This window comes from Streptomyces filipinensis, assembly GCF_014649495.1.
GTDB lineage: Bacteria > Actinomycetota > Actinomycetes > Streptomycetales > Streptomycetaceae > Streptomyces > Streptomyces filipinensis.
Map to the genome: position 1 here is coordinate 55,237 of NZ_BMTD01000022.1, position 84,437 is coordinate 139,673.

70 protein-coding genes and 2 pseudogenes (1 of these 72 running past the window's edge) are annotated in these 84,437 nt (G+C 72.6%); 21 read left to right on the forward strand and 51 right to left on the reverse strand.

From position 1 onward, the window contains the following. Nucleotides 1-636: the 3' portion of an ATP-binding cassette domain-containing protein gene (locus IE244_RS34900; protein WP_191877592.1), read on the forward strand. 1,716 nt of this gene lie to the left of the window's left edge; only the last 636 of its 2,352 coding nucleotides appear in the window; the start codon falls outside the window, past its left edge; the stop codon is at nucleotides 634-636. Nucleotides 637-678: 42 nt separating this feature from the next. Here IE244_RS34900 and IE244_RS34905 read toward each other — a convergent pair whose 3' ends face one another. From IE244_RS34905 to IE244_RS34935, 7 genes are all read right to left on the reverse strand, one after another. Next, nucleotides 679-1,212 carry a hypothetical protein gene (locus tag IE244_RS34905; RefSeq protein ID WP_191877593.1) on the reverse strand — a complete coding sequence of 178 codons (534 nt, stop codon included), beginning with the start codon at nucleotides 1,210-1,212 and terminating at the stop codon, nucleotides 679-681. Nucleotides 1,213-1,243: 31 nt separating this feature from the next. Then, on the reverse strand, nucleotides 1,244-1,804 hold the full coding sequence (locus tag IE244_RS34910) for a hypothetical protein (protein WP_191877594.1): 561 nt from the start codon (nucleotides 1,802-1,804) through the stop codon (nucleotides 1,244-1,246). Nucleotides 1,805-1,888: 84 nt separating this feature from the next. After that, nucleotides 1,889-2,698, reverse strand: a complete 810-nt coding sequence (locus IE244_RS34915) for a lysophospholipid acyltransferase family protein (protein WP_191877595.1) — start codon at nucleotides 2,696-2,698, stop codon at nucleotides 1,889-1,891. Further along, entirely contained in the window at nucleotides 2,698-3,468 is a 771-nt protein-coding gene (locus IE244_RS34920; RefSeq protein WP_191877596.1) for a GNAT family N-acetyltransferase, read from the reverse strand. Before IE244_RS34920 ends, IE244_RS34915 begins: the two co-directional genes overlap by 1 nt. Nucleotides 3,469-3,704: 236 nt before the next feature. Further along, a complete protein-coding gene (locus IE244_RS34925; RefSeq protein WP_191877597.1) occupies nucleotides 3,705-4,454 on the reverse strand; it encodes a succinate dehydrogenase/fumarate reductase iron-sulfur subunit in 750 nt (249 codons plus the stop codon). Beyond that, nucleotides 4,451-6,400: a fumarate reductase/succinate dehydrogenase flavoprotein subunit gene (locus IE244_RS34930; RefSeq protein ID WP_191877598.1), complete on the reverse strand. Its 1,950-nt coding sequence runs from the start codon at nucleotides 6,398-6,400 to the stop codon at nucleotides 4,451-4,453. The genes IE244_RS34925 and IE244_RS34930 overlap by 4 nt, the downstream gene beginning before the upstream one ends. 1 nt (nucleotide 6,401) lies before the next feature. Next, entirely contained in the window at nucleotides 6,402-7,073 is a 672-nt protein-coding gene (locus IE244_RS34935) for a succinate dehydrogenase (RefSeq protein ID WP_191877658.1), read from the reverse strand. A gap of 120 nt (nucleotides 7,074-7,193) precedes the next feature. On the opposite strand from IE244_RS34935, the gene IE244_RS34940 reads away from it, so the two are divergent. Both IE244_RS34940 and IE244_RS34945 read left to right on the forward strand, forming a co-directional pair. Next, the gene (locus tag IE244_RS34940) at nucleotides 7,194-8,078 is read left to right on the forward strand and encodes a LysR family transcriptional regulator (RefSeq protein ID WP_191877599.1); all 885 of its coding nucleotides are present in this window, start codon (nucleotides 7,194-7,196) and stop codon (nucleotides 8,076-8,078) included. Between the two features lie 64 nt (nucleotides 8,079-8,142). After that, complete coding sequence (locus tag IE244_RS34945; protein ID WP_191877600.1) at nucleotides 8,143-10,947, forward strand: A24 family peptidase; 2,805 nt, start codon at nucleotides 8,143-8,145, stop codon at nucleotides 10,945-10,947. 7 nt (nucleotides 10,948-10,954) lie between these two features. On the opposite strand, the gene IE244_RS34950 is transcribed toward IE244_RS34945, so the two are convergent. The 3 genes from IE244_RS34950 to IE244_RS34960 form a co-directional block, all read right to left on the reverse strand. Continuing rightward, nucleotides 10,955-13,099, reverse strand: a complete 2,145-nt coding sequence (locus IE244_RS34950; RefSeq protein ID WP_191877601.1) for a putative bifunctional diguanylate cyclase/phosphodiesterase — start codon at nucleotides 13,097-13,099, stop codon at nucleotides 10,955-10,957. Continuing rightward, nucleotides 13,096-13,908, reverse strand: a complete 813-nt coding sequence (locus tag IE244_RS34955; protein ID WP_191877602.1) for an SAM-dependent methyltransferase — start codon at nucleotides 13,906-13,908, stop codon at nucleotides 13,096-13,098. The genes IE244_RS34950 and IE244_RS34955 overlap by 4 nt, the downstream gene beginning before the upstream one ends. Before the next feature lie 332 nt (nucleotides 13,909-14,240). Continuing rightward, entirely contained in the window at nucleotides 14,241-15,203 is a 963-nt protein-coding gene (locus IE244_RS34960) for an SCO0930 family lipoprotein (RefSeq protein WP_191877603.1), read from the reverse strand. A gap of 746 nt (nucleotides 15,204-15,949) precedes the next feature. Between IE244_RS34960 and IE244_RS42905 the strand changes: the two genes are divergently transcribed. Both IE244_RS42905 and IE244_RS34965 read left to right on the forward strand, forming a co-directional pair. After that, nucleotides 15,950-16,078: a hypothetical protein gene (locus tag IE244_RS42905; protein WP_268252923.1), complete on the forward strand. Its 129-nt coding sequence runs from the start codon at nucleotides 15,950-15,952 to the stop codon at nucleotides 16,076-16,078. Between the two features lie 31 nt (nucleotides 16,079-16,109). After that, nucleotides 16,110-16,874: a bestrophin-like domain gene (locus IE244_RS34965; RefSeq protein WP_191877604.1), complete on the forward strand. Its 765-nt coding sequence runs from the start codon at nucleotides 16,110-16,112 to the stop codon at nucleotides 16,872-16,874. Nucleotides 16,875-17,028: 154 nt separating this feature from the next. Here the strand turns inward: IE244_RS34965 and IE244_RS34970 are convergent, their stop codons facing one another. Further along, nucleotides 17,029-17,802 (reverse strand): hypothetical protein, encoded by a 774-nt coding sequence (locus IE244_RS34970; RefSeq protein WP_191877605.1) that lies wholly within the window; start codon nucleotides 17,800-17,802, stop codon nucleotides 17,029-17,031. A gap of 333 nt (nucleotides 17,803-18,135) precedes the next feature. Between IE244_RS34970 and IE244_RS34975 the strand changes: the two genes are divergently transcribed. Then, a complete protein-coding gene (locus IE244_RS34975) occupies nucleotides 18,136-18,807 on the forward strand; it encodes a class F sortase (RefSeq protein ID WP_191877606.1) in 672 nt (223 codons plus the stop codon). 33 nt (nucleotides 18,808-18,840) lie between these two features. On the opposite strand, the gene IE244_RS34980 is transcribed toward IE244_RS34975, so the two are convergent. Next, nucleotides 18,841-19,677, reverse strand: coding sequence for a polysaccharide deacetylase family protein (locus tag IE244_RS34980; protein WP_191877607.1), 837 nt, complete (start codon nucleotides 19,675-19,677; stop codon nucleotides 18,841-18,843). Between the two features lie 170 nt (nucleotides 19,678-19,847). On the opposite strand from IE244_RS34980, the gene IE244_RS34985 reads away from it, so the two are divergent. Then, nucleotides 19,848-21,335, forward strand: coding sequence for an MFS transporter (locus tag IE244_RS34985; RefSeq protein ID WP_191877608.1), 1,488 nt, complete (start codon nucleotides 19,848-19,850; stop codon nucleotides 21,333-21,335). On the opposite strand, the gene lysX is transcribed toward IE244_RS34985, so the two are convergent. Then, a complete protein-coding gene (lysX, locus tag IE244_RS34990; RefSeq protein ID WP_191877609.1) occupies nucleotides 21,289-24,570 on the reverse strand; it encodes a bifunctional lysylphosphatidylglycerol synthetase/lysine--tRNA ligase LysX in 3,282 nt (1,093 codons plus the stop codon). The two genes, IE244_RS34985 and lysX, sit on opposite strands and share 47 nt — an antisense overlap. Nucleotides 24,571-25,069: 499 nt before the next feature. Here lysX and IE244_RS34995 point away from each other — a divergent pair, with 499 nt between their 5' ends. Further along, on the forward strand, nucleotides 25,070-25,546 hold the full coding sequence (locus tag IE244_RS34995) for a universal stress protein (RefSeq protein WP_191877610.1): 477 nt from the start codon (nucleotides 25,070-25,072) through the stop codon (nucleotides 25,544-25,546). Here the strand turns inward: IE244_RS34995 and IE244_RS35000 are convergent. Beyond that, nucleotides 25,482-26,726 carry an MFS transporter gene (locus IE244_RS35000; protein ID WP_191877611.1) on the reverse strand — a complete coding sequence of 415 codons (1,245 nt, stop codon included), beginning with the start codon at nucleotides 26,724-26,726 and terminating at the stop codon, nucleotides 25,482-25,484. The two genes, IE244_RS34995 and IE244_RS35000, sit on opposite strands and share 65 nt — an antisense overlap. 122 nt (nucleotides 26,727-26,848) lie before the next feature. Here IE244_RS35000 and IE244_RS35005 point away from each other — a divergent pair, with 122 nt between their 5' ends. Next, nucleotides 26,849-27,796, forward strand: a complete 948-nt coding sequence (locus IE244_RS35005; protein ID WP_191877612.1) for a LysR family transcriptional regulator — start codon at nucleotides 26,849-26,851, stop codon at nucleotides 27,794-27,796. A 50-nt stretch (nucleotides 27,797-27,846) separates the two neighbouring features. Next, nucleotides 27,847-29,268, forward strand: coding sequence for an amino acid permease (locus IE244_RS35010; protein ID WP_191877613.1), 1,422 nt, complete (start codon nucleotides 27,847-27,849; stop codon nucleotides 29,266-29,268). Nucleotides 29,269-29,279: 11 nt separating this feature from the next. On the opposite strand, the gene IE244_RS35015 is transcribed toward IE244_RS35010, so the two are convergent. Next, nucleotides 29,280-30,419, reverse strand: a complete 1,140-nt coding sequence (locus tag IE244_RS35015; protein ID WP_191877614.1) for a CapA family protein — start codon at nucleotides 30,417-30,419, stop codon at nucleotides 29,280-29,282. Nucleotides 30,420-30,635: 216 nt separating this feature from the next. On the opposite strand from IE244_RS35015, the gene IE244_RS35020 reads away from it, so the two are divergent. From IE244_RS35020 to IE244_RS35030, 3 genes are all read left to right on the forward strand, one after another. Then, the gene (locus IE244_RS35020; RefSeq protein WP_191877615.1) at nucleotides 30,636-31,205 is read left to right on the forward strand and encodes a sigma-70 family RNA polymerase sigma factor; all 570 of its coding nucleotides are present in this window, start codon (nucleotides 30,636-30,638) and stop codon (nucleotides 31,203-31,205) included. Nucleotides 31,206-31,355: 150 nt separating this feature from the next. Further along, nucleotides 31,356-31,871, forward strand: a complete 516-nt coding sequence (locus IE244_RS35025; protein WP_031170109.1) for a hypothetical protein — start codon at nucleotides 31,356-31,358, stop codon at nucleotides 31,869-31,871. Between the two features lie 175 nt (nucleotides 31,872-32,046). Beyond that, on the forward strand, nucleotides 32,047-32,700 hold the full coding sequence (locus tag IE244_RS35030) for a zf-HC2 domain-containing protein (protein ID WP_191877616.1): 654 nt from the start codon (nucleotides 32,047-32,049) through the stop codon (nucleotides 32,698-32,700). Between the two features lie 54 nt (nucleotides 32,701-32,754). Here the strand turns inward: IE244_RS35030 and IE244_RS35035 are convergent, their stop codons facing one another. The 3 genes from IE244_RS35035 to IE244_RS35045 all read right to left on the reverse strand — a co-directional run bounded on the left by IE244_RS35035 (nucleotide 32,755) and on the right by IE244_RS35045 (nucleotide 37,129). Continuing rightward, on the reverse strand, nucleotides 32,755-33,618 hold the full coding sequence (locus IE244_RS35035; protein WP_191877617.1) for an Fpg/Nei family DNA glycosylase: 864 nt from the start codon (nucleotides 33,616-33,618) through the stop codon (nucleotides 32,755-32,757). A gap of 45 nt (nucleotides 33,619-33,663) precedes the next feature. Continuing rightward, the gene (locus IE244_RS35040; protein WP_191877618.1) at nucleotides 33,664-35,745 is read right to left on the reverse strand and encodes a SpoIIE family protein phosphatase; all 2,082 of its coding nucleotides are present in this window, start codon (nucleotides 35,743-35,745) and stop codon (nucleotides 33,664-33,666) included. 73 nt (nucleotides 35,746-35,818) lie between these two features. Beyond that, a complete protein-coding gene (locus IE244_RS35045) occupies nucleotides 35,819-37,129 on the reverse strand; it encodes a DUF6777 domain-containing protein (RefSeq protein ID WP_191877619.1) in 1,311 nt (436 codons plus the stop codon). Between the two features lie 130 nt (nucleotides 37,130-37,259). On the opposite strand from IE244_RS35045, the gene IE244_RS35050 reads away from it, so the two are divergent. Continuing rightward, on the forward strand, nucleotides 37,260-38,681 hold the full coding sequence (locus IE244_RS35050; RefSeq protein ID WP_191877620.1) for a lipase maturation factor family protein: 1,422 nt from the start codon (nucleotides 37,260-37,262) through the stop codon (nucleotides 38,679-38,681). A 23-nt stretch (nucleotides 38,682-38,704) separates the two neighbouring features. Here the strand turns inward: IE244_RS35050 and IE244_RS35055 are convergent, their stop codons facing one another. The 8 genes from IE244_RS35055 to IE244_RS35090 are packed head-to-tail and all read right to left on the reverse strand — an operon-like array spanning nucleotide 38,705 to nucleotide 46,807. After that, entirely contained in the window at nucleotides 38,705-39,205 is a 501-nt protein-coding gene (locus IE244_RS35055) for a cupin domain-containing protein (RefSeq protein ID WP_191877621.1), read from the reverse strand. Between the two features lie 34 nt (nucleotides 39,206-39,239). Next, nucleotides 39,240-40,079, reverse strand: a complete 840-nt coding sequence (locus IE244_RS35060; protein WP_191877622.1) for an amidohydrolase family protein — start codon at nucleotides 40,077-40,079, stop codon at nucleotides 39,240-39,242. After that, nucleotides 40,076-41,047, reverse strand: coding sequence for an aldo/keto reductase (locus tag IE244_RS35065; RefSeq protein ID WP_191877623.1), 972 nt, complete (start codon nucleotides 41,045-41,047; stop codon nucleotides 40,076-40,078). Before IE244_RS35065 ends, IE244_RS35060 begins: the two co-directional genes overlap by 4 nt. Further along, complete coding sequence (locus tag IE244_RS35070; protein ID WP_191877624.1) at nucleotides 41,044-41,799, reverse strand: SDR family NAD(P)-dependent oxidoreductase; 756 nt, start codon at nucleotides 41,797-41,799, stop codon at nucleotides 41,044-41,046. Before IE244_RS35070 ends, IE244_RS35065 begins: the two co-directional genes overlap by 4 nt. After that, the gene (locus IE244_RS35075) at nucleotides 41,796-43,136 is read right to left on the reverse strand and encodes an enolase C-terminal domain-like protein (protein WP_191877625.1); all 1,341 of its coding nucleotides are present in this window, start codon (nucleotides 43,134-43,136) and stop codon (nucleotides 41,796-41,798) included. Before IE244_RS35075 ends, IE244_RS35070 begins: the two co-directional genes overlap by 4 nt. A 35-nt stretch (nucleotides 43,137-43,171) precedes the next feature. Beyond that, nucleotides 43,172-44,209 (reverse strand): ABC transporter permease, encoded by a 1,038-nt coding sequence (locus tag IE244_RS35080; protein ID WP_191877626.1) that lies wholly within the window; start codon nucleotides 44,207-44,209, stop codon nucleotides 43,172-43,174. After that, nucleotides 44,202-45,746, reverse strand: coding sequence for a sugar ABC transporter ATP-binding protein (locus IE244_RS35085; protein WP_191877627.1), 1,545 nt, complete (start codon nucleotides 45,744-45,746; stop codon nucleotides 44,202-44,204). The genes IE244_RS35080 and IE244_RS35085 overlap by 8 nt, the downstream gene beginning before the upstream one ends. Next, a complete protein-coding gene (locus tag IE244_RS35090) occupies nucleotides 45,743-46,807 on the reverse strand; it encodes a sugar ABC transporter substrate-binding protein (protein WP_191877628.1) in 1,065 nt (354 codons plus the stop codon). The genes IE244_RS35085 and IE244_RS35090 overlap by 4 nt, the downstream gene beginning before the upstream one ends. A 163-nt stretch (nucleotides 46,808-46,970) precedes the next feature. Here IE244_RS35090 and IE244_RS35095 point away from each other — a divergent pair, with 163 nt between their 5' ends. Then, nucleotides 46,971-47,672 carry a FadR/GntR family transcriptional regulator gene (locus tag IE244_RS35095; RefSeq protein ID WP_191877629.1) on the forward strand — a complete coding sequence of 234 codons (702 nt, stop codon included), beginning with the start codon at nucleotides 46,971-46,973 and terminating at the stop codon, nucleotides 47,670-47,672. 13 nt (nucleotides 47,673-47,685) lie between these two features. On the opposite strand, the gene IE244_RS35100 is transcribed toward IE244_RS35095, so the two are convergent. The 7 genes from IE244_RS35100 to IE244_RS35130 all read right to left on the reverse strand — a co-directional run bounded on the left by IE244_RS35100 (nucleotide 47,686) and on the right by IE244_RS35130 (nucleotide 57,741). Further along, nucleotides 47,686-48,150 (reverse strand): DUF4231 domain-containing protein, encoded by a 465-nt coding sequence (locus IE244_RS35100; RefSeq protein WP_191877630.1) that lies wholly within the window; start codon nucleotides 48,148-48,150, stop codon nucleotides 47,686-47,688. A gap of 87 nt (nucleotides 48,151-48,237) precedes the next feature. After that, complete coding sequence (locus IE244_RS35105) at nucleotides 48,238-51,258, reverse strand: alpha-mannosidase (RefSeq protein WP_191877631.1); 3,021 nt, start codon at nucleotides 51,256-51,258, stop codon at nucleotides 48,238-48,240. Between the two features lie 45 nt (nucleotides 51,259-51,303). Further along, nucleotides 51,304-53,349: an endo-beta-N-acetylglucosaminidase gene (locus IE244_RS35110; protein WP_191877632.1), complete on the reverse strand. Its 2,046-nt coding sequence runs from the start codon at nucleotides 53,347-53,349 to the stop codon at nucleotides 51,304-51,306. Next, a complete protein-coding gene (locus IE244_RS35115; protein WP_191877633.1) occupies nucleotides 53,322-54,602 on the reverse strand; it encodes a glycoside hydrolase 5 family protein in 1,281 nt (426 codons plus the stop codon). Before IE244_RS35115 ends, IE244_RS35110 begins: the two co-directional genes overlap by 28 nt. A gap of 26 nt (nucleotides 54,603-54,628) precedes the next feature. Further along, nucleotides 54,629-55,534 carry a carbohydrate ABC transporter permease gene (locus IE244_RS35120; protein WP_191877634.1) on the reverse strand — a complete coding sequence of 302 codons (906 nt, stop codon included), beginning with the start codon at nucleotides 55,532-55,534 and terminating at the stop codon, nucleotides 54,629-54,631. Beyond that, entirely contained in the window at nucleotides 55,531-56,451 is a 921-nt protein-coding gene (locus IE244_RS35125; RefSeq protein WP_191877635.1) for a carbohydrate ABC transporter permease, read from the reverse strand. Before IE244_RS35125 ends, IE244_RS35120 begins: the two co-directional genes overlap by 4 nt. Nucleotides 56,452-56,457: 6 nt before the next feature. Beyond that, nucleotides 56,458-57,741, reverse strand: coding sequence for an ABC transporter substrate-binding protein (locus tag IE244_RS35130; RefSeq protein WP_191877636.1), 1,284 nt, complete (start codon nucleotides 57,739-57,741; stop codon nucleotides 56,458-56,460). Between the two features lie 248 nt (nucleotides 57,742-57,989). On the opposite strand from IE244_RS35130, the gene IE244_RS35135 reads away from it, so the two are divergent. Both IE244_RS35135 and IE244_RS35140 read left to right on the forward strand, forming a co-directional pair. After that, nucleotides 57,990-59,036: a LacI family DNA-binding transcriptional regulator gene (locus tag IE244_RS35135; RefSeq protein WP_191877637.1), complete on the forward strand. Its 1,047-nt coding sequence runs from the start codon at nucleotides 57,990-57,992 to the stop codon at nucleotides 59,034-59,036. 164 nt (nucleotides 59,037-59,200) lie between these two features. Then, a complete protein-coding gene (locus IE244_RS35140; protein WP_191877638.1) occupies nucleotides 59,201-60,553 on the forward strand; it encodes an amidase in 1,353 nt (450 codons plus the stop codon). Nucleotides 60,554-60,586: 33 nt separating this feature from the next. Here the strand turns inward: IE244_RS35140 and IE244_RS35145 are convergent, their stop codons facing one another. Together IE244_RS35145 and IE244_RS35150 are read right to left on the reverse strand one after the other, a co-directional pair. Then, a complete protein-coding gene (locus IE244_RS35145; protein ID WP_191877639.1) occupies nucleotides 60,587-61,072 on the reverse strand; it encodes a GNAT family N-acetyltransferase in 486 nt (161 codons plus the stop codon). Nucleotides 61,073-61,133: 61 nt separating this feature from the next. Further along, nucleotides 61,134-61,307, reverse strand: a complete 174-nt coding sequence (locus IE244_RS35150) for a hypothetical protein (protein ID WP_107069393.1) — start codon at nucleotides 61,305-61,307, stop codon at nucleotides 61,134-61,136. A 493-nt stretch (nucleotides 61,308-61,800) separates the two neighbouring features. Here IE244_RS35150 and IE244_RS35155 point away from each other — a divergent pair, with 493 nt between their 5' ends. Continuing rightward, the gene (locus IE244_RS35155; protein WP_191877640.1) at nucleotides 61,801-62,154 is read left to right on the forward strand and encodes a hypothetical protein; all 354 of its coding nucleotides are present in this window, start codon (nucleotides 61,801-61,803) and stop codon (nucleotides 62,152-62,154) included. Nucleotides 62,155-62,378: 224 nt separating this feature from the next. On the opposite strand, the gene IE244_RS35160 is transcribed toward IE244_RS35155, so the two are convergent. From IE244_RS35160 to IE244_RS35185, 6 genes are all read right to left on the reverse strand, one after another. Continuing rightward, on the reverse strand, nucleotides 62,379-63,881 hold the full coding sequence (locus tag IE244_RS35160; RefSeq protein WP_191877641.1) for an SDR family NAD(P)-dependent oxidoreductase: 1,503 nt from the start codon (nucleotides 63,879-63,881) through the stop codon (nucleotides 62,379-62,381). A 262-nt stretch (nucleotides 63,882-64,143) separates the two neighbouring features. After that, nucleotides 64,144-65,475: a wax ester/triacylglycerol synthase family O-acyltransferase gene (locus tag IE244_RS35165; RefSeq protein WP_191877642.1), complete on the reverse strand. Its 1,332-nt coding sequence runs from the start codon at nucleotides 65,473-65,475 to the stop codon at nucleotides 64,144-64,146. Between the two features lie 155 nt (nucleotides 65,476-65,630). Further along, nucleotides 65,631-67,952, reverse strand: a complete 2,322-nt coding sequence (locus IE244_RS35170; protein WP_191877643.1) for a GH92 family glycosyl hydrolase — start codon at nucleotides 67,950-67,952, stop codon at nucleotides 65,631-65,633. Between the two features lie 123 nt (nucleotides 67,953-68,075). Next, nucleotides 68,076-69,332 (reverse strand): glucose-1-phosphate adenylyltransferase, encoded by a 1,257-nt coding sequence (glgC, locus tag IE244_RS35175; protein WP_191877644.1) that lies wholly within the window; start codon nucleotides 69,330-69,332, stop codon nucleotides 68,076-68,078. A gap of 50 nt (nucleotides 69,333-69,382) precedes the next feature. Continuing rightward, on the reverse strand, nucleotides 69,383-70,528 hold the full coding sequence (gene glgA, locus IE244_RS35180) for a glycogen synthase (protein WP_191877659.1): 1,146 nt from the start codon (nucleotides 70,526-70,528) through the stop codon (nucleotides 69,383-69,385). A gap of 47 nt (nucleotides 70,529-70,575) precedes the next feature. Then, the gene (locus tag IE244_RS35185) at nucleotides 70,576-71,337 is read right to left on the reverse strand and encodes a (2Fe-2S)-binding protein (protein ID WP_191877645.1); all 762 of its coding nucleotides are present in this window, start codon (nucleotides 71,335-71,337) and stop codon (nucleotides 70,576-70,578) included. 227 nt (nucleotides 71,338-71,564) lie between these two features. Between IE244_RS35185 and IE244_RS35190 the strand changes: the two genes are divergently transcribed. Continuing rightward, entirely contained in the window at nucleotides 71,565-72,746 is a 1,182-nt protein-coding gene (locus IE244_RS35190) for a DMT family transporter (protein WP_191877646.1), read from the forward strand. Here IE244_RS35190 and IE244_RS35195 read toward each other — a convergent pair. Beyond that, entirely contained in the window at nucleotides 72,736-73,899 is a 1,164-nt protein-coding gene (locus tag IE244_RS35195; RefSeq protein WP_191877647.1) for a transglycosylase family protein, read from the reverse strand. The two genes, IE244_RS35190 and IE244_RS35195, sit on opposite strands and share 11 nt — an antisense overlap. Nucleotides 73,900-74,215: 316 nt before the next feature. On the opposite strand from IE244_RS35195, the gene gnd reads away from it, so the two are divergent. Beyond that, nucleotides 74,216-75,655: an NADP-dependent phosphogluconate dehydrogenase gene (gene gnd / locus IE244_RS35200; protein ID WP_191877648.1), complete on the forward strand. Its 1,440-nt coding sequence runs from the start codon at nucleotides 74,216-74,218 to the stop codon at nucleotides 75,653-75,655. Nucleotides 75,656-76,134: 479 nt separating this feature from the next. Here the strand turns inward: gnd and IE244_RS35205 are convergent, their stop codons facing one another. The 4 genes and pseudogenes from IE244_RS35205 to IE244_RS35220 all read right to left on the reverse strand — a co-directional run. Then, nucleotides 76,135-76,479: a GNAT family N-acetyltransferase gene (locus IE244_RS35205; RefSeq protein ID WP_191877649.1), complete on the reverse strand. Its 345-nt coding sequence runs from the start codon at nucleotides 76,477-76,479 to the stop codon at nucleotides 76,135-76,137. 41 nt (nucleotides 76,480-76,520) lie between these two features. Next, the gene (gene panD / locus IE244_RS35210; protein WP_031170185.1) at nucleotides 76,521-76,940 is read right to left on the reverse strand and encodes an aspartate 1-decarboxylase; all 420 of its coding nucleotides are present in this window, start codon (nucleotides 76,938-76,940) and stop codon (nucleotides 76,521-76,523) included. A gap of 335 nt (nucleotides 76,941-77,275) precedes the next feature. Beyond that, complete coding sequence (locus IE244_RS35215) at nucleotides 77,276-77,572, reverse strand: hypothetical protein (RefSeq protein ID WP_229854597.1); 297 nt, start codon at nucleotides 77,570-77,572, stop codon at nucleotides 77,276-77,278. Nucleotides 77,573-77,912: 340 nt separating this feature from the next. Continuing rightward, nucleotides 77,913-78,254 (reverse strand): annotated as a pseudogene (locus IE244_RS35220) (carbonic anhydrase); the annotation flags it as partial. Nucleotides 78,255-78,439: 185 nt separating this feature from the next. On the opposite strand from IE244_RS35220, the gene IE244_RS35225 reads away from it, so the two are divergent. Further along, nucleotides 78,440-80,119, forward strand: a complete 1,680-nt coding sequence (locus tag IE244_RS35225) for a chloride channel protein (protein WP_191877651.1) — start codon at nucleotides 78,440-78,442, stop codon at nucleotides 80,117-80,119. Between the two features lie 380 nt (nucleotides 80,120-80,499). Here IE244_RS35225 and IE244_RS35230 read toward each other — a convergent pair whose 3' ends face one another. From IE244_RS35230 to IE244_RS35250, 5 genes and pseudogenes are all read right to left on the reverse strand, one after another. Beyond that, nucleotides 80,500-81,036 carry a MarR family winged helix-turn-helix transcriptional regulator gene (locus IE244_RS35230; RefSeq protein ID WP_158926399.1) on the reverse strand — a complete coding sequence of 179 codons (537 nt, stop codon included), beginning with the start codon at nucleotides 81,034-81,036 and terminating at the stop codon, nucleotides 80,500-80,502. A gap of 54 nt (nucleotides 81,037-81,090) precedes the next feature. Beyond that, a pseudogene (locus IE244_RS35235) lies at nucleotides 81,091-81,639 on the reverse strand (PP2C family protein-serine/threonine phosphatase); the annotation flags it as partial. A gap of 987 nt (nucleotides 81,640-82,626) precedes the next feature. Continuing rightward, nucleotides 82,627-82,875, reverse strand: coding sequence for an ATP-binding protein (locus tag IE244_RS43075; protein ID WP_308436307.1), 249 nt, complete (start codon nucleotides 82,873-82,875; stop codon nucleotides 82,627-82,629). Then, on the reverse strand, nucleotides 82,872-83,246 hold the full coding sequence (locus IE244_RS43080; protein WP_191877652.1) for a SpoIIE family protein phosphatase: 375 nt from the start codon (nucleotides 83,244-83,246) through the stop codon (nucleotides 82,872-82,874). The genes IE244_RS43075 and IE244_RS43080 overlap by 4 nt, the downstream gene beginning before the upstream one ends. A gap of 765 nt (nucleotides 83,247-84,011) precedes the next feature. Then, on the reverse strand, nucleotides 84,012-84,437 hold a 426-nt coding region (locus IE244_RS35250; protein WP_191877653.1), incomplete at its 5' end, for a flavodoxin family protein.

Below are 84,437 nucleotides of genomic sequence, written 5' to 3' on the forward strand. Positions count from 1 at the left end.
TTCTCCTTCAACGTGGCGGGTGGGCGCTGTGAGACGTGCCAGGGCGAGGGATTCGTCAGCGTCGAGCTGCTGTTCCTGCCGAGCACGTACGCGCCCTGCCCCGACTGCGGCGGTGCCCGCTACAACCCCGCGACGCTCGAAGTGACGTACCGGGGCAGGAACATCGCCGAGGTGCTGGACCTGACCGTGGAGGGGGCGGCGGAGTTCTTCGCCGACATCCCGGCCGCCGTCCGCAGCCTCGGCACCCTGCTCGACGTGGGCCTCGGCTACCTCCGGCTCGGCCAGCCCGCGACCGAGCTGTCCGGCGGCGAGGCACAGCGGATCAAGCTGGCGAGCGAACTGCAGCGCGGCCGCCGCGGCCACACGCTCTATCTGCTGGACGAGCCGACGACCGGGCTGCACCCCGCCGACGTGGAGGTGCTGATGGACCGGCTGCACGGGCTGGTCGACGCCGGGCACACGGTCGTGGTGGTCGAGCACGACATGACGGTGGTCGCGGCCGCGGACTGGGTGATCGACCTGGGCCCCGGCGGGGGTGACCGGGGCGGGCGGATCGTGGCGGCGGGGCCGCCGGAACAGGTGTCCCGTGCGGCGGGCAGTGTGACGGCGCCCTATCTGGCCCGGGTCATGCCCTGAGGCCGGCAGGGCGCCGTGGGCTCCGTAGCACGGCGGGCCGTGTCAGGTGCTGAGCAACCGGTTGAAGAAGGACCGGTAGCGCCGCAGCGCTCCGCGGAGAGCCTCCGTGTCGACCTTCTCGCCCTGGCTCCACTGCGCTTCCAGGCCCTTCTTGTGCTCGGAGAAGGTGGCGGCCAGACTCTGCATGACGTCCGCGACCAGGGTGTCGGCGTCGTGCACGGCCTCGCGCGGGTCGTCGACGAACCTGTTCTGGATCGTCTGCCAGCGGTCGCGGAAGGCCCGTTCCTCGTCGTCCGTCATCAGCTGCGGAGCCTCGTCGTCCGAAGCGCCGGGGGCACCCGTGGCGTCCGCGGCCGTGGCGGTGCCGGACGACTCGGGAGCCGCGGCCTGCGCCTCCGCACCACCGGCGCCGGAGGCCCCCTCCCCACTCGCCGTCCCGGTGCTCTCACCGGGATAGACGGGCGCTTCCGAGGACGCCGCGTCCGGTGCGGCGTCCGTGTCGGCGCCGGTCGGCCGGGCCAGGTCTTCGGTGGACAGACCGCGGGTGGTGCGGTCCGCGTCCTCGTTTCTGTGCATGGCGTTCCTCCATGCGGGGTCGTGGTGTCGGTCAGGACCGGGCGGCCTGCGCGCGGCCGCCACCGTCGGAGAGCAACTCGTCGAACAGGGCGCGGTAGTGCACCATGGCACCCCGCAGCTGCTCGGTCGTGGCCCGCGTGCGGGTGGAGAGGGTCTCCACCTCGTGCGCGGCCCGGTAGTGCTCCAGCGTGGCGCCGTGCTCCACCGAGAGATCCTTCATCTGCTGCTCGAACCCCTCGGTCGGATACCCGCGCTCGTGCATCAGGGAGGTCACCAGCCGGTCCGCATCGTGCACCGCGTCCTCCGGCCGGTCGACGAACTCCTCCTGCACGCTGCTCCACTCCCGCGTGTAGCGGTCCCGGGAGACGGGGGGCAGCGGTTTGATGTCGAGCGAGTCATGTCGCCTCTCGCGTTCCCTCAGCTCACGCTCGGCGGCGAGCCGGCTGTCGGATCCCTCGACCGTCCGCTCGTACTCCGGGCCGAAGCGCTCACGAAGGTGACGGCGCCGCATCAGCAGTGAGACCGCCACAGCGGCCAGAGCGACCACCACCACGATCGGAATGATGATCGCCAGAAGCGTTCCCGTGGACATGGGCACACGCTCCTCGGGGAGTAGTGATGTGCGCTTTCCAGGTTCCCCTTCCGTGCCTTTCTAGGCATACCGGATATTTTGCTGTCAGGTGGTGACCAGGACCGCGTGCGTCCACGCCGGTTCCGAGGCCTCCGGCTGGGCGGCACGCGCCAGGGAACGGCGGTCGGCGTGGGTCCCGGGCAGGATCGCCGGCCGGATCTCCACCTCCGCGGTCATTCCCCGGGTACGGGCCACCCGCCACAGGGAGGCGAGCAGGGTGTCCTCACCGACGAACGCCGCCGCCGTGCTCGGCCCCCCGCCGGTCTGCCGGTAGCGCAGGCCGACCGGCTGCACCGGCACGCCCGCGTCCAGCGCCGCCTGGAAGACGGCCCGGTGGAAGCGGCCGTGGGCCCGCCCGCACCAGGTGCTGCCCTCGGGGAACGCGGCCACGGCCGCACCCGCCCGCAGGGCCTCGGCGATCCGGGCGACCGTCTCGGGCAACGCCCGCAGCCGGTCCCGTTCGATGAACAGGGCCCCGCCGCGCGCGGCCAGCGCGCCCGCCACCGGCCACCGCCGGATCTCGGTCTTGGCGAGCATCCGGGCCGGCCGTACGGCGCTCAGCAGCGGGATGTCCAGCCACGAGACGTGGTTGGCGACCAGCAGCAGCCCACCGGCCGGTGCGGCGGCACCGGTGAGGCGGACCCGGACCCCGATGGCCCGCACGATCATCCGGCACCACCGTCTGACCCACTCGGCGGGGATCCTCCCGCCGAGCGGGGACAGCGCGATCCCGGCCAGCACCAGGACCGCGACCGCGGCCAGCCGCAGCACGGCACGGGGTACGGCCGCGGCGGCCGGGGCCGGTTCCACACAGGCGCCCGGGGTACAGGGCGCGCTGGGCAGCCAGACGCTCATCAGGCCGGCACGAGGGAGAGGAAGTGCCGCAGATAGCGCGGGTTGACCCGGCGCATCGACAGCAGCACGTACAGGTCGGCGACCCCGAAGTCCGGGTCGTGCGCGGGCTCGCCGCACACCCAGGCGCCGAGGCGGAGGTAGCCGCGCAGCAGGGCGGGCAGCTCGCCGTGCCCGGCCGGGGCCTCGGCTTCCGGGACCCACGGCAGCAGCGGCCGTACCCGGAACTCCTCGGGCGCCAGGTGCTTGGCGCGCACCCGTTCCCAGGTGGCCGCCGCGAGGGCCCCGCCGTCGGCGAGCGGCACCGAGCAGCAGCCCGCGAGCCATTCGTGTCCGCGGTCGACCATGTAGCGGGCTATCCCGGCCCAGATCAGGCCGATGACGGCGCCGTCGCGGTGGTCGGGGTGCACACAGGAGCGGCCGACCTCGACCAGCCCGGGCCGGATCGCGTCGAGCGCGGCCAGCTCGAACTCGCTCTCCGAGTAGAGCCGGCCCGCGACCGCGGCCCGCTCCGGCGGCAGCAGCCGGTAGGTGCCGACGACCTGGCCGGTGACCGTGTCCCGGACGAGCAGGTGGTCGCAGTAGGCGTCGAAGGCGTCGGCGTCGAGCCCCGGCTGCGGCGTGGCCAGCAGGGCCCCCATCTCACCGGCGAAGACGTCGTGCCGCAGCTGCTGCGCGGCCCGCACGTCGTCCTCGTCGCGGGCGAGGGTGACGGTGTAGCGGGTCGGTGCCGCGGGCTGTGGGGGGCGGTCGAGGGTGGAAACGCCGGTCATGGCTCTCTCCTGGTCACGGGCCGGTTCGGCGACGGCGGCGGGCGCTGAGTTCCGGCCCGCCGCTCCTGTTCTTCCGACGCCGGTTGGCGTGCGCGTGACCTGAGCGGGGAGAGCGGATGTGGGAATGCTGAACGCCGGGGTCCGGCGATCACGGAAAAGCCAGACGGGGCCGGTGAGCACCACTCCCGGCCCCGCCCGTTCGCCTGTGCGACGAACGTCTCCTGCTCAGTGCGGCGCTACCTCTTCCCCACCTTTCGGGCAGCCCGCAGCCACTCCTTGTTCATGCCGGTGATCGACACCAGCGGGATCCCCTTCGGGCAAGCCGTCGCGCACTCACCGGTCAGCGTGCACCCGCCGAACCCCTCCGCGTCCATCTGCGCCACCATGTCCAGCACCCGCGTCTCCCGCTCGGGCGCCCCCTGGGGCAGCACGTTCAGGTGGTTGACCTTGGCGGAGGTGAACAGCATCGCCGCACCGTTGGGGCAGGCGGCCACGCACGCCCCGCACCCGATGCACTCGGCGTGCTCGAACGCGAAGTCGGCGTCGGCCTTCGGCACCGGCGTGGCGTGCGCCTCCGGCGCGGAACCGGTCGGCGCGGTGACGTAGCCGCCGGCCTGGATGATCCGGTCGAACGCGGACCGGTCGACCACCAGGTCCTTGATCACGGGGAAGGCCGAGGCCCGCCACGGCTCGATGTCGATCGTGTCGCCGTCCTGGAAGGACCGCATGTGCAGCTGACAGGTGGTGGTGCGCTCCGGCCCGTGCGCGTCGCCGTTGATGACGAGCGAGCACGCGCCGCAGATGCCCTCGCGGCAGTCGTGGTCGAAGGCCACGGGGTCCTCGCCGGCGAGGATGAGCCGTTCGTTGAGGACGTCCAGCATCTCCAGGAAGGACATGTCGGACGAGATGCCGTCCACCTCGTATGTGGACATCGCTCCTTCGGCACCGGCGTTCTTCTGCCGCCAGACGCGCAGGGTGAGCTTCATGCGTAGCTCCGCTGGGTGGGATGGACGTACTCGAAGACGAGGTCTTCCTTGTGCAGGACGGGGGCCTCACCGGTGCCGGTGAACTCCCATGCGGCCGCGTAGCCGAACGCGTCGTCCCTGCGTGCGGCCTCGCCGTCCGGGGTCTGGGACTCCTCGCGGAAGTGGCCGCCGCAGGACTCCGCGCGGTGCAGCGCGTCGAGGCACATCAGCTCGGCGAGTTCCAGGTAGTCGACGATGCGGTTGGCCTTCTCCAGCGACTGGTTGAACTCCTCGCCGGTGCCGGGCACCTTGATCCGGCGCCAGAACTCCTCGCGGATCTGCGGGATGCGCTCCAGGGCCTTGCGCAGTCCCGCGTCGGTGCGGGCCATGCCGCAGAACTCCCACATCAGTTCGCCGACTTCGCGGTGGAAGGAGTCGGGGGTGCGGTCGCCGTCGACGGACAGCAGCAGGTTGAGCCGGTCCTCGGTCTCGGCCAGCACCTTCTGGACGTCGGGGTGTTCGGTGGTGACGGGCTCCTGGCGGGGGTTGCGGGCCAGGTAGTCGTTGATGGTGGCGGGGAGCACGAAGTAGCCGTCGGCCAGGCCCTGCATCAGCGCGGAGGCGCCGAGCCGGTTGGCGCCGTGGTCGGAGAAGTTGGCCTCGCCGATCGCGAACAGGCCCGGGATCGTGGTCTGCAGGTCGTAGTCGACCCACAGGCCGCCCATCGTGTAGTGCACGGCCGGGTAGATCCGCATCGGCACCTCGTACGGATCCTCGTCGGTGATCCGCTGGTACATGTCGAAGAGGTTGCCGTACTTGGCCTCGACCGCCTTGCGCCCCATGCGCTGGATCGCGTCGGCGAAGTCCAGGTAGACGCCCTGGCCGCCGGGGCCCACTCCCCTGCCCTCGTCGCAGACGTTCTTCGCGGCGCGGGAGGCGATGTCGCGCGGCACCAGGTTGCCGAAGGACGGGTAGATCCGTTCCAGGTAGTAGTCGCGCTCGCCCTCGGGGATCTGGTTCGGCGGCCGGTTGTCGCCCTTGGCCTTGGGCACCCAGATCCGGCCGTCGTTGCGCAGCGACTCGCTCATCAGCGTCAGCTTGGACTGGTGGTCGCCGGTGCGCGGGATGCAGGTCGGGTGGATCTGCGTGAAGCAGGGGTTGGCGAAGTAGGCGCCGCGCCGGTGCGCCCGCCAGACGGCGGTCGCGTTGGAGTTCATGGCGTTGGTGGAGAGGTAGAAGACATTGCCGTAGCCGCCGGAGGCCAGCACCACCGCGTCGGCGAAGTAGGTGTCGACACGGCCCGTGACCAGGTCCCGCGCCACGATGCCCCGGGCCCGCCCGTCCACGACGATCAGGTCCAGCATCTCGGTGCGCGGGTGCATCTCCACGTTCCCGGCGGCGATCTGCCGGGACAGCGCCTGGTAGGCGCCGAGCAGCAGCTGCTGGCCGGTCTGGCCGCGGGCGTAGAAGGTGCGGGAGACCTGGACACCGCCGAAGGAGCGGGTGTCGAGCAGACCGCCGTACTCGCGGGCGAACGGCACGCCCTGGGCCACGCACTGGTCGATGATCTCCACGGAGATCTGCGCCAGCCGGTGGACGTTCGACTCGCGCGCCCGGAAGTCGCCGCCCTTGACGGTGTCGTAGAACAGCCGGTGGATCGAGTCGCCGTCGTTGCGGTAGTTCTTCGCCGCGTTGATGCCGCCCTGGGCGGCGATGGAGTGGGCGCGGCGCGGGGAGTCCTGGTAGCAGAACTGGACGACGTGGTAGCCCTGTTCGGCGAGGGTGGCGCCCGCGGAGCCGCCGGCGAGGCCGGTACCGACGACGATGATCGTGTGCTTGCGCCGGTTGGCGGGGTTGACCAGCTTGGCCTCGAAGCGACGCTTGTCCCAGCGCTCGTGGACCGGGCCGGAGGGCGCCTTGGCGTCGGTGACCGGTGCGCCGGTCGGGTAGTTCACGTAGTCGGTCATCTCAGCTCACCACTCCGGTCATGACGCCCACGGGTACGGCGATGAAACCGGCCGTGAGCAGCAGTGCGAGGACGTTGGCGACGGTCTTCAGGGCGCGGTCGCGGGCGCGGCTGCCGACGCCGAGGGTCTGCGCGGCGCTCCAGAAGCCGTGCCGGATGTGCAGGCCGAGCGCGAGCATCGCGACGATGTAGACGACGTCGCCGTACCAGGTGGAGAAGGTGTCGACCACGTTCTGGTACGGGTGCCCCTCCTGGAAGCCGCCGGAGTGCACGGTGCCGGTGGTCAGGTCCAGGAGGTGCCAGACGATGAACAGGCCGAGGATGACGCCACCCCAGCGCATGGTGCGGGTGGCGTAGCTGGAGCGGGGCCGTGCGTGCACGTACTTGCTGGGCCGGGCCTTGATGTCGCGGCGGCTGAGCTGGTACGCGGAGGTGGCGTGGGCGACCACGGCCACGACCAGGACGATCCGGATGAGCCAGAGCGTCCACTCGTAGTGCATGAAGGGTTCGCCGACGGTGCGCAGCCAGTGGGCGTAGTGGTTGAACTCGCCCGCCCCGAAGTAGATCTTCAGGTTCCCGATCATGTGCGCCACCAGGTACAGCAGCATGATCAGGCCGCTGACGGCCATCACCGTCTTCTTGCCGACGGTGGAGTCCCACATCGTGCGCGCCATGGACGGCCGTCGGTCCGTCCGCGTTGCCAGAGCCATGGAACAGCACGCTAGGGGCGAGTGGCCCGATCGGTCCAAGACATGGTCCAGCTCGTTTCCATAGGAAACATCTATCATGGCTGTATGCAGTTCCAGCAGCTCCAGTACTTCGTGGCCGTCGCCGAGACCCGGCACTTCACCCGCGCCGCCGAGCTGGTGCACGTCGCCCAGCCGTCGCTGTCGCAGCAGATCAAGGCGCTGGAGCGGGAGTTGGGCGCGGATCTGTTCCTGCGCGCACGGGGCAACATCACGCTCACCGACGCCGGCGAGGCGCTGCTGCCGCTGGCCCGGCGGATCCTCGCCGACGCCGACACGGCCCGGTACGAGGTGCAGGAGCTGGTGCAGCTGCGGCGGGGCCGGGTACGGCTCGGCGCGACGCCGAGCCTGTGCACCGGCCTGCTGCCGGATGTGCTGCGCGCCTTCCACGACCGCTATCCCGGCATTCAGCTGCTGGTCGAGGAGGGCGGCTCGCACGACCTGGTGCGGGAGCTGGCGCGCGGTGCCCTCGACCTCGCGTTGGTCGTGCTGCCGCTGCCCACGCCGGCGCCCGCGCTGTCCACGGTGGAGCTGCTGCGGGAGGAACTGGTCGTGGTGTCCTCGGCCGAGGCACCGGCGCCCGGGCGGGGTGGCCGGGCGGTGGACATCGCCGATCTGGAGGGCGCGCGGCTGGTGATGTTCCGGCACGGGTACGACCTGCGGGAGCTGACCGTGGCGGCGTGCCGCTCCGCGGGGTTCGAGCCGGAGTTCGCCGTGGAGGGGGGCGAGATGGACGCGGTGCTGGGGTTCGTGCGGGCCGGGCTGGGGGTGGCCGTGGTGCCGCGGATGGTCGCCACCCGGGCCGGGCTGGGACTCCGGGTGACGCCGCTGGCCCGTCCCGGGCTGCAGCGGACGATCGCGCTGGCCCACCGCAGCGATGTGGCTCCGCCACGAGCCGCCAGGGAGTTGCAGCGGATGCTGCTGGAACGCTGAAGCCGCCTCCCGCAGAGGCCGATCGGCTCTACAGTGGCGCGGCGGGCACGGGAGGGGGAATCCGATGCCGGGAGTACGGGTGTTGGTCGTACGGCGCGTCCGGATACTGGGGGCGCTGCTGGCCGTCGGGGCTGCCGTGGTGTGCCTGGTGGGGGCGTTCCGGCAGTGGACCGACGGCCTGCAGGCGCAGGGCCTGACGTATGAGCGGCTCACGGAGAAGCACGTCATCAAGGACACGCAGCTCATCGAGGGACCGGACGACGTCGCCCGCTCCCGGCCCGGCCAGGGCAGCAGCGGGGAGATCGCCGTGCGCATCCGGCGTGGACGCGCCGGCGGCTGGGAGCTCAGCACCGTCTACCGGCTGCGGTTGCGGGCCTCCGACCCGCTCACGGAGCGGCTGCGGAAGTCCCCTCCCGGCATCGCCACCGTGGTCGACGTGCTGCCCGGCGGCTTCGAGACGAGCCACAACTCCAAGCTGTTCAGCGGGTCGGGCAACGGACACCCCCTGTGGTGCACGGTGACCCAACGGCCCGGCAGCGCCTGGGTGACGGTCAGCGCCGAACGCACCGAGGCCCGCAGCGGACCGGCGGAGGACGTGTTTCTCGTGCTCGCCCTCAGCTCTCCGATGACGGACGCCGACGGCCACAAGGTGTCCTGGCCGGGCGGTTCCTGGTCCTGGAGTCTGCGCACGCCTGCCGGTTGGGCCGTACGGGTGCTGGGCCGCCCGGACGAACAGACCGACCACTCGGTCGTGTTCCGGGACGTCACCACCGCGGGAACCGGCGTCATCCTCTCCGGGAGCACGGATGCCGATCCCGCGGCTCCACCCGGTGCGGATCCCTTCGGACCCGTGCCGGCGGACGGCAAGGCCCTGATCACAGCGGCGGCGCTGCTCACAGCGGCCGTCGCCACCCTGTACGGCGGTGCCCGGGCGTCCACGGGCCCCGCCCGAGGGCGTGCACTGCTGTGGACCGCCGGCCTCACCCTCCTGCCGCTCTGCGGAACGGTGCTGGCCCTGGTGTTCTGGTTCTCCTCCACCGGTCTGTGGACGGGCCCCTACTGGTTGCGTGCCGCCCGTCAGTACAGCACCACCGCCATGATGTACGACGGTCCGCCCGGTCAGATGCTGCTTCAGGGCGCTCTCCTCGCCCTCGGCCTGTTCACCCTGCCGCTGCTCGTCGCGTACGCCCTGTACGGTCCGCGGCGGCCGGGTGCGCCGATGCTACGGCCGCCGCTGCTGCTGGCCCTGCCGGCGGCGGCCCTTCCGCTGACGAGCGTGGTGACGGGCGGCAGCCGGTGGGTGCGGCCCGGACTGGTCGCTCTGGGCGCCGCCTCGGCGGTGGCGGCACTCGTCCATCTCGCGCTCCGGGTGTGGCCCGGGAGCCCACTGCGCCGCTGGGCCGGTCCGGCGGCCGTCGTCACCGGGGCGACGGCCGCGGCCGCCGTGTGCCTGCAGTCCCTGCCGGCGTCGCTCGTCCTCAACACCACGCGGTCCTACGACTCGGCCGTGCTGTATTCCTTCGGCGCCATCCTGGGCTCCGGTCCCCTGACCTACCTGCTGCTCGTACCCTCGGCCGGTCTGCTCGTGCTGCTCCTGCACATGTTCGTCCCTCCTGTCGCCCGGCTGCCGCGGGGCGCGCTCATCGGCTCGGTGCCGCTGCTGATCACGGTCCTGCTGCCGTGGTGGGTGACGCGTCCCGACGGCATGCCCTACGGCGCGGGCCTCTTCCCCGCCATCCTCAGCCGGCTCACGGGCGGGGCACCGGGCGCCGACGTCACGCTCGGGGTCCGCGTCCTGGCCCCGGCCCTGCAGCTGAGCTGGCTGGTCGCCACCGTCGCCCTGATCGCCCATATGAGCAACTGCGGCCGACGAGCGGGCCGTTGGGCACCCTCCGCGCGGGCCTCGGGCGCCGCCCTGCTGCTCCTCGCGGCCGCCGCGCCGGTCGTCGGCGACCCCGAGAGCCAGCTCCCGCACGCCACCACGGCTGGTGCGCTGCTCGCCGCCTGGGGCGGTACCCGGCTCCTGCTGCCCGAGAGCCGCCGCGCCCGGGCCGAGCGGCTGCACGCCCTCTCCGGTGCCGCACACACGCGCCTGACGCACTCCCTCGCCCGGTCCCTGCTCTACGCCGAGGGCAGGCACCGGTTTCTCACCGCGTCCCGGGGAACGCTCGCGGACGCCAGTGTGCGGCCCGAGGACTGGGAGCGGACCTGGCGGAGCCTGCGCGATCCGACGGAGGCCGACGCGGCCCGCGAGACGGCCCGGCTGCGCTCGGTGGCGCTGGGCGGGTCGGGCGGCTGGCCGGCCTGGTCGAACGGCGTTGCCGCGGCTGTCGCGTCCGCGGTGCTCACGCTGCCGTGGACCGCCTGGCCCGCCTGGCAGGGGCGCGGCTACAGCGGTCTGCTGGAGGTGGTGACCGTCGCCGGCGGCACGACGTGCGTGTGGCTGGCCCACGGGTTCGTCTACGGCTACCTGTACCCGTGGATCCGCGGCAGCGGGCCGGTGGCCAAGGCGGGCCGGCTGTGGGCCGCCATGGCCCCGGTCCAACTGCTGCTGCTGTGGCCGCGGCTGCGGCTGCCGCTCGACCAGGCGGTACTGACCGTCTTCCTGCTGCTCGCCCAGACCGCTGTGCTCGCGCTCGGGCTCGGGCTGTACTGGGAGGTCCGCCTGGTGCACCGGGCGGACCTGCTGTGGGGGCACGTCCGCAACTTCCGCCGGCTCTCCTCGCTGGCCGCGCCGGTCAGCACGGTCCTGGTCGCCGCTGTCACGGCGGCCGTGACCGTACTCGCGACCGCCTGGGCGGACCAGCTGACGACCCCCCAGACGCCGCCTCGTCCGGCCCCGTCGGCGACCGCCACCGCGCAGCCCTGAGACCCGTTCAGCCCGTGGCGTCCACCAGGGCCAGGTCGTGGAGCCGCTCCGGTGGGCCCGGGCGGGCGTAGTACCAGCCCTGGGCCGTGTCGCAGCCCAGTATCCGGAGTTGTTCGGCCTGGGCGCCGGTCTCCACGCCCTCGACCGTCACCGCGAGGTCGAGGCTGTGGGCGAGGGAGACGATGCCCTCGACGATCTTCAGATCGACGGGGTCGGCGGGGAACTGCTGCATGCCCCGGGTGAAGGAGCGGTCCAGCTTGAGGATGCGCACCGGCAGGCGGCGCAGGTTGGCCAGGTTGGAGTAGCCGGTGCCGAAGTCGTCCAGGGCGATGTCGACGCCCATCTCGGCGAACCTGTGCAGGGGTTTGAGCAGATCGTCGTCGGCGCCGATGAGCGCGGACTCGGTGACCTCCAGGCACAGGGCGTCCGGGGCCACGCCCGCCCGCTCCAGGATGTCGACGGTGTCCTGGACCAGGCCCGGATGGCTGAGCTGGCAGGGCGACAGGTTGACGTTGATGCGCAGGGGCCCGGCGGCGGCGTCCTCACCGTGGCGTTCTCGCCAGGCGCGGGCCTGGCGGATGGATTCCTCCAGCACCCAGCGGCCGAGCGGGACGATCAGGCCGGTGTGCTCGGCGAGCGGGATGAAACGGTCGGGGCCGAGCACGCCGTGCTGCGGGTGCAGCCAGCGCACCAGGGCTTCGGCGCCGCGCACACTGCCGTCGCCGAGATGCACCAGCGGCTGGTACTCGATGAAGAACTCGCCGCGTTCCAGCGCCGTCGGCAGGGCCGTGGTCAGGCCGTGGCGGGTGATGGCGCGGGCATCGGCCTCGGGGTCGGCGAGTTCGGAGCGGTTGCCGCCCGCCGACTTGGCCCGGTACATGGTGATGTCCGCGCTGCGCAGCACCTCTGCGGCGGTGCGTTCACCTGCCGGGCCCTCGACGATGCCGAGGCTGCCGCGCACCATCAGGTCCCGGCCGTCGATGCTGATCGGGGTGATCAGTGCGTTCATGATGCGCTCGGCCAGTTCGTCCACCTTGCGCGCGGTGCCGGGGCCGGTGGTCAGGGCCACGAACTCGTCGCCGCCGAGCCGCGCGACCATCTCACCGGGCGCGGTCGCGCAGGACTGCAGCCGGTCGGCGACCTCCACCAGCAGCCGGTCGCCGGCCGCGTGGCCGAGGCTGTCGTTGACGGTCTTGAAGCCGTCCAGGTCGAGGTAGCACAGGCCGAAGCGCTGGCCCTCGCCCGCGTTCAGCACCTTCTCCAGGCGTTCGAAGAACAGCGTGCGGTTGGGCAGGCCGGTGAGCGCGTCGTGCGTCGCCTCGTAGCGCAGCCGGAGGTTGAGCAGCCGGCGCTCGGTGGTGTCCTCCATGAGGGCGAGCTGGTACTGGGGGCTGCCGTCGGCGTCCCGCAGCAGGGAGACGGTCAGATTGGTCCACAGGACCGTGCCGTCGGGCCGGTTGAAGGCCTTTTCGAGGTGGTAGTGCTCGCGCTCGCCGCGGACGAGTTCGTCGTAGAGCTTCCAGGTCTGCGGCGCGTCCTCGGGGTGCACCCAGTCCTGGACGCGGCGGCCGCGCAGGGTCTGCTCGGAGAGGCCGAACATGCGCAGCAGCGCCTGGTTGGCCTGGAGGACATGGCCGTCGAGGTCGGCGATGCCGACCCCTATGGCCGCGCCCTCGAAGACCGCGCGGAAGCGGGCCTCGCTGGCGTGCAGCGCCTGCGCGACCACGCCCTGGGCCCGCAGCGCGGCCTGGGCGATGGACTCCTGCTCGGCGAGGGTGCGCCGACGCAGCGCCTCGGCGTATCCGGCGGCCATCGCGTGCTGCAGCCGTGAGCACCGTATGCGCGGCTCGTCCTGGGGGCCGTCGCCGGCGCAGTACAGCACCAGGTAGGCGTCGACACAGTCCAGGGTGCGGGCGAGCGCCTCGGGGTCGGTGCAGTGCGCGCCGACCAGCGCGGCGCCGACCGCCTTCGCACCGTCGGCGTCGAAGCCGTGCGCGCGCAGCAGCTCGCTCAACCGGCGTGCGAGCGGAAGGAGCCGTTGCTCGAACTCGGCACGGGTCAGCGACGTGGAGGTCACCGGGTAGACCGCCCGGCTCCAGATCGTCGTGAACCGGCGCAGTCTGTCCTCCGGCCCGTCCGGCTCGGCGCTCACGCCGTGCGCCCCACGCCGGCGAATCCGGAGAAGGCGAACGGATCCTCGTCCTCCGGCGCCGACTCCGGCCGCCAGTGCGGCATCGGCACCAGTCCCGGTTCCACCATGTCGTACCCCTCGAAGAACCGCGCGATCTCGTCGCGCGAGCGCATGATCAGCGGGTTGCGAATGTCCTTGTATACGTCCACCGCGCCCTCGGCCCGCTCGGCGGGCACCGGGATTCCCTCGTACGAGGCATGGGTGAGGATCAGCAGGCTGCCGGGCGCGAGCGCGTCGCGCAGCTCGGCCACCGCACCGTAGGGGTCGTCCGCGTCTTCCACGAAGTGCAGTATGGCAACGAGAAGGAGCGCGACCGGACGGTTCAGGTCGATGAGCCGCTCCACCTCGGGACTGGACAGGATCTCCTTCGGCTTGCGCAGGTCCGCGGCGACCACGTCCGCGGCGTCGTTGCCCGCCAGGACGGCCTGGCTGTGCGCGACGGCGACCGGGTCGTGGTCGACGTAGACCACGCGGGCGCCCGGTACGGCCGCCTGGGCCACCTCGTGGGCGTTGCCGAAGGTCGGGATGCCGGATCCGATGTCGAGGAACTGGGTGATGCCCTCGCCGGCCGCGAACCGCACGGCTCGGCGCATGAACGCCCGGTTGGCCTGCATGATCTTCGGCAGGCCCGGCATGAACTCCATCGCCTTGCGGGCCGCTTCCCGGTCCACCTCGAAGTTGTGCGAACCGCCCAGGTAGTAGTCGTAGATCCGCGAGACGCTCGGCACCGAGATGTCGATGCTCCGGGGGGCCCAGGCGGGGCGCTCCATGTATCACTCCAAGGCGTAGGCGACAGGGACAGGCGATCCGGTGTTCGAGCAGAGGCTACTGATCGCCCGCCAAAGGAGCGACCCAAACCGGAAATTGACCGTCCGTTCCCGGTCACTGCCTGCGGGATCGCTGTCGCGTGTGCCGGGTTTGCCCGTCTTGCGAATGCGGGTCGCGAGGGGCCGGTCGGACCCACGCGGCGGAGCCGCGTATCGGCCGGCCCCGCACCCCTTCCGGGCGCGCGAAAGGGCCCGCCCCCTCCGTGCGGTGCGGAGGGGGCGGGCCGGCGGTGGCGCTCCGGGTCGGGCGGGGCGATCGACCCTGGGGAGGTGATCTAGTTGCCCGGCGCGCCGACCGGTTTGCCGTCGGGCGAGACGGCGTACCAGGTGCCGCCCACGCCCTGACCGTTGGTGTCCCCGGGTGCCTTGTCGCCGGAGAAGGTGTAGATCGGCCAGCAGTTGACGGTCATCTGCTTCACCCCGTCGGGGCGGGTGAAGCCCATCAGGCCCTTCTTCTTGACGCCCTTGGTGTCGTCGGGCTTGACCGGGGCGACGGCCGGCCACTTCTCCAGGCAGGCTCCGGTGCAGTTCGAGACGGACTTGGGCCAGGCCTTGTCCTTGAGGAAGCGGTAGACCGTCCTGCCGTTCTTGTCCACGACGATGTCGCCGAGCTTGGCGTCCTTGCGCACGGACAGACCGGGCATGGAGGCGAGGGAGGCCTTCTTGCCGTCGGGCGCGAGCGCGAACCACTTGCCGCCCACGCCCTGGCCGTTGACGTCACCGGCGTTGACGTCCTTGGCGTAGCGGTAGGCGGGCCAGCCGCCGATGGTGAGCTGCTTGCTGCCGTCGGCACGGGTGACCTCGCCGAGCAGCGCCTTGTCGATGCCCGCGCCGGCGGTGGCGTCGTCGGCGGGCACCGGCGGCCAGGTGGTGGCGCAGTCGCCGGCGCAGTTCGACTTGGGCGGATTGGCGGTGTCCTTGTCGAACCGGTACAGGGTCAGACCGGAGCCGTCGGTCAGTACGTTGCCCAGGTCGGGGTTGGTGGCCACGGTCAGCTTGCCCGCGGGGGCGGCCGCGGTCGGGGAGCTGGAGGCCTGGTTGCCGTCGGCGCCGTAACCGTTGCCCGTGCCCGTGCCCGTGCCGGCGCCGTTGGTCGGGCTGCCCGCGGGCGCGGTGGCCCCCACGTTCTGGGCCGCCGATGCCGGGGTGGTGCTGTTGTCCTGACCGCACGCCGTCGTCAGCGTCAGCACCGAGGCGGCCGTGGCCACCAGTGCGGCGGTCCGCCAGGAGGTCTTCATGTCCAACTCCCCATCATCGCCTGGATGTTGCAGCGCTCTGCCGCGTCGCCGCACAGCCATGGGTACGCACCGAGGGGGGCGGAGCGTTCAACGGGGAGGGGAAGTTCTCCGGGAAATCTTTCCGGATCCTGTGACACGCGCCGTCACGAGCGGCTCGCACAGACGTGCATATCGCACCACCGGCACAGTTCACCTGTTCAAACCATTGATCGCATCATGTCCCCCCTTAGGGGCAATCCCGGCGCACTACGGCGTACGACCGGGTTCGACACCCCATGATCTTCGTCGTGCATGGACCCGAAGCGACCCGATGCGCGCCCGCCGCACGGGTGTTGGCCCTGGTGACGCTGACCTGGACCCTGGTGGGCTGCCCGGTCGGCAGCGCGTCGGCCGACGCCTGTGCGTACGCCTCCACGGGCCCGGAGGGCCCGGTGGCGACGGCCTACGCCGGCGGGCAGCACTGGCCCGCCCTGCCGCCCTGCCCCGAACCCACCCCTGCGACGCCCACCCCCACACCACCCCCACCTCCGCCCCCGCCGCCTTCGCCCACGCCGGCACCGCCCAGGCCGAAGCCGAAGCCGGCCCCGCGCCCCGCGCCGAAGCCCAGCCCGAAGCCGAAGCCACCACCCCGCCCGGTCCCGGCTCCGCCGGCACCCCGGCCGGCAGCCACACCGACACCCGCCCCGGCGCCGGCTCCCCGGCCCAGGCCGGCCCCGAGGCCCACCTCGCGGCCGCTGGCGACGCGCGTGAGCTATCCGGCGTACCACCCGCACCCCACCGCGCACACCGCGCCCGACCACACCTCGCCGGTCACCTACGTCCTGCTCATCACCGTTCCGGCGATCGTAGCCGTCGCGGCCCTGCGCCCGCGCTGACGCGCCGGCCGCTCACTTCTGGAGGCACCTGTTGTCGGATTGGCTTGTTCTCGTCCTCGCGATGCTGGCGGCCTGTGCCGTGGTGATCGTCATCACCGTCCTGCGGCACAAGCGGGCGCCCGAGGACGAGGACCCCAACGAGACCCCGGACGTCATCGAGTACATGACGATGTGGATCGGCGTGGTCTACGCCATCGTCCTCGGCCTGGCCATCGCGGGCGTGTGGGAGGCCCGCAGCTCGGCCCAGGACTATGTGCAGTCCGAGGCCCAGGCGCTGCACGAGATCTCGGAGCGGGTCCGGGTCTATCCGCCGGAGGTCCGTGACCGGATCCGGGACGATGTCAACACCTATGTCGGCTACGTCGTGCACCACGAGTGGAAGACGATGGCCCACGACGAGCGCGTCACCGACCGCGGCACCGAACTGCTGCAGAAGATCCGCCAGGACGTCACCGACTACCAGCCGAAGAACGACTTCGAGGCGCAGGCCTACCAGCCGCTGCTGGACCAGATCACCGCCGCCGACCAGGCGCGCAACGCCCGCGCCGACTCCACCGGGGCCACCATGCCGCCGGTGGTGTGGTGGGGGCTGCTCACCGGGGCGCTGATCACCATCGGCATGGTCTTCGCGCTGCAGATCCGGCGCACCCGTCGCGAGTTGGTGCTGGCCGGGCTGTTCTCCGCGACCATCGCGTTCATGCTGTTCCTGATCTGGGACTTCGACGCCCCCTACAGCCGGGGCATCGCGGTGACCGCGGAGCCGTTCATGAACCTGTTCCCGGGCATCACCGGCTAGCACCAAGGCAGGGGACGTTCGCCGGGGCGCGAGCACCCGGCATCGGCGGCCTGCCCGAGCCCGCCCTCGCCCCGGCTCCCCTGGGGGGCCGGGGCGTCGCCGTGCGACGTGCGCCGTGCGAAGGGGAGGAACCGGCGGGCCGGACGACAAGGCCTCAGACCCTCCTCACAAGCCGTCGGCGGAACAGGAACGTGCCGCCCCCGAGGGCCGCGGAGGCCACGAGTCCGCTGCCGATGGCCACGTCGGCCGGCGTGGCACCGCTGGAGATGCTTCCGCCCAGACCGCCCTGGACGCCGCCGATCACCGTGAACGCGTCCGGCCGGGTCAGGGTTCTGCCGTCGCAGCGAACGGTGATGGAGTACAGGCCGGGGCGGGCGTCGTGGTCGATCCAGGTGGTGCCGCGCGAGGTGTCGTCGCGGAACGGGTTGAGCTGGGTGGGAGGGAAGACGCGGGAGGTCGCGGTGCCGCCCCGGCAGCCTTCCGCGGTGATGGTGAGCCGGCCGCCGCTGGGGACCACGTTGGGCACGGCGAAGATGTCCCGCGGGCCCCGGAAGTCGTCACCCCGCCCGCCGTTGCCCCGGCCACCGAAGTCGTCACCCCGGCCTTCGTCGCCCCGGCCGAAGTCGTCCCCGCGACCGCGGCCGTCGCGGCGTCCGTTGTTGTTGAAGTGACCGTTGATGTTGAAGTTTCCGCTGAACCCGCTGTTCGGGTCGAAGCCCCCGCCGGGCGCCACACCGACGCCGGGCGCCACACCGACGCCGGGGGCCACGCCCACACCGGGTGCCACGCCCCCGCCCGGGTTCACGCCCACGCCGGGGGTGGACGGGCCGCCGCCGTTGCCCATGCCGTCCGCGACGGCCACAGGGGCGGCGAGCCCGAGCATGGCGACCGCGGTGCATGCCGCCGCCAGGGCACGTTGGTTTCGCATGTGATCCTCCGCGGGAGGCGCCCCGGGTCCCGTCCCCGGTGGATCGGCGAGAAAACACCTCCCGGGACGACCCTCAAGCGCGCGGAACACGCCCGCATGTCGAGAATGGTCCGTCCTGGTGAGACGACACGCCGAAGCAAAAGCACACAATCTGATATTCCTGCAGGTCACGGACCGTCAGAAAATTCCTGGGAACGGCAACTCGGATGGCGCACCACAAGGCCTGCCGGCCACCCGTTCGCCACTTGCCCCGTCGCCCGGCGCCTGCGCGGGATTTAGCGTTTTCCCATGCGTGAGGGACGTGGCGACGACCGCGTCGAGAGGGGATGGCGAATGTCTGCGTCCGAGCTGGCCGAGCTTGCCGAAGCGGAGGAGCTGCGGAAGAGGCGCGCCCCGTGGGGCGTGATAGCGCTTCTTCTGCTGACCGGCCTCGCACTCATCCGGAACGGGTCGGGGGAGTTCGACGTCGGTCCGCCGCAGCCCGCTTCGGCCGCGGCCCCGGACAGCCGGACCAACCTCGGCACCTTCACCGCCGGTCCGGCGCCGCTCGCCTTCTCCGCCGTGGACCGGGTCCGGATTCCCGCGATCCAGGTGGACGCGCCGGTCACGCCCGTCGGTCTGAACACCGACGGCTGGGTCGGCGCGCCGCCGCCCGAGGACCCCAACCTGGCGGGCTGGTTCACGGGTGCGGTCTCCCCCGGCGAGAACGGCACCGCCGTCATCGTCGGCCACGTCGACAACAAACAGGGTCCCGCCGTGTTCTACGGACTCGGGGCCCTGAAAAAGGGAAACCGCATCGAGGTCCTGCGCAATGACGGAAAGACCGCGGTCTTCGAGACGTACGGGGTCGAGGTCTTCTCGAAAGCCGGTTTTCCCGGCGAGCGGGTGTACGGGGCGAAGGGCACACCGGAATTGCGGGTCATCACCTGCGGCGGCGACTTTTCCAAGAAGAACGGTTACGACGGAAATGTCGTCGTCTTCGCCCGCCTGGTCGCGGTGAACTGAACCACCGCGGCCGGGCGGAAGCAGGGCCGGGGCTCACGCGCGTCTGCGCGGCACGGTCAGGTGATAACCGGAGTCGAGGAGATGGGGCAGCCATTCGCGGATCGCGTGGACGGTCTGCGAGCGATCGCCCCCGGCGTCGTGGGAGAGCACCACGACGCCGGGGGCGGCGCCGTGCTCCACCCGGTCGATGATGACGTCGGTACCGGGTGTGTCCCAGTCGGTGGTGTCGACCGTCCAGGCCATCGGTTCCATGCCCATCTCCGCGCCCAGCTGGAACGCGGCCCGGTTCCAGGCACCGTAGGGTGCGCGGAACCACTGCGGGCGCTCGCCGTAGGTGTCCTCGATGATGTCGCTCGTGCGCTCCATCTCGGAGCGGATCTCCTTGCGGTTGAGCGTCGTCAGCAGCGGGTGCGTCCAGGTGTGGTTGCCGACGACATGGCCCTCCTCGGCCATCCGGGCCACGAGTTCCCGGTACTTGACGACGCACTCGCCGCACACGAAGAACATCGCCCGCACGTCGTACTCGGCGAGGGTGTCCAGGATGTGCGGTGTGTAGTGCGGGTTGGGGCCGTCGTCGAAGGTCAGCATCATGTTCCGGCCACGGCCGGAGATCCGCAGGATGGGTTCCCTGCGTGTCTTCAGTCTGCGCGGCGCCGCGCGTGGCGGTCCGTCACCGGTGAGCGGCTGGAGCCGGAAGGCGGACGACTTGAGCGCCTGACGGGCCTGCGGGCCGGCGACAGGAGCGGGGGCGGTCTCCGTGGTCTCCCCGGCGCCGCTCGCCAGGAAGGCTCCGGCGGTACCCGCGGCCCCCAGCGCGGCGGCGCCGGCGAGGAGCATCCGGCGCCGCGTGAAGAACTGATCATTCTGCATGACTCATCAGTCGCCCCGCCGCGCTCGGGCGCACCGCAACAGCACCGGCGCGGTGGCGGGAATACACCCGGACGGCGGAGCGCGGGTGCGGTGGTGGCCCCGTGGACCGCGCTTCTGATAAGCAGTCGGTCCGCAGCAACTGCCGGGACGGATACGGGGGTCGAGCCGAGTTGGCCGCACACGGGGGTACGAACACAGGGCCGGGCGGCATACCGCGCGGCGCATGCGCGGTGGTGCTGCTGGCCGTCGCCCAGTTCCTGGTCGTCTTCGACACGACGGCCTTCGCGGTGGCGCTGCCGTTGGTCGCGCGCGACTGGGGACTCGCCACCGCCGGACTGACCTGGCTGCTGTCCGCCTACAGCGTGTGCTTCGCCGCGCTGCCGGTGCTCGCGGGAGCCCTCGGCAGGGCCTTCGGGCAGCGGCGGGTGCTGATGGGCGGGCTCGCGCTGTCGAGCGTCGCCGCGGCGGCCCCGGCGGTGTTCTCCGCCGCCTGGGTGCTGATGGCCTCGCGGGCGGTGCAGGGCATCGCGGCGGCGGCGATGACGGCCGGTGCGCTGGCGCTGATCGACGCGACGCATCCCGCGGGCCCGGCCCGTGACCGGGCGCTCGACGTGCACTTCGCGGTCGTGGCCTGCGCCACCCCGGCGGCGCTGCTGCCGTGCACCCTGCTGCTGGACGTCTCGGAGACCGAGAAGACGATCTTCTGGGTGCAGGCCGCCGCCGGGGTGCTGCTCCTGCTGCTGGTCCCGCTGGCGCTGGACGAGTCCGTGCCCGAGCCCGCTGCCCGGCGCCGGGTGGGAGCTGCCGCGCTGGCGGTCGTTCCGCTGGGCTTCCTGGCCTGGTTCGCCGACTGGCTCGGGGACCGGAGCGTGTCCGCGACCACGGTCATCGTCATCGCGGTGGCCGGTGCGCTGGTGCCGTCCGTGATGGGCTGGTTCGGCCGTGGCGAGGGCGTGCCGGAGCTGCTGTCACGACTGCACCGGGAGCGGGCCGCGTGGGGCGCCTACACGGTGGTGGCGCTGCTGGCGGCGGGCCTGTCCGGTGTCGTCCTCGTCCTCACCTTCGCCCTGCAGACGGTCGGCGGTCTCTCTCCGATGCAGGTCGGCTGGGCCCTGCTGCCCGCCGTCGCCGGGGTGGTGCTGGGCTGTCTGGTGCTGCCCGGCCTCGCGGTCCGGCTCGGTCTCGGCGCCGCGGTGGCCGGGGCGTGCGCCGTGGCGGCCGCCGGGTTCGTCCTGCTCGGTCTGCCGGGGACGGGGTTCCGGTTCGCGGACGTGCTGCTGCCGCTGCTGCTGATCGCCTTCGGCTGCGGTGTGCTCGCGCTGCCCGTGGGCTTCGCGCGGTCCGGGAGCGGTGCGCTGCCCCGGGGCCTGAACTCCTCCCGGCAGCTCGGCGCCGGGCTGGGCGCGTCGCTGTTCGTCGGGATCGTCACGGTCGCCCAGCAGCGGTGGGGGGCGGTCCCCTTCTCCCGCCTGAAGGAGTACCAGGCCCTCCTCACGGGCGCGTTCCGTGACTGCTTCGGACTCGGTGCGGCCCTCTGTCTGACCGCCGCGGCGATCGCCCTGCTGACCCTGCCCCGGCGCGGCGCGCTGGTGACCGGTGCGGACCCGGGCGTCAGCGACGGCGCACCAGCGGGAACGGCAGGGTCTCCCGGATCGTGAGGCCGGTCAGGAACATCACCAGCCGGTCGACCCCGATGCCGAGGCCGCCGGTCGGGGGCATGGCGTACTCCAGGGCCTGCAGGAAGTCCTCGTCCAGCTCCATGGCCTCCGGGTCGCCGCCGGCGGCCAGCAGCGACTGTGCCGTGAGCCGCCGGCGCTGTTCGACGGGGTCGGTCAACTCGGAGTAGGCGGTGCCGAGTTCGGTGCCGAAGGCGACGAGGTCCCAGCGTTCGGCGAGCCGCGGGTCGGCGCGGTGCTGCCGGGTCAGCGGGGAGACCTCGGTCGGGAAGTCCTTGTAGAAGGTGGGGAACCGCGTGCGTTCCTCGACGATGCGCTCGTACATCTCCAGGACGACGTCCCCGGGCCCGTCGTCGGCGGTGTACGGCACCCCCGTCCGGTCGCACAGCCGGTGCAGGCGCAGCAGTTCGGAGCCGGGGCCGATCTCCTCCCCCAGCGCCTCGGAGAGCGCGCCGTAGACGGTCTTGACCGGCCAGCGCCCGGAGATGTCGTACTCCTGCCCGTCCTTGCGGGCCACCGGGGCGCCGAAGGCGGCGGTCGCCGCGCCCTGGATCAGCTCGCGGGTGAGGTCGAGCATGACGTCGTAGTCGGCGTAGGCCTGGTAGGCCTCCAGCATCGTGAACTCGGGGTTGTGCTTGTAGGAGACGCCCTCGTTGCGGAAGGTGCGGCCCAGTTCGAAGACCTTCTCCAGGCCACCGACGCACAGCCGCTTCAGATACAGCTCCGGGGCGATGCGCAGGTACAGATCCAGGTCGTAGGCGTTGATGTGGGTGGTGAAGGGGCGGGCGTTGGCGCCACCGTGGATCTGCTGCAGCATCGGGGTCTCGACCTCGACGTAGCCACGGTCCAGCAGGCCCTGGCGCAGGGCCTGTACGGCGGCGGAGCGGGCGCGGATCACGGTGCGTGCGGCGGGGCTGGTCGCGAGGTCGAGGTAGCGGCGGCGGACCCGGGCCTCCGGGTCGGTGAGGCCGCGGCGTTTGTCGGGCAGCGGGCGCAGGCACTTGCCGGTGAGCTGCCAGGAGGTGGCGAAGACAGTGGGTTCGCCCTTGTCGCTGAGGCCGGCACGGCCGGTGACGGTGATGTGGTCGCCGATGTCGGTGTCCGCCGTGAAGCGGTCGAGGGCGGCGGCGCCGGACCCGTCGCGGGTGAGGGCGATCTGGTGGTCACCGGACCAGTCGCGCAGCACGGCGAAGACGATGCCGCCGAAGTCGCGGACCAGCATGAGCCGTCCGGCCACGGTGACGTCCTCGCCGGGGGGCACGTCGGCGAGGGCGTGGGTGGGGGCGGGGACACCGACCGGGTAGGGGTCGGTGCCGGCGGCGCGCAGCCGGTCGAGTGTGCGGTGCCGGACGCGGACCTGGTCGGGCAGGCCCGCGTCCGGGGCGGCGGGCCCGGCCTGGTCCCCTCCGTCGAGGCCGAGCGCCGTCAGAGGCGGCAGCCCGTGCGTGGTGGCGGGCCGCTGCCCGGTCTTCGGGTGCCCCTTTCCCCAGAGTTTGCGCAACGACGGTACGGAGACGAAGCCTTCGGCGATCCCGGAGGCGAGGCCGATGCGGGCGAGGGAGGTGGTCTCGCCGTAGCAGATGAACCGCGGATACCACTCGGGGTGGTATTTGGCGTTGGAGCGGTACAGGGCCTCCAGCTGCCACCAGCGGGAGAAGAACAGCAGCAGGCGGCGCCAGAGCCTGAGGACGGGGCCGGCGCCGATGCGGGCGCCCTCCTCGAAGACGGACCGGAAGACGGCGAAGTTCAGGGAGATCCGGCGGACGCGCAGCTTGGGGGCGGCGGCGCACAGTTCGGCGACCATGAACTCCATGACCCCGTTGGGGGCCGCGCGGTCACGGCGCATCAGGTCCAGGGAGATGCCGTCGCGGCCCCAGGGCACGAAGGAGAGCAGGGCGAGGAGCCGGCCGTCCTCGCCGAGGGCCTCCACCAGCAGGCAGTCGCCGTCGGCGGGGTCGCCGAGCCGGTCCAGGGCCATGGAGAACCCGCGTTCGGTCTCGGTGTCGCGCCAGGCGTCGGCCTTGTCGACGATCTCCTCCATCTCGCGGTCGGTGAGGGTGGCGTGGCGGCGGATGCGGCAGGTGGCGCCGGTGCGGCGGACCCGGTGCGCGGCCTGCCGGGTCACCCGCATGTCGCGGCCGTCCAGGTCGAAGGCGGCCACGTGCACGATCGCCTCGTCACCGAGCTGGAGCGCGCCGAGTCCGGCGCGGGCGTAGGCGCGGGCGCCGTCCTCGGAGGCGCCCATCACGGCGGGCGCCCAGGCGTAGCGGCGGGCCACGTCCAGCCAGGCGGCGATGGCGTGCGGCCAGGCCTCGGAGTCGCCGACCGGGTCGCCGCTGGCGAGGCAGACGCCGGCCTCCACGCGGTAGGTGACGGCGGCCTTGCCGCTGGCCGAGAAGACGACGGCCTTGTCGCGGCGGGTGGCGAAGTAGCCGAGGGAGTCCCGGTCGCCGTAGGCCGCGAGGAGGGCGCGGATGCGGGCTTCCTCGTCGTCGTGCAGGGCGGCTTCCAGGCGCTGGGACCGGAAGAGCGTGGTGGCGGCGTTGAGCAGGGCGAGGGCGCCGAACAGGCCGAGCACGAAGGTGACCGCGCGGGGCGGGTGGCCGGCGAAGGAGCTGTTCGAGACCAGTCCGCCGCACACCCGGTCGGCGGCCCAGGCCAGGTGCTGGCTCGCCGGCAGCGTGCCGGGGAACAGCAGGACCAGGCCCCAGCCGAGCAGGATCGCCACGGCGAGCCCGGCCACCAGCACCCCGAGGGCACGCCACAGGGCGGCGCGGCGCGAGGCGGCGTAGAACTCCCTGCGGGCCAGAACGAGCAGGAGCAGCAGCAGGGCGCACAGCACGAGGGACGGCAGTGACTCGGCGTACATCCCGAGGGCCACGCCGAGCGCGTCGGTGAGGACGAGCAGGCCGAGATAGACGACGACCAGCCACCAGGCGACCTTCTTGCGGGCGGCGGTGGCACCGGCGAGCAGGAACAGGAAGACGGCGTAGGCGAGATTGGCGCTGACGGGCACCAGCAGCAGGTCGATGGCGTGCGCGACCGGGCGGAGCAGTCGGCGCAGCGGTTCGACGAGCGCGAGCACGGCGCACAGCAGGGCGAGTGCGGCGAAGAGCGTCCCGAAGGCCTCGGGCACCCAGCCGAGGCGCCCGCCGGCGGGCGGGCGTATCGGGGCCGTGGGGTCCTTCCGTGCGACGGGCTCCGCGCTGGCGGTCATGGTTCCGACTGTAGGAAGGGGGCGCGCGGCTCGCCCGTCGAACCGGAGCCGGGGGCGGACACCGCGGCGTCGTGCGGGTGCGCCCGCGGGGCGCTGCGGGGACCTCGGCGCCGACCGCGCGCCCCACGGCCTGGGCGCCCCACTCCCGAAGCCGCGCCACACGGCCTCGGCGCTCCGGTCCCGGACCGTGCGCCCGCTGCCCGCCGCGCGCGGCGGGCAGCGGGCAGCGGGCAGCGCCGAAGCGGTCATCGTCGCGTCGGTACCGGGCGCCCGCGCCGCGCAGGCCGACGTCCCCGTGGCGAGGCGGTGCGCGCCCGCGGCAAGGGTCCGCCCGGGCTCCCCGAGTCGTGCGACGAGGCCGGTCCCCCGCCCGTCGGGGCGTCCCACCGGTCAGCCGCGGAACCGGTCACGGCGGTGCCGGCCCGGTCGGGCCGTCTGCCGCCCGGTGCGAAGGGCCCCACGGCGCTGCGGGAACCGGGGATTCCGATAGCCTCACGTCGTGACGGAACAGCACGAGCAGCACACGCCCGCGCACCGGTTCGAGCGAGGCACGGACGGGCCGAAGGTCATCGTGGTCGGGGTCGACGGCTCCGACTCCTCACTGCGCGCCGCGGCGTACGCGGGCGGGCTCGCCCGGCGCCAGCACGCGCTGCTGGCCGTGGTGTACGTGCAGCCGGTGCTGGCGGCCGGAGCGGCGCTCGGGGCTCCGGTGGCGGAGACGACCGACGAGATCGCCGAGGACCTGATCCAGCAGATCCGGGAGGCGGCCGAGCGGGTCAAGGGGATATTCGAGGTGCGCTGGGAGTTCCACACCTTCCGCGGCGACCCCTACAGCGGGCTGGTGAAGGCGGCCGACGAACTGCGGGCGGACGCGGTGGTCGTGGGCGCCTCGGAGCAGGCCGGGCACCGGATCATCGGCTCCGTGGCGGTGCGGCTGGTGAAGGCGGGACGCTGGCCGGTGACGGTCGTCCCGTAGGGCGCCCCAGCAGCGGCGGGGTCGCCAGCAGCAGCACCCCGGCGACGGCGAGCGCGGTGCGCGGGCCGGCGAGGGTGGCCAGCAGGCCCCACAGGGCGGTCACCGCGGCCGTGGTGGCCTTGCTGGTGACCGACCACGCGGCGAGGGTACGGGCCACCCGGTCGGCCGGGGTCAGCTCCAGGCGCTCGGCGGCGTAGAGCGGGCTGAACACACCCGCGCTGGTGATCAGACCGGCCTCGACCACCATCACCACGAGCAGGCCGGGTACGCCGGGGCCGACGAAGGCCAGCCCGACGGACCAGCAGGCGCGCAGCACGCCCGACGCGAACAGCACCCGCCGACGGCCGTACCGGGTGGCCAGCGGGCGGGCCAGCCGGGAGCCGAGCAGCCCGCCGAGGCAGGGCACGGCGAAGGCGAGGCCGTACTGCCAGGGCGCGAAGCCGAGCGGGCCGAGCATGAGGACCGAGAGCACCGGCTGGCCGGCCATGATCAGGGCGTTGACGACGAGCACGTTGAGGAACAGGGGGCGCAGCTCGGGGCTGCTGAGGATGTGCCGCCAGCCTTCGAGCACGTCCCTGGCGCGGAACACGTCGGGACGGCGTTCGGGGCGGGCCTCGTCCGCGCCGATCGCGCGGATGCCGAGGGCGGACAGCAGATAGCTGACGGCGTCGGCGGCCACCGTCGTCAGCGGGCCGAGCAGGCCGGCCGCGGCACCGCCGAGCGGCGGCCCGAGCACGGTGGCCGTCCAGGTCGTGGACTCGAACCGGCTGGTGGCGGTGAGCAGCCCCGCCGGGGGCACGAGCGCCTTGAGATGGGCGCCGGAGGCGGCGGTGAAGGTGATGTCGGCCGCCGCGACCACCACGGAGACGGCCAGCAGCTGGCCGAAGCCGAGCACCCCGAGCCCGTAGGCGGCCGGCAGCGTCAGCAGCGCGGCGCAGCGCACCAGGTCGGCCGCGATCATCACCGGCCGCTTGCGGCGGAACTCCACCCAGGGCCCGAGCGGTACGGCGGCGACCGCGCCGACGGCCGTGCCGGTGGCGTCGAGCACCGCCACCTGGGCGGATCCGGCGTGCAGCACGAGGACGGCGATCATCGCGAAGGCGTCGAAGGCGAGCCAGGTGCCCAAGGTGCTGACGGAGTACGCGGCCCACAGCCATCCGAACTGCCGCCCGAGCTTCATGCACAGCCTCCCCGTCCCGCCCTCCGCCGACCCGGGACATGAAATCCAGCGGGCCGGGGCCGGAGCAAACAACCGGGAGGACAGGAGCCACAACCAACGGTTGTACAGGTAGGGTGGCTGACGTGGACCTCAAGGCCGTGCGCACCTTCGTGTCCGTGGTGGACACCGGGCAGTTCCAGGAGGCCTCGGCCGCCCTCGGCATCACCCAGCAGGCCGTCTCCAAGCGGATCGCCGCCCTGGAGAAGGGCCTCGGAGTGCGGTTGTTCACCCGGACCGCGCGCGGGGCGGAGCCGACCATCGACGGGCAGGCGTTCCTGCCGCACGCCCGGGAGCTGCTGCTGGCCGAGGAGCGGGCGCTGGCGTCGGTGCGGCCGGGGCGGCGGGCGCTGCGCATCGACGTGCTCGGGGCCAAGCTGGCCCCGGCGGCCCTGCTGCGCGACTTCCACGAGGCACAGCCCGGCACGGCCCTCGACGTCGTCACGCTCTTCGACGCCGGTTCGGCCGTGGCCGCGGTACGCGCGGGCACGATCGACGCGACGTTCCGCGCGGTCACCACACGGCTGCCCGAGGGGCTGCGGGCCGTGCGGGTGCTGGACGAGCCGGTGCAGCTGCTCACCGGACCGCGGCACCCGCTGGCCGGGGCCCGTTCGGTGACGCCCGCGCAGCTGGCCGGGCACCGGATCTGGATGCCGGGCCTGGTGGAGGGCACCGAGTGGCACGCCTACTACACGGCCCTCGCCGCGGAGTTCGGACTGACCATCGACTCGGTCGGCCCCGACTTCGGCGGCGAGACGCTGCTCGACACGGTCGCGGGCTCCGCCTCGCTCGCCACGTTCGTCGCCGAGCGGATCCGGCTGCAGTGGCCCGCCGGGCACGATCTGCGGCGCATCCCGCTCGTCGACCCGACACCGGTGTACCCGCACTCCCTGGTCTGGAGCGCGGCCAACACCCACCCCGGGCTGGCCGCGCTGCGCACCCATCTCGCCGCCCGGCGGCCGGACCGGCCCACATCGCGTACCTGGACACCGGCCTGGGCCGTGCGTGGCGTCTTCCCTGCGGGGCGCCCCTGAGACATCATGATCGGCCGTCAGCCGTTGCCGTCGGCGAAGAGGTGAGGCACATGGCCAGGCTCCGCGCGGGTGAGGGTATTCTCCGGCGCAAACCCATCGAACACATCGAAGAGACCGAAGTCGGTGAGGGCCCCCGGCTGGACCGTTCGCTCGGACTGTGGCAGCTCACCGCCATCGGGGTGGGCGGCATCATCGGCGCCGGCATCTTCACGCTGGCCGGCACGGTGGCCCACGGCACGGCAGGGCCCGCGGTGCTGGTGTCGTTCCTGATCGCCGGTGTGGCGAGCGCCTGTGCGGCGCTGTCGTACGCCGAGTTCGCGGGGCTGATCCCCAAGGCGGGTTCGGCGTACACCTACGGCTACGCGGTGCTCGGCGAGTTCGCGGGCTGGTTCATCGGCTGGGACCTGCTGCTGGAGTACACCGCGATCGTGGCGGTGGTCGCGATCGGCATCTCGGGCTACTTCGGCTTCCTGGTCGAGGCGATGGGCGCGAAGCTGCCGCACTGGATGCTGGGCGCGCCCGGCACCGGGTCCGGGCACCGGATCGACCTGTTCGCGGTCGTGCTGTGCCTGCTGATCGCCTGGCTGCTGAACCTGGGCATCCGCAGCGCGGCCCGCTTCGAGACGTTCGTGGTCGCACTGAAGGTGCTCGTGGTGCTGCTGGTGATCGGGGTGGGCGTGTTCCACATCAACTCGGCGAACTACCACCCGTTCTTCCCGTTCGGCATCAGCGGGGCGTTCACCGGTGCGGCGACCGTGTTCTTCGCGGTGTTCGGCTACGACGCGATGTCGACGGCCGCCGAGGAGTCCAAGGACGCGCAGCGGCACATGCCGAAGGCGATCCTGTACTCGCTGGCGATCTCGATGGTGCTGTACGTGGCGGCCTGTCTGGTGCTGACCGGCATGCAGAACTACCGGCACATCGACCCGGAGAGCGGCTTCTCCTCGGCGTTCAAGGCGGTGGGCCTGAGCGGGCTCGCGGACGTGATCGCGGTGGGCGCGATCATCGGCATCCTCACCGTGATGTTCACGTTCATGCTGGGCGTGACCCGGGTGTGGTTCGCGATGTCACGGGACGGGCTGCTGCCCCGGTGGTTCGCCAAGACGCACCCGACGCGGCACGTGCCCACCCGGGTGACCTGGATCGTCGGCGTGGCGTCGGCCGTCATCGCCGGGTTCATCCCGATCGCCGAGGCGGCCGAGCTGACCAACATCGGCATCCTGCTGGCGTTCGTGGTGGTGTGCACGGCGGTGATCGTGCTGCGCTACCGGCAGCCGGAGCTGCCGCGCACCTTCCGTACGCCGGGGATGCCGGTGGTGCCCGCGCTGGGTGTGGTGTTCTCGATCTGGCTGATCACGTTCCTGCAGTGGCAGACCTGGGTGCGGTTCGCGGTGTGGTTCGTGATCGGCTGCGTGATCTACTTCGGCTACTCCTACCGGCGTTCGGCGCTGGCGCGGCAGTCCGCCGACTGAGCGGCGGCCGGTCACTCCCCCATGACCAGGCCGTCCTTGGCGGCGCCGCGGCTGAGCACCACGGTGCGGATGCGGTCGCGCACCGCGGCCGGCTCGGTGCCGTCGGCGACGGCCCGGTTGAGGTCGAGCACCCGGCCGGTGACGAGGTCGTACAGCTGCGGGATGAACTCGGCCTTGGTGACCTGCCAGCGGGCGCCCTCGCGCGCGGGCGGGGCGAAGGTGAAACGGCCGATCGTGGACTCGTTGCCGCGCGGGTCCCGCACGCCCCTGCCGTTGAGCATCTCGCCGGCGATCTGGTGGCCCATGCCGTAGATCACCCAGGTGCCGTTGACCTTCTCGTACGCCTGCGGCACGTGGGCGTGGGTGCCGAGGATCAGGTCGATGTCCGGACGGCCGCCGGTGGCGGAGGCGGTGAGCCGGCGGGCGAGGGCGAGCTGCAGCCGGTCCGGCGCCTCCTGCCACTCGGTGCCCCAGTGCACGGAGAGCACGACCACGTCGGCGCCGGCCTGCCGGGCGGCGCGCGCGTCGGCGATCATCCGCCGCTCGTCGATGAGGTTCACGGCCCAGGACCGGCCCGCGGGCAGCGGGATTCCGTTGGTCCCGAAGGTGTAGGCCAGGTGCGCGACCTTGGCGGGGCCGGCCTTGAAGAGGGTGACCGAGCGGGCCTCGGCCTCGCTGCGGGCGGTGCCGGCGTGCCTGAGGCCGGCCTCGTCCATGGCGTCCAGGGTGCGGCGGATGCCCTCGGCGCCGTCGTCCAGGGAGTGGTTGGAGGCGGTGGAGCAGCCGTCGTATCCGGTCGCGGTGAGGCCCTGGGCGATCTGCGGCGGGGTCCTGAAGGCGGGGTAGCCGGAGTACTCGCCCTCGGCGCCGTAGACGGTCTCCATGTGACACAGCGCCAGGTCCGCGCGGGAGACGACCGGTTCGACGCCGGAGAGCATGGGCCGGAAGTCGAAGCCCTCGTCGCCGGAGTCGTGGGCCGCCCGGTCGATGACCGACGTGTGCGGCAGGACGTCCCCGGAGGCGACGAGGGTGAAGCCGGCGGCGGCTCCGGAGGCGCCGGCGGCCTCCTGGCGTTCCTGGTTCTGGCAGGCGGCCGCGACCGCCAGCACAGCGGTGATCGCCAGGGCCATCTGTTGTCTGCGTCCGAACATCAGCTCATCCCAGGTATGTCGTATTTACCGACAATGACATTCCGGGCATATGGGTACGAATCTAACCCGCCGGATAAACGGCCCGAGCACCGTCATTAGCCCGTTCGGTGCTGTGCCGGGCCGCTCGTCCGACCGTTCGCCGACGCGATCGACCGCCCGCCGCAGAGCCGTGCGCACACCCTGTCCCCGGGCCGCGCCCCGCGCTGCCATACGGCCATGACGGCCGGAACCACACTCACCCACGGGGCAGCCACCCCGGCCCGCCGGGCGACGACCGCCGAGCACGAACTGGCGGCGCTCCAGCGCGAGCACGGCGGACCGCTGTTCACCCTGCTGCTCAGGCTCTGCGACGGCGACCGGCAGCGCGCCGAGGACCTCGTCCAGGAGACCCTGCTGCGCGCCTGGCAGCATCCGGAGGCGCTGCACGCCACGGACTTCGCATCCGTGCGGCCGTGGCTGCTGACGGTCGCCCGGCGGCTCGCGATCGACGCCCGGCGGGCCCGGCAGGCCCGGCCCGCGGAGACCGGCGACGAGGTCCCCGAGAACGCGCGGGTGACCGCCGACCACGCCGAGCGGGCCGCCGCGACGCTCGATGTGCGCCGGGCTGTGAAGACACTCACGCCGGAGCACCGTGACGTTCTGGTACTCGTGTATTTCCTCGGTGCCAGTGTGGCGGAGGCGGCGCAGACCCTGGGCGTGCCACCCGGTACCGTGAAATCACGCGCGCACTACGCGCTCCGAGCGCTGCGCCGGGTCCTTCCGGATTATGCAGCCGACCTGCACTGAAACCGGCAGCAGGGCAAAGCTCTCGTAAAGCGCCTTGCTGTGGCCCCCGTTCGGGCAATGGGCTGTCCTCAACCGCGTTCCGCGCGGGGCGGGGCTACGGCCCGACGGGGCCCGGGCGACGCGCACGCACCGGAGGAAGGGCAGGAAGGGATGCTGCACAGAGGGCACGAGAGCACGGACGGCACCGACGGCGGTGAACTGGCCGTCCCCATGGCCTGGTTGTACGCCGAGTACATCGCCGACGAGCTGCTGCGCACCGGCGATCTGATGCCGCCGACGTCCTTCGAGTTCCGGGCCGGCCGGGACGCGCTGGCGCTGACCGTCTTCCTGTCCGACACCGACGGGGAGCTGTCCGGCATCCGGGTGATCTCCCAGCTGGAGAACTGGCTCTCGCTGACCGCCTACGACCAGCCGTGGCGGGACTGGGTGCGCGAGCGCATGGCCGAGCTGACCGACCGGGCCGTCGGGGCCGGCACCCGGTCGCCGGACCTCGCCCTCGCGGCGGACGCCTGGCGCTGGCTGGAGGAGACCGAGCTGCTCGCACCCGACCTGGACGCGGTGCCGGGCGGCGGGGCGCTGGTCGGCGAGGACGACGGGCCGAAGGTGTGGACACCGGCCTGGCGGCTCGGGCTGCCCCTCGGGCACCTCGCGATCCATCTGTTCTGACCACCCCTTCCGAAGCCGTTTCGAAGTTTTCCGCGATCCGACCAATCCGCGGGCCGCCCGGCTCCGAATCTCCTGTCCGTGATTCTGTGGGTGGCTTGAGTGATTCGGCTGTCGGCTGCGTACGGATGGGTGCACGGAGTAACCCCACCCGCACCCATCGGCACGAGGATTCGGCATGAGGTCCCTGGAAAGGCATCGCGACGTCGGCGCGTACGCGCTCGGCGTGCTGGACGAGGCGGAGGCCTTCCGCTTCGAGGACCACCTCATGGAGTGCTCACAGTGCGCGGCACAGGTGACCGAATTCGGCCCCGCCACACGGCAGTTGATGCTGTACCGGCGGGCCACGCCGCGCTTTGTGCACCCCATGGCACAGCCCGGTCCCCGGCTGCTGGACCGGTTGCTCGGCGAGATCGCGCGCCGGCAGCGGGCGCGCCGCCGGCGCTTTCTGTACGGCCTGGCGGCCTCCGTGGTGCTGGCGGTCGCCGGTCCCGGGGTCGTGGCCTTCGCCGGCCACGCGGAGCCGGCCGCCCACGTCACCGCGGCCACCGATCCGAGAACCGGGGTGTGGGCCGAGGTCACGGCCGACGACGGCGACACGGGCAGCCGGCTGCTGCTGCGGGTGAAGGACGGTACCGGGCCCCACGCCTGCCGGCTCGTCGTCGTGGGCCGCGACGGCACCGAGCAGGTCGCCGGCACCTGGATGGAGCCGGGCCACGACATCGGCACCTTCACCGCGCTGGGGTCCTCCACGATGCACCCCGACCAGATCGCCCGCTACGACGTGCGCACCGAGGACGGACAGCGCCTGGTGTCGGTCGAGGCGCCCTAGGGGTGTCGTCGGGATCATCCCGGCGCCGCGGGGTCGGGCACGCACCGGCGGGGCTCACTTCAGCAGCCGGGACAGCCTGCGGTCCGCCAGGGGCTTGCCGCCCGTCTGGCAGGTGGGGCAGTACTGCAGCGAGGAGTCGCTGAAGGAGACCTCGCGGATGGTGTCGCCGCACACCGGGCACGCCTCGCCCGTGCGGCCGTGGACGCGCAGTCCGCCCTTCTTCTCGGCCTTCAGCCGTCCGGCGGCCACGCCCCGCGAGCGGTCGACCGCCTCGGTGAGCGTGCCGCGCAGCGCCTCGTACAGCCGGCGGGTCTCCTCGGGGGTCAGGGAGGCGGCGAGCTTGAACGGGGACATCCTCGCGGCGTGCAGGATCTCGTCACTGTAGGCGTTGCCCACGCCCGCGATCAGGGACTGGTCGCGCAGGGCGCCCTTCAGCTGCCGCCTCTCGTCCGACAGCAGGGCGGCGAAGCGGTCCTCGGTGAAGTCGGCGGAGAGCGGGTCCGGGCCGAGGCGGGCGATGCCCTCGACCTGCCGCGGATCGCGGACGACGTACACCGCGAGGCGCTTTTGGGTGCCGGCCTCGGTGAGGTCGAAGCCCTCGCCGGTCTCCAGCGCCACGCGCAGCGCGAGCGGTCCCTTGCCCGGCTTGGGCGGGCCGTCGGGCAGCCGGTCCTTCCACTGCAGCCAGCCGGCCCGGGCCAGATGGGTCACCAGGTGCAGCCCGCTGTCCGCCGCCAGGTCCAGGAACTTGCCGTGCCGGCGCACGGCCGTCACCTCACCGCCCTCGAAGGCGGTGACCGGAGGGTCGTACGTCTTCAGGACGCTGACCGCGACCGGCAGCACGCGCACCACCCGGCGGCCGACCAGGTGCTCGGTGAGGAAGTCCTTGAGCGCTTCTACCTCGGGCAGTTCCGGCATACGTCCAGAGTGCCATCCGGCTCCGACCGTGCCAGGCGGGCCGCGTCAGGCGCCCTGGCGGAACTCGCACCACACCGCCTTGCCGCCGCCGCGCGCCTCCACGCCCCAGGCTTCGGCGAGCATGTCCACGAGCAGCAGGCCCCGGCCGGAGACGCCGTCCTCCCCCGCCTCACGGCGCCGTGGCAGGGCGCTGGAGGAGTCCTCGACCTCGATCCGCAGCCTGCGGTCGCCGTCACCGAGGGCCCGCAGGGTCACGATCGCGGAGCCCTCGGTGTGCATGAGCGCGTTGGTGATCAGCTCGTCGGCGACCAGCTCGATCTCGTCGGCGTGGTCGCGGTAGCCCCAGGACCGGACCGCGGCCCGGATCAGGTGCCGGGCCTGGGTGAGGGCCTCCGGGTCGCCGGGGGCCACATGCTGCTGGAGCCGGCCGCCGGCCCGCGGGGCCTCCGGAACGCGCCGGCGCAGCAGGAGCAGCGCCACGTCGTCGTCGCCGCCCCGCTCCTCGGCCAGCTGGATCAGCCGGTCGGCGAGCTCCCGCACGTCCCGGGGGCCGTGCGTGACGAGCTCCGTCAGGCGGCGCATGCCGTCGTCGAGGTCGGTGCCGGGCTGTTCCACGAGCCCGTCGGTGCACAGCAGCAGGGTGTGGCCGGGGTCGAGTTCGAGGGTGGAGACGGGGTACTCGAGGCGGCCGAACTCGGCGGACAGGCCGAGCGGCAGCCCGCCCTCGACCGGGACCCGGGTGCAGGTCCCGTCGACCTGCCGGATCAGCGGGTCGATGTGCCCGGCACGGACCGCCTGCATGACGCCGGTGGACAGGTCCGCCTCGGCGTACAGACAGGTGGCGAAGCGGTCGGTGTCGAGCTCGTGGAGGAAGACCGAGGCGCGGGCCATCACCGTGGCCGGCGGGTGCCCCTCGGCGGCGTAGGCGCGCAGCACGATCCGCAGCTGGCCCATGACGGCCGCGGCGTGCGTGTCGTGGCCCTGGACGTCGCCGATGACCGCACCCACCCGGCCGCCGGGCAGCGGGATCAGGTCGTACCAGTCGCCGCCGATGTCCCGGCCGAGGGTGCCCGCGGCAGCGCCCGCGCGGTAGCGCACGGCTATGTCGGCGCCGCGGACGCTGGGGATGGTGCGGGGCAGCATGGCCTGCTGGAGGCCCTCGGCGACGTCCTTCTCCTGCTCGTAGAGCATGGCCCGCTGCAGGCTCTGCGCGATGCTGGAGCCGAGCGCGACCAGGACGGCGCGTTCCTCGGTGGAGAAGCCGCGCCGGTCGCTGTAGAGCAGCCCCATCGCGCCGATCGGGCGGGCCTGGGCGATCAGTGGCAGATAGGCCGCCGAGGTGATGTGCAGGTCGGTGAGGTGCGGCCACAGGATCGGGTAGTCCTGGGCGAACTCCTCCGGGGACTCGATGAACCGCGGCACGAGGGTGCGGACGACCTCGCTCATCGGGTACGGCTCGTCGATCCGGGTGATCTGGGTGCCGGGGACGGAGGCACCGGCGGGTCCCTCGGCGACGAGCCGGATCCGGCCGGCCTCCACCAGCCCCATCACCAGGCTGGCCGCGCCGAGGTGGCGGATGCCGTGGGTGTTCTGGAGGGCGTCGATGACGTCGTGGACGCTGCGGGCGTGGGCGAGGGCGGCGGAGACGGCCTGGACGACGTTCGTCTGCTGGCGGAACGCCTCGTCCTGGGCGGCCCGCAGGCTGCGTTCCGCGCTCTCGGCGAGCTCCTCGGTGGCGTCGCGGACGATGCCGACGACCCGGCGCGGGCGGCCGGTGGCGTCGCGGCGGATGTAGCCCTGGGTGTGGGTCCAGCGCGGGGTGCCGTCACGGCGGCGGATGCGGAAGTAGGCCCCGTAGTTCTCGCTGCCGTCCTTGATGGCCCGCGCCACCGCCGCGTCCAGCCGGGCCGCCTCGGGCGGCGGCACCCGGAGGACCAGTGACTCGGGGCGCCCGTCGTACTCCTCGGGCAGCAGGTCGAACACCTGGTACGCCTGGGCGTCCATGTGGAACAGACCCGTGTCCAGGTCCCAGTCGAACGTGCCCATGCGGTTGAGCGCCAGGATCGGATCCGGGTGGGCGGGCCAGTCCTCGGACAGTGACACGGCGCTCGCTCCCCGCTCTGCCATGGGCCCACCTTGCCAGGATTCGTGCGATTCTTCGACCTGATCGCCCAAGGGTTTCGGGGAGTGCGGGGCGGGCTCAGCCGCCGGGGAGATCCGTGCGGGTGCCGGGGGTGGCGCCGTGCGTCGTCCCGGACACCGCCGCCGGCCGGGAGCCGGACGGGGCGTCCAGGCCCGTTCCGCCGTCGGGCAGGCCGGGGGCGGCGGGCAGGTTCGCGGCGTCCGGCGGGTGGGAGGCGGCGGGCAGGCCGAAATCGTCGAGCGGGCCGGCGTCGGGCCCCGGGTCGGGGTGGGCGTCGGGCGGGGCCGGAGCGGGACCGAGGAAAGGCGGGGTCAGCGGGACGGCCGTGGCGGGGGCCGTGGTGGTCCGCCCGGCGAACGGATCCAGGGCCGTCGGGGGCAGCGCCGCCGGCGGCCTGCCGGTCGCACCGGGCGGGGTTCTGGGCCCGCTCACCGCCGGACGGGGCAGGGCGTCGTACGGGGGTGCGGTGGCGGCCGTGGTGGCCGTCGGGGCGGGGCTGTCGCCGGGTGCGGTGGCGGCTCCGGCGGGTGCGGGTACGACCTGGTCGTCGCGCACGTCGTGGCCGATCCTGCGTCTGATCCAGGTGCGGGCGTGGGCGTTGACGAGCGTGATGCTGGTGACGGCCCGGGGCGCCGGCGTCACCGCGATCACCTGGCCGGGCCGGTAGCCGGACCAGGCGGTGCCGCGGGCGCCGAAGCCACCGCGGGCCGGCGCGGGCCACCCCAGCGGATTGCCGCAGGCGCAGCGCACCCGGGGCACGCCCCGGTCGTCGACGAGGACCGCGGTACCGGCCTGGAGCACGGCCTGGTGCCCCACCGCCTTCCCGGCGCGGTAGCCGTGGCTGGTGACCCGGGTGTCGGCGCGCAGCACGACCGGGGTCAGGCCGTGCAGATAGCCGGGAATGCCGCTCGCGGAGATACCGGCCGCGTGGGCGAAGGCGTCCCCCCGGTCCCGGTCCGCCGTCAGGTAGGCGATCTGCCGCTGGACGTCACAGCCGGCGACGCCCGCGGTGCCGCCGTAGAGGCCGGGAGTGGCGCCGGACAGGACACGTACCGCGCTCAGGGGCGCGGCGACCAGTGCGGCGGGCAGCGCCGGCCCGGAGGAGGTGGCCGGGGGCGGCCCGGTGGAACTGACGCCCGGGGTCCGGGTCGCGGTGGGATCGGCGCCGGCCGCGTCGGGTACCGCCGGCTCGCCGGTCCCGGTGACCGTGGAACCGGTGAAGGGGTCAGGGCCCTGGGCCGCCGCGGGCACGAGGTAGACGTCCCCGCCCATCCGGGCCGCCTTGACACCGGGGTGCACGCAGCCGGCGACGAGGAGCATCACCGAGAGGGCGCAGGCCGTGACGATGGATCCGGTGGGTATCCGCACCGTACACTCCGCATCACTGTGGGTGACTTCTCCCCATTGTGTGCATCGCGCCCGTCGGGCTGGCAACTCGGGGAAGGTCATGATGAGGACGACACCGGCGCTGTAGCCACGACGAAGGGCGCGCACCGTCGTGAACTGGTTCACCGCTGCCGACTACTGGCTGAGCCGACTGGTCTTCCAGCGGGCTCTGGCCGCCCTGTACCTGGTCGGTTTCCTGACGGCGGCACTGCAGTTCCGCGCCCTGCTGGGGGAACGCGGCATGCTGCCGATCCCCCGGTTCGTGGCGCGGATCCCCTTCGCCCGGGCCCCGAGCCTGTTCCAGCTGCACTATTCCGACCGCTTCTTCGCCGGGTGCGCCTGGGCCGGCTGCGCGGTGTCGGCGGCCCTGCTCGCCGGCGCGGACTCGCTGCTGCCGCTCTGGGCCGGGATCCTGCTGTGGCTGGTGCCGTGGGCGCTGTACCTGTCGGTCGTCAACGTCGGGCAGACCTGGTACGCGTTCGGCTGGGAGTCGCTGCTGCTGGAGACGGGCTTCCTGGCCGCGTTCCTCGGCAACGACGAGGTGGCGCCGCCGGTCGTGGTGCTGTTCCTGCTGCGCTGGATCCTGTTCCGGGTGGAGTTCGGCGCCGGGCTGATCAAGATGCGCGGCGACGCGTGCTGGCGGAAGCTGACCTGTCTGGACTACCACCACGAGACGCAGCCCATGCCGGGCCCGCTGAGCTGGTTCTTCCACCACCTGCCGAAGCCGCTGCACCGGGTGGAGGTGGCCGCGAACCACGTCACCCAGCTGGTCGTACCGGTGCTGCTGTTCACCCCGCAGCCGATCGCCTCGGCGGCCGCCGCCCTGATGATCGTCACCCAGCTGTGGCTGGTGCTGTCGGGCAACTTCTCCTGGCTGAACTGGATCACCATCGTGCTGGCCCTGTCCGCGCTCCGGATCCCCACGTCCGCGCCGTCCGTGCCGCCGGCGCCGCTGTGGTACGAGGTCCTGGTGCTCGCGGTCGCCGCGCTGCTGGTCTTCCTGAGCTATCACCCGGTGGTCAACATGATCTCCCGCCGCCAGGTCATGAACCGCTCCTTCGATCCGCTGCACCTGGTGAACACCTACGGCGCGTTCGGCAGCGTCAGCCGGATCCGCTACGAGGTGGTGGTCGAGGGCACGCTGGACGCCGTACCGCGCGAGGACTCGGACTGGCGGGAGTACGAGTTCCGGGGCAAGCCCGGTGACACCCGGCACTGGCCGCGTCAGTTCGCCCCCTACCATCTGCGCCTGGACTGGCTGATGTGGTTCGCGGCGCTGTCCCCGGGCTATGCCGGCGACTGGTTCGGCCCTCTGGTGGAACGCCTGCTGGAGAACGACCGCGACACCCTGCGCCTGCTGCGCCGCTCCCCCTTCCCGCCCCCCACCCCGCCCCGCTACGTCCGGGCCCGCCTCTTCCGGTACCGCTTCACCAGCTGGCGCGAGCTGCGGGAGTCGGGTGCGTGCTGGGAGCGGACGTACGTGCGCGAGTATCTGCCCCCGACGCGGCTGGCGGCGGTGGCCCGGCGGTCGTGAGCGGGTGAGCCGCCGGGGACGGTCTACGGAGCCGGTCGCGTTGCGGCGGGGGCCGGGTGGGACCGGGTGCGGTAGCGGCTGCGGAACTCGGCCAGCAGTTCGTCGGTCGCCTCGGCCCCGGCGCTCACGGCGGCGTGCACGTCACGGAAGTAGTCCTCGTAGCCGGCCGGGGTGTAGAGGCACAGTGCGCGCGCCGGGACCGGGCCGGCGTTGCGGAAGCCGTGCGGCGTGCCGCGGGTGGCGGCGAGCAGGTGTCCGGGGCCGGCCGTCAGCTCGCCGTCACCGGTGTGGAGCGTCAACTCGCCTTCAAGGACGTAGAAGTACTCGTCGTGTCCCTCGTGCACATGGGGCCGGGCGCCGATGGTGCCGGGCGCGAGGGTGAACTCCTCGAAGGCGAAGTGCCCGCCCGTGTGCTCGCCGGTGAGCCGGAAGAAGTGCGCGACACCGGCGACGTCGATGAGTTCGCCGTCCTGCGGGCGGCGCAGCAACGGGCGGTCCGGCGTACGGGTCTGATGATCGGTCATGACGGTCATTGTCACCCACCGGGCCGACAGCCGGTCACAGGCCGTAGACGGCGGTGGCGGTGCCGCCGAAGACGGCCCGGCGTTCCGCCTCGCCGAGGCCGGAGGTCAACTCGGCCGCGGCGGCGTGCACGTCGGCGTAGGTGGCCGCCGGCGTGCACACCGGCCAGTCGGAGCCGAACATCAGACGGTCCGGGCCGAAGGCCTCCAGGGCCGTGTCCGTGTAGGGACGCAGGTCGGCCGTCGTCCAGCTGGCGGGGTCGGCCTCGGTGACCAGGCCGGAGAGTTTGGCGACGGTGTTGGGCAGGGCGGCGAGCGCGCGCAGGTCCCTCGCCCAGGGTTCGCGTACCCCCGCGGCGATCGGCGGTTTGCCCAAGTGGTCCAGGGCGAACACCAGGTGGGGCAACGACGCGGCCGCCTGGGCACAGGCCGGGAGCTGGTGGGGCAGGACGACCAGGTCGTACACCAGCCCCGCCGCCGCCACGGCCGCGAGCCCGCGCCGTACGTCCTCGCGCAGCAGCCACCCGGGGTCCGGTTCGCCCTGGACCTGGTGCCGGATGCCCTTCAGGAAGGCTCCGCCGGGGAGCTCGCGCAGGCGGGCGAGCTCGTCGGCGACGTCCGGGCGGGTGAGGTCGGTCCAGCCCACCACGCCGGCGATCAGCTCGTGTCCGGCCGCCAGGGCCAGGAACTCCGGGGTCTCCTCCGCGACGGTGACCGTCTGCACCAGGACGGTACGGTCCACTCCGGCCGCGCGGGCCTCGGGCTCCAGGTCGGCGAGCGTGAAGGTGCGGCGCAGCGGCTGGAGCCCGGGGCCCTTGATCCAGTCCTGGTCGCGGACGGACAGGTCCCAGAGATGGTGGTGGGCGTCGACGCTCATGGCAGCTCCCGGACGACGGGCAGCAGGCCGGACTCCCGCAGCTCCCGCCAGAACTCCGGTGGGACCTGGGACGCGAACTGGTCGGCGCAGTCATGGACTTCGGGCGCGGAACGGGGCCCGGACAGGACGCAGGCGACGGCCGGGTGGGCGGAGGTGAAGGCCAGCGCGGCGGCGCGCAGGGTGGTGCCGTGCCGCTCGGCGACGGCCTTCATGCGCAGGGCGCGGCCCAGCAACTCCCGTGGCGCCCGGGTGTAGTCGTACGTCGCCCCGGGGGCCGGGTCCGCCAGCAGGCCCGAGTTGAAGACTCCGCCGAGGACCACCGCCACCCCGTGCTCGGCGGCCGCGGGCAGCAGAGCGGTTGCGGCGCTCTGGTCGAGCAGGGTGTAGCGGCCCGCGCACAGGACCACGTCGACGTCGGTGTCGCGGACGAACCGGGTGAGCGTCCCGGCCTGGTTCATGCCCGCGCCGATCGCGCCGACGACGCCTTCGGCGCGCAGCCGCTCCAGGGCCGGGTAGCCCTCGCGGAAGGCCTGCTCGGCGTGGTCGTCGGGGTCGTGCAGGTAGACGACGTCGACCCGGTCCAGGCCGAGGCGGGTGAGGGAGGCCTCCAGGGTGCGGCGGACGCCGTCGGCGCTGAAGTCCCAGACGCGGCGGTGGGTGGCGGGTACGGCAAAGCCGTGGGCCAGGTCGTCGCCGGCGCCGTCGGCGGGGTCGAGGCGGCGGCCGACCTTGGTGGAGACCGTGTAGCCGGCGCGGTCGTACCCGCGCAGAGCCGCGCCGAGCCGGCGTTCGGACAGGCCGAGACCGTAGTGCGGAGCCGTGTCGAAGTACCGGATGCCGCGCTGCCAGGCGGCGCGTACGGCGTCGTGGGCCTGTTCGTCGTCCAGCGGGGTGTAGAGGTTGCCGAGCGCCGCGGCGCCGAAGCCGAGCGGGGTGACCTCGACGCCGCTGCGGCCGAGCCGCCTCACTGGCCCACCGGTCGCAGCCGGAGGCCCTGCATGCCGCCGTCGACGGCGAGGGCGGTGCCGGTGGTGGCGCCCGACAGGGGGCTGGCCAGGTAGGCGATGGCACCCGCCACTTCGGCGGCGGTGACGAGGCGGCCGGTGGGCTGGCGGGCCTGGAGGGCGGCGCGTTCGGCGGCCGGGTCGGGGGCCGCGTCCAGCAGCCGGCCGATCCACGGGGTGTCCGCCGTACCGGGGTTGACGCAGTTGACGCGGATGCCCTCGCGGACGTGGTCGGCGGCCATGGCGAGGGTCAGGGAGTACACGGCGCCCTTGGTGGCGCTGTACAGGGCGCGCCGGGGCAGTCCGGCGGTGGCGGCGATGGAGCAGGTGTTGACGATCGCCGCGCGGTCCGAGCGGCGCAGGTGCGGGAGGGCGGCGCGGGTGGTGCGGACCATACCGAGGACGTTGACGTCGAAGACGCGTTGCCACTCGGTGTCGTCGTTGTCCTCGACCGTGCCCTGGGCGCCGATCCCGGCGTTGTTGACCAGGACGTCCAGGCCGCCGAGGTCCTCGGCGGCCCGCTCGACGGCCGCGCGGACCGAGGCGTCGTCGGTGACGTCGGCGCGGTGGGCGATCAGCGGCCTGTCGACGCCCGTCGTGTCCCGGTCGAGGACGGCGACCCGGGCGCCGCGCGCGGCGAGGAGGTCGGCGGTGGCCCGGCCGATGCCGGACGCTCCGCCGGTGACCAGGGCCCTCAGGCCCTCGAAGTCGCTCATGCGGCCTGTCCCTTCCGGGGGTCGGGGCCGGCGGTCCAGTAGGTGCCGCCGGGGAACGTGTAGCGCGCGAGGGACTCCGGGCACAGGGCGGCGGAGAATCCGGGCGCGGTGGGTGCGCTGTAGTGGCCGTCGCGGATGACGACGGGGGTGACGAAGTGCTCGTGGAGGTGGTCGACGTACTCGATGACCCGGTCCTCGGTGGTGCCCGAGACCGCCAGGTAGTCGAACATCGCCAGGTGCTGGACGAGTTCGCACAGGCCGACCCCGCCCGCGTGCGGGCAGACCGGCACGCCGAACTTGGCGGCGAGCAGCAGGATGGCGAGGTTCTCGTTGACGCCGGCGACGCGGGCCGCGTCGATCTGGACGATGTCGAGGGCGCCCGCCTGGAGCAGCTGCTTGAAGACGATCCGGTTGTGCACGTGTTCGCCGGTGGCGACCTTCACCGGGGCGACGGCGCGGCGGATCGCGGCGTGGCCGAGCACATCGTCGGGGCTGGTGGGCTCCTCGATCCAGTACGGGCCGAACTCCGCGAGTGCCCTGGTCCAGCGGATCGCCTCGTCGACGTTCCAGCGCTGGTTGGCGTCCACGGCGAGCCGGATGTCCGGTCCGACGGCCGCGCGGGCGACCCGGCAGCGCCGGATGTCGTCGTCGAGGTCGGCCCCGACCTTCAGCTTGATCTGTGTGAAGCCGTCGGCGACGGCCTGTGCGGCGAGCCGGCTCAGCTTGGCGTCGTCGTAGCCGAGCCAGCCCGGGGAGGTGGTGTAGGCGGGGTAGCCGCGCTCCAGCAGCCGGGCCCGGCGCCTCTCGGTGCCTTCCCGGCCCCGCCCGAGCAGGTCGAGGGCCTCGGCGGGGGTGAGCGCGTCCGCGATGTAGCGGAAGTCGATCTGTCCGGCCAGCCACGCGGGTTCCGCGTCGGCGAGCAGCCGCCACAGCGGCTTGCCGGCCCGCCGGGCGGCGAGGTCCCAGACGGCGTTGACGACGGCCCCGATCGCCATGTGCATCACGCCCTTCTCGGGGCCGAGCCAGCGCAGCTGGCTGTCGCCGATCAGGTCCCGGAAGAGCGAGCCCGGGTCGGCGCACAGCCGGGCCACGTCACGGCCGAGCACATGGTCCCGCAGCGCGTCGATCGCGGCGACCTGGACGTCGTTGCCCCGCCCGATGGTGAAGACGAACCCGTGTCCCTCGTGCCCGTCGGCCGCGTCGGTGCGCAGCACGACGTAGGCCGCCGAGTAGTCGGGGTCCGGGTTCATCGCGTCGGAGCCGTCCAGCTCGCGCGAGGTGGGGAAACGGATGTCGTGGGTGTCGACCGCGGTGACGCGGGCGGGGGCCTGGGACACGGAGGTCCTTTCCGTCGGCTGTCGGTGACAGGGCGTCAGTCCTGGGCGCGGCCGGTCGTCACGCGGGCGATCACGAGGGCGAGGAGGATGATCCCGCCGTAGATGGCCTGGATCCAGAAGGAGGGGACCTGGGCGAGGGTGAGCAGGTTCTGTACGACGCCCAGGAGGACGACGCCGGTCAGGGCGCCGAACATGCTGCCCCTGCCGCCGTCCAGGCTGATGCCGCCGATCACCGCGGCCGCGAACACCGTGAAGATCATGTTCTGGCCCTGGTTGGCGCTGATCGCGCCCACGTACCCGGTCTGCAGCAGACCGCCGACCGAGGCGAGCACGCCGGCGACGACGTACACGCCGAGCGTCACCCGGTCCACGCGGATCCCGGCCGCGCGGGCGGCGTCCGTGTTGCCGCCGATCGCGTAGAGGGCGCGGCCGGTGCGGTGGTACTTCAGCACGAACCCGGCGACCGCGAAGGCGGCCGCGGCGAGCCACACGGACAGCGGGACGTCGAGGACGGTGGTGGTGGCCAGGGAGTAGAAGCTGTCGGGCATGCCGAACAGGGTCTTGCCCTTGGTCGCGCCGACCAGCACACCGCGCAGCACGATGAGCATGGCGAGCGTGACGATGAACGCGTTGAGCCGGAACTTCACGACGAGGACGCCGTTGAAGGCTCCGACGGCCGCCCCGGCCACGGGGATCGCGAGCAGGGCGACGCCGGCCGGGAGGCCGGTGCCCCAGCCGGACTGGCTCGCGGGCAGCACCAGCAGGGCGCCGACGGCCGGTGCGATGCCGACGACCGACTCCAGGGACAGGTCGAACTTGCCGGTGATCAGCACGAGGGATTCGGCGAGCACGACCATCGCGAGCGCGGCGGAGGCGCCGAGGATCGAGATCAGGTTCCGTTCGGTGAGGAACGAGTCGTTGACCACGGCACCGAGCACCATGAGCAGCAACAGCGCGGGCACCAGGGCGAGTTCGCGGGCCCGGCGCACCAGGAGCGCCCTGGAGCCGCCGCCGGCGCGCGCATCACGCGCGGGCGGGTTCGTCGGGGTGGCCCCGGCCTTCGTCTCAGTCATCGGGACCTCCTGCGGAGGGGCCGGGGGTGTCCCCCGGGGCGATGCGGTGGCCATGGTCAACTCCTTCGACGGAGGCGATCAGCTCGTGATCGCGCCAGCCCGCCGGGTGCTCGGCGACGACACGGCCGTGGAAGAGGACGAGGACGCGGTCGCAGCGGCGCAGGTCGTCGAGTTCGTCGGAGACGACGAGGACGGCGGTGCCGTCGTCGCGGGCGCCGTCCATGCGCGCGAGCAGCGACTCCTTGGACCTCACATCGACACCGGCGGTGGGGTTGATCAGCACCAGCAGGCGGGGGCCGGAGGCGAGGGCGCGGGCCATGACCACCTTCTGGGCATTGCCGCCGGACAGGTCGGACACGGGCTGGTCGGGGCCTTCGGTGTGGATGTCGAGGCGGTCGATCAGCTCGGCGGCGAAGCGGCGCCGTGCGTCGGTGGTGACGAACCCGGCCCGGCCGAGCCGGTCCAGCACGCTCAGCGTGGCGTTGTCGCCGATGCTCATGCCGGACACCAGTCCCTGCTCGTGCCGGTCGCGCGGGACACAGCCGACCCCGGCCCGCAGCGCGGCCCGGACGTCCCCGAACGGCAGCTTCTCGCCGTCCAGTCGAGCGGTGCCGCCGGTCGGGGTGTGCAGTCCGGCGAAGGACTCGGCCAGTTCGGTCTTGCCGCTGCCGCTGGAGCCGGCGAGTCCGACCACTTCGCCGCGGCGGACGGTGAGGTCGACGCTCCGGTACGCCGGTGAGGTGAGCCCGCGCGCCTCCAGCAGCACGGGCGCACCGGGGGCGACCGCCCTGCCGTGGCCGCGCCGTTCGGCGACGGACTCCCCGGCCATGGCTTCCACCAGCGCCGCCTTCGGCAGGTCGGCGACGGGGGCGGTGGTGATCCAGCGGGCGTCGCGCAGCACGGTGACCGTCTGGCAGACCTCGTACACCTCCTGGAGGTGGTGGGAGATGAACAGGAAGGTGACGCCGGAGTCCTGCAGGGAGCGCATGCGGGTGAAGAGCCGCTCGATCTCGCGGTTGTCGAGCTGGGCGGTGGGTTCGTCCAGGACGATGAACCGGGCGCCGAGGCTCAGCGCCCGTGCGATCTCGACCATCTGGCGGTCCTCGACCCGGAGGTCGGCGGTGCGTGCCCCGGGATCGACGCACACGTCCCAGGTGGCGAGGAGCTCGGCGGCCTCGCGGCGCAGCCGGCGCCAGCTGATGACGCCGCGGCCGGCCGGCTGCCGGTTGAGGAAGAGGTTCTCGGCGACCGTGAGCTCCGGGACGACCGTGGGCTTCTGGTAGACGCAGGCCACCTTGCGGCGCCAGGCGTCCCGGTCGGCGAGCGGCGGCGCCGGCTCGCCGTCGAAGCGGACGGTGCCCGCGTCCGGGGCCTGGAGGCCGGTGAGGACGGTGACCAGGGTGGACTTGCCGGCGCCGTTGCGGCCGACCAGGGCGTGGGACTCGCCCGGCCGGACGGTGAGCCGGCCGTCGGCGAGGGCGACGGTGGGGCCGTATCGTTTGACGACGGCCTCGGCTTGAACGAGCGGGGTGCTCATCCGACCGTGTTGCCCCACAGCTCGGGGTCGTCGACGTTCGCCTTGGTGACCAGCGGCGCGGGCAGCTGGTCCTCCAGGATGCCGCCGGGCAGCCTCACGATCGTGGAGCCGTGGCCGGTGGGCCCGGGCTTGAAGGTCTTCCCGGCCATCGCCGCCTTGATGTAGTACAGGCCGTACTTGGCGTAGGCGTCGGCGGGCTGTGAGACGGTGGCGTCGATCTGGCCCTTGCGGATGGCGTCGAACTCCTGCGGGATGCCGTCGTTGGACACGATGGCGATGTGGCCTTTGTGTCCGGCCGGTTTCAGCATGTTCTTGGACTTCAGGGTCTGCAGGGCCGGCGCGAGATAGACGCCCCCGGCCTGCAGGTAGATGCCCTTGATGTCGGGGTTGGCGTTCAGCAGGGTGTCGAGCCTGGCGGCGGCGGTGTCGGACTCCCACTTGGCGGGGATCTCCAGGACCTTGAGCTTCGGGTACTTCCTCTTCACGCAGGACCGGAAGGCCGCGGAGCGGTCGCGGCCGTTGACGGAGGCGAGGTCGCCCATGACCTGCACGACCTTGCCGCTGCTCACATGCTGTCCGAGGTAGTCGCAGGCCTTCTCGCCGTAGGCGACGTTGTCGGCGCGCACGACCATGGCGACCTTGCCCTGGTCGGGCGCGACGTCCACGGCGACGACGGGGACGCCCTTGCGTTCGGCCTGGTCGAGTCCGGCCTGGACGGCGGCGCTGTCCAGCGGGGCGACGACCAGTCCGCGGACGCCCTGGGTGAGTTCGTTGCCGATGTCGGTGATCTGCTGGGCCGGGTCGCTGTCGGAGTTGACCGTCTTCAGCACCTCGACGCCCTCGGACTTGGCCATCTTGGGCACGTAGTCGTTGTACGACTGCCAGAACGGCGAGGTGAGCAGCGGCAGGACCACGCCGACCTTGCCGGTGCCCCCGCTGCCGGCGCTCGCGGTGTCCTTGGTGCTGCCGCAGGCGGCGAGCATGAGCGAGGCGCCGGCGGCCAGGGCCGCCGCGCCGATGATCCGGGACCTGCTGCGCTTCCTGACCGTGCTGGCGGGCATCTCGCGGCTCCTCGTCGAGGGTGTTGGAGCAGACGCCGCATACTTATCAGACCACTTGGGCGGGACAACACCCTCGTGACGCAGGAATTCCCGAACTTCTCCCATAGTGGTCGGACCACTCTCGTGGATACACTGCGACGCATCCGGCGACTGAAGGAGCGGCGTGGACGAGGCAGCCCCGCAGAAGGGCACGGTGACCCAGCGCGCCATCGAGGAGATCAAGGCGATGATCGCCGAGGGCCGGCTGGAGCCGGGCCAGCGGCTGCCCACCGAGCGGGACCTCGCGGCCCGGCTGGGCATCTCCCGCAGCTCGATGCGGGAGGCGATCCGCGCGCTGACCGTGATGGGCGTCCTGGAGGCCCGGCACGGCTCCGGCATCTACGTCACCGCGCTGGAGGCCGGCGACCTGCTGGAGACCTTCGGGGTGGTCGCGGACCTGTCGCGCGGCCCGCGCCTGGTGGAGCTCCTGGAAGTGCGCAGGATCCTGGAGTCGACGGCGACCGCGCTGGCCGCCGCGCGCATCACCGAGGACCAACTGGCCGCCGTGGAGAAGCATGTGGCGGCGATGAACGCCACCGACGATCCCGAGGAGATCCTCGCCCACGACCTCGCCTTCCACCGCGAGATCGCCGCCGCCGCCGGCAACGAGACCATGGCCGCGATCCTGGAGGGCCTGTCCTCGCGCACCTTCCGCGCCCGCGTCTGGCGCGGCTACCAGGAGGAGGGCGCCTTCGCCCGCACCCGCCGCGAGCACGCCGCCATCCACCGCGCGCTCACCGCCCGCGACCCGGAGGCGGCCCGGGCGGCGGCAGCGGCCCACGTGGGCGAGGTGGAGGAGTGGCTCAGGACCCAGCTGGGGCCCTGACCGGCCCGCTCGGTCAGGATCCCGGGGGCAGGGGCGGTTCCGGGCGTCCGCTCTGCGCCTCGGACCAGGCGCGCAGCTCGTTCGCCCCGACCTCCTCGGCCACCGTCTGCAGTGCCTGCCGGGCCGCCGCGTCACGTTCGCTCTCGGGCAGGAGCAGGTAGCGGTCGAGTGCCCGGCGCAACGACTCCCGCGCCTGCGCGGCCAGCACCCAGCGCGAGCCGGCGCCGTAGAGCTGACGCAGGCCGGTGAAGAAGACGGCGCCGCCCGCGACCAGCGCGGTCAGCCAGGCCGGAGCGTGCAGCCCGGCGGCCACGACCGTCACCGACGTGGTGAGGAGAGCACCGAACTCGGTGACGCGGTGCAGCCGCCTGGCCCGGTCACAGGTCCGCGCGTAGAACTCCAGATCCCTGCGGACGAGAGCCAGCAGGGGATCCGGCTCCGCGGCCCAGGAGTTGTCGGCGGCCCTTCTTCGTCTCATCGGCACATCATCACGGCTGTACCCGCGCCGGGAAAAGCCCCGCCGTGGGCAGGGGCGCCGCACCGGGCGCCCCTGCCCACGGAGGGTTCACGCCCTGCGCAACCTCAGGGTCACCAGCTCGAACGGCCGCAGCCGTACGGTGATCCGCCCGCCGTCGCGCACCGGTGGCTCGGTGTCGCCGCCCGGCCGCTCCAGCAGGTCCGTCACGGTGACGTCCGCGACCTCGAAACCGGCCGTGAGGGTGGCCCGGGCCCGGCCGCCGTGCGCCTCGTGGAAGCGGACCACCACGTCACCGCTGCCGTCGTCGGCGAGCTTCACCGCCGTGACCACGACGGCGTCGTGATCGACCGTGACCAGCGGGGCGACCTCGCGGGCGCCGGTCAGGCGGCGTTCCGGCAGGTTGATCCGCCAGCCCTCGCGGACCGCGTCGGCGATCGAGGCGCCCGGGACCAGCGCGTGCCGGAAGCGGTGGACACCCTGGTCGGTCTCGGGGTCGGGGAAGCGCGGGGCGCGCAGGAGGGAGACGCGGAGCGTGGTCGTCGTACCGCGGTCGCCTCCGGTGCGCACCGTGCGGGTCACGTCATGGCCGTACGTCGAGTCGTTGACGACCGCCACGCCCCAGCCGGGTTCCGCCAGGTGGACGAAGCGGTGGTTGCACGCCTCGAACTTGGCCGCCTCCCAGGACGTGTTGGTGTGCGTGGGGCGGAAGACGTGCCCGAACTGGGTCTCGGACGCGTACCGTTCGGCATGCAGGTCGAGCGGGAAGGCCAGTTTCAGGAACTTCTCCGTCTCGTGCCAGTCCACCTCGGTGTCGATCACCAGCCGACGCTCGCCGGGCGGCAGCGACAGCACCTGGGTGACCCGTGAGCCGCCGAAGGAGCGGACGGTGCGCACCGACATCCCGTCCGCGCCGGCGCGCACCTCGTCCGCGTCCGTCAGGTCCGTGACCGTGTTGCGGTAGAACTCGTCCACGTCCCAGGCGTCCCACATGTTCGGGAAGTCCTGGTGGAGCTGGAGGAGGCCGGCGGCCCTGCCGGGGGCGACGGTCTCGCGGTCGGCGGCGATGTCGAAGGCCGAGACGATCAGGCCCCGGGCGTCGATCCCGACCCGGAGCAGGCCGTTGTCCAGGACGTGTCCGCCGTCGGCCCGCGCCGCCAGGCTCGTGCCCCGCGGCGTCCGGGGTGCCGCGGCGCCCCCGGCGGGAACGCCGTCACGGCTGTGCGGGGCCGCGTTGAAGACCAGGTCCTGGTCCCCTTCGCCGGCCAGAGCTCGCTGGGCAGCGGCGATGACGTCGTTCAGTTCGCGGGCGATCCGCTCGTACGTCTCCCGCGCCTCCCGGTGCACCCAGGCGATGGACGAGCCGGGCAGGATGTCGTGGAACTGGTGCAGCAGGACCGTCTTCCAGATCCGGTCCAGCTCCTCGTAGGGGTAGGGGAATCCGGTGCGTACGGCCGCGGTGGCCGCCCACAGCTCGGCCTCCCGCAGCAGGTGTTCGCTGCGCCGGTTGCCCTGCTTGGTCTTCGCCTGGCTGGTCAGGGTGGCGCGGTGCAGTTCGAGGTACAGCTCGCCGACCCAGACCGGCGGTTGCCGGTACTCGGCCTCGGCCTGCTCGAAGAAGGCGCGGGGTGTCTCCCAGACGACCGTGGCCGAGCCTTCGAGGTCGCGCAGCCGGGCCGCCTTGGCGACCATCTCACGGGTGGTGCCGCCGCCCCCGTCGCCCCAGCCGGTGGGCGCGAGCGAGTGCCGGGCCCGGCCCTTGTCCTTGAAGTTCCGTGCCGCGTGGGCGATCTCGCCGCCCTTCATGGAGCAGTTGTAGGTGTCCACGGGCGGGAAGTGGGTGAAGATCCTGGTGCCGTCGATGCCCTCCCACCAGAAGGTGTGGTGCGGGAACGCGTTCGTCCGCGACCACGAGATCTTCTGGGTCAGGAGCCACCGGGAGCCGGCCGCCTTGATGATCTGCGGGAGTCCGGCGGCGAACCCGAAGGTGTCCGGCAGCCAGGCCTCCTCGTTCTCGATGCCGAACTCGTCGAGGAAGAACCGCTTGCCGTGCACGAACTGCCGGGCCATCGCCTCCGAGCCCGGCATGTTGGTGTCCGACTCCACCCACATCCCGCCGGCCGGCACGAACCGCCCCTCGGCGACGGCCTTCTTCACCCGCGCCCACACCTCGGGCCGGTGCTCCTTCACCCACGCCCACTGCTGCGCCTGGGACATGGCGAAGACGAACTCCGGCTCGTCCTCGATCAGCGCGGTCATGTTGGCGGTCGTACGGGCCACCTTGCGGACCGTCTCGCGCAGCGGCCACAGCCACGCGGAGTCGATGTGCGCGTGCCCGACGGCGCTGATCCGGTGCGCGGACGGCACGGCGGGAGCCGACAGCACCCCGGTGAGCCGCTCCCTCGCCCGGTCCGCCGTGCCGTTCACGTCCTGGAGGTCGACGGCGTCCAGGGCCCGCTCGACCGCGCGCAGGATGTCGTACCGGCGCGCGGAGTCCACGGGCAGCTCGGCCATCAGCTCGCCGAGCACCTCCAGGTCCAGCACGAGCCGCCACACCGACTCGTCGAAGACGGCGAGGTCCATGCGGGTGAGCGTGTACTGCGGCTGGTCGCCGGCCGTCTCCCGGTCGCCGAGCCGCGTGGGCACGAAGGGGTGGTAGTCGAGGATGACCGGGTTGGAGGCGGCCTCGATGTGCAGGCGCACCTCCTCGCCGCCCTCGACGGGCGCGCCGATCCGCACCCACTGGTTGCGCGGGTTCAGGCCCTTCACCGGGGTGCCGTCGGGCCGGTAGACCAGGCCCTCGCACTGGAAGCCGGGCATGTTCTCGTCGAAGCCCAGGTCCAGCAGGGCCTCGACGGTCCTGCCGGCCCAGGCCTCGGGCACGGTCCCGGTCACCCGGAACCAGCTCGTGCCCCAGGGAGCACCCCAGCGGGCGCCGGCCTCGACGGGCTCCGGCTCGGCGGCGAGTCCCTCCGCGACCGGTACCGGCTCACCGGGCGCGTGCCAGACCGCGACCCGCAGCGGCACGGACTCGGGGTACACGGCGGGTCGGATGCGTTCGTCGAGGACACGCCGGAGGCGGGCTTCCACCAGAGTGCGGTCGTCATGCATGCGAGATGCTCCCTGCGGATCACGGGTGCTTGCGGTTCCGGGTGGTCACCACGTGTGGGTGACGGTCACGGGCGTCGAGGCGTTGTAGAGCTCCCCCACGGCACGCAGTTCCAACCGTGCGGCGCTCTCCCCCGGTGCGGGTTGCAGACCGGTGAGGAAGAAGGCGCGCTGGCAGGTGCCGCCGAGGAACCGGCGGGTGCCGTCGGGCAGGAGGCGGTGCAGCTCGTAGTGGCGGACGGCGCCGGGGGCGGCGTTCCAGGCCAGGCGGAGGTCGCCGCCGCTCGCGGCGGTGACGCGGGCGCCCGTGGGCGCGGCGGGGGTGGTGACGGCGTCCCGGACGGCGAGGCCGCCCAGGCGCCAGCGCACCGGGCCGCCGGTGGCCGTGAGCCGGACACCCAGGGCGCGCACGGTGCCGGTCAGCCCGGTGAGCGGGAGTGTCACGGTGTGCCAGCCGTCGACCGACGTCACGCCGTCGTGCTTCCCGCGGGCACGCCGGGTCACCGGGTGCACCGGCAGATAGCTGTACGGCGGGGTCCGCCCGGCGCCGCCCGGCTCGGCCGTCGCCACGGCCAGTTCGACGTCCACCGCGCCGGCGTCGGTCCGGAACGTCAGCTCGGCCACCGTGTCCGCGCCGATCGGCAGCCGGGTGGCGTACAGGTCGACCACCACGGGCTGATCCGGTGCACCGGCCACCAGCACACTGCTGCCGCCCCGCCAGGCGCCGGCGAAGTCGAAGGACACCGCCGGCCGCTCCCCCGCCGTGCGCACCACCCACCGCCGCGACGGCAGCCGGTCCTGGAGGCCGAGGTGGTTCCAGGCCGTGTCCGAGGCGACGGCCCCGTCCTCGTACCAGCGCAGCCCGTGCCCCGTGTTGAACACGGTCGCGAACGGCAGCGAGTCCACCGTCGAGCGGTCGGCGACCGAGAGCGCGGGCGCCCGCCACGGATCACTCGCGTCCGGCCGGGACGGATCCAGGGAGCGCCCGGTCCAGAACCGGTCGTCGGCGGCGTGGAAGTCCTCGGGCGCACGCCGGTCGGCGGGCAGGTGGTTGCGGGTCCACTCCGGCCGGTAGAAGCCGATCGAGGTGACGTGCGGCCGGCCGGCCGGCACGATCGCGTCCCAGTCCACGGAGGTACCGGACCCGTTCGACTCCACGTCGACCCCGGCCCACAGCTCGTACCGGCTGCGGCCCAGCCGTCCGGCCCGCGTACCGGAGGCGGCGAGTGTGGCGGCGCTCCAGCGGAAGTCCACGAACATGTCGTCGGCGGCCTGGAAGAACGCCTGGTTCTGGCTGTTCAGCGCGCCCTGCCAGCTGACCGTGCCGTTCACGGTCATCGCGTCGTACCAGGTCACCCGCTGCCCCTTGGCCCGTGCGAGCGTCTTCAGCTCCTGGACGAAGCCGAGCATGGCCTGGCCGAGCGCGCTGTTCCCGCCGCCCGTCTCGGCGTTCACGAACCAGCCGTCGAAGCCGTGGGCCGCCGCGACCGCGACGAGTTGCGCGGCGAGCGGGTAGTGCCCCGAGGCGTCCTTCTGCACGAGGTCCCGGGTCCACGGCAGCTGTCCGCCGTAGGCCACCGGCGGCAGGAAGATGTTGCCCAGGACCGGGACGCCGTGCCGGTGGGCCGCGTCCACGACCGGCGCGTTGGGGGCGAGGATCAGGCCCTCGCCGGCCGAGCCGCCCCAGAAGACCAGCTCGTCCAGGTAGGCCCAGTGGGTGAGGGCGTAGGCGTCGGCGGTGGCCGAGCCCTGGGAGGGGTTGCCCGATGTGGGTCCGAAGGAGACCAGGGCCTGGACGCGGGCCTGGCCGGAGCGGGCGGTGGGGTTCGCCGGGGTCGGGGTGAAGCGGGTGGCGAGCGGCACGGACGCGGCGTTGAAGGCGAGGTCGGGGTCGTCGGCCGCGCGCCAGCTCTTCAGGCTGCGCCAGGTGATGCCGGGGCCGGGGCTGCCGGAGGGCAGGGAGTCCGGGTACCAGTAGGAGGCGTACGGCGGGGTGGCGGCGGCTTTCGGGCGATCGGCCGCCGGGGCCGGGGCGGCGGGGAGCAGGGCGGCCGCGGTGGCGGCGATCAGGACCGTGCGTCTGGTGGGGTGCACGAGCGGGTGCCTCCGGGTGGGGTGGGGAGTACCTGGTCGGGGGTGACGACCTCGGTGATGCCGCGCGCGGCGAGGTGGTCCTTGTCCTCCGTGCGGGTGTCGAGGACGGTGGTGGGACGGGCGCCGTCGGCGACGAGCCGGAAGAAGGCGTCGAAGACGACTCCGCCGGGGGCGCAGCGGGAGCGGTGGCCCGGATCGTCGGGGACGACGAGGGCCGTCGTGCGCACGGCGGGGGCGGGGTGCGGCCGGCGCGCAGCCCCGGACAGCACCCGCGCGAGGTCCTTGGGCCGGCGGTCGCTGGTGAACAGTCCGAGCCCGTACTCGAGTTCGGGGAAGTCGGCGAGGCCGCGCGCGACGTCGGAGGAGCACCACCAGGTGACGCCCCACAGGCCGGGGCAGTCGAGGGCATGGGCGACGGTGGCCTCGGCGAAGGCGGCGGCGTGCTCGGCGGGTACGAGCGGTGCCGGCGCGCCGACCTCCTGCAGCCACACCGGCCGGTCGGGGGTCGGCGCCCAGGCCTTGCTCAGCTCGACGAGGTAGGCGGCGTGGTGCTCGGCCGCCACGGAGGCGCGGCCGTGCCGCTGGGCGGTGCCGTTGAACACCCAGGAGTGCACGGCCGTGAGGTCGCCGAGCCGGGCGGAGTGGCCGGGGGTGAAGGGCTGGTCGTCCTGGTACCAGGCGGCGTCGTAGGAGGCGTGCAGGTGGAGCCGGCCCGGGGCCCCCTCGGTGCAGGCGGCCAGCATCCGGACCAGCCACTGCTCGGCCTCGCCGGAGGTGACGCGGTCCGGGTCGGGGTGGGGGCCGGCGGCGAACTGGTTGACCTCGTTGCCGACGGTCATGCCGATGAAGTTGGGCCTGTCGGCGAGCGCGGCGGCGAGTGTGCGCAGATAGGCGGCCTGGCCCTCGACCACCTCCGGGTCGGTGAAGAGGTTGCGCCGGTGCCAGGTGCGGGTCCAGGCGGGCAGGAAGTCGAAGCTGCTCAAGTGGCCCTGCAGGCCGTCGACGTTGACGTCCAGGCCGCGTTCGGCCGCCGCGTCGGCGAGGGCCACGAGCTGCTCGACGGCGCGCGGGCGGATCAGCGTGCGGTTGGGTTGGAAGTAGGGCCACAGCGGGAAGACGCGGATGTGGTCCATCCCGAGCGCGGCGACCGCGTCGAGGTCGGCGCGTACGGAGTCGAGGTCGAAGTCGAGCCAGTGGTGGAACCACCCTTCGCTGGGGGTGTAGTTGACGCCGAAGCGCACGGCAGGAGGCATGGGGGGTCCTTGTGGCGTACGGATGGTCAGCCCTTGACGGCGCCCTCGCCCACGCCTCGGAAGAAGTACCGCTGGAGGCAGGCGAACAGGGCGATGAGCGGGGCCACGGCGATGACGGTGCCGGCGGCGACGAGGCGCTCGTCGTCTGCGAAGGTGCCGTGCAGGTAGTTGAGGCCGATGGTCAGGGTGAACCTGGAGGGGTCGCTGAGCACGATCAACGGCCACAGGAAGTCGTCCCAGGCACCCATGAAGGCGAAGATCGCGACGACGGCCACCGTCCCCCGCACCGAGGGCAGGGCGACACGCAGGAACCGCTGCCAGGCGTTTGCGCCGTCGACGTAGGCCGCCTCCTCGATCTCGTACGGCAGCGCGCGGAAGGCGTTGCGCATCAGCAGCACGTTCATCGCGCCGACCGCGCCGGGCAGCACGACACCGATCAGCGTGTTGTTCAGGCCGAGTTCGCGCATGGTCGTGAACTGGGCGATGAGGATGCCCTCGACGGGCACGAGCATCGCGAGCACGAACGCCAGCGTGGTCACGCGCCGGCCCCGGAAGCGCAACCGGGCCAGGGCGTACCCGGCGAGCGCCGAGCCGACGCAGTTGGTGACGACGCTGGCGGTGGCGACCTTCAGGGAGTTCAGGGCGTAGTCCCAGACGGGGATGGTGCCGGCGACGCGGGTGTAGTTGTGCAGCGTGGGACGGCCGGGCAGGAAGCTCGGCGGTGAGCCGTAGATGTCCTCCGTCGGGCCCTTCAGGGACGTGGACAGCTGCCACAGGAACGGGCCGACGGCCAGCGCGAGGACGACGAGCAGCAGCAGGTAGCGCCAGACCAGTTCACCGGCGCGGACACGGCGGCCGAGCTGGTCGGTGACGCGCGGCTCCCGCTCCGGCGTGACGCCACGCTCGGGCCGTACCCTCTCCAGGACGCTCACGCCTCCTCCCCGCGGTCGGCGCGCAGCACGAGCAGCATCAGCGCGACGGTGACGGCGAACACGACGACCGAGAGGGCGGAGGCGTAGCCGACGCGGCCGGTCAGGCCGGTGCCGGTGCGCTGGACGAGCATGACGAGGGTGGTGTCCTCGCCGGCCGGGCCGCCGCTCGGACCGGCCATCAGGTACACCTCGGAGAACACCTTGAAGGCGGCGACCGAGGAGAGCGCGGCGACCAGCACCATGGTGGAGCGCACGGCGGGCACGGTGACCGAGAAGAAGCGGCGCACCGGTCCCGCGCCGTCGACGGCGGCGGCCTCGTGCAGTTCGCGCGGCACGTTCGCCAGCGCCGCCAGATAGATGACCATGTAGTAGCCGAGGCCCTTCCACACCGTGACGGCCATCGCGCTCAGCAGGAGCAGCCACTGGTCGCTGAGGAAGCCGACCCTGCCGACACCGACGGTCTCCAGCAGCGAGTTGACCAGGCCGCGTTCGTCCAGCAGCCACACCCAGATCAGTCCGACCACCACGACCGAGGCGACGACCGGGGTGTAGAAGGCGGAGCGGAAGAACGTGATGCCGGGGATGTTCTTCTGCACCAGCAGCGCGAGCAGCAGCGGCAGGACGACGAGGGCCGGTACGACCCCGACGACGTACAGGGTGCTGTTGCGCAGGCCGGTCCAGAACATGTCGTCGTGGAGCAGCTCGCGGAAGTTGGCGAGGCCCACGAAGTGCCCCGGGAGCAGGGTGCGGCGGTCGGTGAAGGAGTTCACCAGCGTGGAGACGAAGGGGTAGAGCACGAAGGCGCCGGTGACGAGCAGCCCGGGTGCGGCGAACAGCCAGGGGCTCGTCGGCAGCTGGCGCCGGATCCTGGTCGGCACCGGGTGCTGTGCCCTGGTGGGTGCGGTGGGTGCGGCCATGGCCGGTCAGCTCTGCCGCAGCAGCCGGTCGGCGGCGTCGACAGCGTTGTCGAGGGCCTGCCGTGGGCTCTCCCGGCCCTGCAGCGCCTTGGCCACCTCGTTGCGCAGCGCGGTCTTCATCTGGTCGCTGAACAGGACGGGTGTGTAGTTGACCGCGCTCTTGAGGGACTTGGCGGCGGCGACGCGCACCCGGGTCTCGTCGGTGCCGTCCTCCTTGGTGAAGTACGGGTCGTTGAGGGAGCCGGAGGTGCTCGGGAAGATGGCGACCTTCCTGGCGAAGGACATCTGGTTCCGCGCGTCGGTGACGAAGTGCGCGAAGGCGACCGCGGCCGGGGTGTGCCGGGTGCGGGCGTTGACCATCACGCCCATCACGTACATGTTGACGTGCCCGGTGCTGGTGATCTGGTCGGTGATGCCGATGTTCCGGTAGAGGCCGGGCGCGTTCTTCTTGAAGTTGCCGAGGTCGAGGGCGCTGCCGGGGTTCATGGCGACGGCCCCGGTGAGGAACTTCTTGCCGGAGGACTCCGGGGTCGCGGTGAGCGCCTGCGGGTCGAGGGCCCTGGCGTCGTACAGCTTCTTGTACCGGGTGAGGAGTTCGACGCCCTTGGCGTCGTTGAAGGCGAACGCGGTGCCCTGCTTGTTCATCAGTGTCACGCCGTAGCGCCCGAAGTCCTCGATGGTGGGCACGTTGGCGAGGGTGGCGACCTCGCCGCCGCTCTTCCGCGCCATCCGCAGGGCGTCGGAGAAGAGTTCGTCGTACGTCTTCGGCGGCTGGTCGGGGTCGAGTCCGGCCTGGGTGAACAGTGCCTTGTTGTAGAAGAGCGGGCCGGTGTTCAGGTACCAGGGGAAGGCGTACGTGCCGCTCATGCCCGGCACCTGGTGGCTGGCCCAGGCCCCGGCCAGGTACTCGGACCTGTACGCGCCGGCCGCCTTGTCGAGGTCCATGGCGAGCCCGGCCTTGGCGAGCGGGGCGACCAGGTCCGGTGAGACGTTGACGACGTCGGGCAGGGTGCCGCCGGCGGCGTCGGCGCTGAGCTTGTCGGGGTAGCCCTCGGCGGGCTGGTCGACCCACTTCACGTGCGTGCCGGGGTACTTCTTCTCGAAGTCGGCTATGAGGCCCTCGAAGTACGGCGTGAAGTTGGCGCGCAGGTTCCAGGTCTGGAAGGTGATGTCGCCCTCGACCTTGCCGGAGGCGTCGGTCGAGCCGCCGCCGTCGCCGGAGCCGCAGGCGCTCAGCGGCAGGACGAGGGCGAGGGAAGCGGCGGCGAGGGCTCTGCGGGAGAGGGGCACGGGGACACGGCTCCCTTGCGGTGTCGGGCAGTCGGGGTGGCGCCAGAGACCTTGCCCGCGCCGCTCGGAGAAAGTCAATGCAGCCATCCGAACTAAAGAAAAAGGGAGTTCATCAGTGCAGGCCGGAGGAGTTCGACCACGAACGGCAGGGAACTTGCCGCCATTCGCTAATGCGCTTTAGGGTCTTGACACTCAAGCGCATTAGCGAGCACCGTCAGGAATGAGCGCCGCCAGGGAGGGGGAGAGACGTGCCGACCAAGCGGTCCCCCGCACGCCGGCCCACGATGAAGGACATCGCCCGGCGGGCCGGGGTCTCCGAGAGCGCGGTGTCCTTCGCGCTCAACGGCCGCCCCGGCGTCTCCGAGGTCACCCGGGCCCGGGTCCGCCGGGTCGCCGAGCAGCTGGGCTGGCGGCCCAGCGCGGCGGCCCGCGCCCTGTCCGGCGAGGGCGCGGCCACGGTCGGCTTCGTGCTGGCCCGCCCCGCGGACACGCTGGGCGTCGACTCCTTCTTCCTGCAGCTCGTCTCCGGCATCCAGGAGGTGCTCGCCGAGCGCCATCTGGGTCTGCTGTTCCAGGTGGTGGAGGACGTGGCCGACGAGTGCGCGGTGTACCGCCGCTGGTGGGCCGAGCACCGGGTGGACGGCGTCCTCGTCGTCGACCCCCGCGCCGACGACCCGCGTCCCGACCTGCTCGACGAACTCGGCCTGCCCGCCGTGGTGATCGGCGGCGCACCCGACGAACGCCACCCCGGACTGTCCACCGTCTGGGCGGACGACGCGGGCGCGATGGCCTCCGTGGTCGACGAGCTCACGGCACTGGGCCACCGCCGGATCGTCCACATCGCCGGACTGCCCGGCCTCGCGCACACCCAGCGCCGGATCCGGACGCTGAAGGCGGAGGCCGAGCGGCGCGGACTGACCGAGGTCCGCTCGGTCACCACCGACTACTCCGACGCGGAGGGCGCCGCGGTGACCCGCCGGGTCCTGAAGGCGTCCGCTCCCCCGACCGCGTTGATCTACGACAACGACGTGATGGCGGTGGCCGGGGTGTCGGCGACGACCGGACTCGGCTACGCCGTACCGGAGGACGTCTCCGTCGTCTCCTGGGAGGACTCGGCCCTGTGCCGCATGGTCAAACCCTGGCTCTCCGCCCTCTCCCGCGACAGCGCGGAGTTCGGGCGCACGGCGGCGCGGGAGCTGACGGCCCTGCTGGACGGGGGTTCGGCGCGGGCCGTGCGCGTACCGGTACCGCGCCTGACGGTGCGGGGCAGCACGGCGCCGGCCCGGAAGGCGTGACCGCCCACGGCCGGCGGCACCGACCGGTACGGCCCGGACTCCGCGAGGGGCGGCGAGGGAGTGGGGGGGAACGGCCTCTCGACGTGGGCGGCCAGGCCGTGCACAGTTCTCCCTGCGCCTTGATTCGTACCAGCGAGTAGTCGACGACCGACGAGGGAGTGCCCGTGGGTGACTGGGCCGGGCGGACCGCCGCCGCGATAGCCGCCGCCGTACGCGAGAAGCGGGTGACGCCCCGCGAGGTGGTGGCCGGGCACCTCGCTCGGATCGACCGGCTCGACGGGCGGATCGAGGCGTTCCGCAAGGTGCGAACCGAGGCTGCGCTCACCGAGGCCGACGAGGTGGCCTCCCGGGCCGATCTGGCCGAACTGCCGCTCGCGGGCGTACCCGTGGCCGTGAAGGACAACCTCGCGGTGCGCGGCGAGTCCCACCGCGACGGTTCCGCCGCCACCTGCGACGCCCCGGCCGCCGAGGACCATGTCACGGTGGCCCGGCTGCGGGCGGCCGGCGCGGTGGTGGTGGGCCTGACGAACGTGCCCGAGCTGTGTGTCTTCGGTACGACGGAAGGGCCGTACGGCACCGCCCGCAATCCGTGGGACACCTCCCGTACGGCGGGCGGCTCCTCCGGCGGCAGCGCGGCCGCGGTGGCCGCGGGCCTCGTCCCCCTCGCGCTCGGCAACGACGGTATGGGCTCCCTGCGCATCCCGGCCGCGAACTGCGGACTGGTCACGCTGAAGCCCGGGCGCGGTGTGGTGCCGGCGGGGATCGGCAACGGCGACTGGTTCGGCATGGCGGAGAACGGTCCGCTCGCCACCACGGTCGAGGACCTGCGGCTGATGCTGGACGTCCTGGCGGACACGGGGATCGCCCGCACGCAGGAGCCCGGCACCCGGCGGATCGCCGTGGCCCTGCGCAGTCCGCTCGCCGGCGTCGCCGTGAGCAGGCCGTACACGGGCGCGGTCCGGGAGGCCGCCGGGGTGCTGGCACGGGCCGGGCACTACGTGCGGCGGGCCGAGCCGCCCTATCCGCTCTCGCTGGGCGTGACCGCGCTGCGGCACTGGACGGCCGGCACCGCGATGGACGCCGAGGGCCTGGACCGGACCCGGCTGGCCCGGCGGACCCGGGTGCACGCCGCACTCGGCCGGCGGTTCGTCCGCTCGGTGCGCACGGGGGACGGCCGCGAGCGGCTGCGCGCCCGGCTGACGCCCTTCTTCACCGAGTACGACGTCCTGCTCACCCCGGCCCTGGCCCGGCGCTCCCCTCAGGCCGGTCCGTGGCACGAACGCGGCTGGCTGCGCAACGTCCTGGCCAACACGGCGTACTCCCCGTTCACCCCGCCCTGGAACCTGACCGGCTGGCCCGCGATGTCGGTCCCGTGCGGCACGCTGCCCTCGGGCGCCCCCTGCGCCGTCCAGCTCGTGGCCCGCCCGGGTGCGGAGGCCGTCCTGCTGGAGCTGGCGGAGGAACTGGAGCGGCGGCTCCCCTGGCGACGGACGGCACCGGCGCCGGACCGGCGGTAGCCCACCGCCCGGCCGTCCCGCCCGCCCCGGTTCCTATGCGAGCGCCCGGTACATGATGTGCAGCCCCACCCTGCCGTGCCGGGGATGGTCGAAGGCCGCCGGGACCGTGCCGATGACGGTGAAGCCGAGGGAGGTCCACAGGGCGACCGCGGGGTTCGTCTCGACCACGGCGTTGAAGACCATCGCACGGTAGCCGTGGGCCCTGGCCTCCGCCAGGACGTGCTCGGCGAGGGCCCGCCCGATGCCCTCGCCGGTGCGGTCGGGGTCGACCATGAAGCCGGCGTTGGCCACGTGGGCGGCGGGGCCGCCGTAGTTCGGGGTGAGGTAGGCGGAGCCGACCGCGGTGCCGGCCGCGTCCTCGGCGACGTAGACGCGTTTGGCCGGGTGCATCCAGAGGGCGCGGGCGTCCTCCTCGGAGGTCTCCGGGTCCCAGGCGTAGGTCTCGGCGGCGGCGACGATCCGGTGCCAGAAGGGCCAGATCCGCGGCCAGTCCTCGGCCGCGGCTTCTCTGATCAGCATGGGCGTGAGTCTGTCAGGTCACACCCATGCGTGCGGCGATCGCGAGGGTCCGGCCCGGGGGTCAGTCCACGCTGGGCAGGATGTGGGGTTCGGCGAGGTCGTCCTCGTAGCCCGCGAGGCGGATGGGGGCCGAACGGGCCCACACGTCGAGGCTGCCGAGCTCGCCGGGCCGCCGGGCCGCGCGCTCCGTACGTTCCTTGGGGCGCTGCTCGCGATTCGTCTTCTCCGGTGTCACCGCGCACTCCTTATGTGTCGGTCACCCTCGAGGGCCTGCCGGACAACCTGTGCTTCGGCACTCGACGCCCGCTCGGGTCTGGATGGAAGGCCAGTTCGGACGCGGTGGCGCCGGTACTTCGTGCAGAGCAGGCCGTTGTCGACCGGCTCACCCCGGGACGGACGATGGGTGTGGGTGGGACCCCGTACTGCTGTCCGTCCCCATCAGATTAACCAAATGAGCGGCCTGCCGCTCGATAGGGAGTGCAAACAAGGTGTAACTATCGGGCGTCGATTACCCCCTCAATGACCCCCAATATGCCGCTATTTAGCACTAAGCGCATCACACGACCGGCAGGACGAATCACCCACTCGGCCCACACGCGCGAACACTTCTTCGAGCCGGCCCGCGGCCCGGCCGGGACGCGGTGCAGTTCAAGTGCCGTTGGCCAGGCCGCAAGCTCGCCATGATCTGCTGATGAGCGGCAACGGCTGTCTCGCGGAAGGACTGACGCATGGAGCTGCGCAGCGTCGAGGAGCTGATGGATCTGCTGTATACAGGCGGGCACCAGCAGGCGCTGAGAACCGCCGCGCTGCTGCGCCGCAGCCGCCCCGCCGACAAGGAACTCCAGGTGGCGGGGCTGGTCCAGGACGTCGGCGCGGCCGAGGCGGTGCGCTCCCTCCTCGGGGAGCGGGTGTTCCGGCTGCTCCGCGGGGACGCCGGCGCCGCCGAGGACGATGTGCTGCGGCTGCGCCAGGCCGGCGAGGAGAGCCGCACCGCGGGCTTCGACGCGGGCGTGCTGGAGGACTGGCGCACGGTGCTGGAGCTGGTGGCGGCCCGGAACTCCAGGCTCGGTGCCGTCGACTGACCACCGGGACGCCCGCCACGGTGACACCCCGTCAGGCGGCCGGGTCCTGCGTGCGGGTGCCCGAGGTCAAGGCGGTGGCGCGTCGGCCCCGAAGGGCCGGCAGTCCCACTGGGGTCTGCGATGGATCACAACCATGAAGAACGCGTCACCTGCGCACCGGGCACCCGGCACGACCGCCTCAGCCTAGGGCAGGGGCGTCCGTGCCGGCCACCGCATTCACCGGCTCACCACTTGCCGGGCGCGTAGTCCTTCAGGAAGACGCCGTACAGGTCCTCGCCCGCCTCGCCGCGCACGATCGGGTCGTAGACGCGGGCGGCGCCGTCGACCAGGTCGAGCGGGGCGTGGAAGCCGGCCTCGGCGAGGCGCAGCTTGTCGTAGTGCGGACGCTCGTCGGTGATCCAGCCGGTGTCGACGGAGGTCATGAGGATGCCGTCCGTGTCGAACATCTCCTGGGCGCTGGTCCGGGTGACCATGTTCATGGCGGCCTTCGCGGCGTTCGTGTTCGGGTGGCCGGCGCCCTTGTAGCCGCGGCTGAAGACGCCCTCCATCGCGGAGACGTTCACGACGTACGCACGGCCGCTGGAGGCCTTCTTCGCGGCGTCCGCCATCGCCGGGCGCAGGGCGCTGATCAGGATGAACGGGGACGTGTAGTTGCACAGCTGGGTCTCCAGCAGCTCGACCGGCGAGATCTGGTCGATGGTCTGCACCCAGGTGTTGGTGTCGACGACGTCCGGGACGAGCCCACCGGCGTCGATGGCGGTGCCCTCGATGTGCCGGGCGATGCTGGCGTTGCCCGCGACGAGGGCGAGGTCGGCGACCTTCTGGGCGTCCAGGCCGCTGGTGCCGACGGGCAGCGCGGCGATGCCGTCGACCGCGCCGGAGTTGAAGGCGCCGATGACGTGGTGGGCGGGGAGCTCACCGGCCGGCAGCGGCGCGCTCTCGCCCTCGACCAGGGCGGCGTACGCGGAGGGCAGGCGGCGCACGGTCTGCGTCGCGTTGTTGATCAGGATGTCGAGCGGGCCCGCCTCCGTGAGCTGCTCGGCGAGGGCCACGGCCTGTGCCGGGTCGCGCAGGTCGATGCCGACGACCTCCAGCCGGTGCAGCCAGTCCGCGGAGTCGTCCATCGCCTTGAACCGGCGGATGGCGTCCTTCGGGAAGCGCGTGGTGATCGTCGTGTGGGCGCCGTCGCGCAGCAGCCGCAGCGCGATGTACATACCGATCTTGGCCCGGCCGCCGGTGAGCAGGGCGCGCTTGCCGGTGAGGTCCGCGCGGGCGTCCCGCTTGGCGCGGTTCTCGGCGGCGCACCTCGGGCAGAGCTGGTGGTAGAAGTAGTCGACCTCGACGTAGCGCTGCTTGCAGGTGTAGCAGGAGCGGGGGCGCTGGAGTATGCCCGCGATCCTGCCCTCCTCGACCTTGGAGGAGGGCAGGATGCCCTCGGTCTCGTCGTCGATGCGCTCGGCGGAGCCGGTCGCGGTGGCCTCGGTGACCGCGCGGTCGTGCGCGGTCTTGGCGGCGCGGCGCTCCTGGCGGCGGCGCTGCTTGACCGTCCGGTAGATGTGCGAGGTGGCCTGGCGCACCTTGATCGCGTCCGGATGGTCGACCTCGATGTCGTCCAGTTCCGCGAGCACGCTCAGGCAGACGGCCAGCCGCTCGGGGTCGATACCCGGCCCGTAGACCACTTCGTCCGTGGCCATGGAGGCCATGGAGCCGTCCTCTGTCACCGTCATCGCGCTGCCGCTTCCCTGATCACCCGCGCAGCGCTCCGACTCGCGCCCGCTTTCGAACGGGGAATTTTACGGAGCGCGGGGGCCCGCCGCCAAACCCGTCGCGCCCCGGCCCCGATCGACTACGAACCGCCACCGGGCCCGTGCGGTCCCGGTCAGGCTCGGAGGCGGCCGGCCCGGCCCGTCGCCGGCTGCCGGACAGGCGTCCCCCCGGGCCACCCGCCCGCGGCCCCGCGGGCCACGCCCCGTCCGGCCAAAGGCCCGGTCAGACCTCGCACACCGACAGCAGCGTCTCCACCTCGGCCGACACCGCGTGGGCGAACCGGTCCAGGTCCGGCACGGCCTTCGCATCGGCCACGAGCCCGTAGTGCACGCGTCCGCGGTACGTCGAGATGGCCACCGCCAGCGCCTGGCCCGGGGCGAGCGGGGCCAGCGGATAGACCTCGGCCAGCTCGTGCCCGCCGAGCCGCAGCCCCACCCCCGGCAGCGGCACGCTGGTGACGAGGATGTCGAACCACAGCCGGGCCGCCTGCCCGACCAGCGGTCCACCGAGCCGGTGGCCGAGTGCCGGGACGTGGTCGGCGAGCAGCGCCACGGCACCGGCACCCCGGTCGGACCCCGCGTCCTTGTTGCGGAGCATGGCGGTGCGCACGGTGTCGAGCCTGCCGAGCGGGTCGGACTCGTACACGGGAAGCCGTATCAGATAGCCGGAGAGCCGGTTGCCCTGTGGGTGGGCGGCGCGCGGCCGGCGCCGCGAGACGGGGATGAGCGCGCGGGGCGCCACCCCCTTGCTGCCGTCGCCGCGCTCGTCCAGCCAGCGGCGCAGCGCCCCGGCGACCACGGCGATGAGCACGTCGTTGACGGTGCCGCCGGCGGCCTTGCGCACCCGGTGCACGTCGTCGATGTCCACGACGACTCCGGCGGTGCGGCGGGTGCCGCTCGGGGACGAGGTCAGCGCGGAGACGGGCCGCATGCCGAGGGTCGACCGGGCGAGCGAGGCACCGATGTCCAGGGCCCGGCCCACGTCGGACAGCGCGCCCCTGACCAGCCCGGGGACGAGCCCCGGAAGCTTGCGGACGTCGGGCAGCAGGCCGCGCGGTGGCTCGATGGCGCGGGGTGCCCGCTCCGGCATGTCCACCGGGTCGAGGACGCCGGCGGCGAGTTTCAGCGCGCGCAGCCCGTCGGCGAGGGCGTGGTGGAACTTGAAGAGGACGGCGAAGGAGACCCCGTCCTCGCCGGGCAGGACGTGCGCCTCCCACGGCGGCCGGCCGCGCTCCAGCGGGCGCTCCATCAGCCGGCCGGCGGCCGCGTGGAAGTCGTCGGTCGGGGCGTGCAGCCGTACGTGCTTCAGCGGGTCGAAGTCCGGGTCGGGTTCCCGGGCGGCGCCGCCGAAGGCGAGCGGCTGCCACACGTCGCGGATGCGCAGGCGCAGCCCGGGGACGGCGGCGGCGCGGGCGGCGAGCAGGTCGGCGGCATGGGCGCCGGCGGTGGGCGAATGGGCGCCGAATACGCCGAGCGCACCGAGGTGCATCGGGTGCCGGTCGGACTCGATGTTCCAGAACGCCAGGTCGAGGGGAGCGAGCAGGTCGGAAGTCAAGGGCTTGCCTCACGCGTCGACGACGGGTGGATCTGCAGTCCTTCGCAGTCAATCCCTGTCAGCCGATTACGGTCAAGTACGATCAGGCTACGCTCAGTTAACACCAGATTAAGTCCCGCCCCTTCCACAGGGGCGGGACCAAGGGATACGTGAGGTCACTTCAGAACGGGCTGCGCCGCCTCGGGTGACGTACCCCACTCAGACGGGCGCGGGCCGACCGTGAACGCGAGCGAACGCAGGGAGCGCAGCGCACCCGTCGTCAGATACGTCCGCTCGTGCGGTGTTCCGTCGGCGCGGACGGTCTGGATGTAGCGGTCGGTGGCGGTGGTGCCGGGCGCGGTGACGGTCAGCCCGCCGCTCGGCCAGTACCGGCGGTCCAGGGTGAGGTCGACGCGGTCGAAGACCGGGGTCGACAGGCCCCAGGTGCCGTATCCGGGCTGGATCGGGAACAGGCCGATGGACGACAGCACGTTCCAGGCGGACATCGTGCCCAGGTCGTCGTTGCCCGTCATGCCCGTGGGCCCGTCGGTGAAGAGGGTCAGGGCGGCGTGCACCACGTCGGTGGTCTTCCACGGCTGACCGGTGGCCAGGTAGGTGTAGGGCGCGATGAGGTCGGGCTCGTTCATCGGGTTGTACTTGTCGGCGTTGTAGTACGCGTAGGCGTTGCCGTGCACCCACACCTCGCGGGCGGTCTTCGCGGGGTCGGCCAGCAGCCGGTCGTAGGCGAAGAAGGTGTCCAGGCGCTCGTTGGCGGCACGCTCGCCGCCGATGAGCCGCACCATGCCGGGCACGTCCTGCGGCACGAGCCACTGGTACTGCCAGGCGGTGCCCTCGTGGAAGCCGGTGCCGAGCGCCGGGTCGGCCGAGCCGGTGAAGGCGCCGGCGGCGTCACGGGCGCGGAAGAAGCCGGTCGACGGGTCGAAGATGGTCCGGTAGTTCTGGGCGCGGGCCGCGTACCGGTCGGCGTCGGCCTCGTGGCCGAGCCCGCGGGCCATCTGGGCCAGCATGGCGTCGGCGAGCGCGTACTCCAGGGTGACGGAGGCACCGTGGTGGAAGTCCGAGTCGCCCAGCTTGGCCAGCGGCCGGTCCTTGATGAACGGGGCGAAGCCGTGCGCGAGGTACTCGGCGTTGGCCTCCCGCCCGATGCCCGGATAGTCGGCGGGCGGCACACCGTCCGCGTTCTTCTTGAGCGCGCGGTAGGCCCGCTCCTCGAAGCCCTTGAGCAGCCCCGTCTGGTAGGCCGTGGTCAGGAACGGGGTGACCGGGTCGCCGCTCATGACGTTGGTCTCGACCGGTCCGTAGCCCCACTTCGGCAGCCAGCCGCCGTCCTCGGCGACCGCGACGACCGAGCGGGCCATGTCCCGTGCCTCGTGCGGCGCGAGCAGCGCGAGGAGCTGCGCCTGGGTGCGATAGGTGTCCCACAGCGACCAGTTCTGGTAGTACGTGAACCCGTCGGTACGGTGGGTTCGGCGGTCCCAGCCGAGGTACCGGCCGTCCGCGTCGCTGCCGATGTTCGGCGCGAGGAAGGACCGGTACAGCGAGGAGTAGAAGGTCCGGCGCAGCGTGTCCGTGCCGCCGCGCACCTGGACGGCTGCGAGCCGCTTCTCCCACGCCTCGCGGGCCCGCGCGCGTACGGCGTCGAAGGACCGGCCGCTCTCCGCGTCCAGGTTGCCGGCCGCGCCGCGCGCGTCGACGTAGGACAGGGCGGTGGTCGCCTCGACGGTACGGTCCTCGGTGGTGTCGAAGCGGACGTAGGCGCCGCCGTGCCCGGTGCGCGAGCCCGGGGTGACGGTCTTGCCGTCCCAGGTGCCGTAGGCGGTGAAGGGCCGGCTGAAGCGGGTGATCGTGTAGACCGTGTAGGGACCGGTGTCCCGGCAGAACCCGTGGCCGGTGATCTCGGTGCGCACGGTGTGGTCGTCGAGGATCTCGACGTTGCTGGAGACCGCCTTGTGCAGCGACTGGGCCGCGTTCAGCAGGACGTTGGCCTTGCCGGTGGCGGGGAAGGTGTAGCGCTGCACGCCGGTGCGCTCGGTCGCGGTCAGCTCGGCCCGGATGCCGGAGGACAGGCCGACCCGGTAGTAGCCGGGGCTCGCGGTCTCGTCCTGGTGCGAGAAGCCGGCCGCGTAGGTGGCGTAGTCCGTCTGCGTGACGTCGCCGGTCGTGGGCAGGACGGGCAGGTCGCCGCCGATGCGGCAGCCGACGCCCGAGAGATGGACCAGGGAGAAGCCGCGGATACGGTTCTGGGTGTAGTCGTAACCGGTGTTGTGCCCGGTGTCCGGGGAGAGCTGCACCATGCCGAAGGGCACGGCCGCGCCGGGGAAGGTGTTGCCCTCGTCCTGGCTCCCGATGAACGGGTTGACCAGGTCGGTGAGGTGGCCGTCGGTCCGCTCGGCAGCCCGTGCGTCGGGGGTGGCGATCAGCGCGGACGCTGCCATCACCCCGGCCAGGCACAGCCGCGTGCGCCGGGTCCCTCTCATGTCGGATGACCTCCGGAAGTTCGAGTCGTTGCCTGCATCCTGAAGGGCGAACGACTCAAACCCGGGCAACCGGCGGGAATCACACGAACGCGTCGCGGCGCGGCGCCGGTGACGCGGTGTCCGTCAGGGCACCCGCTGCCCCTTCCCCAGGGCGATCACCCCGCCCTTGGACACGGTGTACAGCTCCGCGTCCCGCGCCGGGTTGACGCCGATGGTCGCGCCGGGCGGGACCTCGACGTTCTTGTCCAGCACCGCGCCGCGCACCACCGCGCCCCGGCCGACGCGCACGTTGTCGTGCAGCACCGAGCCCTGGACCACCGCGCCCGGGTCGACCCGTACGCCCGGGGACAGGACCGACCGGGTGACCTGACCGCGGATCAGGCAGCCCGCGCTGATGATGGACTCGCTCGCGATGCCCCCCGCGTTGAAACGGGCCGGGGACAGCTGGTTGAGATGGGTGTAGACGGGCCACTGGCGGTTGTACAGGTTGAACGCGGGACGCTCGGCGATGAGGTCCATGTGCGCCTCGTAGTAGGCGTCGAGAGTGCCCACGTCCCGCCAGTAGCCCCGGTCGCCGGTGGTCTCGCCGGGCACGTGGTTCTCGCTGAAGTCGTACAGCCGGGCCTCACCGCGGGCGGTGAGCCGGGGCAGGATCGAACCTCCCATGTCGTGCACCGACTGCCCGTCCTCGGCGTCCTGTTGCAGCGCCTCGACGAGGGTCTTGGTGGTGAAGAGGTAGTTGCCCATCGAGGCGAAGACCGTGTCCGGGTCGTCCGGCAGGCCCGGAGGGTCGGCGGGCTTCTCCAGGAAGCGCTCGACGGTCCGGCCGTCCGGACCGGGCGTGATCACGCCGAAGGACGAGGACTTCGCGCGCGGCACCCGGATACCGGCCACCGTCACGCCCGCGCCGGCCTCCATGTGCTGCCGCAGCATCTGCCGCGGATCCATCCGGTACACGTGGTCGGCACCGAACACCGCCACGTACTCGGGCTGTTCGTCGTGGATCAGGTTCAGCGACTGCAGGATCGCGTCGGCGCTGCCCAGGTACCAGCGTGGGCCGAGGCGCTGCTGGGCCGGGACCGGGGTGACGTAGTTGCCGAGCAGGCTGGACATCCGCCAGGTGGTGGTGATGTGCCGGTCCAGCGAGTGCGACTTGTACTGGGTCAGCACGCAGATGCGCAGGATGTCGGCGTTGACGAGGTTGGACAGGACGAAGTCGACGAGGCGGTAGGTGCCGCCGAAGGTGACGGCTGGTTTGGCGCGGTCGGCGGTCAGCGGCATCAGTCGCTTTCCCTCGCCGCCCGCCAGGACGATCCCGAGAACCGAAGGCCCTCCCCCGGTCTCGACTTCACCCGACCGGGGATACCCCCATCGACGCATGGCCGCTCCCCTCACCCTGGTAGAACCATGGCTGCCCCGAGCGGACGGGGCTAAGCCTGCTTGAGGATCTCCTCGTACAGCGCGGCCGTACGTCGCGCCACCGCGTCCCAGCCGAACTCGCCCACCGCGCGCAGCCGTCCGGCCTCGCCCATCCGCCGGGCCGTGTCCGGGTCGGCGAGGACGGTGTCCAGCGCCCGGGCCAGGCCCGCCTCGAAGCCGTCGCCGGCGTCCACGAGGACGCCGGTCCGTCCGTCGTCCACGACCTCCGGGATGCCGCCGACCCGGGAGGCCACGACCGGGGTACCGCAGGCCATCGCCTCCAGGTTGACGATGCCGAGGGGTTCGTACACGGAGGGGCAGACGAACACGGCCGCGCGCGTGAGGAGTTGGATCACCTCCGGGCGCGGCAGCATGCGCGGGATCCAGAACACGCCCGTGCGGACCCGGCTCAGCTCCTCGAACAGCTCCCGGAACTCGCGGTCGATCTCCTGGGTGTCGGGGGCGCCCGCGCAGAGCACCACCTGGGCGCCCGGGTCGATGTCCCGTACCGCCCGCAGCAGCTGGGGCACCCCCTTCTGGCGGGTGATCCGGCCGACGAACAGGACGTACGGGCGGCCGGGGTCGATGCCGTGCCGGGTGAGGGCGTCGGTGCCGTGGTCGGGGCGGTACAGGCGGGTGTCGATGCCGTTGTGCACCACGTGCACGGCGGCCGGGTCGAGCGCCGGGTAGCAGGCGAGGATGTCCTCGCGCATGGCCCCGGACACGGCGACCACCGCGTCGGCGGCCTCGATCGCGGTGCGTTCGGCCCAGCCCGACAGCGCGTATCCGCCGCCCAGTTGCTCCGCCTTCCAGGGGCGCAGCGGCTCCAGCGAGTGGGCGGTGACCACGTGCGGGACGCCGTACAGGAGCTTGGCGAAGTGGCCGGCCAGGTTCGCGTACCAGGTGTGGGAGTGGACGAGTTCGCGGCCCCGGAGGGCGGCGGCGACGGACAGGTCCACGGAGAAGGTGCGCAGCGCGTCGTTGGCGCCGTCGAGCGCGGACCAGGGCCGGTGGCGTACGACCCCCACCCCGCGGCCCTCGCCCCAGCAGTGCACCTCCAGGTCGACCAGCGCTGTCAACTCCCGGGCCAGGAACTCCACATGGACACCGGCGCCGCCGTACACGTCCGGGGGGTACTCCCGGGTCAGCAGTCCCACTCGCACCCGACAACCCCCTGGACTCGGCGGCAGGTTCCTTTTCATGGTCACCCAGACGCGGCCCGTGGGGAAGAGCGCGGAGGCCGGGGGAAGCAGCAGTCGCCGCAGACCCCGCCGCCGGGCACCCGGTAGTACAGGCAGCAGCTGCGGCGGCGGAAGGCCGTGCCGGTGCGGGTGCCGGTGGCGCGCAGCAGGGGGTGGGCGAAGAGTTCGTCCGTCAGGGCGCGGGCCCGGGCGGCCGCGTCGGTACGGCCGTGCGCGCGGGCCCAGCGGTCCAGTTCCCGGGCCGCCCCGGCGAGCGCGGAGCCCGCGTTGCCCCACAGCAGTCCGGGCGCCGTGCCGTACCGGGCCCGCAGGGCCTCCCCCAGCGGTTCCAGGTGTCCGTGCAGTACGGCGGCGGCGAGGGAGGCGGTGTCGCCGGGCCGCTCGCGCAGCCCGGTCAGGTACAGGTCGTCGGGGGCGGCGGCCAGGGGGTCCCAGCGCAGCAGACGGGGGTCGAGATCGGGCAGCCTGCCGTACAGGACGGCGCAGCCGAGGGCCGCCGACCACAGCCGGGCGGCCAGTGCCTGGTGGGCGAGGGAGGCGGCTACGCGCGGCTCGGGCGTGGCGAGCCGGTCCGCGACCGTGTTCACACGCGCCGTCAGGGCGTCGCCGTGCACCTCGCGGGTCACCCGTTCGTAGGTCTCCGCGAGGGTCGGCAGCCGGCCGGGGCCGGGTCCGCCGGTGGCTTCGGCCGGGTCCGGGGCCGTGTGCAGGACGAAGAAGGCGCCGAGCGGGCGGAGGGCGGCGAGAGCGGGGTCGAGGTCCACGACAAGCACTAGTACCAGGTGGGTTCCCGGGCCGGAGCGAGAGGTCCGCCGCTCGCACACCCGTCCCGAGGATGATCGCGTGGCGGGTCTACTCCATCGGCAGTAGGACGCATTGCGTGCTCAGGTACGACGACGGGAGAGGCGCGGGCGGGCAGAGTGTCGGCCATGGAATACGAACGGCCGCCGCGCCGGGCTCAGGGCCCCCGCCCCCCGCAGAGGAGACGCCCGTGAGCGCCCTCGCGTTGTCCGTGCTGCTGTCGTTCGTGTCCGCCCTCGCCTACGCGGCCGGCGCGATCGTGCAGGAGCGGGTGGCGGTGTCCTCGCCCGCCGGCGCGTACCTGCCGCTGCGCCGGCCGGGCTGGTGGGGAGCGCTGGCGCTCAACGGACTCGGCGGGGTGCTGCACGTGGTGGCACTGGCCTACGGCCCGCTCAGCCTCGTCCAGCCGCTGGGCGCGCTGACCATCGTCTTCGCGCTGCCCATGGCGGCGCTGTGCGTCGGCCGCAGGGCCGGGGCGACCGCCTGGCGCGGCGCGGTCATGGCCACGGTGGGCCTCGCCGGCCTGCTGTCCCTGGTCGGTTCCTCCGACGCCCACTCCCTCGACGCGGCCCAGCGGGTGGCGGTCGCGCTGGTCAGCGGCGGCGCCGTCGTGGCGCTGATGTGCGCGGGTCTGGCCGCGCACCGGCACCCTGCGGTGCGCAGTGTGCTGCTCGCCACCGCCGCCGGCGTCGCGTTCGGCATGTCGTCGGTGTTCACCAAGGCCGTCGCCGTGGACTGGACCCGCGGCGCCGGCCTGGCCGCCCTGCCGTCCCTGACGGTGATCGGCCTGTTCGCCGTCGCCGGCGTGCTGCTGTCCCAGGCCTCCTACCGGGGCGGTGGTCTCGCCGCCCCGCTGGCCACGCTGACCGTGGTCAATCCGGTGGTGGCGGCGGCCGTCGGCATCCTGATGCTCGGCGAGACGTTCCGCCACGGCGCCACGGGTGCCGCGCTCGCCGTGAGCTGCGGGGTGGTCGCAGCGGGCGGTCTGATCATGCTGACGACCGAGCGGATCGGGCGCTCCGGGACAGCCGCACCCGCGGACCCCCTTCCCGCCCTTGCGGAGTCCCTTGCCGACGCCCTCGCGGACGCCGCCGCGCCGGCCGCCGTGGCGGAGGGCTGCCCCGGCGTGCCGCAGCAGCGGGTGGCAGCACCGGGCGGGCCGGAGCGGGCCGGGCTCACGGAGGCCGGCGGGGCGTTCGGCGAGCCGGCCCTGCGGGACCTGATCGTGCCGGGACCGGGCGGCGCGGAGTGTGCCGACGGCGGCGCGTCGCCGGCCGGCCGTGTGTTCCCCGCGTCGTACACCGCCCTGCCCGCGGGCGTCCAGGTGCCGCTGCCCGTCCTGGACCCGCCCCGGCCGCGCGTCAGATCCTGACGCCGCCGGCCCGCAGATAGGCGAGCGGGTCGACGTCCGTGCCGAAGCCGGGGCCGGTGCGCACCTCGAAGTGCAGGTGCGGGCCGGTGACGTTCCCGGTGGCTCCGGAGCGGCCGATGCGCCGGCCCGCGGCGACGTTCTGCCCGGCCCGCACGGAGATCGCCGACAGGTGCCCGTACTGGGTGTAGTGGCCGTCCGCGTGCCGGATCACGACCTGGTAGCCGTACGAGCCGCCCCATCCCGCGGCCACCACCTGCCCGGCCTCCGCGGCCTTGACGGAGGTGCCGGTGGGCACGAGGAAGTCGACGCCGGTGTGGTAGCCCTTCGACCAGTGCGAGCCCGCCACGCGGTAGCCGGTGCCGATGGGGGCGTCGACCGGGGGGACGAGCGTGCGGCTGCCGGACCTGGTGTGGTGCGGGGCGCTCCGGTGCTCCGAAGGGGCTTTCCGCTTCGGGGAGTTGGTGTCCTTCTTCGGGGACTCGGTGGAGGTGGCGGCCGTGCCGTGCAGGCTGAGCCGCTGGCCGGGCAGTATCAGGTCGGGATCGGACCCGATCGTCGCGCGGTTGCCGGTGTAGAGCCCGCGCCAGCCGCCGCGGACATGGTGCTCGCCGGCGATGCCGGAGAGCGTGTCGCCGTGCACCACCGTGTACATCTCGGCCCGGCCGGCCCGCGACTGCGGGGTGGTCTGGGGCTGTACGTCCCGCAGGGAGCTCTTCCTGGCTGCTTTCGCGGGCCGGGTGGCGGCGCTGTCCGTGTGCGCTGCGGGGCCGGCGTCGCCCCGGCCGAGCCCGGCCCGCACCGAGCACACCGGCCAGGCGCCCGGCCCCTGTCCGTCGAGGACCCGCTCGGCCACGGCGATCTGCTGGCCCCGGCTCGCGAGGTCGGCGCGCGGGGCGTACCGGGCGCCGCCGTACGCCTCCCAGGTGGACTGGGTGAACTGCAGCCCGCCGTAGTAGCCGTTGCCCGTGTTGATGCTCCAGTCGCCGCTGGACTCGCAGGCGGCGACCTTGTTCCAGGTGGAGGCGTCGGCCGCGTCGGCCGTTGCGGCGGCGACGAGCGGGATCGCGAGGCCGGCGCCGCCCGCCGTGACGGTGAGTGAGGCGCGGTTGATCCTGTTCGGCTGGTACCGGCGATGCCGGCCGCGTACGGCCATGTCCGAATTCCCCTCGGCATGCGTCAGGAGGGGCAAAAGTAAGCGCCGCGAACAGGCCATGACAAGACGGAAAACCGGCCTCCCCCGCCGCCCAAGTGGCCGGGAACGGCCCTCCCTTGACCCGGATCACCGGGCGACCGCGGCCCGGACCGGCGGCGAGTGCGGCCCGGATCGCCGGAGACTGAGGCCGAAGGCGCCCTCGCCCCGTACACAAGCGTGGCGGGCCGGATGTGCGCTCGCCGGAGCGGCACGTCAGGATGGGCGAGGACCCGTACTGACGGTGCCGTAGTCACGAAGCAGCTAGGGAGCAGGCGGTATGAGCACTTCAGCGCAGATCGGTGTCACGGGCCTCGCGGTCATGGGCCGCAACCTGGCCCGGAACTTCGCCCGCAACGGCTACACGGTCGCCGTGCACAACCGTACGGTGTCGCGGGCGCAGGAGCTCGTGAAGGAGTTCGGGCACGAGGGCGACTTCGTCCTGGCCGAGACCGCGAAGGAGTTCGTGGCCGCCCTGGAGCGCCCGCGCCGCCTGGTGATCATGGTGAAGGCGGGTGAGCCGACGGACGCGGTGATCCAGGAGTTCGCGCCGCTCCTCGAACCCGGGGACATGATCATCGACGGCGGCAACGCGCACTTCGCGGACACCCGGCGCCGGGAGCGGGAGCTGCGCGAGCGGCGCATCCACTTCGTCGGCACCGGCATCTCCGGCGGCGAGGAGGGCGCGCTGCACGGGCCGAGCATCATGCCGGGCGGTTCGAAGGAGTCGTACGAGTCGCTGGGCCCGATGCTGGAGAAGATCTCGGCCAAGGCGGCGGACGGCGCGCCGTGCGTGACGCACGTGGGTCCGGACGGCGCCGGGCACTTCGTGAAGATGGTCCACAACGGCATCGAGTACGCCGACATGCAGCTGATCGGCGAGGCGTACCAGCTGCTGCGCGACGTCGCGGGGTACACGCCGGCGCAGATCGCGGACATCTTCCGCACCTGGAACACCGGCCGGCTGGACTCGTACCTGATCGAGATCACCGCCGAGGTGCTGTCCCACGTGGACGCGGCGACCGGCAAGCCGTTCGTGGACGTCGTCGTCGACCAGGCCGAGCAGAAGGGCACCGGCCGCTGGACGGTGCAGATCGCGCTGGACCTCGGTGTTCCGGTGTCCGGCATCGCCGAGGCGGTCTTCGCGCGCTCGCTGTCCGGTCACGCGGCGCTGCGGGCCGCCTCGCGGGACCTCGCGGGGCCGAAGCCGGCGGCGCTGAGCGGGTCGGAGGCGGCGGCGTTCGCCGACCGGGTGGAGCAGGCGCTGTACGCGTCCAAGATCGTGTCGTACACGCAGGGCTTCCACGAGATCGCCGCGGGCAGCGAGGAGTACGGCTGGGACATCGATCTCGGTGCGGTCTCGTCGATCTGGCGGGGCGGCTGCATCATCCGGGCCGCCTTCCTGGACCGGATCCGCGCCGCCTACGACGCCCGCGCCGATCTGCCGAGCCTGCTGTCGGACGAGACGTTCGCGCGTGAGATCGCGGACGCGCAGGACGACTGGCGGGAGGTGCTGATCGCCGCGACGCGGCAGGGGGTGCCGACGCCGGGGTTCGCGGCGGCGCTGGCGTACTACGACGCGCTGCGGGCGCAGCGGTTGCCTGCGGCGCTCACGCAGGGGCAGCGGGACTTCTTCGGGGCGCACACCTATCGGCGGGTGGACCGGGAGGGTGCGTTCCACACGCTGTGGGGCGGGGACCGGTCCGAGGTTTCCGCGTAGGCCGCACGCTCCGGGGCCCGCGCGCCCCAGGGGCGGTGGGGGCCGCCGTCGGGCGGGTGCGCCGTGGCCGGTCGCGCCCGCGGCGGTACGGCCCCGCGCCCCTGGAGGACCGGCGCGCCGCGGCCGGCCTCTCACGTCAGGGGCGGACCGGGTTCGGGGTTCGGTACGGGCTCCGGGCCGGGCGGGATCGGGGACGGTGAGGGTTCCGGCGGGCCCGGGGCCGGTGGGGCCGGGGGCGGGGTCGGGTCCGGGCCCGGTGCGGGCGGGGTGGGCTGGGGGCCCGGCTCGGGCGGTGGGACGGGGCTCGGGTAGGGGTCCGGCGGGGTGGGCCCCGGTCCCGGTGTCGGGCCCGGGGGGACCGGGTCGGGGTGCGGGTGCGTCATGGTGTCCTCCGGGCAGTCGCTGGACGTCGCCTCTGGACTACTCCCCCGCCTACCCGACGGGCCCTCGGTCACTCACCCGACAGGGCGAGCAGCCGCTCAGAACCGGCCGGGGTGCGCCCGCAGCCAGTCCTCGGCGGCTCCCCTCAGCTCCGGATCGGCGGGCGGGGCGACCTCAGGGTGCCGCTCGGCCCACCGGGCCACGTAGGGGCACAGCGGCACCACGGGGACGCCCTCGCGCTCGGCGAGGGCGTACAGCTCGCGGGCGAGGGAACCGGCGATGCCCTTGCCCTCGTGGGCGGGCTCGACGATCGTGTGGACCGGGACCAGGGCGCGTGCCGGTGCCTCCAGCACGAAGTACTCGACCCGGCCCACGACTTCGCCCTCGCCGACGGCCTCCAGGCGGCCCGCCGCCCGGTCGTCGCGGATCTCGGTCTCGCTCATGGGCACGCCACGCTCCTGGTCCGGTCCGGCGCGGGCCTCGGTCAGGCCCCGACGGCCTGCGGGCTGCGCTGCTGGTCCGAGCCGGGGACCGGCTCGGAGGGGTCGGCGCCGAGGGACACGATCCGGTTGCCGCCGTCGACGTGCACGACCCGCGGCTTCAGCTCCCGCGCCTCGGCGTCGGTGACCTGAGCGTAGCTGATGATGATCACCAGGTCCCCGGGGTGCACGAGGTGGGCGGCGGCCCCGTTGATCCCGACGACCCCGGATCCGCGCTCGCCCTCGATGACGTACGTCTCCAGCCGGGCGCCGTTGGTGATGTCGACGATGTGCACCAGCTCGCCGGGCAGCAGGTCGGCGGCGTCGAGGAGGTCGGCGTCGATGGTCACCGATCCCACGTAGTGCAGGTCGGCCTGGGTGACGGTGGCGCGGTGGATCTTGGACTTGAACAGAGTACGCAGCACTTTGGACTCCTGTTTGACGGCTCCCTGCCTGCTTTGTGCAGGTCAAGGGCGGTCTTCACTGTACACGGGCACGCGTCGGACTCGAAGATACCGAGGAACATCGACTTCGCTCGGGCAAGAAGGCTCCTCACCTGCACTTTCCGTGCGAACCAGGCTGTCTCTCCATCGCCAACCAAGCACCTGCTCGAACACCCGTCCCCGGATGTGCGAGGACTGATGCTGACCGGATGCTGACTTACCCGGCTATACGCTTGCCTTCCGGCTTGGAAGTAACAGCCTGGGCGGACGGCCGGAACTCAGCTGCCCACCAAGTGGTAGCGACTGTGATCGATCGATCACAGTCGTGAGCCCGGCCTGGTTGAACCACAAGGCTGCAGACCGTGCGCTTCCCCGAACGGTTCACCGGCGGCCGCCGCGGCACCGCCACCCTGGGGGTAGCGGGCCACCAACTGGTGGTAATTGACGATGACCAGCGCGATGAGGGCGACGACCAAGCCCATGGTCGGCAGCAGCAGGTCCAGGTCGCCGTGCAGGGCCCGCAGCGCGGCCTCGATCGCGTAGGCGACGGACGACACCGGGTCGGCCATCACCGCGAACGCGAACGCGAGCAACAGCACTGGGCGGGCGTGCAACAGCGCCCTCCACCGCGCGACCGGGGTGGTCGGCTGGGCCGTGACGACCGGGTGTGGGGTGGTTGTGCTGGGGCGGGTGCTTTTCACGGCGGCGACTTCCAGATCGGGGGAACCCATGACGGAGTTGCATCGCCGACCAGACTTCCCGGCACACCGAGGCGAGACCCTACGTCAAAGCTCCGACAGCAAGACGTCAAAAAGCCGTTAAAACCAGCCCGAACCCACTTTCGCGGGACATCACGCCTCAGGGCTCTTGATCATGCGCCTGCCGGGCGCCCACCGCATGCGCGGCCCTGGCGGGCGATCTCCTGCCTGATCTGCAGGACCCTGCCTCTGCTCCTTACAGAGCCGAGGCGACGGGCAGGTCGAGGCCGCGGGCTGCGACGAGACGTGCGGTCCCGTCGGCCAGGCTGTAGCACAGGCCCACCACAGCGGCCTGCCCGTCGACCACCCGCTGGGCCAGGAGGCGGGAGCGGTCCAGCAGCAGGTCGACGGTGTGCTTTACGTGCTCCGCGAGGATCTCGTCGGCACTCACGCGTCCGGCGGCCCGCGCCGCCAGCACGCTGGGAGTGACACGCTCGACGACGTCCCGGATGTAGCCGGCCGGCGCCATACCGTCCTCCAGCGCTGCGCACGCCGCGCCGACCGCCCCGCACGAGTCGTGGCCGAGTACCACCACCAGGTCCCGATGGGTGGACAGACAAAGCGCCCTCTTGACTGGTTTTGCATAATGCAAATGTAGGAAGGGGTAAATAAATGACTGCCATACCGGCGACGAGGGACAGGACACGAGGACCCATCACGGCAGCGAACGGGGCCGAATCCGCGCGAAGGCTCGCGGGGCTACGGAACGCCTCGTGGGGTGTCATGGCATTGGCCACGGTGGTCGGTGCCGGTGCGGGCGTCGGCTCGGTCGTCTTCCGCTGGTGCATCAAGACCTTCACCCGCCTCCTGTCCGGTCACAACGACTACTCCGCGTCCCCCGGCACAAGCAATCCGCACGTGCCCTGGCTGGGCCCGTACTTCGTGCTGCTCGTCCCGGTGATCGGCGGTCTGCTGTACGGCCCGCTGGTCAACCGGTTCGCCAAGGAGGCCCGCGGACACGGCGTGCCGGAGGTCATGCTGGCCGTCGCCCAGCGCGGCGGGAAGATCAGTCCCAAGGTCGCCGTCGTCAAGACGCTCGCCTCCGCGCTGACCATCGGCTCCGGCGGCTCGGTCGGCCGCGAGGGCCCGATCGTGCAGATCGGCTCCGCGCTCGGCTCGACCCTCGGGCGGGTGACCAAGGCGGCCGAGGGGCGGACCAAGCTCCTGGTCGCCTGCGGCGCGGCGGGCGGCATCGCGGCCACCTTCAACGCTCCCCTGGCCGGCGTCTTCTTCGCCATGGAACTGATCCTCGGCACCTTCTCGGCGGAGGCGTTCGGAGCGACGGTGCTGGCCAGCGTCACCGCCAGCGTCATCGGGCGCGCCTCCTTCGGCGACGTGGCTTTCCTGTCCCTGCCCGCCTTCCACGTCGACCACCTCGCCCAGTACGGCTTCTTCGCCCTGCTCGGTATCGTCGCCGCCCTCGTCGGCCTGGGCTTCACCCGCTTCCTCTACCTGATCGAGGACGCCTGCGACTGGCTCTGGCGCGGTCCGGAGTGGCTGCGCCCCGCGGTCGGCGGCGGGCTGCTCGGCCTGGTGCTGCTGGCGCTCCCGCAGATGTACGGCGTCGGCTACCCGGTCCTGGAGAAGGCGACCGAAGGCGGCTACGCCGTCGGTTTCCTGCTCCTGCTGCTGGCCGGCAAGATGCTGGCGACCAGCCTCACCATCGGCATCGGCGGCTCGGGCGGCGTCTTCGCGCCCAGCCTGTTCATCGGTGCCATGCTGGGCTCCGCGTACGGCATCGGCCTCCACCACCTGCTGCCCGGCACCGCCGGCGCGGTGGGCGCGTACGCCCTGATCGGCATGGGTGCCACCTTCGCCGGAGCCGCCCGGGCACCGATCACCGCGGTGGTCATCCTCTTCGAGCTGACCGGCGAGTACTCGATCATCCTGCCCATGATGCTGGCCATCGTGCTGGCCACCGCCACGAGCCGCCTGCTCTCCCGGGACACCATCTACACCCTGAAGCTGCGCCGCCGCGGCATCGACCTCGAAGGACCCGCCCCCGGAGCGGCCATCGGCACTCAGCACGTCGGTGCCGTCATGGAGCCACTGCCCTCCCCCTTGCCCGCGACGACAGCCCTCGCCGACGCCGCCGGCCTCCTGAGCCTGTCCGGCCACGGCGCGCTCCCGGTCGTCGCCGACACCGGCGAGTACGTCGGCGTCGTCACGGCCCAGGCAGTGGCCGAGGCCCTCGCGGAACAACCGGACGCCGCGCCCCGGACGGTTGAACGACTCGCCGCGCCACCGACGACCGTCACGACGGAGCAGCCTCTCGCCCAGGCCCTGCACGCCCTGCTGTCGGCCGCCGGAACCGGGGTACCCGTCCTGGATTCCGAGCGGGGCAAGCCGGTGGGATGGCTCAGCCACCAGAGCGCCCTTCGTGCGGTACACGCGACCACCTGAACTCGCCTCCCCAGGTGTTGCGATCCACACCCGAGAACTCTTTTGCATTGTGCAAAAATGGGCACAGGGGGCACCTTGATGGGCATTCCGCTCCAAGGAGGTGAACCGTGGACACGAAGCACGTCCGGCGCGCCTACTCGTTCGTCTGCCTCGACTGCGGGCACGGATGGGAAAGCGCGTACGACATGGGCTGGGGTGCGAGGTGTGACTCAGCGGAGGACGAGGACCGACGCCTTCGGCGCATGCGTGCCGCACCCCGCATTCTTGTCCCTGTCCATCGGCGACCGCCGATGCTCCTCCAGTTCGCTTGCATTATGCAAAACGTGAGGGAGGCAGAGATAGGGAGCCCTGAAGGCAGTTCACGGCCGACCGCGCCCCCGTCAGGCGTCGTGCGCCAGCGTTCCGTCCACGATCCAGCCGAGCGGGTGCGGCTCCGGATCGTCCGCTCCCGGTGCGGGAGGCTCGCCTCCCGCCTCGTTGAAGGCGTTGAGCGCCTCCACGAGCGCCAGCCGTTCCATCGGGCGAAGTCGTTCGACGATGGCGGCGATCTCGGCGCGCCGCCGGGCGGTGACTTCCTCGACGGTGCGCCGGCCCTCTTCAGTCAGCCGCAGCAGGGTCTCGCGACGGTTGACGGGATTGGCCTGCCGGTCGGCAAGCCCGGCGACGATGAGCCGGTCGACCATGCGCATGGCGGTGGAAGGTGCCACCTGGAGCAGCTCGGCGAGCTCGACCAGCTTGGTCGTCCCCCTGGTGGACAGCACCACCAGCATCCGGAACTGGGCGACGGTCACCCGCTCCTCCACCGCCGCCAACGATCGGGCGGAGACCGCCACCAACAGGCGCGACGCGGTCAGCACCGCTCTGGTAACCGCATCTACGTCGTCCAAGGCACCCTTGGGGGTCTGCTGCTCCGCCATGCATCCTTTGTACCGTGCCGAAGCGGCCCGCTCGCTCTTCATACGAACAGACATTCATCCCGCATGGTCGTGATAGCGGAGCAAAGGCATCGCGGCATCGTCATGTCGCGGCCCGGCGGCATGCCGGACCAAGTCCTCACGCAGCGCCTCCAGGGCACGATCCGCATCCGGTTCCTTCAGCAGGCCCGCCCGGTCACCGAGCGGATAGGAGGAGCCGCCCGGGTCCCGGGCTTCAGTGACACCGTCCGTGTACAACAGCAACTGATCACCGGGCGCGAAGACCACCCGACAGGGACGCGGCCCCTCACTGCCATGCGCGCCCAGACCCAGCGGCAGGGCGAAGGACGGCGGCTGTGGAAAAGCGGCGCTGCCACTTTCACGGACAACCAACGGGGCCGGATGCCCGTAGTTGAGGAAGACCGCCTCGTACTCCGATCCGACCTCAGCGAGGACCGCGGTCACGAACTTCTCTCCCTCCAGCTCGCGGGCCACACTCCGCTCCCGCCGCTCCCCCAGCCTGACCAGGTCCGGCTCGTCGTGGGCTGCCTCCCGGAAAGCGCCGAGCACGACGGCGGCCGTCTCCACCGCGGCCAGCGGCAACCCGCTCGCCAACAAGCCCGTCCTGCAATGGTTTCCGTCCTTCGGCCCCATGCAGTTCGCCGTCGGCGGGGCATTCGGCCACACGACCCTGTGGGGACACCTCGCACTGGGACTCGGGTGGGCCGCCGCGTTCAGCACGGCAGGGCTGGTCATCTTCCGAATCCGGACCCGCAAGCGCACAGGCAGGTGACAACACGCTCGACCAGGGCAATGCTCATGGCCCGGACGTGAGCGCTCCCTGCCCGGCATCCTGCTCACTCTCCTGGCCGGTGAGGCAGGGCTGCACCTGCGGTTCTCCCTGAGACAGGGCACGACGACAGGTGCTCTGACCGATCGCTCGAGCCGGATGGTGGCACTGGCCGGCCATCTCCTGTATGGCGCGCCGGGTCAGTACGTCTGACTCCTACGACAGGCCATGCAGGCCGCGCCGTGACGCTCAGGGGTGCCCACCGGCCGACGGCCGGTCCGGAGGGGTACCCCTGACCGGCCAGCGGCCGGTCCGCCCCTCACTCGGCCTGCGCCGCATCGCCGCCACATGCGGGTAATTTACGTAGCTCCTTGACCCGAGCTTTGCGCAGTGCAAAGAATGGAGAACACGGACACCTGTCGGCCGAGCCCCTGGATGCTTTGTGCCGGCTGGAGCACCAGCGACCATCCGGTCTCGGATGCGGCATTCTTGGACGAGTGTGTGCGGTTCCGCGCCGAGGCCGGCGGGGAGGACACCGTTCCCACACCACTGCGGCTGAGCACAGTGCCATGTTTCAGAAGGTCAGCCATGAACGCGGAGCACGCCCGTTGCATCCCTTGCTCATTTCTCTGTCTCGACTGCAGACATGGCTGGGACGGCACGTACGACATCGACATGATCGTGGACGAGCGTGACAGGATCGCTCCCGTCTACCACCTTGACGGCAGGCAGTCGCCCCGCTGCCCCGCCTGCCAGAGCCATCAGATCCACGTTGCGCGGCGATGGCGGATCCGCCCGCCGGGCTAGCCGATCGCGTCAGCCGCAATGACCTGCTCCGTCCAGATGATCTTGCCGGTCTTCGTGTACCGCGTGCCCCAGCGGCGGGCCATGTGGGCCACGGTCAGCAGGCCCCGTCCTCCCTCGTCGGTGGTCCGCGCGTGACGCAGGCGGGGCGAGGTGCTGCTGGCGTCGGAGACTTCGCAGATCAGGCCGCGGTCCCGGATAAGGCGCAGGCAGCCCGGCCCGGCCGCATGGCGGATCGCGTTGGTCACCAGTTCAGGGGACCTGCATCGCGGCAATCAGGCACGGGGTTCGATCCTTTCGGCATGGGCAGCCCGATCAAGAGCAGCGTCACATCGTCGTCATGCGTGGCCGTGGCCGGCAGGAGGGTCTTGATCAGCAGGTCTGCGGTCCGGTCGAGGCTTTCCTGATCTGCGCGTATTCCTTTCAGCGCCGAGTCGAGCGTGCGGGCGAGGGTGTCGATCTGGGCCTCGATGGCGGTGCCGGGCCTTTCGACCAGTCCGTCGGTATAGATGGCCAGCGTGCTGCCCGGCGGCACCGGCTGGGTCGCCTGCCGGAACGGCACCCCTGCGCCGCACGGATCGTTGACGCCCAGCGGGACTCCGACCGGCGTCTTGAGCATTCGGGCGGGCCCACCGGGGGGGGCAGGGCGATGACCGGGACAGGACGAGCCCGCCCAGCAGCGGCGGAACCACCAGGACGGTGGCGAACAGCCGGCGCCCCAATGCTCCCGTGGTGCCCGCGTTCATCAGCAGTCCGGCAGGACCGCTGTCCGGCCGGGCGAGGAAGGCGGCGATGCCCAGCAGCACCAGAGCCACTCCGGTGTAAAGGGCCATCCCCTTGTACGCACCGAACCGCTCGAGTTCGGGCACGGCGTACGCGAACCCGTACAGTTGGGTGACCGTCGGGGTCCGCGCGGCCGGAGCGCTGGCCGTGGTGATCGGTGGACTCACCGCCGTGGAGTACGCGACCGGGGCGGCGCTGGGTATCGATGAGCTTCTCTTCAAGGACGCTGCCCGGACGGCGTCGGAGGTGCCCGGCCGGATGGCACCGAACGCAGCTGCTGCACTGCTGGCCGGGGGCGTGGCAGCCCTGTGCGCGAGCGCGTCCCGTCTGCCCGCATGGACGAGCCAGGTCCCGGCCTGGCAGTCCTCACCCTGGGAATGCTGCGAACACCGCCGTGGCTCTGCTGGCAATCGGTGTCTCCCTGTTTCTGGTGGCTCGCCGCCGTGTCACCCCGCGTTCATGGCCGCATCGCCACCGGGCACACGCCCGAGGACGTCAATGCCGAAGATCCAGCCGGCGAGACCCGACGCCCCCAGCACAGCGGCCAGCAGGGCGGCGCCCTGAGCCACCACGTGCGCCCGCCGGTTTCCCCGGCATCACGTCACCGGTGTTCGGGGTTCTCGTAGTCGCGGCGGCAGCCGGCGTCCCAGGCGGTGCGCTGGTTGCCGTAGGCGGGGATGCCGCCGAGGTCCTTCAGGGCCCGGGCCAGGTGGAGCAGGTTCCAGGTCATGAAGGTGGTGTTGCGGTTGGTGAAGTCGTTCTCCGGGCCGCCCGAACCGGGGTCGAGGTACGAGGGGCCGGGGCCCGCCTCGCCGATCCATCCGGCGTCCGCCTGGGGCGGGATGGTGTAGCCCAGGTGCTGCAGGCTGTAGAGGACGTTCATGGCGCAGTGCTTGACGCCGTCCTCGTTGCCGGTGATCAGGCAGCCGCCGACGCGGCCGTAGTAGGCGTACTGCCCGGCTTCGTTGAGCAGGCTGGAGCAGGCGTAGAGGCGCTCGATCACCTGCTTCATCACGGAGCTGTTGTC

Excerpts from the sequence above, each read along its gene's own strand:
- IE244_RS34905 (WP_191877593.1), bottom strand. The coding sequence starts at position 1,212 with ATGCACAGAAACGAGGACGCGGACCGCACCACCCGCGGTCTGTCCACC.
- IE244_RS34910 (WP_191877594.1), bottom strand. The coding sequence starts at position 1,804 with ATGTCCACGGGAACGCTTCTGGCGATCATCATTCCGATCGTGGTGGTG.
- IE244_RS34915 (WP_191877595.1), bottom strand. The coding sequence starts at position 2,698 with ATGAGCGTCTGGCTGCCCAGCGCGCCCTGTACCCCGGGCGCCTGTGTG.
- IE244_RS34920 (WP_191877596.1), bottom strand. The coding sequence starts at position 3,468 with ATGACCGGCGTTTCCACCCTCGACCGCCCCCCACAGCCCGCGGCACCG.
- IE244_RS34925 (WP_191877597.1), bottom strand. The coding sequence starts at position 4,454 with ATGAAGCTCACCCTGCGCGTCTGGCGGCAGAAGAACGCCGGTGCCGAA.
- IE244_RS34930 (WP_191877598.1), bottom strand. The coding sequence starts at position 6,400 with ATGACCGACTACGTGAACTACCCGACCGGCGCACCGGTCACCGACGCC.
- IE244_RS34935 (WP_191877658.1), bottom strand. The coding sequence starts at position 7,073 with ATGGCGCGCACGATGTGGGACTCCACCGTCGGCAAGAAGACGGTGATG.
- IE244_RS34940 (WP_191877599.1), top strand. The coding sequence starts at position 7,194 with ATGCAGTTCCAGCAGCTCCAGTACTTCGTGGCCGTCGCCGAGACCCGG.
- IE244_RS34945 (WP_191877600.1), top strand. The coding sequence starts at position 8,143 with ATGCCGGGAGTACGGGTGTTGGTCGTACGGCGCGTCCGGATACTGGGG.
- IE244_RS34955 (WP_191877602.1), bottom strand. The coding sequence starts at position 13,908 with ATGGAGCGCCCCGCCTGGGCCCCCCGGAGCATCGACATCTCGGTGCCG.
- IE244_RS34960 (WP_191877603.1), bottom strand. The coding sequence starts at position 15,203 with ATGAAGACCTCCTGGCGGACCGCCGCACTGGTGGCCACGGCCGCCTCG.
- IE244_RS34970 (WP_191877605.1), bottom strand. The coding sequence starts at position 17,802 with ATGCGAAACCAACGTGCCCTGGCGGCGGCATGCACCGCGGTCGCCATG.
- IE244_RS34975 (WP_191877606.1), top strand. The coding sequence starts at position 18,136 with ATGTCTGCGTCCGAGCTGGCCGAGCTTGCCGAAGCGGAGGAGCTGCGG.
- IE244_RS34980 (WP_191877607.1), bottom strand. The coding sequence starts at position 19,677 with ATGCAGAATGATCAGTTCTTCACGCGGCGCCGGATGCTCCTCGCCGGC.
- lysX (WP_191877609.1), bottom strand. The coding sequence starts at position 24,570 with ATGACCGCCAGCGCGGAGCCCGTCGCACGGAAGGACCCCACGGCCCCG.
- IE244_RS35000 (WP_191877611.1), bottom strand. The coding sequence starts at position 26,726 with ATGAAGCTCGGGCGGCAGTTCGGATGGCTGTGGGCCGCGTACTCCGTC.
- IE244_RS35010 (WP_191877613.1), top strand. The coding sequence starts at position 27,847 with ATGGCCAGGCTCCGCGCGGGTGAGGGTATTCTCCGGCGCAAACCCATC.
- IE244_RS35015 (WP_191877614.1), bottom strand. The coding sequence starts at position 30,419 with ATGTTCGGACGCAGACAACAGATGGCCCTGGCGATCACCGCTGTGCTG.
- IE244_RS35020 (WP_191877615.1), top strand. The coding sequence starts at position 30,636 with ATGACGGCCGGAACCACACTCACCCACGGGGCAGCCACCCCGGCCCGC.
- IE244_RS35025 (WP_031170109.1), top strand. The coding sequence starts at position 31,356 with ATGCTGCACAGAGGGCACGAGAGCACGGACGGCACCGACGGCGGTGAA.
- IE244_RS35030 (WP_191877616.1), top strand. The coding sequence starts at position 32,047 with ATGAGGTCCCTGGAAAGGCATCGCGACGTCGGCGCGTACGCGCTCGGC.
- IE244_RS35035 (WP_191877617.1), bottom strand. The coding sequence starts at position 33,618 with ATGCCGGAACTGCCCGAGGTAGAAGCGCTCAAGGACTTCCTCACCGAG.
- IE244_RS35040 (WP_191877618.1), bottom strand. The coding sequence starts at position 35,745 with ATGGCAGAGCGGGGAGCGAGCGCCGTGTCACTGTCCGAGGACTGGCCC.
- IE244_RS35055 (WP_191877621.1), bottom strand. The coding sequence starts at position 39,205 with ATGACCGATCATCAGACCCGTACGCCGGACCGCCCGTTGCTGCGCCGC.
- IE244_RS35060 (WP_191877622.1), bottom strand. The coding sequence starts at position 40,079 with ATGAGCGTCGACGCCCACCACCATCTCTGGGACCTGTCCGTCCGCGAC.
- IE244_RS35070 (WP_191877624.1), bottom strand. The coding sequence starts at position 41,799 with ATGAGCGACTTCGAGGGCCTGAGGGCCCTGGTCACCGGCGGAGCGTCC.
- IE244_RS35080 (WP_191877626.1), bottom strand. The coding sequence starts at position 44,209 with ATGACTGAGACGAAGGCCGGGGCCACCCCGACGAACCCGCCCGCGCGT.
- IE244_RS35085 (WP_191877627.1), bottom strand. The coding sequence starts at position 45,746 with ATGAGCACCCCGCTCGTTCAAGCCGAGGCCGTCGTCAAACGATACGGC.
- IE244_RS35090 (WP_191877628.1), bottom strand. The coding sequence starts at position 46,807 with ATGCCCGCCAGCACGGTCAGGAAGCGCAGCAGGTCCCGGATCATCGGC.
- IE244_RS35100 (WP_191877630.1), bottom strand. The coding sequence starts at position 48,150 with ATGAGACGAAGAAGGGCCGCCGACAACTCCTGGGCCGCGGAGCCGGAT.
- IE244_RS35105 (WP_191877631.1), bottom strand. The coding sequence starts at position 51,258 with ATGCATGACGACCGCACTCTGGTGGAAGCCCGCCTCCGGCGTGTCCTC.
- IE244_RS35115 (WP_191877633.1), bottom strand. The coding sequence starts at position 54,602 with ATGCCTCCTGCCGTGCGCTTCGGCGTCAACTACACCCCCAGCGAAGGG.
- IE244_RS35125 (WP_191877635.1), bottom strand. The coding sequence starts at position 56,451 with ATGGCCGCACCCACCGCACCCACCAGGGCACAGCACCCGGTGCCGACC.
- IE244_RS35145 (WP_191877639.1), bottom strand. The coding sequence starts at position 61,072 with ATGCTGATCAGAGAAGCCGCGGCCGAGGACTGGCCGCGGATCTGGCCC.
- IE244_RS35155 (WP_191877640.1), top strand. The coding sequence starts at position 61,801 with ATGGAGCTGCGCAGCGTCGAGGAGCTGATGGATCTGCTGTATACAGGC.
- IE244_RS35160 (WP_191877641.1), bottom strand. The coding sequence starts at position 63,881 with ATGACGGTGACAGAGGACGGCTCCATGGCCTCCATGGCCACGGACGAA.
- IE244_RS35170 (WP_191877643.1), bottom strand. The coding sequence starts at position 67,952 with ATGAGAGGGACCCGGCGCACGCGGCTGTGCCTGGCCGGGGTGATGGCA.
- glgC (WP_191877644.1), bottom strand. The coding sequence starts at position 69,332 with ATGCGTCGATGGGGGTATCCCCGGTCGGGTGAAGTCGAGACCGGGGGA.
- IE244_RS35195 (WP_191877647.1), bottom strand. The coding sequence starts at position 73,899 with ATGGCCGTACGCGGCCGGCATCGCCGGTACCAGCCGAACAGGATCAAC.
- gnd (WP_191877648.1), top strand. The coding sequence starts at position 74,216 with ATGAGCACTTCAGCGCAGATCGGTGTCACGGGCCTCGCGGTCATGGGC.
- IE244_RS35205 (WP_191877649.1), bottom strand. The coding sequence starts at position 76,479 with ATGAGCGAGACCGAGATCCGCGACGACCGGGCGGCGGGCCGCCTGGAG.
- IE244_RS35225 (WP_191877651.1), top strand. The coding sequence starts at position 78,440 with ATGGCATTGGCCACGGTGGTCGGTGCCGGTGCGGGCGTCGGCTCGGTC.
- IE244_RS35230 (WP_158926399.1), bottom strand. The coding sequence starts at position 81,036 with ATGGCGGAGCAGCAGACCCCCAAGGGTGCCTTGGACGACGTAGATGCG.
- IE244_RS43080 (WP_191877652.1), bottom strand. The coding sequence starts at position 83,246 with ATGCTCAAGACGCCGGTCGGAGTCCCGCTGGGCGTCAACGATCCGTGC.